The 115,343-nt window shown below is 35.3% G+C and carries 117 protein-coding genes, 1 tRNA gene and 1 other annotated feature (2 of these 119 cut by a window edge); of the genes, 88 read left to right on the top strand and 30 right to left on the bottom strand.

What is annotated here, in order from left to right; translation table 11 throughout:
- Window positions 1-1,264 carry the 5' portion of a ribonuclease J1 gene (gene rnjA, locus N0K73_RS02865; protein ID WP_057973893.1) on the bottom strand. The gene continues 413 nt to the left of window position 1, outside the view, so only the first 1,264 of its 1,677 coding nucleotides appear in the window; it begins with the start codon at window positions 1,262-1,264; the stop codon falls past the left edge of the window.
- On the bottom strand, window positions 1,261-1,479 hold the full coding sequence (locus N0K73_RS02860; protein WP_112250083.1) for a DNA-directed RNA polymerase subunit epsilon: 219 nt from the start codon (window positions 1,477-1,479) through the stop codon (window positions 1,261-1,263). The genes rnjA and N0K73_RS02860 overlap by 4 nt, the downstream gene beginning before the upstream one ends.
- Window positions 1,480-1,723: 244 nt before the next feature.
- Here N0K73_RS02860 and N0K73_RS02855 point away from each other — a divergent pair, with 244 nt between their 5' ends.
- Window positions 1,724-2,185, top strand: a complete 462-nt coding sequence (locus tag N0K73_RS02855) for a hypothetical protein (protein ID WP_146744977.1) — start codon at window positions 1,724-1,726, stop codon at window positions 2,183-2,185.
- Between the two features lie 76 nt (window positions 2,186-2,261).
- On the opposite strand, the gene def is transcribed toward N0K73_RS02855, so the two are convergent.
- Window positions 2,262-2,810 (bottom strand): peptide deformylase, encoded by a 549-nt coding sequence (gene def / locus N0K73_RS02850; RefSeq protein ID WP_057973949.1) that lies wholly within the window; start codon window positions 2,808-2,810, stop codon window positions 2,262-2,264.
- 195 nt (window positions 2,811-3,005) lie between these two features.
- Between def and N0K73_RS02845 the strand changes: the two genes are divergently transcribed.
- The 13 genes from N0K73_RS02845 (at window position 3,006) to holA (ending at window position 14,680) form a co-directional block, all read left to right on the top strand.
- Entirely contained in the window at window positions 3,006-3,284 is a 279-nt protein-coding gene (locus N0K73_RS02845) for a UPF0223 family protein (RefSeq protein ID WP_057973896.1), read from the top strand.
- 3 nt (window positions 3,285-3,287) lie between these two features.
- On the top strand, window positions 3,288-4,070 hold the full coding sequence (locus N0K73_RS02840) for an inositol monophosphatase family protein (protein ID WP_057973897.1): 783 nt from the start codon (window positions 3,288-3,290) through the stop codon (window positions 4,068-4,070).
- A 165-nt stretch (window positions 4,071-4,235) separates the two neighbouring features.
- Window positions 4,236-6,083, top strand: a complete 1,848-nt coding sequence (gene typA / locus N0K73_RS02835; RefSeq protein ID WP_057973898.1) for a translational GTPase TypA — start codon at window positions 4,236-4,238, stop codon at window positions 6,081-6,083.
- A gap of 106 nt (window positions 6,084-6,189) precedes the next feature.
- Window positions 6,190-6,456, top strand: a complete 267-nt coding sequence (locus N0K73_RS02830; RefSeq protein ID WP_057973899.1) for a DUF1507 family protein — start codon at window positions 6,190-6,192, stop codon at window positions 6,454-6,456.
- Between the two features lie 26 nt (window positions 6,457-6,482).
- Window positions 6,483-7,661: an FtsW/RodA/SpoVE family cell cycle protein gene (locus N0K73_RS02825; RefSeq protein ID WP_083478943.1), complete on the top strand. Its 1,179-nt coding sequence runs from the start codon at window positions 6,483-6,485 to the stop codon at window positions 7,659-7,661.
- 17 nt (window positions 7,662-7,678) lie between these two features.
- Window positions 7,679-8,005, top strand: a complete 327-nt coding sequence (locus N0K73_RS02820) for a YlbG family protein (protein WP_057973901.1) — start codon at window positions 7,679-7,681, stop codon at window positions 8,003-8,005.
- A gap of 6 nt (window positions 8,006-8,011) precedes the next feature.
- A complete protein-coding gene (rsmD, locus tag N0K73_RS02815) occupies window positions 8,012-8,563 on the top strand; it encodes a 16S rRNA (guanine(966)-N(2))-methyltransferase RsmD (protein WP_057973902.1) in 552 nt (183 codons plus the stop codon).
- Between the two features lies 1 nt (window position 8,564).
- Window positions 8,565-9,047 carry a pantetheine-phosphate adenylyltransferase gene (gene coaD, locus N0K73_RS02810; protein ID WP_112250079.1) on the top strand — a complete coding sequence of 161 codons (483 nt, stop codon included), beginning with the start codon at window positions 8,565-8,567 and terminating at the stop codon, window positions 9,045-9,047.
- On the top strand, window positions 9,037-10,107 hold the full coding sequence (locus N0K73_RS02805; protein ID WP_112250077.1) for a SepM family pheromone-processing serine protease: 1,071 nt from the start codon (window positions 9,037-9,039) through the stop codon (window positions 10,105-10,107). Before coaD ends, N0K73_RS02805 begins: the two co-directional genes overlap by 11 nt.
- Before the next feature lie 199 nt (window positions 10,108-10,306).
- On the top strand, window positions 10,307-10,840 hold the full coding sequence (locus N0K73_RS02800; RefSeq protein ID WP_284063885.1) for a helix-hairpin-helix domain-containing protein: 534 nt from the start codon (window positions 10,307-10,309) through the stop codon (window positions 10,838-10,840).
- Between the two features lie 59 nt (window positions 10,841-10,899).
- Window positions 10,900-11,379, top strand: a complete 480-nt coding sequence (locus N0K73_RS02795; protein ID WP_057973906.1) for a ComE operon protein 2 — start codon at window positions 10,900-10,902, stop codon at window positions 11,377-11,379.
- A gap of 62 nt (window positions 11,380-11,441) precedes the next feature.
- Entirely contained in the window at window positions 11,442-13,649 is a 2,208-nt protein-coding gene (locus tag N0K73_RS02790) for a DNA internalization-related competence protein ComEC/Rec2 (RefSeq protein WP_146744976.1), read from the top strand.
- Between the two features lie 5 nt (window positions 13,650-13,654).
- Window positions 13,655-14,680 (top strand): DNA polymerase III subunit delta, encoded by a 1,026-nt coding sequence (gene holA / locus N0K73_RS02785; RefSeq protein ID WP_112250050.1) that lies wholly within the window; start codon window positions 13,655-13,657, stop codon window positions 14,678-14,680.
- 44 nt (window positions 14,681-14,724) lie between these two features.
- Here the strand turns inward: holA and rpsT are convergent, their stop codons facing one another.
- On the bottom strand, window positions 14,725-14,979 hold the full coding sequence (gene rpsT / locus N0K73_RS02780) for a 30S ribosomal protein S20 (protein WP_057973909.1): 255 nt from the start codon (window positions 14,977-14,979) through the stop codon (window positions 14,725-14,727).
- 281 nt (window positions 14,980-15,260) lie between these two features.
- Between rpsT and rpsO the strand changes: the two genes are divergently transcribed.
- From rpsO to N0K73_RS02720, 12 genes are all read left to right on the top strand, one after another.
- Complete coding sequence (rpsO, locus tag N0K73_RS02775; protein ID WP_057973910.1) at window positions 15,261-15,530, top strand: 30S ribosomal protein S15; 270 nt, start codon at window positions 15,261-15,263, stop codon at window positions 15,528-15,530.
- A 150-nt stretch (window positions 15,531-15,680) separates the two neighbouring features.
- Window positions 15,681-16,730: an aspartate-semialdehyde dehydrogenase gene (locus N0K73_RS02770; protein WP_112250048.1), complete on the top strand. Its 1,050-nt coding sequence runs from the start codon at window positions 15,681-15,683 to the stop codon at window positions 16,728-16,730.
- Window positions 16,731-16,750: 20 nt separating this feature from the next.
- Complete coding sequence (gene dapA, locus N0K73_RS02765) at window positions 16,751-17,620, top strand: 4-hydroxy-tetrahydrodipicolinate synthase (RefSeq protein ID WP_112250046.1); 870 nt, start codon at window positions 16,751-16,753, stop codon at window positions 17,618-17,620.
- 20 nt (window positions 17,621-17,640) lie between these two features.
- Window positions 17,641-19,368 (top strand): ribonuclease J, encoded by a 1,728-nt coding sequence (locus tag N0K73_RS02760; RefSeq protein ID WP_057973913.1) that lies wholly within the window; start codon window positions 17,641-17,643, stop codon window positions 19,366-19,368.
- A gap of 59 nt (window positions 19,369-19,427) precedes the next feature.
- Window positions 19,428-20,348: a hypothetical protein gene (locus N0K73_RS02755; RefSeq protein ID WP_112250044.1), complete on the top strand. Its 921-nt coding sequence runs from the start codon at window positions 19,428-19,430 to the stop codon at window positions 20,346-20,348.
- A gap of 315 nt (window positions 20,349-20,663) precedes the next feature.
- Window positions 20,664-21,851 (top strand): elongation factor Tu, encoded by a 1,188-nt coding sequence (gene tuf / locus N0K73_RS02750; RefSeq protein ID WP_057973915.1) that lies wholly within the window; start codon window positions 20,664-20,666, stop codon window positions 21,849-21,851.
- Between the two features lie 151 nt (window positions 21,852-22,002).
- The gene (gene tig, locus N0K73_RS02745) at window positions 22,003-23,301 is read left to right on the top strand and encodes a trigger factor (protein WP_112250042.1); all 1,299 of its coding nucleotides are present in this window, start codon (window positions 22,003-22,005) and stop codon (window positions 23,299-23,301) included.
- 170 nt (window positions 23,302-23,471) lie between these two features.
- Window positions 23,472-24,734, top strand: a complete 1,263-nt coding sequence (clpX, locus tag N0K73_RS02740) for an ATP-dependent Clp protease ATP-binding subunit ClpX (RefSeq protein WP_112250040.1) — start codon at window positions 23,472-23,474, stop codon at window positions 24,732-24,734.
- 119 nt (window positions 24,735-24,853) lie between these two features.
- Entirely contained in the window at window positions 24,854-25,921 is a 1,068-nt protein-coding gene (locus N0K73_RS02735) for a WxLIP family cell surface protein (protein WP_112250038.1), read from the top strand.
- Window positions 25,922-25,973: 52 nt separating this feature from the next.
- Entirely contained in the window at window positions 25,974-26,405 is a 432-nt protein-coding gene (locus tag N0K73_RS02730; protein ID WP_146744975.1) for a hypothetical protein, read from the top strand.
- Between the two features lie 121 nt (window positions 26,406-26,526).
- Entirely contained in the window at window positions 26,527-27,132 is a 606-nt protein-coding gene (gene yihA / locus N0K73_RS02725; RefSeq protein ID WP_057973920.1) for a ribosome biogenesis GTP-binding protein YihA/YsxC, read from the top strand.
- On the top strand, window positions 27,122-27,415 hold the full coding sequence (locus N0K73_RS02720) for a nucleoside triphosphate pyrophosphohydrolase family protein (RefSeq protein WP_057973921.1): 294 nt from the start codon (window positions 27,122-27,124) through the stop codon (window positions 27,413-27,415). The genes yihA and N0K73_RS02720 overlap by 11 nt, the downstream gene beginning before the upstream one ends.
- A gap of 35 nt (window positions 27,416-27,450) precedes the next feature.
- Here the strand turns inward: N0K73_RS02720 and N0K73_RS02715 are convergent, their stop codons facing one another.
- Complete coding sequence (locus N0K73_RS02715; RefSeq protein ID WP_169787606.1) at window positions 27,451-27,603, bottom strand: SPJ_0845 family protein; 153 nt, start codon at window positions 27,601-27,603, stop codon at window positions 27,451-27,453.
- A gap of 249 nt (window positions 27,604-27,852) precedes the next feature.
- On the opposite strand from N0K73_RS02715, the gene N0K73_RS02710 reads away from it, so the two are divergent.
- The 3 genes from N0K73_RS02710 to uvrC all read left to right on the top strand — a co-directional run bounded on the left by N0K73_RS02710 (window position 27,853) and on the right by uvrC (window position 31,874).
- Window positions 27,853-29,265 carry an ABC transporter substrate-binding protein/permease gene (locus tag N0K73_RS02710; protein ID WP_112250075.1) on the top strand — a complete coding sequence of 471 codons (1,413 nt, stop codon included), beginning with the start codon at window positions 27,853-27,855 and terminating at the stop codon, window positions 29,263-29,265.
- On the top strand, window positions 29,258-29,992 hold the full coding sequence (locus N0K73_RS02705; RefSeq protein WP_057973922.1) for an amino acid ABC transporter ATP-binding protein: 735 nt from the start codon (window positions 29,258-29,260) through the stop codon (window positions 29,990-29,992). The genes N0K73_RS02710 and N0K73_RS02705 overlap by 8 nt, the downstream gene beginning before the upstream one ends.
- Window positions 29,993-30,104: 112 nt before the next feature.
- Complete coding sequence (uvrC, locus tag N0K73_RS02700; protein ID WP_057973923.1) at window positions 30,105-31,874, top strand: excinuclease ABC subunit UvrC; 1,770 nt, start codon at window positions 30,105-30,107, stop codon at window positions 31,872-31,874.
- 113 nt (window positions 31,875-31,987) lie between these two features.
- Here the strand turns inward: uvrC and N0K73_RS02695 are convergent, their stop codons facing one another.
- Genes N0K73_RS02695 through N0K73_RS02685 form a run of 3 tightly spaced genes read right to left on the bottom strand, consistent with a single transcriptional unit; the run spans window position 31,988 to window position 35,603 of the window.
- Complete coding sequence (locus N0K73_RS02695) at window positions 31,988-33,916, bottom strand: PTS fructose transporter subunit IIABC (protein WP_112250034.1); 1,929 nt, start codon at window positions 33,914-33,916, stop codon at window positions 31,988-31,990.
- Between the two features lie 23 nt (window positions 33,917-33,939).
- Complete coding sequence (pfkB, locus tag N0K73_RS02690) at window positions 33,940-34,851, bottom strand: 1-phosphofructokinase (RefSeq protein WP_112250032.1); 912 nt, start codon at window positions 34,849-34,851, stop codon at window positions 33,940-33,942.
- On the bottom strand, window positions 34,848-35,603 hold the full coding sequence (locus tag N0K73_RS02685; RefSeq protein WP_112250030.1) for a DeoR/GlpR family DNA-binding transcription regulator: 756 nt from the start codon (window positions 35,601-35,603) through the stop codon (window positions 34,848-34,850). Before N0K73_RS02685 ends, pfkB begins: the two co-directional genes overlap by 4 nt.
- Before the next feature lie 193 nt (window positions 35,604-35,796).
- Between N0K73_RS02685 and obgE the strand changes: the two genes are divergently transcribed.
- Window positions 35,797-37,113, top strand: coding sequence for a GTPase ObgE (gene obgE / locus N0K73_RS02680; RefSeq protein WP_112250028.1), 1,317 nt, complete (start codon window positions 35,797-35,799; stop codon window positions 37,111-37,113).
- Window positions 37,114-37,190: 77 nt separating this feature from the next.
- A complete protein-coding gene (locus tag N0K73_RS02675; RefSeq protein ID WP_284068604.1) occupies window positions 37,191-39,101 on the top strand; it encodes an acyltransferase family protein in 1,911 nt (636 codons plus the stop codon).
- A gap of 48 nt (window positions 39,102-39,149) precedes the next feature.
- Here the strand turns inward: N0K73_RS02675 and N0K73_RS02670 are convergent, their stop codons facing one another.
- Window positions 39,150-39,434 (bottom strand): hypothetical protein, encoded by a 285-nt coding sequence (locus N0K73_RS02670; RefSeq protein WP_057973929.1) that lies wholly within the window; start codon window positions 39,432-39,434, stop codon window positions 39,150-39,152.
- A 78-nt stretch (window positions 39,435-39,512) separates the two neighbouring features.
- On the opposite strand from N0K73_RS02670, the gene N0K73_RS02665 reads away from it, so the two are divergent.
- The 9 genes from N0K73_RS02665 to N0K73_RS02625 all read left to right on the top strand — a co-directional run bounded on the left by N0K73_RS02665 (window position 39,513) and on the right by N0K73_RS02625 (window position 47,618).
- Window positions 39,513-40,190, top strand: a complete 678-nt coding sequence (locus tag N0K73_RS02665; protein WP_112250024.1) for a response regulator transcription factor — start codon at window positions 39,513-39,515, stop codon at window positions 40,188-40,190.
- Complete coding sequence (locus N0K73_RS02660) at window positions 40,180-41,466, top strand: sensor histidine kinase (protein WP_181647336.1); 1,287 nt, start codon at window positions 40,180-40,182, stop codon at window positions 41,464-41,466. Before N0K73_RS02665 ends, N0K73_RS02660 begins: the two co-directional genes overlap by 11 nt.
- A 19-nt stretch (window positions 41,467-41,485) precedes the next feature.
- The gene (gene rnz, locus N0K73_RS02655; RefSeq protein WP_057973932.1) at window positions 41,486-42,433 is read left to right on the top strand and encodes a ribonuclease Z; all 948 of its coding nucleotides are present in this window, start codon (window positions 41,486-41,488) and stop codon (window positions 42,431-42,433) included.
- Window positions 42,429-43,238 carry an SDR family NAD(P)-dependent oxidoreductase gene (locus N0K73_RS02650; protein ID WP_112250073.1) on the top strand — a complete coding sequence of 270 codons (810 nt, stop codon included), beginning with the start codon at window positions 42,429-42,431 and terminating at the stop codon, window positions 43,236-43,238. Before rnz ends, N0K73_RS02650 begins: the two co-directional genes overlap by 5 nt.
- A 12-nt stretch (window positions 43,239-43,250) precedes the next feature.
- Window positions 43,251-43,619 carry a LapA family protein gene (locus N0K73_RS02645; protein WP_112250020.1) on the top strand — a complete coding sequence of 123 codons (369 nt, stop codon included), beginning with the start codon at window positions 43,251-43,253 and terminating at the stop codon, window positions 43,617-43,619.
- Window positions 43,620-43,633: 14 nt separating this feature from the next.
- Window positions 43,634-45,964, top strand: a complete 2,331-nt coding sequence (gene recJ / locus N0K73_RS02640; RefSeq protein ID WP_112250018.1) for a single-stranded-DNA-specific exonuclease RecJ — start codon at window positions 43,634-43,636, stop codon at window positions 45,962-45,964.
- A 15-nt stretch (window positions 45,965-45,979) separates the two neighbouring features.
- On the top strand, window positions 45,980-46,498 hold the full coding sequence (locus N0K73_RS02635; protein ID WP_057973935.1) for an adenine phosphoribosyltransferase: 519 nt from the start codon (window positions 45,980-45,982) through the stop codon (window positions 46,496-46,498).
- A 118-nt stretch (window positions 46,499-46,616) separates the two neighbouring features.
- Window positions 46,617-47,480 carry a hypothetical protein gene (locus N0K73_RS02630; RefSeq protein ID WP_112250016.1) on the top strand — a complete coding sequence of 288 codons (864 nt, stop codon included), beginning with the start codon at window positions 46,617-46,619 and terminating at the stop codon, window positions 47,478-47,480.
- A gap of 51 nt (window positions 47,481-47,531) precedes the next feature.
- A tRNA-Ser gene (locus N0K73_RS02625) sits at window positions 47,532-47,618 on the top strand.
- Between the two features lie 184 nt (window positions 47,619-47,802).
- Here N0K73_RS02625 and N0K73_RS02620 read toward each other — a convergent pair.
- From N0K73_RS02620 to N0K73_RS02590, 7 genes are all read right to left on the bottom strand, one after another.
- Window positions 47,803-49,032: a tyrosine-type recombinase/integrase gene (locus N0K73_RS02620; RefSeq protein WP_112250009.1), complete on the bottom strand. Its 1,230-nt coding sequence runs from the start codon at window positions 49,030-49,032 to the stop codon at window positions 47,803-47,805.
- 107 nt (window positions 49,033-49,139) lie between these two features.
- The gene (locus N0K73_RS02615; protein WP_112250007.1) at window positions 49,140-49,649 is read right to left on the bottom strand and encodes a hypothetical protein; all 510 of its coding nucleotides are present in this window, start codon (window positions 49,647-49,649) and stop codon (window positions 49,140-49,142) included.
- Window positions 49,650-49,763: 114 nt separating this feature from the next.
- Window positions 49,764-50,318, bottom strand: a complete 555-nt coding sequence (locus N0K73_RS02610) for a hypothetical protein (RefSeq protein ID WP_057974771.1) — start codon at window positions 50,316-50,318, stop codon at window positions 49,764-49,766.
- 128 nt (window positions 50,319-50,446) lie between these two features.
- Entirely contained in the window at window positions 50,447-50,950 is a 504-nt protein-coding gene (locus N0K73_RS02605; protein WP_225416478.1) for a hypothetical protein, read from the bottom strand.
- 85 nt (window positions 50,951-51,035) lie between these two features.
- A complete protein-coding gene (locus tag N0K73_RS02600) occupies window positions 51,036-51,734 on the bottom strand; it encodes a hypothetical protein (protein WP_430869414.1) in 699 nt (232 codons plus the stop codon).
- 176 nt (window positions 51,735-51,910) lie between these two features.
- Window positions 51,911-52,537, bottom strand: a complete 627-nt coding sequence (locus tag N0K73_RS02595) for a hypothetical protein (RefSeq protein ID WP_112250003.1) — start codon at window positions 52,535-52,537, stop codon at window positions 51,911-51,913.
- A gap of 93 nt (window positions 52,538-52,630) precedes the next feature.
- Window positions 52,631-53,350 carry a S24 family peptidase gene (locus N0K73_RS02590; RefSeq protein ID WP_284068603.1) on the bottom strand — a complete coding sequence of 240 codons (720 nt, stop codon included), beginning with the start codon at window positions 53,348-53,350 and terminating at the stop codon, window positions 52,631-52,633.
- Window positions 53,351-53,500: 150 nt separating this feature from the next.
- On the opposite strand from N0K73_RS02590, the gene N0K73_RS02585 reads away from it, so the two are divergent.
- Window positions 53,501-53,728, top strand: a complete 228-nt coding sequence (locus N0K73_RS02585; RefSeq protein ID WP_057974775.1) for a hypothetical protein — start codon at window positions 53,501-53,503, stop codon at window positions 53,726-53,728.
- A gap of 31 nt (window positions 53,729-53,759) precedes the next feature.
- Window positions 53,760-53,921, top strand: coding sequence for a hypothetical protein (locus tag N0K73_RS02580; RefSeq protein ID WP_157052014.1), 162 nt, complete (start codon window positions 53,760-53,762; stop codon window positions 53,919-53,921).
- On the opposite strand, the gene N0K73_RS02575 is transcribed toward N0K73_RS02580, so the two are convergent.
- Window positions 53,910-54,389 (bottom strand): DUF2321 domain-containing protein, encoded by a 480-nt coding sequence (locus tag N0K73_RS02575; RefSeq protein ID WP_057974776.1) that lies wholly within the window; start codon window positions 54,387-54,389, stop codon window positions 53,910-53,912. The two genes, N0K73_RS02580 and N0K73_RS02575, sit on opposite strands and share 12 nt — an antisense overlap.
- Before the next feature lie 87 nt (window positions 54,390-54,476).
- Here N0K73_RS02575 and N0K73_RS02570 point away from each other — a divergent pair, with 87 nt between their 5' ends.
- Window positions 54,477-54,650: a hypothetical protein gene (locus N0K73_RS02570; RefSeq protein ID WP_157052015.1), complete on the top strand. Its 174-nt coding sequence runs from the start codon at window positions 54,477-54,479 to the stop codon at window positions 54,648-54,650.
- On the opposite strand, the gene N0K73_RS02565 is transcribed toward N0K73_RS02570, so the two are convergent.
- The 5 genes from N0K73_RS02565 to N0K73_RS02545 form a co-directional block, all read right to left on the bottom strand.
- Window positions 54,647-54,799 carry a hypothetical protein gene (locus N0K73_RS02565; RefSeq protein ID WP_157052016.1) on the bottom strand — a complete coding sequence of 51 codons (153 nt, stop codon included), beginning with the start codon at window positions 54,797-54,799 and terminating at the stop codon, window positions 54,647-54,649. The two genes, N0K73_RS02570 and N0K73_RS02565, sit on opposite strands and share 4 nt — an antisense overlap.
- Window positions 54,800-54,958: 159 nt before the next feature.
- On the bottom strand, window positions 54,959-55,300 hold the full coding sequence (locus tag N0K73_RS02560) for a hypothetical protein (RefSeq protein ID WP_057974777.1): 342 nt from the start codon (window positions 55,298-55,300) through the stop codon (window positions 54,959-54,961).
- Window positions 55,301-55,409: 109 nt separating this feature from the next.
- The gene (locus tag N0K73_RS02555; RefSeq protein WP_146744974.1) at window positions 55,410-56,324 is read right to left on the bottom strand and encodes a sunset domain-containing protein; all 915 of its coding nucleotides are present in this window, start codon (window positions 56,322-56,324) and stop codon (window positions 55,410-55,412) included.
- Between the two features lie 875 nt (window positions 56,325-57,199).
- Complete coding sequence (locus tag N0K73_RS02550) at window positions 57,200-57,553, bottom strand: hypothetical protein (protein ID WP_057974783.1); 354 nt, start codon at window positions 57,551-57,553, stop codon at window positions 57,200-57,202.
- Window positions 57,554-57,676: 123 nt separating this feature from the next.
- On the bottom strand, window positions 57,677-58,045 hold the full coding sequence (locus N0K73_RS02545) for a hypothetical protein (RefSeq protein ID WP_057974779.1): 369 nt from the start codon (window positions 58,043-58,045) through the stop codon (window positions 57,677-57,679).
- 355 nt (window positions 58,046-58,400) lie between these two features.
- Here N0K73_RS02545 and N0K73_RS02540 point away from each other — a divergent pair, with 355 nt between their 5' ends.
- On the top strand, window positions 58,401-59,552 hold the full coding sequence (locus tag N0K73_RS02540; protein ID WP_112249996.1) for a hydroxymethylglutaryl-CoA synthase: 1,152 nt from the start codon (window positions 58,401-58,403) through the stop codon (window positions 59,550-59,552).
- A 45-nt stretch (window positions 59,553-59,597) separates the two neighbouring features.
- Here N0K73_RS02540 and lexA read toward each other — a convergent pair whose 3' ends face one another.
- Window positions 59,598-60,218, bottom strand: a complete 621-nt coding sequence (lexA, locus tag N0K73_RS02535; protein ID WP_112249994.1) for a transcriptional repressor LexA — start codon at window positions 60,216-60,218, stop codon at window positions 59,598-59,600.
- 147 nt (window positions 60,219-60,365) lie between these two features.
- Here lexA and N0K73_RS02530 point away from each other — a divergent pair, with 147 nt between their 5' ends.
- From N0K73_RS02530 to N0K73_RS02515, 4 genes are all read left to right on the top strand, one after another.
- Entirely contained in the window at window positions 60,366-60,608 is a 243-nt protein-coding gene (locus tag N0K73_RS02530; RefSeq protein WP_057973640.1) for a DUF896 domain-containing protein, read from the top strand.
- 95 nt (window positions 60,609-60,703) lie between these two features.
- Window positions 60,704-60,940: a YneF family protein gene (locus N0K73_RS02525; protein ID WP_112249992.1), complete on the top strand. Its 237-nt coding sequence runs from the start codon at window positions 60,704-60,706 to the stop codon at window positions 60,938-60,940.
- 69 nt (window positions 60,941-61,009) lie between these two features.
- Window positions 61,010-62,764: an ABC transporter ATP-binding protein gene (locus tag N0K73_RS02520; protein ID WP_112249990.1), complete on the top strand. Its 1,755-nt coding sequence runs from the start codon at window positions 61,010-61,012 to the stop codon at window positions 62,762-62,764.
- The gene (locus N0K73_RS02515; protein WP_112249984.1) at window positions 62,761-64,548 is read left to right on the top strand and encodes an ABC transporter ATP-binding protein; all 1,788 of its coding nucleotides are present in this window, start codon (window positions 62,761-62,763) and stop codon (window positions 64,546-64,548) included. The genes N0K73_RS02520 and N0K73_RS02515 overlap by 4 nt, the downstream gene beginning before the upstream one ends.
- Before the next feature lie 40 nt (window positions 64,549-64,588).
- On the opposite strand, the gene N0K73_RS02510 is transcribed toward N0K73_RS02515, so the two are convergent.
- On the bottom strand, window positions 64,589-65,212 hold the full coding sequence (locus tag N0K73_RS02510; RefSeq protein ID WP_057973636.1) for a lysophospholipid acyltransferase family protein: 624 nt from the start codon (window positions 65,210-65,212) through the stop codon (window positions 64,589-64,591).
- Window positions 65,213-65,316: 104 nt separating this feature from the next.
- Between N0K73_RS02510 and N0K73_RS02505 the strand changes: the two genes are divergently transcribed.
- The 28 genes from N0K73_RS02505 to N0K73_RS02370 all read left to right on the top strand — a co-directional run bounded on the left by N0K73_RS02505 (window position 65,317) and on the right by N0K73_RS02370 (window position 96,034).
- Window positions 65,317-66,063: a tRNA1(Val) (adenine(37)-N6)-methyltransferase gene (locus tag N0K73_RS02505; RefSeq protein WP_057973635.1), complete on the top strand. Its 747-nt coding sequence runs from the start codon at window positions 65,317-65,319 to the stop codon at window positions 66,061-66,063.
- Window positions 66,053-66,328 (top strand): GIY-YIG nuclease family protein, encoded by a 276-nt coding sequence (locus tag N0K73_RS02500; RefSeq protein WP_112249982.1) that lies wholly within the window; start codon window positions 66,053-66,055, stop codon window positions 66,326-66,328. Before N0K73_RS02505 ends, N0K73_RS02500 begins: the two co-directional genes overlap by 11 nt.
- 32 nt (window positions 66,329-66,360) lie before the next feature.
- Window positions 66,361-67,353, top strand: coding sequence for a D-2-hydroxyacid dehydrogenase (locus N0K73_RS02495; RefSeq protein WP_284063886.1), 993 nt, complete (start codon window positions 66,361-66,363; stop codon window positions 67,351-67,353).
- 31 nt (window positions 67,354-67,384) lie between these two features.
- The gene (locus N0K73_RS02490; RefSeq protein WP_057973632.1) at window positions 67,385-68,374 is read left to right on the top strand and encodes a D-2-hydroxyacid dehydrogenase; all 990 of its coding nucleotides are present in this window, start codon (window positions 67,385-67,387) and stop codon (window positions 68,372-68,374) included.
- Between the two features lie 163 nt (window positions 68,375-68,537).
- Window positions 68,538-69,329, top strand: coding sequence for a 30S ribosomal protein S2 (gene rpsB, locus N0K73_RS02485; RefSeq protein ID WP_057973631.1), 792 nt, complete (start codon window positions 68,538-68,540; stop codon window positions 69,327-69,329).
- 108 nt (window positions 69,330-69,437) lie between these two features.
- A complete protein-coding gene (gene tsf, locus N0K73_RS02480; protein WP_057973630.1) occupies window positions 69,438-70,313 on the top strand; it encodes a translation elongation factor Ts in 876 nt (291 codons plus the stop codon).
- Window positions 70,314-70,446: 133 nt separating this feature from the next.
- Window positions 70,447-71,169 (top strand): UMP kinase, encoded by a 723-nt coding sequence (gene pyrH, locus N0K73_RS02475; RefSeq protein WP_057973629.1) that lies wholly within the window; start codon window positions 70,447-70,449, stop codon window positions 71,167-71,169.
- On the top strand, window positions 71,170-71,733 hold the full coding sequence (gene frr, locus N0K73_RS02470; RefSeq protein ID WP_057973628.1) for a ribosome recycling factor: 564 nt from the start codon (window positions 71,170-71,172) through the stop codon (window positions 71,731-71,733). It abuts the gene before it with no gap.
- Between the two features lie 86 nt (window positions 71,734-71,819).
- Complete coding sequence (gene uppS / locus N0K73_RS02465; protein ID WP_057973627.1) at window positions 71,820-72,587, top strand: undecaprenyl pyrophosphate synthase; 768 nt, start codon at window positions 71,820-71,822, stop codon at window positions 72,585-72,587.
- Window positions 72,588-72,597: 10 nt separating this feature from the next.
- Window positions 72,598-73,392, top strand: a complete 795-nt coding sequence (locus tag N0K73_RS02460) for a phosphatidate cytidylyltransferase (protein WP_057973626.1) — start codon at window positions 72,598-72,600, stop codon at window positions 73,390-73,392.
- Between the two features lie 24 nt (window positions 73,393-73,416).
- Window positions 73,417-74,688, top strand: a complete 1,272-nt coding sequence (gene rseP / locus N0K73_RS02455; protein WP_057973625.1) for an RIP metalloprotease RseP — start codon at window positions 73,417-73,419, stop codon at window positions 74,686-74,688.
- Between the two features lie 23 nt (window positions 74,689-74,711).
- Window positions 74,712-76,427, top strand: a complete 1,716-nt coding sequence (locus tag N0K73_RS02450) for a proline--tRNA ligase (protein ID WP_112249978.1) — start codon at window positions 74,712-74,714, stop codon at window positions 76,425-76,427.
- 72 nt (window positions 76,428-76,499) lie between these two features.
- Window positions 76,500-80,843, top strand: coding sequence for a PolC-type DNA polymerase III (locus N0K73_RS02445; RefSeq protein ID WP_112249976.1), 4,344 nt, complete (start codon window positions 76,500-76,502; stop codon window positions 80,841-80,843).
- Between the two features lie 139 nt (window positions 80,844-80,982).
- Window positions 80,983-81,456 (top strand): ribosome maturation factor RimP, encoded by a 474-nt coding sequence (gene rimP, locus N0K73_RS02440; RefSeq protein ID WP_057973622.1) that lies wholly within the window; start codon window positions 80,983-80,985, stop codon window positions 81,454-81,456.
- Between the two features lie 29 nt (window positions 81,457-81,485).
- Window positions 81,486-82,562, top strand: coding sequence for a transcription termination factor NusA (gene nusA / locus N0K73_RS02435; protein ID WP_057973621.1), 1,077 nt, complete (start codon window positions 81,486-81,488; stop codon window positions 82,560-82,562).
- Between the two features lie 43 nt (window positions 82,563-82,605).
- On the top strand, window positions 82,606-82,905 hold the full coding sequence (gene rnpM / locus N0K73_RS02430; protein WP_112249974.1) for an RNase P modulator RnpM: 300 nt from the start codon (window positions 82,606-82,608) through the stop codon (window positions 82,903-82,905).
- Entirely contained in the window at window positions 82,895-83,200 is a 306-nt protein-coding gene (locus N0K73_RS02425; RefSeq protein ID WP_112249972.1) for a L7Ae/L30e/S12e/Gadd45 family ribosomal protein, read from the top strand. Before rnpM ends, N0K73_RS02425 begins: the two co-directional genes overlap by 11 nt.
- Before the next feature lie 15 nt (window positions 83,201-83,215).
- Entirely contained in the window at window positions 83,216-85,531 is a 2,316-nt protein-coding gene (infB, locus tag N0K73_RS02420) for a translation initiation factor IF-2 (protein ID WP_112249970.1), read from the top strand.
- Between the two features lie 28 nt (window positions 85,532-85,559).
- Window positions 85,560-85,913: a 30S ribosome-binding factor RbfA gene (gene rbfA, locus N0K73_RS02415; RefSeq protein WP_057973617.1), complete on the top strand. Its 354-nt coding sequence runs from the start codon at window positions 85,560-85,562 to the stop codon at window positions 85,911-85,913.
- A 135-nt stretch (window positions 85,914-86,048) separates the two neighbouring features.
- Window positions 86,049-86,954: a tRNA pseudouridine(55) synthase TruB gene (gene truB / locus N0K73_RS02410; protein ID WP_112249968.1), complete on the top strand. Its 906-nt coding sequence runs from the start codon at window positions 86,049-86,051 to the stop codon at window positions 86,952-86,954.
- Window positions 86,955-86,970: 16 nt separating this feature from the next.
- Window positions 86,971-87,906 carry a riboflavin biosynthesis protein RibF gene (gene ribF / locus N0K73_RS02405; protein WP_112249966.1) on the top strand — a complete coding sequence of 312 codons (936 nt, stop codon included), beginning with the start codon at window positions 86,971-86,973 and terminating at the stop codon, window positions 87,904-87,906.
- A gap of 162 nt (window positions 87,907-88,068) precedes the next feature.
- Complete coding sequence (hrcA, locus tag N0K73_RS02400) at window positions 88,069-89,112, top strand: heat-inducible transcriptional repressor HrcA (protein WP_057973614.1); 1,044 nt, start codon at window positions 88,069-88,071, stop codon at window positions 89,110-89,112.
- 17 nt (window positions 89,113-89,129) lie between these two features.
- Entirely contained in the window at window positions 89,130-89,726 is a 597-nt protein-coding gene (gene grpE / locus N0K73_RS02395) for a nucleotide exchange factor GrpE (protein WP_057973613.1), read from the top strand.
- A gap of 25 nt (window positions 89,727-89,751) precedes the next feature.
- Window positions 89,752-91,587: a molecular chaperone DnaK gene (dnaK, locus tag N0K73_RS02390; protein WP_112249964.1), complete on the top strand. Its 1,836-nt coding sequence runs from the start codon at window positions 89,752-89,754 to the stop codon at window positions 91,585-91,587.
- A 125-nt stretch (window positions 91,588-91,712) separates the two neighbouring features.
- Window positions 91,713-92,849: a molecular chaperone DnaJ gene (dnaJ, locus tag N0K73_RS02385; RefSeq protein ID WP_057973611.1), complete on the top strand. Its 1,137-nt coding sequence runs from the start codon at window positions 91,713-91,715 to the stop codon at window positions 92,847-92,849.
- Between the two features lie 123 nt (window positions 92,850-92,972).
- Window positions 92,973-94,814, top strand: a complete 1,842-nt coding sequence (lepA, locus tag N0K73_RS02380; protein ID WP_057973610.1) for a translation elongation factor 4 — start codon at window positions 92,973-92,975, stop codon at window positions 94,812-94,814.
- A gap of 109 nt (window positions 94,815-94,923) precedes the next feature.
- Window positions 94,924-95,415, top strand: a complete 492-nt coding sequence (locus N0K73_RS02375) for a GNAT family N-acetyltransferase (RefSeq protein ID WP_225416476.1) — start codon at window positions 94,924-94,926, stop codon at window positions 95,413-95,415.
- A 97-nt stretch (window positions 95,416-95,512) separates the two neighbouring features.
- Window positions 95,513-96,034, top strand: a complete 522-nt coding sequence (locus tag N0K73_RS02370; RefSeq protein WP_430869441.1) for a DNA-3-methyladenine glycosylase I — start codon at window positions 95,513-95,515, stop codon at window positions 96,032-96,034.
- A gap of 41 nt (window positions 96,035-96,075) precedes the next feature.
- Here N0K73_RS02370 and N0K73_RS02365 read toward each other — a convergent pair whose 3' ends face one another.
- The 5 genes from N0K73_RS02365 to N0K73_RS02345 form a co-directional block, all read right to left on the bottom strand.
- Window positions 96,076-98,058, bottom strand: coding sequence for a cation:proton antiporter (locus N0K73_RS02365; protein ID WP_112249962.1), 1,983 nt, complete (start codon window positions 98,056-98,058; stop codon window positions 96,076-96,078).
- A 114-nt stretch (window positions 98,059-98,172) separates the two neighbouring features.
- Window positions 98,173-99,525 (bottom strand): gluconate:H+ symporter, encoded by a 1,353-nt coding sequence (locus N0K73_RS02360; protein WP_057973607.1) that lies wholly within the window; start codon window positions 99,523-99,525, stop codon window positions 98,173-98,175.
- Window positions 99,526-99,546: 21 nt separating this feature from the next.
- Entirely contained in the window at window positions 99,547-101,088 is a 1,542-nt protein-coding gene (gene gntK / locus N0K73_RS02355) for a gluconokinase (RefSeq protein WP_112249960.1), read from the bottom strand.
- Between the two features lie 110 nt (window positions 101,089-101,198).
- Window positions 101,199-101,558: a hypothetical protein gene (locus tag N0K73_RS02350; protein WP_112249958.1), complete on the bottom strand. Its 360-nt coding sequence runs from the start codon at window positions 101,556-101,558 to the stop codon at window positions 101,199-101,201.
- Window positions 101,559-101,576: 18 nt separating this feature from the next.
- Entirely contained in the window at window positions 101,577-102,536 is a 960-nt protein-coding gene (locus N0K73_RS02345; RefSeq protein ID WP_284068602.1) for a nucleoside hydrolase, read from the bottom strand.
- 169 nt (window positions 102,537-102,705) lie between these two features.
- On the opposite strand from N0K73_RS02345, the gene N0K73_RS02340 reads away from it, so the two are divergent.
- From N0K73_RS02340 to N0K73_RS02310, 7 genes are all read left to right on the top strand, one after another.
- Window positions 102,706-103,194 (top strand): DUF3013 family protein, encoded by a 489-nt coding sequence (locus N0K73_RS02340; RefSeq protein ID WP_112249954.1) that lies wholly within the window; start codon window positions 102,706-102,708, stop codon window positions 103,192-103,194.
- A gap of 12 nt (window positions 103,195-103,206) precedes the next feature.
- Entirely contained in the window at window positions 103,207-104,154 is a 948-nt protein-coding gene (gene prmA / locus N0K73_RS02335; protein ID WP_112249953.1) for a 50S ribosomal protein L11 methyltransferase, read from the top strand.
- Window positions 104,155-104,163: 9 nt separating this feature from the next.
- A complete protein-coding gene (locus N0K73_RS02330) occupies window positions 104,164-104,892 on the top strand; it encodes a 16S rRNA (uracil(1498)-N(3))-methyltransferase (RefSeq protein WP_112249952.1) in 729 nt (242 codons plus the stop codon).
- A gap of 35 nt (window positions 104,893-104,927) precedes the next feature.
- The gene (locus N0K73_RS02325; RefSeq protein WP_112249950.1) at window positions 104,928-105,251 is read left to right on the top strand and encodes a hypothetical protein; all 324 of its coding nucleotides are present in this window, start codon (window positions 104,928-104,930) and stop codon (window positions 105,249-105,251) included.
- A 75-nt stretch (window positions 105,252-105,326) separates the two neighbouring features.
- Window positions 105,327-107,555, top strand: coding sequence for a RelA/SpoT family protein (locus N0K73_RS02320; protein ID WP_057973599.1), 2,229 nt, complete (start codon window positions 105,327-105,329; stop codon window positions 107,553-107,555).
- A 22-nt stretch (window positions 107,556-107,577) separates the two neighbouring features.
- Window positions 107,578-108,024 carry a D-aminoacyl-tRNA deacylase gene (gene dtd, locus N0K73_RS02315; RefSeq protein ID WP_112249948.1) on the top strand — a complete coding sequence of 149 codons (447 nt, stop codon included), beginning with the start codon at window positions 107,578-107,580 and terminating at the stop codon, window positions 108,022-108,024.
- 72 nt (window positions 108,025-108,096) lie between these two features.
- Window positions 108,097-108,720 (top strand): HAD-IA family hydrolase, encoded by a 624-nt coding sequence (locus tag N0K73_RS02310; protein WP_225416475.1) that lies wholly within the window; start codon window positions 108,097-108,099, stop codon window positions 108,718-108,720.
- Window positions 108,721-108,744: 24 nt separating this feature from the next.
- Here N0K73_RS02310 and N0K73_RS02305 read toward each other — a convergent pair whose 3' ends face one another.
- Entirely contained in the window at window positions 108,745-109,602 is an 858-nt protein-coding gene (locus N0K73_RS02305) for an N-acetylmuramoyl-L-alanine amidase family protein (protein WP_112249944.1), read from the bottom strand.
- 151 nt (window positions 109,603-109,753) lie between these two features.
- Window positions 109,754-109,941 (top strand) — a binding site (T-box leader).
- Window positions 109,942-109,999: 58 nt separating this feature from the next.
- On the opposite strand from N0K73_RS02305, the gene hisS reads away from it, so the two are divergent.
- From hisS to N0K73_RS02280, 5 genes are all read left to right on the top strand, one after another.
- Window positions 110,000-111,313, top strand: a complete 1,314-nt coding sequence (gene hisS / locus N0K73_RS02300) for a histidine--tRNA ligase (protein ID WP_112249942.1) — start codon at window positions 110,000-110,002, stop codon at window positions 111,311-111,313.
- Window positions 111,310-113,079 (top strand): aspartate--tRNA ligase, encoded by a 1,770-nt coding sequence (gene aspS / locus N0K73_RS02295; RefSeq protein ID WP_284068601.1) that lies wholly within the window; start codon window positions 111,310-111,312, stop codon window positions 113,077-113,079. Before hisS ends, aspS begins: the two co-directional genes overlap by 4 nt.
- Before the next feature lie 109 nt (window positions 113,080-113,188).
- Window positions 113,189-113,710: a peptide-methionine (S)-S-oxide reductase MsrA gene (gene msrA / locus N0K73_RS02290; protein WP_112249938.1), complete on the top strand. Its 522-nt coding sequence runs from the start codon at window positions 113,189-113,191 to the stop codon at window positions 113,708-113,710.
- A 150-nt stretch (window positions 113,711-113,860) separates the two neighbouring features.
- Window positions 113,861-114,736: a YitT family protein gene (locus N0K73_RS02285; protein ID WP_057973592.1), complete on the top strand. Its 876-nt coding sequence runs from the start codon at window positions 113,861-113,863 to the stop codon at window positions 114,734-114,736.
- A 26-nt stretch (window positions 114,737-114,762) separates the two neighbouring features.
- Window positions 114,763-115,343: the 5' end (the start) of a CDP-glycerol glycerophosphotransferase family protein gene (locus N0K73_RS02280; RefSeq protein WP_112249936.1), read on the top strand. It continues 589 nt past the right edge of the window; 581 of the gene's 1,170 nt are visible here — the first part of the coding sequence; the start codon lies at window positions 114,763-114,765; its stop codon lies beyond the right edge, outside the window.

Below are 115,343 nucleotides of genomic sequence, written 5' to 3'. Positions count from 1 at the left end.
CATTTTCCATGATAAAGCTATTTTCTTTTGGAACACCAATTTGTTCAGCTAGTCCGGTATGAATTTTAAGCATTCTGTATTCACCATGGACGGGAACGAAATACTTAGGCTTCATCAAACTAAGCATTAATTTTTGTTCTTCCTGACCACCATGACCAGAAGTATGGATATTATTAACTTTACCATGAACAACTGTTGCACCGGCTTCTGAAAGTTCATTGATTACATGGTTAACACTGATTGTGTTACCAGGAATTGGTGAACTTGAGAATACAACGGTATCACCAGGTTGAATAGATACCTGACGGTGAGTTCCATTCGCAATACGACTAAGCGCAGCCATTGGTTCTCCCTGTGATCCAGTACATAAAATTAGGATCTCGTTAGCGGGTAACGAATTGATATCACGTGCGTCAATTAAGGCGTCATCCGGAATGTTTAAGTAGCCTAATTCACGACCATTTACAATAGCAGCTTCCATACTACGACCAAAGACCGCAATTTTACGACCTTTGGCAACAGCAGCTTCTGCAGCTTGTTGTACTCGAGAGATATTCGAAGCAAAAGTAGCGAATATAATACGACCTTCACCTTTTTCAAAAATTCGTCGAATTGATTTACCAACAAATCTTTCTGATTTTGTGAAATTAGGAATCTCAGCATTTGTACTATCTGATAGTAAACAGAGCACACCATCTGCACCCAGTTGAGCCATTCTTTGTAAATTAGGTGGCTGATTAGTAACAGGTGTCAGATCAAATTTGTAGTCCCCAGTGACTACAATATTACCAGAAGGTGTTTTGATTGCGACACCTAAAGTATCTGGAATTGAATGAGTTGTTCGGAAGAAAGAGACGCTTGTTTTTCTAAATTTAAGAATTGTGTCTTCTTCAATTTCGTGCATTTCTGTTGTAGCAAGTAACCCGTGTTCTTCTAATTTTCCTTTGATTAAAGCTGAAGCCAAGGGCCCAGCGTAAATTGGAACATTAATTTGTTTTAATAAGTAGGGGATACCACCAATATGATCTTCATGACCATGGGTGATAACCAATGCTTTAATTTTCTGCTGGTTAGCAACCAGATACTGAAAATCAGGAATAACATAGTCGATTCCTAATAACTCATCCTCTGGAAACTTAATTCCTGCATCGACGATGATGATTTCATCTTGGAATTGAATACCGTACATATTCTTACCAATTTCACCTAACCCGCCGACTGCAAAAACACCAGTCTCATTATTTTTAACATTTATCTTTTTCATTCAGAAAACTCCGTTATTTCGAAAGCCGGGTTTTCTTTTTCGTATGCTAAAGCTTTTTCTGATAATGTTTCAATGAATTCAATATTGTGAGTTGTTTGTTGACCAACAATACTTTGAGCTTCAATTTCAGAACCTGCTTCGAGGAAAAGCGACTTTGTTTCTTCTCTTTGTGGATTTCTATCCTGTGTTTCTTGGTAATAGACTTTAAAAATCATTTGTAAAACTCCTTTAAATTAAATTGATATCATTTGGTTAAAATGATTTGGAATGGAAATTAGAAACCGAACTGGGGGTTGTTTGCACAACATATAATTTACATTTTATCATATATTATTATTTAAGTATAGAATAGCACGGGTTGAATGGGCCTATAAGGGATAAAAAATATAAAACATGTTATAATTATGTGGAATCTTGGCATAGGAAAGGGCGTGTTTCATGATGTGGACGATAGTTGTAATGACAATTATAATAGTTCTGATTATTATTATTATTTTGAATTATGGTCGATTAAAAAGGAACCGAAAAATTGCCGTTTTTAAAATTGAAAGCAGACGTATTACCGATTCTGCAGTTAAATTTGCTTTGAATCAGCTTCATGGTAATACGTATGGAATTGAATCTAATATTTTAAAAGTGACAGAGATTGTTTCAAAAATTTGGGGTAAAAAAGTTATGGTATTTGAATATCAATTTAAAATGCCAAATCCTTCAAAAGAAAACATCGAAAAAATAAGGAAAAAATTTTCAGGTTCATTTGAAGAATTTGAGATGATGGATCTTGTAAAAAAAGACGTCGGGGCTGTGTCGGCGTTTGAAATTACAGATCTGTGGTATCTGGACGGCCTTTTACATTTAGACGTTGCCTATTTAGTTAATGATGAGACCGTTATGTACACTAAAGATTTAAAAAAAGTCTAGTTGATAATAGCGATACTAAAATGCAAATAAAAAAGTTTCATCAATAATTAAATCATTGATGAAACTTTTTAACTAATTATTCAAGCATAATTGCATCGTTTGGAATCGCAAAAGGTTTATCGTTATTAATATGGTCAAAGAATAAGATACCATTTAAATGATCGATTTCGTGTTGAACCACGATTGCTTCGTAATTCTTCAAGCGAATCTTATGCTGAACGCCCTCAATGTCGAAGTAACGTAGTGTAATACGATCAGCTCGTGGAACATATCCAGGGACATCTCTGTCGACGGATAAGCATCCTTCACCTTCCGATAGGGCTGCGACTTGAACTGATTGACTTAAAATAGTTGGGTTGATTAGCACCTGCTTAAGTGAGGGTTCTTCACCTTCTGGTCCAGGAATTAGTACAGCAGTCATTCGTTTTGAAATGGCTAGTTGTGGTGCAGCCAAACCTACTCCAGCACGTAAATGATATTTTTCAGCTATCTCTTCATCTTGGCTGTTTTCTAAAAACTCCATTAGATCGTGCGCTAGTTGTTTATCATCGTTTGAAAGCGGGAAAGTCATCTCGCTTGATCGGGCTCTTAAAATTGGATTGCCTTCACGAATGATGTTTTTCATTGTAATTTTAATCAAAATGCTACCTCCAAATTAATATTCTACCGTATATTGTAGCATAAAATAATGATATCTGTGATGCATTTGGAAATTAGAGATGTGTTTCGCTTCTTTTAGTTTTTTAAAGAATGTTGTAAAATGAAGGAAATATGAATCTTAAAAATAACCTAGCTAAATTATAAAGGAGTTTAAATATTTATGAATAATAAAATTAATTACCCATTAGAATCGCATTGGACAACTGACGAAATTATTTCTGTAAGTGAATTTTATAAATCGATAGAGTTGGCAAATTCTACTGGTATTGATCGTGAAGAGTTATTATATAATTATCGTGAGTTTAAAAAAATTGTCCCTTCTAAAATGGAAGAAAAACAAATCGGTAGAGCCTATGAGGATGAATCAGGATTTAGTATTTATCGTACAATTAAATTTGCGCGTGAAAATACGAGAGATACCATAAAGATAAACCAATAGGAGGTGGATAGTTTGAATATTGATGAAGTTAATTGCCAGGTTAAAGGTTGGTTAAAAGAAGCACGTGAAAATATCATTCATGCGTTTGGTAATCCATTATCCGTAGAAACAAAAAGTAGCCGAGTTGATCTTGTAACAAATATGGACAAACAAACTGAAAAATTTCTAGTCAATAAAATTCGCGAATTTGATCCAAATGCAAAAATCCTTGGTGAAGAAGGCTTTGGGGATAACATCACTAATCTGGATGGAACAGTTTGGATTGTTGACCCCATCGATGGCACAATGAATTTTGTTAAACAGAAGGATCATTTTGCAATTATGATTGGTATTTATGAAAACGGAATTGGAAAACTAGGGTTTATTATGGATGTCATGAATGATGTTTTATACTCCGGTGGCCCAGAAAATGGCGTTTTTGCTAATGAAAACAAACTTGATAAACCTGAAAACACCTCTTTAAAGGACGGGTTATTAGGTTGTAGCTCACCTATGTTAATGATGGACTACAATCACCTTCAGACAATTGTTAAGCATAGTTCTGGTGCTAGAGTGTATGGTAGCGCTGGAATTGAGTTCATACATATACTACGAGGACAAGAGATTGGATACATTTCGCACTTAAAGCCTTGGGATTTTGCTGCTGGCAAAATTTTGGCGGAAACTCTTGGTATCACTGTTAAAACAATTGACGGGTCAGAGCTTGATATGTTACAATCAGCAAATGTATTAATAGCAACGGAAAACGCACAAGAGGACATTTTAAAACTACTCAATAGTTTTTAGTAGAATCGCGTTGTGGCTGTGACTAACAAGTCGCAGTTTTTTTATGCGATTTATTTATGAAAAAGTATGAAAACTTTTAGTAAGTGTGTTAATTGTCTGCTATAATAGTGAACTGTAGTTATTATTCGTAAAAATATTAGGGATCCAACGAAAGGAAGAACAAACTTGAAAACAAGAGATGACATTCGCAACATCGCGATTATCGCCCATGTCGATCATGGTAAGACGACATTAGTTAATGAATTATTAAAACAATCAGATACATTGGACGGCCATTCAGAAATTAGCGACCGTGCTATGGATACCAATGATATTGAAAAAGAACGTGGTATTACAATTTTATCAAAAAATACTGCTGTTAGAGTTGGCGACAAACAAATTAACATTTTAGATACACCTGGACATGCCGATTTCGGTGGTGAAGTAGAACGTATCATGAAAATGGTTGATGGTGTTTTACTTGTTGTTGATGCTTTTGAAGGAACAATGCCACAAACACGTTTTGTTTTGAAAAAAGCCTTAGAACAACAATTAGTACCTATTGTTGTTATCAACAAAATTGACCGTATGGGCGCTCGTCCACAAGAAGTTGTTGATGAAGTACTTGATTTGTTTATCGAATTAGGTGCCGATGAAGCTCAACTTGATTTCCCTGTTATCTATGCTAGTGCATATAACGGTACATCAAGTATGGATCCAGATATTGAAACACAAAAACATTCTATGGACGACGTTTTTGAAACAATTATCAATACGATTCCTGCACCAATTGATAACAGTGACGAACCATTACAATTCCAAGTTTCAATGTTGGATTATAATGAATACGTTGGTCGTGTTGGTATTGGCCGTGTATTCCGTGGGAAAATTGCTGTTGGTGATCAAGTTTCTGTTATTAAACTTGATGGTTCAGTTCAAAATTTCCGTGTTTCAAAACTTTTCGGTTTCTTCGGTTTAGACCGTGTTGAAATTGAAGAAGCTAAAGCTGGTGATTTAATTGCCGTTTCAGGAATGGATGACATCTTCGTTGGGGAAACTGTAACACCAGTTGATCATCAAGAAGCCCTACCATTGATGCGTATTGATCCACCTACACTTCAAATGACATTCAGAACGAATGATTCACCATTTGTTGGACAAGATGGTAAAAATATTACTGCACGTAAGATGGAAGATCGTCTTAAATTACAATTGCATACTGATGTTTCATTAAAAATTGAAGATACTGACTCTCCTGATGCTTGGGTTGTTTCAGGTCGTGGGGAATTACATTTATCAATCTTAATCGAAACTTTACGTCGTGAAGATTATGAAATTCAAGTTTCACGTCCAGAAGTTATTTATCGTGAACTTGACGGTAAAATGCAAGAACCATTTGAAAGTGTCCAAATTGATACACCTGATGAATATTCTGGTGGTGTTATTGATACAATGGCACAACGTAAGGGTGAAATGATTAACATGGAGACTGGTAACAACGGTCAAACTCGTTTAACATTCTCAGCTCCTACACGTGGTTTAATTGGATATGATTCACAATTCCTTTCAATGACTCGTGGATATGGTATCTTAAATCATACATTCTCTGAATACAAACCTGTCATCCGTAATTGGGAACCTGGTCGTCGTAATGGCGCATTAGTTTCTATTAATTCTGGAAGTGCAACAACATATTCAATCATGAGTATCGAAGAACGTGGTACGATTTATGTAACACCAACTACTGATATTTATGAAGGAATGGTTGTCGGTCAAAGTAGCCGTGAACGTGATATTTCTGTAAATATTACTAAAGGTAAAGCAATGAGTAATGTTCGTTCTTCTAATAAAGATCAAACTGCCTCAATTAAAAAACCAACAATTCTTACACTTGAGGAATCATTAGAATTCTTGAATACTGATGAATTATTGGAAATCACACCAAATAACTTACGTTTACGTAAACGTATCTTAGATACAAATATGCGTGAAAAAGCTCAAAAACAACGTAAAACAGATTCAAAAAAAGGTTAATTTAAAGGGAGTTAAAAATGATTAAGTTCATTTTTAACTCCTTTTTTTATTCATGATAAATAGTAATATATGGTATACTGTTAGAAGTCACGGGAGGAGAAAATCGATGATAAACAACATTTCTAAAGAAGATGCAATGGCGATTCTAAAAGAAGATGCGGTTAAAATAAAAAACCTTGTCAATAAGCAACGAGACACATTGTGTTTGTTAAGTTGTCCTGCGTTTGAAGAAGTCGTTGATACTCAGTTGTTCGGTTTTTCTCGTGAAGTAAACTTTGTGGTGAGATGTGCGCTCATTGAGGAGAAGGCTGGCAAGAAGTTAATTGAAGATCTCGAGTCAGACCTTAATGGTCATTTTCACGCTGAATTTTAAAAATCAAGAAATAAGTTGGATTAAAAATGCAAATATTAAAAAGAATGACTCAAAAATTACAGTATCTCGATTACTATATCTTCATCCCATATCTTATCTTATCTGGAATTGGGGTAGTGATGGTATATTCCGCCAGTTCTTATAAGGTTCAAATGGCTGGTGGTGATCCAACAACATACCTAAAAAAACAATTACTTTTTGCAATTCTGGGTCTAATGGTTGTCTTTTTCATATACGCCATTAAAGTTAATTTTTTTAAAAGTTCCAAATTTATAATTACATTTGGTGCGGTGTCAATCTTGTCGCTTGTCTACGTAGTAGCAAGTGGAAAAACGGTTAATGGCGCCGCAGGGTGGATAAACCTTGGTATTTTTAATGTACAACCCGCGGAAATTAGTAAGATTTTTTTGGTTTTGTTTATGGCACAGCAAGTAGCATTTCGTGAAAATAAAGAGTTGAGTTACGATAGCAGGTATAAGCGTCGATTTATTTATGCAGTTGCGGTAGCCTTACCCTTATTTTTAATTTTGATTGAACCGGATGTTGGTGGATTTATTATTAATGCGAGTGCCGTCTTAATTATTATTTTAGCCAGCGGGTATTCTATCGGAATAACCACTTTAATTTCAGTCGGAGGAATGGGCGGATTGATGTTACTTTTGTCAAAGTTAAAATCTGTTTCCCCTGATTCCGGAGGTCCATTGGCATACATGGCAGGACGATTTGTTGGATTTAGTGATCCATTTAAATATCAACAGTCAAGTGGACAACAACTGGTTAATTCGTATTATGCGTTAAGTAATGGTGGTATTTTTGGAGCTGGTTTAGGGAATAGTATCCAAAAGCGTGGTTATTTACCCGAACCATACACTGATTTTATCTTAGCAATTACGGGAGAGGAACTAGGACTTTTGATGGTCTTGTTCATTTTAATCTTGATTTTTGGCATGATTGGACGAATCGTTTTTATCGGATCTAAAAGTAAAGAAACGTTCCACACTCTATGTTGTTATGGTATTGCAACGTTTATGACAGTACAAACTGTTTTTAACGTTGGTGGTATTTCAGGAATCTTACCCATCACGGGTGTAACATTCCCATTTCTTAGCTATGGTGGATCAAGTATGCTTATCTTAAGTTTTTGTGTAGGTTTAGTTTTAAGCATATCGGCTTTGAGAAAAAAAGATTTAGTAAATAGTAAATAAAAGGAGGTCATAACTAGATGCTTGATGAAGAAGATGAAACTAAATTAGTGATGCAGAAAAGGCAAGGCGTTATTGTTTTTTTATATCATATGAAACAAATTAAGCAATTGAAACGATTTGGAATTATTCAGTACATTTCGAAAAAAATGAAATATGTTGTCATTTATATGAATCAAGAAGACCTACCCGAAACGGTAAAAAAAATTCAAAATTTGAAATTTGTTAAGAAGACAGAAGTTTCCCATCGTCCAGACATCGATATGGATTTTGGGTCCCGTATGGGAGAAAAAGCGTTTAAGCTAACAGATGAAGATCAAGAAAAATTTAAAAATAAAAGTGAGTAAAAAATTATGAGAATAATTTCAGGCGAATATGGTGGTAGAAAGTTAAAAGCAGTTCCCGGTATGGCAACAAGACCAACAACGGATAAAGTCAAAGAATCAATGTTTAATATTATTGGTCCTTATTTTGATGGTGGAAAATCTTTAGACTTGTTTGCAGGTAGCGGTGGACTCAGTATTGAGGCTGTATCCCGAGGTATAGGGCACGCAACTCTAATTGACAAGCAATATCAAGCAATTAAAACAATCAACGATAATATTGCCATTACGAAAGAAGAAGATAAATTTACGGTTTATAAACAAGATGCTGATAAGGCTATTGGACTCTTAAAAGGACGGGAATCATTTGATTTGGTTTTTTTAGATCCGCCTTATAAAACACAAGAAATAATAGATACCATTCAGAAACTTGATAACAGTACACTTTTGAATGGGCAGGCTTTAATTATTTGTGAGACAGATCAGCACGCTAAACTACCTGATGATATTCCTGGATTTAGTTTATTTAGAAGACAAAATTATGGTATCACTCAAGTTACGATCTACCAAAAGGAGAACTAAAATGAATGCAGTTTTTCCGGGAAGTTTTGACCCATTAACGAATGGGCATTTAGATATTATTGTTCGTTCAAGTCAAGTTTTTGATAAAGTTGTTGTCGCGGTTATGACAAATACTAGCAAAAAAGCAATGTTTACGGCAAATGAAAAAGTTGATTTAATAAGTGAGGCTATTTTTGAGTTACCAAATGTAGAGGTGGTTGCCGTTGAATCAGATTTAACAATTAATTTAATGCATAAATTAGATTCTAAAATAATTATCCGTAGCGTAAGAAATAATGCAGATTTTGAATACGAAAAAGATATTGCATTAATGAACAAGGAGCTCGATAGCACAGTTGAAACAATCTTAATGTTGGCAAATTCCAAGTTTGCTCATGTTTCATCTAGTTTAATGAAAGAAATTTTTAAATTTGATGGTGATATATCAAATATGGTGCCGCCTCATGTAAAACAAGCTATGCTTGAAAAGCGTTATGAAAAATAATTTATTTTGGATTCGTTATAAACGGTTGATTCTCATGTTTTTTGGTGTATGTGTGTTGACATTTGTTATATTAATGCCCTTGCCTTATTACATTGAATCACCCGGGACTGCAGAATCTGTTGGTGACCATTTAGTTGTAGATCATAAAAAAGATAACAAAAATGGTGATTTTTTGCTAACAACGGTTTATGTCCAGAAAGCCAGCCCGATGACACTGTTGTACAGTAATCTATTTGGTAAATATGATGAAATTCTGAGTGAAAATGAAGTAACAGGCGGTAGTTCGAATCAAGAATATGATGTTTTACAAAGATATTATATGGCTGATTCAATCAATCAAGCTAAATTTGTGGCTTTTAAGGCAGCCCATAAAAAAGTATCCCTAGAATTTCAAGGCGTTTATGTCATGTCCGTTTTGGAGAAATCTAATTTTTACCGTGATCTTAAGCCAGGTGATGTGATAACTAGCATTGATAATAAAAAATTTGCCAGTGAAAAAGGTTTTATTTCGTATGTTAGTTCCCAAAAAAATGGTCAAAAGGTACGGGTTAAAGTTAAACGTAAAGGTGTTTCAAAAATAGTTGTAGGAAAATTGATGCCTTTAGATAAGACTAAAAAATCGGGATTAGGAATAACTCTAATCAATAAAACCAATGTTGAAACGGAAATACCGGTTAAGGCTAACGTTGCATCATTGGGTGGTCCATCAGGCGGATTAATGTTTACTTTACAAATTTATACCCAGTTGATGGATGTTGATATTAGACATGGACAAAAAATTGCTGGGACCGGAACGATGTCTTCTAACGGTGAAGTGGGAGACATCGGTGGGATAGATAAGAAAATTGTTGCAGCGGATAAAGAAAATGTCTCAATATTTTTTGCGCCTAATAATGAGCTTTTAAGTGCCGAGTTAAAAAGTGACCCTAATGCGTTAAACAATTACCAATTAGCGAAAAAAACGGCAAAACAAATTGGATCTAACATGAAAGTTATTCCTGTTAAAAAATTTAGCGATGCACTAAACTATTTAGAAAATATAAAAAACAGTTCTCATTAATAAGTGAGAACTGTTTTTTTGCGTATTTAATAGTGAACGGGAGGTGAATGAAATGGATCGAATTAAAGAGTTTTGAACTGAACATCAGCGAGTAGTCATAGGTTGTGTTATTGCCGCAATTATAGGCACAATATTTTTACTTTTTACGCTACATGAAAATGGTACAAAAAATGAGTTAGCGGTATCTACCATCTCTAGTGTGACATCATCTAGTTCAGAAAAAAGAAGCAGTAATCATGAGGGATCTTCAGATGGCGCAAAAATTGTTGTTGATATTAAAGGAAATGTAAAGAGTCCGGGTATTTATACAATGAGAGTTGGAATGAGGATTAGTCAGGCAATTGATTCGGCGGGTGGATTTCTGTCTAGTGCGGACCAAAAACAGATTAATTTAGCTCAAAAGGTTACGGATGAGATGATTATTTATGTACCAGCAAAAGGAGAAATAAAATCAAGTCCAGCAGTAATGAATGCCGGGCAAAGTTCTTCTGGAGTAAACACGGAGTCTACCTCAAATAGTAATGAAAAATCGAATGGCGGACAAACGGTCAATCTAAATATGGCAACAAAAGAGCAACTGCAAGAATTGACGGGAATTGGGCCTAAAAAAGCAGAACAAATCTTACAATATAGAGAAGAACATCAATCATTTAAAACTACTGATGAAATAAAAGAGGTTGGCGGTATAGGAGACAAGACATTTGAAAGTCTAAAGGACTCATTATCTGTCTAACTTCTTTTACTAACTTATTTTTGATATACTATAAAAAAATGAAAGAAGGAAATGCATAAATGGCTGATAACAGAATTCCTTGGGACCAATATTTCATGACGCAAGCAGCGTTATTATCACTAAGAAGCACCTGTGAACGATTATCTGTTGGTGCGATACTCGTTAGAGATAAACGCATTATTGCAGGCGGGTATAATGGAGCCGTTTCAGGCGATGTGCACTGCATAGATGAGGGATGTTATCTTGTTGACGGTCACTGCGTTCGAACAATCCATGCAGAAATGAACGCTGTTTTACAATGTGCGAAGTTTGGATCAGTAACTGATAATTCAGAAATTTATGTTACAGATTTTCCTTGTTTACAATGTACGAAGATGCTTCTCCAGTCGGGTGTTAAAAAGATTCATTATTTACGTAATTATCACAACGATGATTATGCTATTTCTTTACTGGAAAGAAATCATGTTAGTTTTGAACAAGTTAAGGTTGATAAAAATTATATTGAAGAAATCGTTCTGAATAAAATCTTTTCCGAATAAAGTCAATTGAAGCAGTTGATCTATTTTTTGTAACGATACTTGTGGGACTAGTTAGTGTGTGGATGGTTACTTTTAATCTAATTTGGATTATTCTTATTGTTATTATTTTTATCCGAATCATCGCATTGAAACGTGCACTTACTATCTATATTTGTTGCGCTTGTATGATTGGTTTTGGAATTTATTTTTATGGGAATACACAAGGAAACCAGAAACAAATACCGATTGAAAAAGAAGTGCATGGTGTTACAATAAAAATTTATCCTGATGATTACTCGACAAATGGAGATTTAGTTAGTTTTGAAGGTCAAATCGTTTCTGATTCACAGAAGATTCGAGGGTTTTATAATTGTAAAACTCAGGCCGAACTTAATCGAATTAAACGTAACCAACAGACACAAATAATTAATGCCGACGTTAAAATACAAATGATAAAACCACCAACAAATGAGAACGAGTTTAATTATCAAAGTTTCATGCGTACTAAATCTATTTACAATGGTTTAACCGTTATAAAAGTTAACAGTAAACTAAGTAATCAGGTAACGTTTTCGATTGAAACTGTCCTGAACAAGTTACATGAAATACGTGCTCAACTAAAAAGTTATTTTAGTTCGTTATCAAATCCGCTTGATAAATTTTTAAATGCCTTAATAATTGGTGATAAAACGCAAGATTTTAATCAAGATTTAGAGTCAGTTAGACAATTAGGATTAATTCATCTTTTCTGTTTATCAGGGTTACACGTGTACTATTTTGTGATGCTGATAGGGACACTAGGAAATTGGCTGTTCATCCCAAGAGAAACGATGAATAAAATAGTTCTTTTGTTACTACCGTGTTATTTAGTCATTGCAGGGGAATCAAGTAGTTTACGACGCGCAATTTTTATGTGTATGGTTCAAATTGCCTGTGAATTAATGGGTAAACCTGTTCAAGGAATTATTATCTGGTGTCTCGCTTTATTAATGGGTCTACTAATTGAACCTCAACTACTATTAACCTTTGGGGGACAACTTAGTTACTTGATGTCTTTACTGTTAATTTTTATGGAAAACAAAGGTAATTTTGAATCAGGCGTATGGCTGAATTTGTTTAGTCTACCGTTTATTTTATTTAACGTGTACCAGTGGAATGTATTATCAATTGTACTCAGCATATTTATAATTCCGGTCTTTGAGTTTTTAATTTTACCGATTGTGATTTGTGGCGGGATAATAGGTCATCATTTTCAGAATATAACTGAATTAATAAATAATTTACTAAATTTATTTATTAATTTCTGTGAGAAATTGGCCAATTTACCTTTGAACATAACTTTTGGGAAACCAGGCTTAATTGCATGCGTTTGCTTACTAATATGCTCCCTTGCTTGTTACCTTCGTCAGGCAAGTATTAAAAGATGGGTTGTTCTTTTTACGTTATATATGGGTCTATTTTTGTGGATACATTTTCCAATGCGACAAGAAGTTGTTTTCTTTGATATTGGGCAGGGAGATTCAACCTTAATAAGGGAACCGTTTAACCAAAAAATAACGTTAATAGATACCGGGGGTAAAGTTCATTTTAAAATGGATGATTGGCGAACGCGAAAAGAATATCAGACTTCTGGCGAGAAAATCATTGCTAATTATTTATTAAGTCAGGGAATTAGTCATTTGGATTATCTATATTTAACGCATCAAGATGCCGATCACATAGGTAATTTTCCATCAATTTTAAAAAAGATTTCTGTTGATAAGATGGTTGTGCCGCTGGGGATGGAGCAATTACCGCAATTTGTTAAAAAAATTAAATCTACTCACGCACCAAAAAAACTGATACCAATGACAGATGCTGGTGAAAAACTAGATTCCGGGTTGACCGTATTACATCCGTTTGTTGCTGGTGCCGGTAAAAATGAAGATTCGTTGGTTTTGTTTGGTGAAATTGGGGGATTTAAGTACTTAATTACTGGAGATTTGGATCAAGCAGGTGAGAAAAAAGTGATTCAAAAATATCCCGACTTACAAGTTTCTATCTTGAAAACGGGACATCATGGAAGTAAGACGGCGACTAATCCTTTATTTGTTGAACAGTTGAAACCAAAGTTGGCGATTATTTCTGCCGGAAAGAATAACAGGTATGGTCATCCCCACCAAGAGACGCTTGAGACTTTAAAAAAATATCGGGTGCCTTTTGTAAGCACGGCAGAGCATGGTATGATAAGTATTAGGAAGTTTCAGAATAACAAAGAAAAGATTGAAGTTTTTAACAATGAAAAGAGCTGATAGATATGAACTCACAATCAATAATTAAATCCTTATCCCTTGAAAATGTGCAGCCGGTGAATCTTGTATTAGGTAACGAAACATATTTAATGGAGGACGTGAAGAAGGCGTTCACTAACTTAATACCAGAAGAAGAGAGAACGATGAACCTTGGAAAATATGATATGGAAGAGGTCCCGCTGGCTAAAGCGTTAGATGACGCAATGTCCGTTCCCTTTTTTGGTGATAAAAGACTTGTTTTTATTCAGAATCCTTATTTCCTTACATCTGATACTAAAAAAAGAAAAATAGAACATGATATTGAAGGCTTTTTAAATTACCTGACACATCCTGAGCCAACTAGTATCGTGGTTATATTTGCGCCATATAAAGAATTGGACGGCCGAAAAAAAGTTAGTAAACAACTAAAAAAATCGAGTCTGATTATTGATAATCAACCATTAAACGAACGTGGTACACGGCAATTTATTGCCCAGGAGATGGAAAATAAATCTTTTGAGATTGATAAAAATGCATTAGATTTATTTTTAGAAAGAACAAATTCGGAATTATCAATCATTATGAATGAGTTGCCAAAGCTATTTTTATATAATTTTGAGACACATCGTATTACACTTTCATCGGTTGAGAATTTAATTTCTAAGACCTTAGAACAAAATATATTTGATTTAGTGGACGTTGTCATTTCAAATAATATTGAAAAGTCAGTAACTTTATATCATGATTTAATTTTACAAAATGAAGAGCCCATCAAAATCAATGCGATACTGCTCGGACAATTCAGATTATTACTTCAGGTGAAGATTTTACAAGATAAAGGTTATTCACAAGGCGATTTGGCAAGCGTTTTAAAAGTACACCCTTATCGAATTAAACTGGCACTTCAGAAAGTAAAAAAATTTAATCGACATGATTTACGGAAAATATACCTAGCACTAATTGATTTAGAAAAAACAATGAAAACAACGCAACAAGACCAAGAAGGGCTTTTTTCTTTATTTATGCTTAAAATTAATCAAGTAAATGTATAAAAAAACACCCAGTAGATTATAATCTACTGGGTGTTTTTGAAAACTTATTTAGCGTAACGAGCAGCCATACGAGACTTATCACGAGCAGCTTTGTTTTCTTTGATCAAACCTTTAGAATGTGCTTTGTCGATTGCAGTAATAGCAGCTTTGTATAAAGCATCTACGTTATCGGCGCCGGCAGTCTTAGCTTGTTCAAATTTCTTTACAGCAGTACGCATTGTGCTTAATTGAGCAGCATTTCTAACGTTTGCTTTTTCATTCGTTTTTACACGTTTAATTGCAGATTGAATAATTGGCATTTAAGTCACCTCCACTTATCATGATCACCTTATTGGTTCTCAACAAATATTTCAACAACCATTATTATACCTAACCAATTTAGTTAATGCAACGAAAACTTGTAAAGGATTTTTACTTGATAGTAATTGACAGGTTTCGTAAGTTATAAAAAACTTGCAAAATGTTCTGAATTTTAGTAAAGTTAGATTTGTTCCAAAGAACCTTTAACTTAGTTTGTTGACGTCTCACCGACGACTTACTCGGTTATAGGCATTTAGATTCAGAAAGGTGGGAAACACTAATGGCAATTACAAACGAAAAGAAAACAGAAATTATGAAGGATTATGCTCGTCAAGAAGGCGATACAGGTTCTGCTGAAGTACAAATCGCTGTACTTACTGCAGATATCGTTGAATTGAATGCACATATTGGCGTTCATAAAAAAGATTTCGCTTCACAACGTGGTTTGATGAAGAAAATCGGACATCGTCGTAACCTTTTAGCATATTTACGTAACAAAGATATTCAACGTTACCGTGAATTGATCCAACGCTTAGGTCTTCGTCGTTAAAACTAAAAGCAAAACTCTTATATAGGAGTTTTGCTTTTTTTATTTAGAAAAATTAGAATGACTCGATGTAATAAGTGAGCTAAATGCAAAACGTTCATAAATTTTATGGTATAATTGAGATTCAAATAAAGAAAAAGAAGGTTTTTTTCAATGGACGGATATAGAGTTGCAGTGGTCGGCGCTACAGGCGCCGTTGGAACAAGAATGATTCAAATGCTTGAAGAAACGAGTCTACCTATTGACAGTATTAAATATTTGGCATCTAAACGTTCTGCGGGACAAGTTTTAAAATTTAAGGGTCAGGATGTTACTGTAGAAGAAACAACGCCTGATTCTTTTGAGAATGTTGATTTGGCTTTATTTTCTGCCGGTGGCGGTGTATCAAAAAAATTCGCACCTGAAGCAATTAAACGGGGCGCGGTTGTGGTGGATAACACCAGCGCGTTTAGAATGGATCCAGATGTTCCATTAGTTGTTCCAGAGGTTAACGAGAAGGCGCTTTATGAACATAAGGGCTTAATTGCTAATCCTAATTGTTCAACCATTCAGATGGTTGTGGCTTTGGAACCAATTCGTAAAAATTATGGATTGAAAAAAGTAGTCGTTACGACAATGCAGGCCGTTAGTGGTGCCGGAAACTTAGCTATTCAAGAATTAAAAGATGAAACTCAAGCTTATCTTGATGGTGAAGAGATGCAAGCAGGCATTTTACCCGCCTCAGGCGATAAAAAGCATTATCCTATTGCCTTTAATCCGCTGCCTCAAATTGATGTTTTTGAAGATACGGGCTATACGCATGAAGAATGGAAAATGATTCATGAAACTAAAAAAATAATGTCTGATCAAGATATTCAGGTAACCGCAACTTGTGTGCGCGTACCGGTAGTCGTTAGCCATTCAGAATCCGTATGGTTTGAAATTGAGAGTCATGACGCTTCTGTTAAAAAGATTCAAAATATTCTTTCAGATGCTCCTGGTGTTGTTCTACAAGATGATCCAGAACACCAGATTTACCCACAAGCAATTAACGCTACGGGTAAAAAGGATACGTTCGTCGGTCGCGTTAGAGCTGATTTAGAGCAAAATAACGCATTTCAATTGTGGGTTGTCTCAGACAATTTATTAAAAGGTGCCGCTTGGAATTCAGTTCAAATTGCTGAAAAATTACATGAATTAGACCTACTAAGAGTCCCAAAATAAAAATGAAGGGAGTAAATTAAATGTTTAAAAACGTAGATATTATGACAGCAATGGTAACGCCATTTAATGATCAGAATCAAGTCGACAATGATCGATTAAAAAAGTTAATTGAACACTTAATTTTGACGGGTTCAAAAGGTATTTTAGTCAATGGAACAACTGGCGAATCTCCAACACTGAGTGAAGAAGAAAAAATAAGTTTAATTAAAGAAACTGTAAGTCTTGCGAACGGAAGAGTACCCATTATGGCGGGAACAGGTTCAAATAACACAATGGAAACAATTCGGTTTACGAATGAAGTTGCGAATATTTCGGGTGTGGATGCGGCATTAGTTGTTGTGCCATATTATAATAAGCCTAATCAAAAAGGTATGATTGCGCATTTTGAAACAATTGCTAGTGCAACAGAATTACCCATCTTTATCTATAATATTCCTGGACGTACAGGTGTTACCATGTCTGTTGAGACAATTGTTAAACTATCAGCCAACAAGCAAATTGTCGGCATCAAGGATTGTACAGGTAGTGAAAACTTAAGTATTATTATTGAACAAACGCCTGATGATTTCTTCGTATATACTGGTGAAGATGCTGATAGCTTAACCGCAAAAGTACTTGGTGCTAATGGCGTTATTTCAGTTGCAAGTCATATTTTTGGTAACGAAATGACAAAAATGTACCGGGCTTTGAGCGAAGGAAATATTAAACTTGCAGGAGATATTCAAAGAGAGTTGACGCCAAAAATGGTCGCACTTTTTGCTTTACCTTCTCCAGGTCCGGCTAAAGCTGCTTTAAATTATCGAGGTATCCATGTGGGTGACTGTCGATTACCAATCCAATCGTTGACTAAAGATGAAACGAAGCAATTAATAGAAACATTAAAAATATAAAATATGTAAGAGGTGAAGTAATGAGCAAGGTTAAAATAATTCCACTTGGTGGCGTTCGAGAGAATGGTAAAAATATGTACGTTGTTGAAGTGGACGAAGATTTATTTATTTTTGATTCTGGATTAATGTATCCAGAAAATGGGTTGTTAGGAATTGATATTGTCATTCCTGACTTCAGCTACTTGAGAGAAAATAAAGACCGAATAGTTGGTGTTTTCTTAACTCATGGACATGCAGATGCAATTGGTGCATTAGCATACTTTGTGAGCGAGTTTGACGTGCCCGTTTTTGGGTCAGAATTGACTATCGCGTTAGCAAAAATTAATATTGCGGATGATCCTAAAGCAAGTAAATTTAATGATTTTCACGTTGTTAATGATCAGACTGAAATTGATTTTGGAAAAACGACAATTTCATTCTTTAAAACAACCCATTCAATCCCAGAATCATTGGGAATTGTTCTAGGTACTGATGAAGGTCAAATTGTGTACACAGGTGATTTTAAATTTGATCAAGCTGCGGCACCAGCTTATCAAACAGACTTTGGAAGATTAGCCGAAATTGGTAAAAATGGCGTTTTGGCATTATTGAGTGATTCAGCTAACGCCGAAAATCCTTTTCCAACGGTTAATGAAAGTGCAATAGATGAATATATTAATGAAACTTTTGAATATCAAAAAGGACGCATTATTGTTGCCTGCGTGGCATCAAATATACTCCGAGTACAACAAATTTTAAATGCCGCTAATGAAAGTCATCGTAAAGTGATATTAACGGGCCATGATGTTGAGAAAATCGTTAAAACGGCTATGGATTTGAATAAAATCATTCTTCCTGATGAGAAATTGATTGTTCCAATGAGTGATATTAGTAAATATGATGATGATCAATTAATAATCCTGGAAACTGGCAAGATGGGTGAACCCTTAAAATCATTACAACGAATGGCTTTAAATCAACATGAATCTATTAATATTCATGAAGGAGATCTTGTCTTCATTACAACGACGACATCAAAGGCTATGGAAACAAATGTTGCAAAAACAAGGGATCTTATTTATCGTGCGGGAGCTGATGTGAAAGCCATTTCTGACGAACTAAATTCGTCAGGCCATGCTGGACAAAATGACTTGCAATTAATGATTAACTTAATGAAACCTAAATATCTGGTACCCATTCAGGGCGAGTATCGTTTACTCGCGGCGCACGCCGATTTGGCCCATACTTTAGGGATGCCATATGACCATATCTTCATTACTGGTAAAGGTGACGTTTTAAGTTACTCAGAAGGTAAAATGAATTTAGGCTCGCAAGTTGAAGCTGGTAACACAATGATTGATGGTATCGGTGTTGGTGATATTGGTAATATTGTATTAAGAGATCGTAAAATTCTTTCTGAAGATGGTATTTTTATTGCGGTTGTTACCATTGATCGCAAAAAGAAGAAAATCATTAATAAACCTAAAATTACGTCGAGAGGGTTTGTTTATACAAAAACGAGTCTTGATTTGATTGAAAAAAGTGCAGAAATCGTTTCAGAAACGGTACAAGATAATTTAAACAATAAAGAATTTGATTGGGGACATCTAAAACAGGATGTTCGTGAAAAAATGAGCCATTTCTTATATGAACAAACAAAACGACGTCCAGTTATTTTGCCTGTCATAATGGAAATTAATCAATACCATAGAAAACCATCTAAACCGAAAGAAGTTAAACCGGCCGATGTAAAAAGCAATGAAAAATAAACAAAAAAGATAACACAATGCTGTTATCTTTTTTTTATAAATAATAAATAGAGGACATTATGCCAGATATTATTCCGTTTCCCGACCAAGAAAAACAAAATTATCAATTAGCAAAAAAAGCCATAATTGAAAAAAATTATCAATTAGCAACTCAGCTTTTTACAAAGAACTATATTGGGCATCGAAGCTTTAAAACAAATAAATTATTAGTTAACGCATTGGTTTTAGCTGAGCAATTTGATGAGGCATTAGTTATTGCTGACGAATTTTATGGTGAGTACTTAAAGCGTGGCGATCAATTCGCAATTTATATAAATATTTTGTTGAAAAATAATAAATTTATTCAGGCATGGAAATTGGTCAAACAACAACCTTTTGCGACGCCGATTGTTGAGAATGCAGAAAGCGAATACCGAGAAAATTCAGGCAAGCAGTTAAGACAAAATGAACGACAATTTTCGCATTTAGGCTCAATGGACTTCTTCGGACAGCAACAAATCGTTCAGATCGGGTTAATCTTGCCAAAAAAAGAATTTATTGAGGCATGCCAAATTATATTTATTGATAAAGATGTGCATCCAATCATTAAATCAAGTTTGTTACAGGAAGTTCAGAGCATTCCTAATAATATTGATATATTGGATTATTTATGGATTGACGGTACGCACAAAAAAATAAGCATGAAAAATTTAGTTGCGAATGAAAACGAGCCAGTGGTTCGAAAAATCAATCAATTAACTAAAAATGATGATGGAACCGTTGATGTGCAATTAAATAAATCTTTAAACCACATGTTAAATTTAAAATTAGGAATGATTTATCCCTTTGCAGGGCTGTTTTTGGATGTTGAGGAGGAATGGATTGAGTTGGTTAAGAATGAATTAGGAATTGAATCTACCTTTAAGACCACTGAAAATTTAAAAGATATGATTTCGTTAGATCAATTAATTTCTAGAGAATTAACCGAAATAATGAATTAACAATAGGTAGGGCTAGCCGTTTTTAACAATCTATGATATTCTAACAAGGAATCCAAAATTTCACTTAGATTTAGTTGTATGAGTGTAGATTTAACCAGGTTATTTTAAGACGAGATAAAAAGTTTCAGTATTCTTTAAATAGGTATTTACAAAACTCTAAACAGTCTATATAATATTTTAAGGATTCTTCTTTATTTAAATGATAATGTATTTTGTTATTTAATGGGGAAGTAGTATAATAAAAACAAAGAATCATCAGGGTTAGATTTTCTAAAACTGTTTTATTCTTACAAAAACATTAGGAGGCTCTTATTCATGGCAAAAGAACATTACGAACGAACAAAACCCCATGTTAATATTGGTACTATCGGACATGTCGATCACGGAAAGACAACTTTAACAGCTGCAATCAGTAAAGTATTATCAGACAAAGGTTTCGGTGAAGCAGCAGATTTCGCTTCAATCGATGCCGCACCTGAAGAACGTGAACGTGGTATTACTATCAATACTGCCCATGTTGAATACGAAACAGCTGCACGTCATTACGCACATATCGATGCTCCAGGACATGCTGATTACGTTAAAAACATGATCACTGGTGCTGCACAAATGGATGGTGCTATCTTAGTTGTAGCCGCAACTGATGGCCCTATGCCTCAAACACGTGAACATATCTTACTTGCTCGCCAAGTGGGTGTTGACTACCTTATCGTGTTCTTGAACAAAACTGATTTGGTTGATGATGAAGAATTATTAGACCTTGTAGAAATGGAAGTTCGTGAATTATTAAGCGAATACGATTTCCCAGGCGATGATATTCCTGTTATCCGTGGTTCAGCTCTTAAAGCCCTTGAAGGCGATCCAGAAGCTGTAAAACAAGTTGAATTGTTAATGGATACTGTTGATTCATACATCCCAACACCAGTTCGTCCTACAGACCAACCATTCTTGATGCCAGTTGAAGATGTATTTACAATCACTGGTCGTGGTACTGTTGCTTCAGGTCGTATTGACCGTGGTACAGTTAAAGTCGGAGACGATATTGAAATTGTTGGTTTACATGAAGATGTTCTTAAAACAACAGTTACAGGTATCGAAATGTTCCGTAAGACACTTGACGAAGGTGAAGCCGGCGATAACGTTGGTGCTTTACTCCGTGGTATCGATCGCGAACAAATCGAACGTGGACAAGTTCTTGCCCAACCTGGTTCAATCAAGACTCACAAATTATTCAAAGGCGAAGTTTATATCCTTTCTAAGGAAGAAGGTGGACGTCATACTCCATTCTTCTCAAACTACCGTCCTCAATTCTTCTTCCATACAACTGATGTTACTGGTGTTATTGAATTGCCAGAAGGCGTAGAAATGGTTATGCCTGGTGATAACGTTACATTTACAGTTTCATTAATCGCCCCAGTTGCTATTGAAAAAGGTCTTAAATTTACTGTTCGTGAAGGTGGCCGTACTGTTGGTGCCGGAGTTGTTTCAGAAATTGACGATTAATTTTTAATTAAATTAAAAATAAGAAATTCGGAAAGCTTTTGCTTTCCGAATTTTTTTTTATAATCATTTACAATCTAGCAACGATACGGTAAAATAGACAAGTATATAAAGAGTACGAATATAAAATTTTTGTTCTATCGGAGGGAAAACAATGTCAGCAAAATTTGAAAAACAAGGTAAAAACAATGGAGAAATTACATTCGAAATTGAAACTGATAAAATTAAAGAAGGATTAGAAAAAGCTTTCTTAAAAGTTAAGAAAGATTTAACTGTTCCTGGATTCCGTAAAGGAAAAGTTTCACGTCAAGTATTTAACAGAATGTACGGTGAAGAATCATTGTATGAAGATGCTTTAAACATCTTATTGCCAGAAGCATATGAAAAGGCACTTGAAGAAGTTAAAGTATCACCAGTTGATCAACCTGATATTAACATTGACAGTTTAGAAAAAGATTCTACATGGGTACTTAAAGCTAAAGTTACACTTCAACCAGAAGTTGAACTAGGAGATTACAAAGGCCTAACTGTTCCTAAACAATCACGTCGAGTAACGAAAAAAGATGTTGAAGATAACTTAGAAGCAAAACGTCAACAACAAGCTGAACTTGTGCTTAAGGAAGATGAAGCAGCTGTTTCTGGCGATACCGTGATTATTGATTTTGAAGGTAAAGTTGATGGTGTTGCATTTGATGGTGGTAAATCAGAAAACTATACTCTTGAATTAGGTTCAAATTCATTTATTCCTGGATTCGAAGATCAATTAGTTGGACATAAAGCGGGCGAAGATGTGGACGTAACAGTTACATTCCCTGAAGATTACCAAGCAGAAGACTTACGTGGTAAAGAAGCTATATTTGCTGTTAAAGTTCATGAAGTTAAGGGTAAAGAACTTCCAGAAATGGATGATGAATTTGCTAAAGATGTTGATGAAGAAGTTAACACTCTTGAAGAATTACAAGCAAAAACAAAAGATCAAATTAAAGAAACAAAAGATGCAGCGGCTAAGGAAGCTATTCAAGATGCAGCAATCGAATTAGCAGTTGATAATGCTAAAGTTGATGAAATACCTAACTCAATGATTGAAGAAGACGTTCATCGTCAAATGGATCAATACCTTGCAAACATGCAACAACAAGGAATTGATACTAAGATGTACTTCCAATTGACAGGTACAAGTGAAGATGACTTACACAAACAATTTGAAGAAGGCGCAGAACGTCGCGTTAAAACAAACCTTGTGTTAGAAGCTATCGTTGCTGCTGAAAAGATTGAACCTTCAGAAGAAGAAGTTTCATCTGAAATTTCAAACTTAGCAGAACAATATGGTATGGAAGAAGATGCAGTTCGTTCTGCTCTTTCAGACGATATGGTTAAGCATGATATTGCTATCAAAAAAGTTGTTGACGAATTAGCCGAATCAGCAGTTGAAGAAGCTAAAATGAAAAAATAATCCGCTAATTTTGATTAGTTGATTTAAACGAATGAGATTGGGGCGGGTTTTTGGCTTCAGTCTTTTTTGTTAAGCGGATTTAAATTCAAATATTCGCGAAATAGCGGTAAATTTGATAGAATGTATATACGTGAAATAAAAGACTATTAGAGAAAATATGAGGTGAGAGAATGTTTGAAAATACTGAAGAAGGTGGACCCGTGAACTGTTCTTTTTGCGGTAAATCACAAGATCAAGTAATGAAAATTGTAGCTGGTCCTGGCGTATATATTTGTAATGAATGTGTTGATTTATGTAAAGAAATCATCGATGAGGAATTCAGAGAACAAATGTCTTCTGAACCTTTACTTGTGTTGAAACCACAGGCAATTATGAATAAACTTAATAATTATGTAATTGGGCAAGATCAATCTAAGAAAACGTTGTCTGTTGCCGTGTATAACCATTACAAACGCGTTAACCATATGCTAGAAGTTGAAGCGGACGATAACGATGAAACTGAATTACAAAAAAGTAATATCTGTTTAGTTGGTCCTACTGGGTCTGGTAAGACGTATTTAGCACAAAGTTTGGCTAAGATTTTAAATGTGCCATTCGCTATTGCAGATGCAACCACATTAACAGAGGCTGGATATGTTGGAGAAGATGTTGAAAATATTCTTTTAAAATTATTACAGAGTGCTGACTACGATGTTGCAAAAGCTGAAAAAGGTATTATTTATATAGACGAAATTGATAAAATTGCAAAGAAAAGTGAAAATGTGTCAATTACGCGTGACGTTTCTGGAGAGGGTGTCCAACAAGCCCTTTTGAAAATTCTTGAAGGTACAGTTGCTAGCGTTCCGCCTCAAGGAGGTCGTAAACACCCTCAACAAGAATTAATTCAAATTGATACTAAGAATATCTTATTTATTGTTGGTGGCGCATTTGCTGGAATTGAAACGATGGTAAAAAATCGTTTGGGCGATAAAACAATCGGTTTTGGAGCTGATTCGGGTACCGAATCAATTGATGAAGAAAATAGTGTCATGCAACAAATTATTCCAGAAGATTTATTGAAATTTGGTTTAATTCCTGAATTTGTTGGTCGTTTACCGATTATGACTGCTTTAGAAGAATTAAAAGAAGATGATTTGGTTAGAATTTTAACGGAACCTAAAAATGCATTGGTTAAACAATATACCAAACTGGTTGAATTAGATGGTGTTACGCTTGAGTTTGAGCCTGAAGCATTATCTAGAGTTGCTGAACTCGCCATTAAACGTGATACCGGGGCACGTGGATTACGCTCGATTATTGAAGAAACAATGCGGGATGTGATGTTTGATATTCCAAGTCAAGAAGATATTGAACGTGTGATTATTACTAAGGCAACGGTAGACCAAACTGAAGGTTCTCTAATAAAAAAAGGTAACACAAAAGCGGCATCTTAAAGTTATTGACCTTCAAAAATAGTGAGTATACGCTAAAAAAAAGATAATGGCTCTTAATCTAAATGTAGTATAATGAATTTAAGGTTAATAATTTTAATAAATAATAAAGGGTGGACGTCATGAATAAAACATTAAAAAAAGCGCTTTTATTTGGGTTTTCTGGGGCATTACTAGGTGGACTTGGCTTATTTAATAAGTCAGTTGAAGCTGCAGCTCCCGCAAATAATATTGGCTACAGTGTACAGAGTATTCAATCTGATAAACAAGTTAAAGAAAGTCTGAAGCAATCGTATTTTGATATGCAGTTAGACGCTAAGGCGGAAGAAACAATTTCTGTTAAAATTTTTAATTCTTCAGATAAGGCATTAAAAATTAGAAATGCTGTTTACACTGCTTCAACTAATGATAATGGGCAACTTGAATACACGAAAAAGTTAGAAAAAAAGGATATTGATAAATCAATGAAATATCCTTTAGCATCATTAACTAAGATGGATTCAGGAAGCGTAGTAACGGTTCCTGCTAAAGGAAGCAAAATTGTTAAGGCCACAATTACCATGCCAAAAGATAGCTTTGATGGTGTTCTATTAGGTAGTTGGTACTTTGAAAAGGTTGATGATTCGGCTAAAGCATCAAGTAATAAAAAAGGGATTTCAATATCAAATGCGTACTCATATGCGATTGGTATTAAGATTTTAGAAAAGAAAACTGTTGAGCCGAATATGAATTTATTATCAGTTAAAGCTGGTATGCGAAACTATCGTAAAGGTGTGTTCCCCGTATTCCAAAATGATACGGCTGTAATTATTCCTAAATTAACGATTAAATCGCAAATTATGAAAAAGGGTTCATCAACGGTCTTACAAGAAACAACGTTAAAAAACCTGTCGATGGCACCTAATTCGAACTTTAAGTTCCCAATGCTCTATGATAAGGGACAATTAGAATCTGGTGACTATACGTTAAAAGCCGTGGCAACGAGTGGTAAAAACACTTGGAATTTTAATAAGAACTTTACAATCACGAATGACGATGCTAGCAAATATAATAAAGAGGCCATCGCTGATCCAAAAAAACCAATGAATCCATTATGGTATGTTGCATTAGGTCTTGGTCTTGCAATCTTATTTGTATTAATCTTTTTCCTTATTAAGAGATATGTTGATAAGAAAAAAGCTGATAAGTAAGTACTTAATATTTTTATTTATTTTGTTTAATATGTTTGCGGCGACCAAGAGCGTGTCTGCGGATATTTTGTATGGGTATGAAACAATACCTGATGCGGTTAACTCGCATGTTAAAAAAGATGGATCAGGATATCAAGCTTACTCTGATGGCGATAACGTGAAGTCACCGTATCTACAAATTGTTGCGACTGACGGATTAACGCCATCGTGGCAGCTAAGAGGTAGGTTAAAATATAGATCAAATGGGATTGTTCGGGTTAACGTGGTACGACCAGAGTTGCAGGCCGGATTAAACAATATACCAGAGACCGATGGTAATCTGATTTCTGGAGATTCAATTAATCTGTTGACGAATGCGAAAGATAGCAGTGGAGAATATTTATTTTATTGGCCTCACACTTTATTTCAAATTTTGACAACGCGGGTTGTAACACATTCTGAAATACAAATGGTCTGGATTATTCAAATGGCCGCAGTAAAATAAAAACATTACAACATTTAGGTAGTCTACTCGATGTTGTAATGTTTTTTTGATTTAGATTAAGTTACATGAACGCATTTTTATATGGTAAAATAGTTTGAGTATTGAAAGGAAGGTGTTTAATATGGATGTTCATAATGTTGAGTTAGTTATGAGTGCCGTTGCACCAGCACAGTATCCAACGGACGGTATTCCTGAGATTGCATTATCGGGTCGTTCAAATGTTGGTAAATCATCATTAATAAATACGTTAATTAATCGTAAAAGTTATGCGAGAACTTCTAGTCAACCTGGAAAAACGCAAACATTAAACTTTTATAACGTGGAACAAGAACTATTTTTTGTAGATGTCCCAGGATATGGGTACGCAAAAGTATCAAAAACGGAACGCGCGAAGTGGGGACAAATGATTGAAACGTACCTGGCCGAACGAACGACGTTGAGAGGCGTTATTTCGTTGGTTGATGCTCGTCATGAGCCGACTAAACTAGATGTTCAAATGGTCGATTTTCTTCATTATTATGATATTCCTGTATTGGTTGTTGCGACGAAAAGTGATAAGATTTCTCGTGGTAAATGGAACCAGCATGAGAGTATTATCCGCCGTTCATTATCTTTGACTCCTGAGGATGATTTTGTATTATTCTCGGCACAAGATAAGTCCGGAAAAGAAGAAATCTGGCAATGGATTGAAAAACATGCGGGATTAGGAGAAAAAAATGGAATTTAATGAATATCAAGAAGCCGCAAATCGTACCTTATACGGGACTGAACAGGTTCTAACTAATTGTGCTTTAGGTGTTGCAGCTGAAGGTGGACAATTGGTTGATCTAATTAAGGACTACACTTTTAAAGGCAGAGAGTTAGATAAGACAAAATTGACTAAAGAAATGGGCGATGTGCTTTGGTACCTATCCCAAATTGCCGAATGGGCAGATATTGAATTTGATGATGTCGCGAAAGATAACATTTTAAAATTAAATAAACGATATCCTGATGGATTCAAAAAATAAAAAAATCTGATAAGCATTATGCTTATCAGATTTTTTTATTTTTTTAGTTTTGATTCCTTTGTGTCAGAGTCAGGTTTTTTTTCTGTTTCTGAAGGTTTAAGTTCAACTTTGGCAGGATTTTTAGGATCAATGGCAAATTTGTCGAATAAACTTTCTAAATTATCTTGGCGCTGGATTTTTAAGCTCATAAATGTAGCCTCCTTATGTAAATATAGAATAACAGTTTCATAAAATGAATACAAGATAATCGAACATTGCATAAAAAGCGTTTTTATTAATAAAATAATGTATAAAAAGAACTTTTTAATGTATTTAATTGCATAAAAAATCTTTAAAGCCTATAATCAATTTATTCACTAATAAGAGAGTTAAAAAAGGGGAGTAAAATTGTGCAAATAAATAAGAAATGGGTCACAGGTATATTAATCGCATTATTAATGTTGTTGATTAACGTTGGTCATGTAAATGCTGCATCAGACACTTCATTAAAAGATGTTAAAGATAAAGGGACATTAGTACTTGGAACAAGTCCTGATTACCCGCCATACGAATTTCAGACAACGGTTAACGGTAATGACAAAATTGTTGGGTTTGATATTTCAATAGCGAGAAAAATAGCTAAAGATATTGGCGTTAAATTAGTCATTAAAAAGATGGATTTTGATTCATTACTTGTGGGTCTTGAAACTCATAAAATTGACATGGTGATTTCTGGTATGAACCCATCAGATGATCGAAAGAAGAGTATTGATTTTTCAGATGTTTATTATAACGGCAAACAAATGATGTTAGTCAATAAAGCGGACAAAGATAAATATAAAAAATTAAACGACTTTTCAGGACTGTCAGTTGGAGCACAAACTGGTTCACTTCAGTATTCAATGAGTAAAGAACAAATTAATAATGTAGATATTAAAGGATTAGCTAAAGTTACAGATTTAATATTGGCACTTAAAAGTGGCAAAGTAACAGGGGTCGCAATGGAAGAACCAACGGCAAAAGCATATGCGCAAAATGATAGTTCATTAGCAGTAGTTGATCCAGGATTCGTTTCTGCAGCCGACGCAAGGGGCGCAGCCGTTGGATTTGCAAAAAAATCAGACACACTCGTGGCGGCCGCAAATAAATCGATTAAAGAAATTAAAGATAAAGATTTAATTAATAAAACATATTTACCCGAAGCAAGTAATTATTTAACTAAAAATACAGCTGATAATACAATGATTCATTATTGGAAATATTTTGCAAAAGGAATTGGGTATACATTACTTATTACAGCAATTTCAGTCGTTGTTGGTGTAATACTGGGAACGTTACTTGCACTTATGCGTTTAGGAAAAAATAAAATTATCAAAGTGATTGCCGTTTCATATATTGAATTTGTTCGTGGTACGCCGTTAATGATTCAAGTGATGTTCGTGTACTTTGGTATTGGAATGATTGTGAACGTTCCAGCGCTACTCGCGGGGATAATTGCAGTATCACTTAATTCCGGCGCATATATCGCGGAAGTGATCCGTTCAGGAATTGGCTCAATTGATGATGGACAAATGGAAGCCGCAAGAAGTCTGGGGCTTTCACAAAAGGAGACCTACAAATCGGTTATTATTCCGCAGGCGCTTAAAAATATTTGGCCAGCATTGGGAAATGAATTTATCACATTAATTAAAGAAAGTTCAATTGTTTCAATTATTGGGGTTACGGATTTAATCTACCAAATGAAGATGGTTCAATCGGCAACTTATAAGGGAATTGCACCTATCTTTGTTGCAATGGTACTCTATTTTGTTCTAACGTTCAGTTTATCTAAATTGTTAAATTACTTCGAAGGGAAGATGAAGCATGTCTAAAATTATAGAAGTTAATAAATTAATGAAGGTTTTTGGAAAGAACGAAGTCTTAAAAGATATTTCTGAGTCTGTCGATAAAGGACAGGTTATATGTGTTATCGGTCCGTCTGGATCTGGAAAAAGTACCTTTTTACGGTGTTTAAATCTACTTGAAGTGCCAACATCTGGGAATGTACTTTTTGAAGGTAAAGATTTAACAAGTTTGAATGAAAAAGATTTAAATCAATTGAGAGAAAAAATGGGTATGGTTTTTCAGGGTTTTAACTTATTCCCTAATATGAATGTTATTGAAAATATAAAATTGGCCCCAATCAAAGTTAAAAATATGTCGGATACAGAGGCTGATAAAATCGCATCTAATCTACTAGAAAAAGTTGGATTAGCAGATAAGGCGGTTCAATATCCAGAGAGTTTATCGGGTGGCCAGAAACAACGAGTTGCGATTGCTAGGGCATTAGCAATGGATCCAGAGGTCTTACTTTTTGATGAACCAACATCGGCATTGGATCCGGAAATGGTCGGAGAAGTCCTAAAAGTCATGAAAACATTAGCCAGCGATGGAATGACGATGGTTGTTGTCACACATGAAATGGGTTTTGCTAGAGAAGTAGCGGATCAAATTTGGTTTATGGATCAAGGGTATATTCAGGAAAAAGGACGTCCAGAAGATGTTTTTGACCATCCAACGTCAGAACGTGCACAAGATTTTTTATCAAAAATATTATAAAAAATAGATTCCAAGTAGACGTTAAGTTTACTTGGAATCTATTTTCTTTATTCAAACAACTGTTCGGGGTATAATTTAAGTATTATCTATTAACGTAAAGAAGGTGTGTTGATTGGCTTCAGAGCATATTGAAAATAAATTAGCATTGTTACCGGCCTTACCCGGATGTTATATTATGAAAAATTTAAATAGTCAGATTATCTACGTAGGGAAAGCAAAGAATTTAAAGAATCGTGTACGCTCTTATTTTAAGAGTGCCCATGAAGGGAAAACGGCTAAATTAGTTTCTCAAATTGTTGATTTCGAAACGATTATTACGTCGACGGATAAAGAAGCGTTTCTGCTAGAGATTACCTTGATTCAGAAACATCAACCTTATTACAATATAAAATTGAAAAAGGGTACGGGCTATCCTTATATTAAAATTACTAACGAAAAAGATCCGATGATGCAAATCGTTAGTCAAGTTAATAAGGATGGTGGATTTTATTTTGGACCTTATCCGAATGTCTATGCGGCTCAAGAAACGCTACAGTTTTTACAAAAGGTTTATCCTTTGCGCAGATGTAATGGGTTCCAGAAGCGTCCTTGTCTATATTACCATATGGGCCAATGTCTGGGTCCTTGTTTTAAAGAAGTGCCGCATGAAAAATATGAGGCTCAAATTAAAAAAATTAAATCCTTCTTGAATGGGAATGTGACGGTTGCCAAGCAAAGATTAAAAAAAGAAATGGTTCATGCGGCGGACGATTTATCTTTTGAGCGGGCCGCAGAATTACGTGACCAAATTCATTTCATCGAAGTGACTGTTGAAAAGCAAAAAATTATTTCGAATGATAATACACCGCGGGATTTATTTAATTTTTATTTAGATAAAGGGTGGTTATCGATTCAGGTATTCTTTATTAGACAAGCTCGATTAATGAAACGGGAAAAAAGACTCTTTCCAATTGTGACAACCCCAGAAGAAGAGATGGCAACATTTATTCTTCAGTTTTATAATCGGAAAAATAATGTGTTACCAAAAGAAATATTGGTTCCTGCGGGAATTGACACAGATGTCTTATCTGATATTTTACAAGTTCCGATTCGAACACCACAACGTGGGCAAAAGAGTGAGCTCTTAAAGTTAGCAAAAAAGAATGCGCGATTGGTACTTGAAGAAAAATTCAGACTTCTGGAATTAGATGGGCGTAAAACGGTTGGTGCCATGAAAGAAATTACAGATGCCATGGGTATTCCTGAAGGTCATCGAATTGAATCCTTTGATCATTCTCATATACAAGGTGCTGATTTAGTGTCGGCGATGGTTAGCTTTATTGATGGTAAGCCCGAGAAGAGTGAGTATCGTAAATATAAGCTTAATACGGTTGATCATGCGGATGAAGCAGCAAGTACGCGCGAAGTTATTCGCCGACGTTACACGCGTCTTTTGAAAGAGGGAAAACCTATGCCAGATTTAATTTTAATGGATGGTGCCGAAATTCAAATTGAAGCCGCAAAAGATATTTTAGTGAATGAATTAAATTTAATGATTCCAGTGGCGGGGATGGTTAAAAATGACCAGCATAAAACGTCTGATTTAATGTTTGGTGATACGGATCAAAGATTATCATTGGATCCAAAAAGTGAAGGTTTTTACCTTTTGCAGCGGATTCAAGACGAGGTCCATCGATTCGCAATTACATTCCATCGTCAAGTTCATTCAAAGCACTCGTTAAGTTCTCGACTAGATTCGATTCAAGGAGTTGGGCCTAAGACTAAAACCAAACTTTTGAAAGAATTTGGTTCTATGAAACATATCAAGGAAGCTTCTATGGAAGAATTGCAGGGACTAGGTATTTCTAAAACGGTTGCGCAAACAATCAAACTGTCGCTATAAAATTAATGAGGCCTAATGTTTATCAGAATCTTTGATAGCCATTAGGCTTTTTATTTACGGTGAAAAAGAAGAGCCATCAGGAATAATCCTAATGACTCTTAAAAGTTAACATATTATTTTTTATTTTCTTTTGCAACTGGACGCCAGATACCTAAAATAATTCCGGCGACTGCGGCACCAATTAAAACAGATAACAGATAGAACGTTTTGTTAGTTGCTAGTGCAATGACCCAAAGGCCACCATGAGGAGCAGGAACAGAGACATTCCAGAACTGACTTAATCCACCACCAATTGCGGCACCAATGACACTTGACGTAATAACGTGTAATGGATCTGCTGCTGCGTAAGGAATTGCACCTTCGGTGATAAATGAAATACCCAGAATATAGTTAGATAATCCAGCTTTTCTCTCATCTTCAGAAAATTTGTTTTTCCAGAATGTAGAAGCGATAGCGATGGCAAGAGGTGGAATCATACCACCGACCATAACGGCAGCCATCATTTTACCATCACCAGTAGAAGTGAAGACACCAATTGAGAAGGTATAAGCAGCCTTGTTAAATGGACCACCCATATCGATGGCCATCATTGCGGCAAGAATAGTACCAATTAATACTGCATTAGCTGTTCCCATATGTGTTAAGAAATCAGATAAGACATGATTAATTTGTGCAAAAACGGGATTAACCATGAAGAACATAATTGCGCCAACAATTAGTAACGATAAAATAGGGTAAATTAAAATTGGTTTCATACCATCTAATGATTTAGGTAGGTTCTTAAAGAGTTTTTTAAGACCTACAATAACGTAACCAGCAATGAACCCGGCGGCTAAGCCACCTAGAAATCCAGAAACGGATTCCGTTTTGATAACATTGGCAGCCGCAAAGTTAGCCATGTAACCACCGACAATACCGGGCATGAGGGCAGGACGATCACCGATACTCATAGCAATAAATCCGGCTAGGATAGGTACCAAGAATGCAAAAGCATAGTTACCAATTCCATTTAAGAAGATAAAAGTTTGTGATTGTGAACCACCAGGAACATATTGTTCAACAATGAATGAAAGGGCCATTAGGATACCGCCACCAACAACGAATGGCAACATATGTGAGACACCGTTCATTAAGTTTTTGTAAATTTCATTCCAAACGCTACCAGAAGTTTCTTCATCGGTTTCGGCAGCATCCATTCCTTTAGCGTGATAAATGGGTGCTTTTCCGCTTACTGCGCTGTTAATTAGTTCTTCAGGTTTTTTAATACCGTCAGTTACGGGACGGTTAATTAAAGGTTTACCATTAAAACGATCCATAGCAACTTTTTTATCAGCCGCAACGATAACGCCAGATGCGCGTTGGATTTCTTCATCCGTTAAACGGTGCTTAATACCTTCTGAACCATTTGTTTCAACTTTGATGTCTACGCCCATTTCTTCGGCTTGCTTGATAAGAGCAGCTTCAGCCATATAGGTATGTGCAATACCAGTGGGGCAGGCGGTTACGGCAACAATATATGGATTACCTGATGGTTTTGCATCGTTATTTTTAGCTGCAAGTCTTGAAGCAATTTCTTTAGCTTCTTTTTCATTTTCGGCTGCAGTAAATGCAGACTGTACTTCGTCGGGAGTAGTAACCGTTTTTAGTTTAGAAACCAAGTCGGGGTTTATTAATAAACTAGATAGGGCAGCCAAAGCTTGTAAATGAGCGTCATTTGCACCTTCAGGAGCAGCAATCATAAAGAATAAGAACGTAGGTTGACCGTCAAGTGAGTCATAATCAAGACCCATTTTACTTTTAGCAAATAAAACGGTGGCGCGTTTAACAGCTTTATTTTTGGCATGTGGCATGGCAATACCTTCACCAATACCAGTTGTTGATTGCGCTTCACGTTTTAAGATATCTTGTTTGTAAAGATCCTCATCGTCAATTACGCCAGCTTCAAAGTATTTGTGAACCATTTCATCAATGGCTTCGGTTTTGGTTGTTGCTTGCAGATCCATAATCATGACATCTTTAAGTAATAATTCATTTAAGTCCATAATGTAAAACTCCTTTTATATAATTAAATTTTTTTTATTTTAATTTGCGGTAAAATTTCATTAATTTTTTCAATAGTTGCGAGATCTTCAGAAAAGGCGGTCGCTGAGCCGCAAGCGAGACCGTATTTGAAACTTTCAACGGGGTCACCTGTATTTGCAAATATACCTGTAAATCCGGCAATCATTGAATCACCGGCACCGACAGAATTAATAACGGTGCCTTTTGGTGCATTGCTTTGGTATACGGCATTTTTTGTAATTAATAACCCACCGTCACCGGCCATTGAAATTAGGACATGTTGTGCGCCTAAAACTAATAATTTTTGTCCGTATTTTACAATGTCGCTGATGTTATCTAACGTTGCATCAAATAATTCGGCCAATTCATGATGATTTGGCTTAACAACAAGTGGTTTTTCACCAATTGTTTTTAGTAATGCTTCACCGGTTGTATCGATAACAAATTGTGCTCCTTTAGAGCGGATAACTTTAATTAATTCATAATAAAAATCTTGTGATAAACTCGGTACTAAACTGCCGGCTAAAATAACTGTATCAGCTGAGGTTAGTAGGTTAAATTGATTATTAAATTGTTCGAGTTCTTCGCTTGAAATTTGAGGACCTCGACCATTTATTTCAGTCTCTTGTTTGGACTTAATCTTAATGTTAATTCTAGAATCGGCTTTTATCTGGGTGAATTGCGTATCGATATGATTAGCTTTTAGCGCTGAATCAATAAATTCTCCCGTAAATCCGCCGATAAAACCAAGCGCTTTATTGGGTTGATTTAATTCATTTAAAATTCGCGACACATTAATGCCTTTACCACCGGGTAATTTTGTATCATAATCCATTCGGTTAACTTCTCCAAGCGTTAATTTATTTAACTGGACGATGTAATCGATGGAAGGGTTGATTGTAACTGTGTAAATCATTGTTGAACCTCCTGAATTTTTGTCTTTGTTTTATAATTCTTAAAATCGTCTGTTGCCAATTTATCGGTAATAATTGTTGCACGATTAAGATCGGCAACTTTTACAAATGAAACTTGATTGAATTTTGATTGGTCGGCTAAGACGTAAGTTTGTTTACTCTGATTGATTGCGGCCAGTTTAATGGCAGCTTCTTCAGGATCGGGAGTGCTGAACCCAAAATCAAGATTAATTGAATTCATGCCAAGGAACACTAAGTCAAATTGAAGATTATTGATGGTTTTAATACTTTCGGCACCAACGATGGCTTTTGTATTTGCTTTCACTTGACCGCCAATGACAATTGTCTTGATATTATGTTCTGCTAATGCAAGTGCATGATTGACACCATTTGTAACTACAGTTAGATTTTTGACTGTCTTTAGATATGGAATCATTGCAAATGTTGTACTACCGGCGTCAAGAAAAATAACGTTATCTGGTTGAATAAGTTCAGAAGCAACTTTTGCAACGGCAGTTTTATTTAACATATTGAGAGATGATTTTTCTTCTAAATTTTCTTCAACTTTTAATAGTTGAATACTTTGCGCGCCACCATGAACTCGAAGTAACTCGCCGTCAGCTTCTAGTTGTTGTAAATCACGTCTGACCGTTGATTCTGAGATGTTTAATTCATGACAGATATCTTGGACTTTAACGTAACCATATTTGTCGATTTCAGATTTAATAAATTTATATCTTTCAATTGTAAGCACTTTCTCAACCCCTTATAAATAAAATAACATCAAAAACGTTCAAAAGCAATCAAAATCGGTCAAAAAGGATGAAAAAAAATTAGTATGAGAAATTGGCTTGAATTTTGAAAAGAGTTAAGTAAATACATGGACAAATGACCTTATCTTCTTTAAAATAGTAAGTTAGTAGTTAACGGAAAGAAAAGGTGATTCTATGTTTATAGATCAAGTTACAATTGAAGTAAAAGCAGGTAAAGGTGGCGACGGAATGGTCGCATTTCGTCGAGAAAAATATGTACCCATGGGAGGACCAGCCGGCGGCGATGGTGGCCGTGGTGGTAGCATCGTATTTGAAGTGGATGAAGGATTAAGAACTTTAATGGATTTCAGATACAGTAAACATTTTAGAGCTGAATCTGGTGAAAAAGGAATGATTAAAGGGATGCATGGACATGGTGCACCCGACAAAAGAGTTCAAGTGCCAGAAGGAACAACAATTAAAGATGCCGAAACTGGAGCAGTTATTGCTGATCTTGTTCATAAAGGCGATTATGCTGTAGTTGCTAAGGGTGGACGTGGAGGACGTGGTAATATTAGATTTGCCAGTCCAAAGAATCCGGCACCAGAAATTTCTGAAAATGGTGAACCAGGAGTTGAACGTAAAATTCAGTTAGAATTAAAAGTATTAGCTGATGTTGGTTTAGTTGGATTCCCATCTGTTGGTAAGTCAACGCTTCTTTCAGTTGTGACAAGTGCAAAACCAAAAATTGCGGACTATCACTTTACGACACTATCACCTAATTTAGGGATGGTTCGTTTAGATAATAATCGTGATTTTGTTATCGCTGATTTACCCGGTTTGATTGAGGGAGCTTCTGTTGGTGTTGGATTGGGAATTCAATTCCTACGTCATATTGAACGAACTCGTGTTATTCTTCATTTGGTTGATATGAACCCTGAAGAAGGTCGCGACCCATTTGATGACTATCTTAAAATTAATAAAGAATTAGAAAATTATGATCCTGAACTACTTGAACGTCCTCAATTGATCGTTGCAAGTAAGATGGATGTGCCTGGGGCCGCTGAACAATTGGAAACGTTTAAAAAACAATTGGCTGAAGATTCTACTGTTGAAGAAACGCCACGCGTCTTTTCAACATCTTCTATAACGCGTGAGGGACTTCAGACTTTAATGAACGTTGCTGGTGATCTGTTAGAAGAAACGCCAATGTTCCCAACATTAAATATGAAGGAACAAGAAGCACAACAAAAAATCTATGACTTTGAAAAAGAACAAGAAAAATCTGCGCCTGATTTTGTCATTAATAGGGATGAAGATTTGACTTGGGTGCTTTCTGGAGAAAAATTAGAACGTTTGTATCAAATGACGAATATGGATCGAGAAGAGAGCTTGATGCGTTTTGCACGTCAACTTCGAGGTATGGGGGTCGACGATGCCTTGCGTGAACGTGGTGCCAAAAGTGGGGATATTGTGAGAATTGATAAATTCTCATTCGAATTTGTTGAATAATTTTGGATTAATGTATATATTTAAATAATTGATAAAATATTTACCAGTAGATTAAGGTAAGAGGAGAACGGAACAGGATGGAAAAGAAAAAACGATTAAAAAATGCCAGATATATTACTGGTTTTGATGGTGTAAGAACATTGGCTGTTATTGGGGTTATCCTTTATCATCTTGTGCCATCAAGTTTACAAGGTGGTTACTTAGGTGTCCCAATATTTTTCGTAGTATCTGGTTACTTAATTACTGATTTGCTTAATCAAGAGTGGCAGCAAAATAATAAAATTGACGTTCTTGGATTTTACGTACGACGGGTTCGACGACTTTATCCGGCGTTATTGGCAATGTTGGTTACAACGATTGCCTACATAACACTTTTTCAAAAAGAGCTGTTAACAAATATTAAAGAGATATTCGCCTCAAATTTATTATATGTTTACAATTGGTTTCAGGTCCTTCATAAAGAATCGTATTTTGATCATTTTGGAACTCCGTCTCCTTTTACACATCTTTGGTCACTTTCAATTGAAGGCCAGTATTACCTTTTCTGGCCAATTATTGTGGCTTTACTAGTCGTTTTTCTAAAACAAAAACAACGTATTTTTAATCTTATTTTTATACTAGCGTTCATTTCTGCATTACTTATGGCGTTTTTATATAAAACGGGTTCAGATCCGAGTCGTGTTTACTACGGTACGGATACAAGAATGTTTTCAATTCTACTTGGTTCGGCGCTTTCATTTATTTGGCCAAGTAGTGCTTTGAAAAAAGAAATATCAAATAAAGGTCGAATTGTATTGGATGCGTTGGGAGTCTCCTCGCTTGCAGCAATAATTCTAGTGTTCTTTACTATGTCTGATCAAAGTTCACTCGTTTATCGTGGAGGAATGTTTTTCTTCTCAGTCTTAGTTATGATTTTTGTTGCAACTGTTGCCCATCCCGGGGCTGATATGAATAAACTGATGACTAATCCGCTTTTTACTTGGATTGGTAAGAGAAGTTACGGTATTTATTTGTATCAATTCCCAATAATGGTATTCTACGAATCAAAAATTCAAAGTATTGGATCGCATCCGTGGAGAAATGCATTAATTGAAATTGCTATGATCTTAATAGTGAGTGATTTATCATATCGTTTCTTGGAAAGACCTTTACAACGATTTGACTATAAACAAACCTTTAAAGCTATTAAGGCGGCCTTTACGGGCGGTGCAAAAAATAGTCGTCAAAAGGTCACTGTTATTACGGGACTAGTAGTCATCGGAATTGCTGCGTTTGGAATGGTAGTTGTTCCTCAAGCTACTGCTACCGGTTCAAATGACTTGCAGGCTAACATTAGTAAGAATGCTAAGACGGCTGAAAAGAAAAATGCAACAGCTCTGAAAAAGGCAAGTTCTTCTGAGTCTAAAAAGACGGATTCAAGTAAAAAAGCGTCAAGTGGTAAGAAGGAGTCAAAGGTACCTGTTGAAAAGCAAAACCCAACGGCGTTGACAAAAGCTGAGGCGCAAAAAGCGTCAAATGTGTATGCAACGGCAATTGGTGATTCCGTGTTAGCGGATGGGACAGACTTATTACAAGACGCTTTGCCTCATATGTACGTGGACGCAAAGGTTGGACGTCAGGTATATAATGCCGCCGATGACATTAAGGCGCTTGATGCTCAAGGTAAACTGCAGGATAATGTACTTGTCGGTTTAGGGACTAATAGTCCATTTACAACTGAGCAATTTGATGAGGTCATGGATGCAATTGGATCTAAGAGACAAGTCTACTGGATTAACGTGCATGTCCCAACAAGACGTTGGGAAGGTCCCGTTAATAGTATGTTAGAATCGCAAAAGAAAAAATATTCAAATCTTCATATAATTGATTGGCACGCATATAGTAAAAATAATACAGACTGGTTCTATGATGATAATGTTCATCCTGATCCAGATGGTTCAAAGTACTATGCAACTTATATTGCGCGGGAATTAATTAAAAATATGTAAAAGTAAATACCGTTAAACCATCAATATTGGTTTAACGGTATTTTACTTCTAATTCAGAAAAATTTTATTTTGATCTATTCTATATCCTAAAATTAAATGTTTTTCTTCATCAATCGATTTAATAAAGAGATTTTTTTGACGATTGTCTGAATTCGATATCTGGAGTAAATCATTGAGAGATAAAACATTTTTAGCGGGACTTGCTTGTAAAATAAAATAGTCTGATATACTAATTACCCCTGAAATAGGGTAAAATATACTATTAGTGGCGTAATATAATTTTAAATTTTTATTTAAATCACCAGTCGCTAACTCTAAATCAATCATTCGCATATTATTTAACCAACCTTTAATGAGTTTATATAGTTATTATGCATTTTATTGAATGCAAAAGAAAGGATTGAGGACGAAATGCCAAGAGGATTAATTATTGAAGATGATACAATTATCTCTGCCAATATTGTTGAAGCAACAACCAAAATTATGACGTTAGAACAGGCCTTTGATGGTGAGGAAGGCCTATTTAAAGCATCTCAAAATATTTACGATATTATTATCTTGGATTTAATGCTTCCAAAAATTTCGGGATTTAACGTGCTAAAAAAGATTAGAGAATACAAAATCGATACTGCGGTTTTAATTTTATCCGCGAAGGATAGTGTGCATGATAAAATTGATGGCTTTAATTTAGGTGCGGATGACTATTTAGCCAAACCATTTAATTTAAATGAGCTACAGATGCGAATAAAAGCGTTACTAAAGCGAACGATGAAATTTGAGATGGATAGCGAGTTGAAATATAAGGATATGATCTTATCAGATAATAGAACAATTATTTCTGGTGATCAATCAATAAACTTACCGGGAAAAGAGTATGAATTTTTAACGTATTTGTTAGAAAATAAGAATACTATCCTAACGAAAGAACAAATATTTGATCGTGTTTGGGGATTTACATCTGACACAAGTATTACGGTCGTAGAAGTATATATGAGCAATATAAGAAAAAAATTAAAAATAATTGGGTATGAAAAAATGATTCGAACAATTCGAAATGTTGGTTATTTGGTTGAATCTGATGAAAAATAAAGCAAGCAGGAATACACGAATAAAATTATTTCTTGTGTACCTTTTTAGCTTTAGTATCATCTTCGTAACGCTTGGATCAATCGTTTATCATTCATTTAATGATGCTTTAACTGTTAACGTCGATACATCAATGAAGAAACAGATTAAAAGAATAAAATATTCTAAATATGATGTCATTTCTAATTTTGATGATAGTCCATTATTGAAACAAGCACCTGATTTTAAAGTTTATCAAATATTGTGGTCAAAAGATGGAAAAATAACGAATAAAAACGCAATGGGAACAAGATACCCAGTGTTTAGCAAAATACCATTTGTAAAATCTGATTTAAATAAATTCAAAACAATTAAACAAAAAAATGGTCCCACGTTTAGATCTTACCTAATGAGAGTTCCGGATTCAGCTGTGTCAAAATGGCATGAGGCACAGTATATTCAAATCATTGAAAATATTGAAATTAATCAAAATTCATTAACCAGTTTCAGAAATATTTTATTAGTTTCCTTACTTATTTTTGGTATGCTATCAATTGCACTAAGTTTTATTTTATCGTCAATTAGTATCAAACCGACAATAAATGCTTGGAACAAGCAAAGAGAGTTTGTCGATAATGCGGCACATGAACTGAGAACGCCTTTAACAATAATACAAAATAAATTAGAGTATTTGCTAACAAAACCGAATGCTAAAATCATTGATGAAAGTGAATCAATCGCAACTTCGTTGAGCGAAATTCGGCGTTTAAATAATTTAACGAAGGATTTACTGTTATTAGCGAATTCGGATTCACATACCAGTGTGTTTCACTTCAAGCGGGTCCCCGCTAAAACCTACTTTGAGGATATAGTTAAACCTTATGCCGACATTGCTCTGAGTCAGGACAAGCAATTTAGTTTTCAAATTAGTGTTTCGAGTAAATATATTCATATAGATGAGGACAGGATTCATCAATTAATTGTGATATTGCTTGATAATGCTTTAAAGTACACAGTCGCAGGAAATGAAATATCATTTATCGTAGTAGAGACAACTAAACAACTGGTTATTCAGGTGATTAATGACGGCGAAAATATTAGTGATGCGCATAAAAAGATAATTTTCCAACGTTTTTATAGAGAAGAAAAATCTCGAAATCGAAAAACGGGTGGTAATGGGTTAGGATTATCAATTGCTAAATGGATTGTTGACGAACATAAAGGTAAGATAGAAGTTAGAAATAAAATGCCAAAAGGTGTTATTTTTGAAGTTGTACTACCAGTGAAATTAAATGAATAATTAAGGATAGGTCAACGATATGGAATTAGAGTTTTTAGGAACGGGCGCAGGCGCACCTGCAAAGAATAGAAATGTCACTAGTATCGCGTTAAAGCTACTTGATGAACGTAATAGCGTATGGTTATTTGATGCTGGTGAAGCAACGCAACATCAAATACTACAAACAACAATAAAACCTCGGAAAATCGAAAAAATATTTATTACCCATTTACATGGTGATCATATTTTTGGACTACCCGGTCTTTTGAGTAGCCGGTCTTTTCAGGGTGGTAATGGCCCATTAACGATCTTTGGACCCAAAGGAATCAAAAACTTCGTTAAAACAAGCTTACAAGTATCCGAAACTAAATTGTCATATACAATTAAATTCGTGGAACTGGATAAACCGGGATTAATCTTTGAGGATAGCACATTTAAAGTATATTTTGATTATTTAGATCATCGAATTTTAAGCGTTGGTTATCGAATTATTGAACATGATTACGCGGGCGAATTGCAGATAGATAAGCTTAAAGAATTAAATGTTCCGTCGGGTCCAATCTATGGAGAATTAAAGTCAGGTAAGACAGTCCAATTAGAAGATGGTACAAAATTAGATGGAAATGATTTTTTGGGTAAAACTAAAAAAGGTCGCATTGTCACCATATTGGGTGATACAAGAAAAACGAAAAATAGTTATACTTTAGCGGAAAATGCGGATGTGCTAGTTCATGAAAGTACATTTGAAAAATCTGAATCAAGAATGGCTAGAAATTATTATCATACAACAAGTGCACAAGCAGCCGAAATTGCTAAAAAATCAAATGTAAAAATGCTATTATTAACGCACATATCAGCTAGATATGTCGGCAAAATGGCAATTAATTTACAAAACGAAGCAAGGAACGTTTTTAAAAATACAACGGTCGTCAGAGATTTTGATGTGATCAATGTACCGTTTTCGCAAAAGGAAGAAGTCAATGATTAGTCAATATAAAGAATTGAAAGACTTACGAAATAGGATTGTTTTAATTAGCGGTGGTTCGAGTGGATTAGGTAAAGAAATGGCATATGAAGTTGCCAGAAAAGGTGCAATAGTTGTTGTTTGTGCTCGACAAATGGACAAATTATTGGAAGTTAAAGAAACATGTCAACGGCTATCCGGTCGTTTAGCCTACGCGATGGAATGTGATGTATCTGATCCAGTTCAAATAGAACAGATGGTTGAAACCGTTGAATCTTCTATCGGTTCAATCGATGTCCTTATTAATAATGCCGGATTCGGATTAATGGAAAATGCGTTAACTTTTGATATGAACATTGCTGAAAAAATGGTTAGAGTAAATTTATTAGGATTAATCTATATGACGCAAAATGTGGCACTAAATATGGCTAATAGAAAATGCGGTGTGATTGTCAATATTGCTTCTGTAGCTGGTAAAATTGCAACGCCTAAGTCAGCAATATATTCCGCAACGAAATTTGGCGTTCTCGGCTATTCTAATGCCCTAAGATTAGAATTAAAACCACTGGGTATCAAAGTGATGACCGTTAATCCGGGTCCAATTGATACTAATTTCTTTAAAATTGCTGATAAAAAAGGTGAATATTTAAAGAATATAGGGTCTATGTTAATGAACCCTAGTCATGTTGCACAAATTGTTGTAAAAAATATTAGTACAAACAGGCGTGAAATAAATTTACCATATTATATGGAAATAGCTCATTTGGGATATACAATATTCCCAAAAATGGGCGATTTATTGGCAGGGACTGTATTTAATAAAAAATAATGAGGTGGAGTTATGAAGAAGCAATGGCGTACGATTATTGCATTATTTATCGTTATCATAATTGCAATTTTTTCAGTTTTAAACGTAAAAGAAGTTTCAATTAATTTTTGGGTTACTCAGATTAAAATGCCAATGATCCTTATTTTACTACTTTCGATTTTTGCAGGAGCGTTATTGATAGGACTTCTAACAACAAGTGCAACATTAAAATTAAAGAAGGAAAATACGGATTTAAATCAGCAAGTGGCTGAGTGGAACAAAAATTTTGATAAAACATTGGCCGATGAAACAGAAAAGATGAAAACTAAACACAGAAAAGAAGTTCAGTTGTTGCAAAATGAGATTAAAACATTGAATGCAGAAAATAAGAATCACAAATAAAGTCGAGGGTTAAAATGATTGAAGCAAAATATAATTGGAAATTATTAGATCAAGATGACGAGACCATTCCCAGTGAGGTATTCGAGAACATTCAGTTGGATCGTTCGTTGATTGCATTATTGTGGAGTCGCGGTTTTACGTCTCAAAAAGCGATCACTGACTTTTTAAATGCAGGCGCAGAAAATATCCATGATCCAATGCTTATGAATGACATGAGTAGAGGTATTGAACGTATTCGACAAGCAATTGTAGAAAATCAAAAAATAACCATTTACGGTGATTATGACGCCGATGGACTCACGAGTACTTCAATTATGTTTGAGGTACTTAGTGATATGGGTGCCGATGTGGAAACCTATATACCTAATCGTTTTATTGACGGATATGGACCAAACGTTGCAGCATATCAAAAATTAATTGATAATGGGACTAATCTGATTGTCACAGTCGATAATGGCGTATCGGGCAACGAGGCAATTGAATTTGCTCAGTCTCAAGGTGTGGATGTTGTCGTAACTGATCATCATGAGTTGCCGGAAACTTTACCCAATGCTTACGCGATTATCCATCCACGTTATCCAGGTGGGAACTATCCGTTTGGAGATTTATCAGGTGCTGGAGTGGCTTTTAAGGTTGCTAGTGCGCTCACAGGAGAATTATCCGAGGAGTTGTTGGACCTAGTAGCAATCGGAACAATAGCAGATTTAGTTTCAGTAACGGATGAGAATCGGGCACTTGTAAGTTTTGGACTGAAGGTTTTACAACAAACGTTGAGGCCTGGATTAATTTCATTAATGGAAGTTGCTGGGTTGAGTCAGGAAACTGTCGATGAAAAAGATATTGGATTTGGCATTTCACCAAGATTAAATGCGGTTGGTAGATTGGGAGATGCAAATATTGGGGTTGAACTGTTAACTAGTTTGGATGATGAACGTGCGCAGGAATTAGCAAATTTCGTTCAATCTGAAAATGTTCGTCGACAAAAAATAGTATCAGATATTTCAGAATTGGCCTTGAATCAGGCTGAATTAGAGAGTAATAAAAGTAAAAAAACTTTAGTACTTTTTGGAGAAGATTGGCATGAAGGTGTTTTGGGTATTGTTGCTAGCCGGGTTGTTGAAGCAACCGGTAAACCAACGATTGTTTTGAACTTAGATATAAAAAAAGGACAAGCTAAAGGCTCTGGACGAAGCGTTTCGGATTTTCATTTGTATAACGCAATCAATAAGCATAAAGAGGTAACATCTCATTTTGGTGGACATCACATGGCTGTTGGGTTGACCCTTCCAACTGAAAGCTTAGATCAGTTTGGCGCCGTACTAGAAAATGAAGCAAACGAGCAAGGCCTTCAGCTGGGTAACAAATCAGATAAAGTAATTACGAGTGTTTTAAACATCGATCAACTAACGTTAGATTTTTATAAAGATATTGAAAAACTAAAACCATTTGGTATGGGCAATGAAAAACCTGTTTTTGAAATAGATTATAAAGTGATGCAAAATGTTAAGGCAATAGGTAAGACAGGAAATCATTTGAAATTTGAACTTATTGGTGAAAGAGAAAGAATCAGTGGGATTTCATTTTCCAACGGGAAATATGTGGAAGATTTACAAAATGCCTCAAACAAAATTAAAATAATTGGTGAAGTTGAAAAGAACGTTTGGATGAATAAAACAAGCCTACAATTGATGATTCAGGATATTAAATCTGAAGGTACTACAATTATCGATGCACGGACGGATCATGTAACCGAGGATTTATTTCGAAATGAAGGCATATATATATTTTGGAATCGAAAGCATTATGAACAACTGGAACGATTCGCATCAAGTAAAAAGATTTTTAAACTAGCCAATCAAATTAAGAATGTGACCGATTTTGATAAACAAAAAACAATTGTGTTTGTGGATTGTCCAAGTTCTTTAGAGCAATTATCCACGATATTACGCATAACTGACATTGATAAAGTAATTGCTGTATTTTTTAAAACTGATAGTGCTTATTTGGACGGTATGCCAACAAGAGAACAATTTGCAAATCTATATAAATTTGTGGTGAGTCATAAAGATGTCGATATTAATAATCAATTAATTGTATTATCCGACTTTTTAAAAATAAAGAAAAATTTATTAATATTCATGATTAAGGTGTTTTTAGAGATGGAGTTTGTTAAAATAAAAGATGGATTAATGACGGGCCAAAAAGTTGCAAATAAAACGAGTATTGAGGAAACGACTGAGTACGGATTGAGAAATAATCGAATGTTGGCTGAAGAAAAGTTAATTTACTCAAAAGAAAATGACATGAAAAAGTGGATACTTAGTCAAATGAATATAGAAGATTAAAGGAGCGTTTATTAAATGGTATTAGATTTAACAAAGTATATAGCGGCAATTCCTGATTATCCGGAAAAAGGAGTTATTTTTAGAGACATTTCGCCTTTGATGGCCGATGGTGCTGCTTATCGTGAGGCAACAAACAAAATTGTTGAGTATGCTAAAAGTAAAGATGTTGAAATGATTGTTGGACCAGAAGCGCGAGGATTTATTGTTGGATGTCCAGTTGCCTATGATTTGGGAGTTGGCTTTGCACCGGCAAGAAAAAAAGGTAAATTACCTCGTGAGACTGTTGAGGCTAAGTATGCATTAGAATATGGCGAGTCTGCACTATACATGCACAAAGATGCTGTAAAACCGGGTCAAAGGGTTTTAGTTACAGATGACCTTCTGGCGACTGGTGGTACAATTGCGGCAACAATTGAATTAGTTGAAAAATTAGGTGGTATCGTCGTAGGAACTGCATTCTTTATTGAACTTGATGATTTAAAAGGCCGTAATAAAATAGAAGATTATGATATTTTTAGTTTAATGAACTATTAAATTAATGATTTTAAAAAGAGCGTTTCAATATGGAGCGCTCTTTTTATGTATTCTCTTGTAATTTAGGTAGTAGACGTATAAAATTTAAATCATATATTTATACATAAGGAGTATTTTAATGATTGCGCAAACATTTTATTTAATTGTTTTAATTATCTGGTCAGCTATGATTGGCTTGACTATTTGGGATAAAGGGCTAATTAATTTTTTAAAATATGTATTTACCACCGCAAGAATTCCATTTCAAAATAGATTTCAGCATCCTTTTTTAACCTTTTTGGTCATTCAAGAAAAAGAACAAAAATCATATTTCTATGCATTAAGTTTCTTGATGTGCACGATTCTAGGCTTAATGTTATGGCCGTCTTTATTAATCTTGAGATTAATGACATTTACCATTGCATCGTTACTATTTTGTTATAGCTTTTTTTCATATTTAAAATTATTTCCCAAACAAACAAAAATTTGGCAGATTGAATCTTATTTGTTATTACTTATTACAACTTTTATTTTTTATTTAATTAATTACATGAATTTAATTACGCCGTTGTCAGAGGGGACTGTTATCTCTGCGTTTGTATTAGGCATTATTATTATTACGTTTAGCTCATTTTATTTATTGAAATTACTTTCATATATTGTTAAAAATAATTTTGCACATACCATACAAGTCATTGCCGAGTTTGCGCTAAATATTTTTTATGAAGGTTTACTCGTGGGAACTTCTCTGATAGGGGTTTTAGGCGGTGAAGTAAAGGTTACTGAATTTGTTTCAAAACTACCAAGCACACATGTTGTTGATCATCTGGTTGCTATTTCATATTATGGATTGAGCGATTTTTTCGGTGATCCGATTAATTCAATTCAAAACGTACAATCGTATCCAACAATAATTTTGTATATCCATCTGCTAAGTTTGTTATTTGGTGCGAGTTACACGTGGATATTCCTTGCTAATTTAATTAGTATTGATAATAACTAAATGAATTTTGCAATTATAATAAAAAGTTGATATAATAAATAAAGTTATTTTGGAGAGTTGGCAGAGTGGTAATGCACCGGACTCGAAATCCGGCGAACGCTGTAATGGCGCGCGCAGGTTCAAATCCTGTACTCTCCTTAATTAAAATATCATGTTTTCTCATGTTCGCCGAATTACTGTTAAATCAGTGGTTCGGCTATTTTTTTGCTCTTTTCGATGTCATATACATTCCTATATTTGCTATCAAAGGTAAGTCAAAAAGGACAGTCATTTTTTTTTAGGTTAGTCAATTTTAGTCATAAAGGTTAGTCAGTTTATAATACTAAAAATCAATGTCTAAAGCGGATTTTAATTTTTCTTTTTGAATTGAAGTAACATGAGTATATATATCTAGAGTCACACTGATATTTTTGTGACCTAAGCGTTCTTGAACAGATTTAGGCGTAATTGTACTGTCTTTTTCAAATAGCCATGTTGCATGAGTATGACGTAATCCATGAGGTGTGATTTGATGTACAAAAATTTTGTAGTAATCATCATTTGTTTGAATGTAGGTAGCATTAAAATCTGAAATACCTTGATTAATAACAGATTTTATCCAAGTATTAGGTTTACTTAAGTTACGCCAAGTATTTTTATCATTTGGAAAGACAAGTATAGATTCTGAAGAATATTCATGATAGGTCTTTAATAAGTTGAGTATTAGATTATTTAAATCGATTATTCTGTAAGAAAGCCATTTAGGAGGTTGTACAGCTAATTTTCCACCTTCAACCATGGCTAACGTCCGTTTAATATCAATCGTACTATCGTCGAAATTAATATCGTTCCATTCAAGTGCAAGAAGTTCACCTTTACGCATACCTGTGTACGCTAATACTAATAAGAATGTAGCATGTGTAAAATCGATGCTTCCTGTATTATCTTTATTAGAATTGTTAAGAAGGTAACGAGTGAATTTTTCTAATTCAAGACTACTAAAAAAATTATTAGATTGATCCTTAACGAGATTAGTCACTTGTCGTTTCGGAAACATAATGTGATCAAAAGGATTTTCAATAATTAATTTTAAAGTAAAAGCAAAATCAAATACTCGTTTAGCATATCGACTTAATATATTAAGCTTGGTATATTTATTTGCCCACGAGTTAACAACAGGCTGGAGAACGTCAGATGTAATGGCATTAATCTTCATATTGCCAATAGCTGGTAGTATATGAACGTCAAACATCTGTTTAGTTTTATAAATTGTGCTAGATTGGACCGTATTTCTGTATGATTCTGTAAACCATCTCAAATAGACATCATTAAATGTTAATTGTGATGGGGATGAATAAGCAGTTGAAAATACAAAGGAATCGTTTCTCACGCTGGCTTCAATTTTTCGATATTCTGCATTAGCTAGAGCAGGCGTCTTAAATCCACGACGGGTTGTTGTAGATTTCTTAGATGTTTCAGGATTTATACCAATATAGATTTGAAACATATATTTAGTAATTCCTTTTTTAGTTGTATATTCCTTAATTGCATAATTTTTTTTATATTCAAACAAATTACTCACTCCTTAGCGTTATTAATTTTGATATAAATGCAAACGTATGTTCTTTACGATTTTAAAATAAAAGCCATCCTTATTTTTCGATAGGGGATGACTTTTACTTATCTTTGAACAATTGCTGATGATGGACCAAACATAGACTGGTCAGGTAATAGTGAGTTATCCGCTCCCGTGCGATACTCGGCGGTAATTTTCACACTGCCATCGGAATTAGGCATAAGAGTAAAAATATCTAAACCATCTCCAACAGGATAACTTCGTAATTCATATCCACCGTTCGAAAGTGTGTGGCTACCCTTAAAATAATTATACTCTGGATGGAAATCCGTAAACTTGCCCTTTACGATTAATTTCGAAGCTTCCTTAAGGTCAATTTGTTTAACTGATGCTGCTGCACTAGAACTAGCTGCCACGCTAGAAGCTTTACTCTCAGAAGTAGCGTTAGCTTTTTTTATTGATCCTTTCTTGCTAGATTCTCGTTTGGTTTTCAGTATACTTGACGATTTAGTAATAGATGAGGAATCATCTGCCGCGCTTTTACTGTCCCCACATGCTGTTAATGAGAGCATAGTAATTATAGTAATACCAATTATTGCTATTTTTTTATTCATGACGATACTCCTCTAAAGTTTTATATTCTCTATACCTTGTATCAACACGATCAATGAGCCTTGCGCTCATCGCCTGCTTGTCTGGTGGCCGAAAGGGCGGTTAATTAATAGAAATTAATGTTGGTAACCTAAATTTGGAGAAGAAACTTTACCAGTAGATTTATTTACGTCAAATTCAACAAAATGAGTTTCAGTGTCATACACAGCCACGACGAATGAGTCGCCTAAGTCTGAAGTGCTACTTGATTTTACTTTTGGAGTCCAGTCATTCGTATCGTTTTGGAATGAATTGAAGTAAGCTAAAGCGTCAGACTCTGCTTTTGATTGTGTCATTGTTGATGATGAAGAATCTGTGGTTTTAGAAGCACTTGAAGAATCAGCATTTTTAGCGGCAGCAACACTTGAAGAAGACGCAGCGATAGAGCTTTCTGCGGCTAGGATGGAAGAGCTTGCTGCTGAAATACTTGATGCCTTAGTAGATGCTTCAGACGAAGCCTTTTTTTCTGAAGATTCTTTTTCTTTTTTACTTGATTCCTGTTTGGCTTTTAGTACACTTGATGATTTTGTTTTAGAATCTGAATCGTCACTTGCACTTTTATTGTTACCACAAGCAGTTAATGAGAGCAGAGCGACCGCGGTAACAGCCATTGTTACTATTTTCTTATTCATGACTATATTCCTCCAAAGATTTATTTGTGTTGCAAAGCGAGCAGTAGGAATTGCACCTACTTAATATGTATCTATACACTCGTCGTTGATTTACCAACATGCTACTAACAGCGGGTTAGAGGGGATTATTATAATTTAATTGTAAATTTTTTCCCACAGTTCATGCAAACTGCATGATATTTCTTACCTTTTTTACCGGAAAATCCTCCGATTGTGGCACCAACTGCGCCCAGTAGAACGCCACCAGCTGCTGCTTTACCAATGGAAAATGCTTTTCTTTTGTTATCAAGAATCTGAATATTATTAGTTTTACATTTTGAACAGTGTGGGGCTCTTTTATTGTATTTCACTTTTGGGGCTTGTATTGTAGTATTACTAATATTTACTATCGAAGTTGGCTCAATTGTGTTCTTTGGAGCATAACGTTTGGAGACATAACTATTTTCAGAACTCTTATCTACGATATCGCTTAACGGTTTAAAGTACCAAGTGAGGAATCCAGTTGATAAACCTAAAATAATACCTAGATGATGAATCTGAAAAGCTATTCCAAACACAAAACCTAAAAAACCAACTACTATAAAAATAGCGAACGTTGCGGAAAAATTACCATGTTCCTTTTTATTTTTCATATTTCCTCCCAATAGATACGTGTTTCAAAACGAGTAGCGGGAATTGCACCTACTTAATATAGCTATATACTCGTTGTATGTTTTTTTATAATTTTAAATTGAGGTCATAATCATGATGAGCATTATCGTCATCATAATCGTCGGTATCATAGTTTGAAGTGAACTTAAATCTAATATTTTTTAACGAGGTTACAGCCTTCAATGATTTAACAGGAATAGTAACTGTTCCATCTTTTACGGCACTACCAGCGATATCACCGTCCCAAGATCCAGAAGAAATAGCTTCATGTTGTTCACCATTATCGAATATAGCAGTACCTTGAGTTGGATAAATAGCGACATCTCTTGATGGGGCTATTGAAAAATGTAGTTTGACGAATCCTTCAATATCAAAGGTACCGTCGTTTATTGACTTATATTTGTAAGTTTTGGATAGCTTATACACGGTGACTTTATCGACTTTAACCTTAGTGCCAGCCCAGCTATCATCCGAAATAACTACAGAATAATCTTTACTATTAGAGAATGAGTAGTCATTATAGTCGATAGTTAAGATATTTGATTTCTTTTTGGAATTACTATCGGAAGTATTCATAGATGTACTTATATTATCTACTGCTTTACCATATGCAGATTGAGTTATTAAAACAATAACAATAGATACAATGCTTAAAACTGTTCCAATAATTGCTAAAGTTTTTTTGTTTTTTCTATTAACTATAAGAGCAATAATCCCCAGTATGGCTCCTATAATTCCAAAGAAAAATGATACATTGTTAATAATTGGAACCCATGAAAATAATAAAGCAATACCCCCGAAAATGATTGCTAATATACCTAAAACTTTTTTCTCTGATATAAATAATCTCCTTTTAGCTTTTAACGTGAGTCCTATCTACACGTGTGTGGGGCGTGTAAATTTATATCTCTAACTTGCTATCAATAGGTTAGGGGATTTTTTTATTTATTTAATTCAAAAGTTGTTGCATTAATATTGATCGAGTCATCATCGCTGGACATATTGGATGTTACATATTTGAATTTCGATATTTTAGATACGTCAGTTTTTTCAACGATAGCTCCTACCATACCTTCTTTTTTTGCTCCAGCTTGAATTGTTTCTCCTACCAACGAATCCATAGAGCCTTGATTAGGTTGTACTTGGACTTTATTTGGTAAAATAAGTTCGGGAGTATTTATTTGTAAAGCAGTTTTATTATTATTGGTTAAATCATAGTAGAGAGCAAATTCGTAATAAGTATCGGGTAAGGTAACGCCAAAGTTTTTTTCATCAGTATCCCGTTGTGATTTGTTATTCGTTTTAATTTCTAAGATTTTGGCATCCTTGAATTTAAAAGTTGTTCCTTTGATATTTTTCGTTAAATTTATATTTTTAATAGCTAATAATTTTGCTTGTCCTGCGTCGTCAGTTGCCTTTTGTGTATCGTCAACTTTTTTAGTAACACCTGACACGTAGTGTGTTGATGTTTCATTTTTATTGCTTATTGTTTTTGAATTATTTCCACAAGCAGTTAACAAAGAAGCTGATATGATTAATATACCTAATAAATATGCTGTTTTTTTCATTCTAATTCCTCCAAAGTTTTATATGGTACAAATCGAGTAGCAGGGATTACACCTGCTTGCAGTATCTATACACTCGTTAATAAATAATTATTTTTATAGAACTTTCCCGATGATTCTAATTTCTTCAATAGGATAAATTATGTCATCGTATTTATCATTAGCAGAGACAAGACGAATCTTATCTTCTTCGATATATACAAATTTACATGTGACCCCTATATCTTCAATAGAAATAATAGCGATTTCACCATTTTCAACGGTTGGTTGATGATGGATGAATGCTTGTTGCCCTTTATGCAATCGAGGTTCCATTGAGTCACCAGCAATAGTTAATATTTCATCGGCATTTCTTGGAATCTCGGCACGATCTACAACAGAGACGTTGGCATTACTATCTTCATATTCTCCGTCAATTGGAGCACCTGCAGCAGTTGAACGGCCACTTATGATTGTACGTTGTGGGAATTCGAAGATATCTTCGTTTATTTCATTGGTGTTATTAGAATTTTGTTTGTTTAGTTGTTGTTTAGTGAAAGACAAGACTTCATCTTGTCTTTCTGAAGATAAAACATTGAACATATCCAGTAATAGATGAGAAGATTTACTGTCTTCTAAACTTGTATCTATTTCAAGAATATCAAGCGGAGAAATATCTAGAGCTTTTGATAAAAGAACTATTTTGTCACGACCCATATTTTCAATTAAACCATTTTCCCATTTTCTAACGGTACTTTTACCAACGCCTACCTTTTTACCAACTTCTTCAAGTGTTAATCCCATATTTAAACGCTTTTGTTTTAAAAAATCACTCAATGTGCTCACCTCTTTAAAAGAATTATAACAAAAAAGTGTCGAAAAGGATACAAAAAAGTGTCTAAAAATACACTTTTTTATTACGCTTATAAATTCACTGTGATATATTATTGGTGTCCTAAAAGACACAAATAAAAAGGCGGTGATTTTATGAATTCCAGTCTATTGATATCAGAGTTAAAGATTAACAACAAGAATGTGCGTTGGTTAGCATATGAAATGAGCAAAAGGGGTGTAAGGGTTTCTTCTTCTGCTCTATATAAAAAATTAAGAGGAGACTCTCAATTTACGGTACCCGAAATTAATGAAATTACTAAAATTTTAAATTTAGGAAGAGACGGGATGTATCGTATTTTTTTTGGAGACTTTGTGTCTTAAAAGACACTAGAACGTAGAAGGAGGTGTAGGGATGAAAAAAATAAAAGTTACAATTCCAATGTATATTCCAAGAATGATGTTGAATTGGATATTAGAAAAAAAATATGGCTACATTCGCTGTAACGAATGCCACCATATGTGCGCCAAAGATAGTATTTATTGTGAAAAGTGTGCAACAAAATTAAGGAGTTAACGATTTAACTATAACGTCCGAGGCAATGCTACTAATAATTTCTACAGCAAAATTTCTGAACCCAGAACTTATTTTTGATGAGTATTTATTAAATTTGGTAATAGCAACTTTAGATTTCGGACCATTTGAAATAAGGTCAGGAAGGGATGAAGAAAAATCATCTTTTTCTTCATCGTTTAATTCGTCTTGTAAATTGATTAATTCTTTTAAAGATTCTAGAGCAGTAGAGGTCCAAGGATAGGGTGAAGAGCAGTTTCTGCAGTATGAAGGAACTGGGACGTCATATCCTCCAAACACCCCATCAAGTTGTAGGTATCCATTAATGGATTTATTGCATGATGGACAATGTGTTATAACCTCTGAACCACAATCTTCGCAAAATTCTTTTGGATTTTCTGAAGAAGTGGTAATGAATGAAGAAATTTGATGGCCTTTAAGGCAGACTGACTGGGAATACTGTGTGTCCATAATATCACCACCTTTCAGATGAATTTCAGCAGTAGGATGCTGATAAAAATAGTATATCAAAAATAAGAATCTAAAGGGGGTGTAAGAATGAGTATAGATAAGTGGAATTTTAGAAAAGAACAATGGTTTTTAGAATCTGTTGAAAGTACAAAAAAAGCCTTGTTGGGTAACAACTTAACCTTTGAACAAGTCCAAATTGCTTTGGACGAAATTCGAGGCGAGTTATTAAAACAACAAAGTGAGATGAAAATTAGATATTAATCTTTATACGGGGCATCAAAGCGTTCAACAGCATGATTGTATGCTTCTTCAAACGAGTCAATAGCGATCGTTGGATCGTATAGATTTCCTTTTGATTTTTCTTCTTGTATATCACAGATAGTAACGGCAGTTGCTGCTCCAATTGCCACTCAATGGTCGCGTTGAATAAATTTATATACATTAGCACCTTTTAAATTTACTAGGTACTGGAATATCAGTAAACAAAGTATATCAAAAAATGGACCTTGCATTTATCGCCAGCCTGTCTGGTAGGCGAAAGGGTGGTTCTAATTTAAATTAAGCTAGTTTTAGTAAGTATATGATGACGTAGATCCAGCAAAGATAGCAATGAAGATTATGAAATAGATAATGATGAAAATAATGTAGGCAATAAATTTAACAATTCCAGCAATATTCCATGTTTTTTGGACAGCTTTAAAGGTTTCGACGTCTTTGTAGTTGCCTTTTTGCCAAGCCCATTCGTTACCTTTGAAACCAACAATAAATGCCCAAACGATATTTAATACTGGGATAAATATTAATAAAGGTAAGTACGTCTTATTAGCAATTCCCCAAATCCAATTGAACATGAAAGCTCCCCAGTTCCAACCTTTAACCTCTTGAGGTACAACTTTACCATTTTCATTCATTATGAAAACTCCCTTAGACAGCTTTTAACGTGGATCCTATCTGCACGTAAATGCAAAGTGAGTAGTAGGAATTGCACCTACTTAATGTATCTATACACTCGTTGGAAGATTATCTTTGTGATTTTCTATATCCGGCAGCTTGCGCTTCTTGCTCACTACTGAATGTTATCGAATTAGATGTACTCATATGATATCCGGTCTGGCCGGGCATATGGTAAATCTTAGATTTAGTATTACCAATAATAGTTCCTTCACCAGTAGTAACCTGACCATCGTTAGTAGTATGAGTATTATCTGCTGCTGTAGTTTGTGCTTGTTGTGTTGCAGCTTTTTTTGAGTTAGCTTCATCATTTGCTTTTTTAGTGCTTTCGGATTCTTTTTTAACCTTTTCAGATTCTTCACGTTGAACTTTTTCAGAATCAGCTTTGACAATACTTTCAGATTCTTTTTTAGAACTTTCGGATTCTTCTTTGGCAGTACTTTCAGATTCCTTTTTAGCACTCTCAGACTCTTCTTTGACAACTTTTTCGGATTCTTTCTTATCAGACTCCGCTTGTTTAATACTTTCAGATTCTTTTTTAGAACTTTCTTCTTTTGCTTTTTTCTTTTCAGATTCATTTTTACTTGAATCTACTTTCGATGTGTCAGTATGATTAGCTGTTGTTTTACTTGGTTGTGGTAAGGCAACAACAACAATATATGAAATAAGAAAAGCAAGTAGGGCGTACCAAACACGATTTTTAATTCTGTTATATGTAGTGGGATCTTTCTTTCTAGTTTGTATGATTCTTACTATATAATAGATTGATGTACCGAAAGATAAGAAAACTATTACACTAACGAATCCAACTAAACCGGAAGTAGAGCCGATTGCGAAGAGGGCAACCAGTGCAGCGTACCAGACACGATTTTTGATTCTGTTATATGTATCAGGATCTTTCGTCTTGGTCTGATACCTTTTAACCGAGTAGTAAATAATAAAGCCTATTGAAACAAGAAATATAAGTGCAAATAATACGTCCATAAATAATAACTCCTCCAAAGATTTTTTGTGGTGCAAAACAAGTAGCAGGAATTGCACCTGCTCTTAGTATCTATACACTCGTTACTAAAAAAATGATATAAGTGTCTATGATTTCATGTTGATAATCAATATGAAACTATTATTTGATGAATAATTCAGAACCACAGAGTTTAATATTCAGGTTTTTAGGCAAAGACAGTATATATATGGAATATCTTTAATTAGAATGAGATGGATATAGTATTCTATTTAGAGAAGTAAAAAACGGGCAATAAAAAATATATTAATAATTACTCAATTTTAAAAAAATTCAGAAAAATAAACGTATTTAATGAATATAGGGAACTTATTCGTGATTTGAGAAATTACTTAAATGAGTATCTGACCTTAATTGTATTTATCTAACATGGGTTAGGTCCTATGGATTTAATAATAATCAAATATTTAACTTTATTATAATGAATGAGTTGATATAGGTTATGTTTAGTATTAATTTACTAAAGAAGGATAATAAATTATGATATGAACCATTTAATTTTAGCACATAAAAGAATACAAAAATACGGAAAATTAGTGATTATACAAGTGGGAAAGGAATCGGAACGTATTACCGAAATATTTATTATGAAATCTAAAAATAGATAGACATGTAATCAGTTATGTACTAATTAATAAGAGTAAAAAAATGAGTATATGAAAAAGTCATCTACTCGTAAGGAGATAGACCACGAGTAGATGACTTTTTTAGAATTATTTTGTATCGTTCTTTAATATGGGATTTCAATACCTTTGATAAATAGTGCATGAATTAATATAAATGAGTCTTAAACCAACCGTTAAATTAACTAATATTCAAACAAGTAACTAAGCTAATTTTAATAAGAATAAGATGAATATGACGAGTTAGCTAATCCGGCAATAATAGCAGCAATGAAAAAGAAATATAAAAGAATACCAGCTATGCTAAGAATAAAAGAAACGATCCCGGCAATGTTCCATGTTTTTTGAACGGCTTTAAATGTTTCGACGTCTTTGTAGTCACCTTTTTGCCAAGCCCACTCATTACCTTTAAAACCGATAATAAAAATCCAAACGATATTGAAAATTGGGATGAGAACTAGTAAGGGAAGGTACGTTTTATTAGCAATTCCCCAAATCCAGTTGTACATAAATGCGCCCCAGTTCCAGCCTTTGACTTCTTGTGGGACAACGTTGCCATTTTCTTCCATCATAATATAATCCTCTGAGTCAGCTTTTAACGTGAATCAGTTTGCTGCACGTTATTTAACTATAAAAACAAGTGGTAGGAGTTGTACCCACTAAAAATGTTGCTGAGTACTCGTTAAAAATTTTTATTTCTTAGCAGGTGCTTGTTTGAGTGTGAAAATTGCTGCAATAATTAATAAAATAAATGTTGGAAGTGCAAAAATCATAGATACAAGGAATAGTGCGGAACCAATAATTCCAAGAACGTGGCCGGTAATAGAAATATCAACTTTTTTTGATTGAATAAGTCCAATAATGTGAAGAATAAGGCCAAGACCTAACATAATATAAAAGAAAATAGAAACACCACCGGATACGCTACCGGTTACAGTACTGTTTGTCTTGACGGACGATTCACTCATGGCACCAATAAGAACAACAATCCAAGAACTGGCCACTAACAAGACATTTATGATATCTAAGATACCCGCTGCAGTATTAATTTTTAACTTCATAAAGCATTTCCCCCAATCAGCTTTTAGCGTGAATCAGTTTATTGCACGTAAGTTTATTTAATTTAAAAATAATTATAAATTATCTAACAGCGACTCATTAGTCGCTGAGTGTTTCTTCATTATACATATTCCTTCTAATTTTTTATAGAAAAAGTACTTATTAAGCGCAATCAATTTTTTGTAGTTGATATGAATAGATTGGGCGGCAATTTAGTAGTCAAAAAAGGAATATAATTCTTATGCGTAAGGATATAGAATTTTATTTTTTTCTAATGAAACGATGGCAAATCTTGCCATCAAATTGGACATCTTGTACAATAATGGCAAGATAAAAAACGGAAGTTGGTTATAAGTAATGAAAATTGGAATCGATCGAATTAACTTTTTTACATCGAACGAGTATGTTGATATGACTGAGTTGGCTCTAGCTAGGGGTGTGGATCCTGATAAGTATTTGATTGGTATTGGTCAATCAAAAATGGCTGTAATTCCAGCGACGCAAGATGTTGTAACATTGGGTACCAATGCGGCGGATTCATTGATAGATGATGAAAACAGAGGTAAAATTGATTTTGTTATTTTTGCAACAGAGTCCGGAATTGACAATTCCAAGTCAGCTGGAGCATACATTTCTGGGTTACTTGGATTAAGCCATGTGAGGGCAATTGAAGTTAAACAGGCTTGTTATGGTGCAACTGCTGCAATTCAATTGGCAAAAGGACATGTTGCCCTTAACCCGGGCAGTCAAGTGCTAGTTATTGGGGCGGATATTGCCAGATATGGTCTGCATACTTCGGGTGAGCCTACACAGGGTGGCGGTGCCGTTGCGATGCTGATTACAAAAAATCCGGGTATTTTAGAGCTAGATGAAGAGAGTGGATTTATAACAGGAGATACAATGGATTTTTGGCGTCCTTTGAATCATAGCGAGGCACTTGTAGATGGCAAAACATCACAAAATGTCTACTTAGACTTTTTTAATAAAACGTGGACTGAGTACAAGGGTAAGACAAAATTAACATTATCTGACTTTAAAGCGATGTTATTTCATTTGCCATATACAAAATTGGGTACCAAGGGCTTGAGAGAGGTCTTATTAGAAGCTAATGAAGACGAAAAAATAGAATTGACACGCGAATTTGAAGCGGCAAAAAGATACAATAATCAAGTAGGAAACTTATATACTGGATCGTTGTACTTGAGTTTTATTTCCTTACTCGAAAACAGCAATGATTTAAAAATTGGTGATAGAGTTGGATTATACAGTTACGGATCAGGAGCCGTTGGTGAATTTTTTTCTGGTAAGTTAGCGTCTGAATTTGAAGACAGGTTGCCACAAATAAATTTAGAATCACGAGTTCAAGTATCTGTTGAGGCATACGAAGAAATGTATCAAAGTCAATTAAAAAACGATGGGGCGGATATAGAGCTTGATTATAAAAATGATCATTCTAAATTTGTTTTGACTGGTAGTAAAAACATGCAAAGACAATATCTTATTCAATAGAAAAAGCCGTCAAAATTAGTTTAACTAATTTTGACGGCTTTTTAATTAAAAATGACGATAGAGACCAATAACCTTACCCAGAATAGAAACCTGATCTAAGATGATTGGTGCCATTGAATCATTCTCTGGCTGGAGACGAAAGTGATTTTCTTCTTTAAAAAATCTTTTACACGTTGCCTCGTCGAATTCATTCATTGCAATAACAATTTCACCGTTCTCGGCGTTTGATTGTTTTCTGACAATGACTTGATCATCATTTAATATACCGATATTAATCATACTTTCTCCGCGAATGGTTAACATGAACAGATCATCCGAAGAGTTGAAATCAGGTGGTAGCGGGAAGTAATCCGTTACCTGTTCGACTGCCAAGATAGGGACACCAGCCGTAACTGTTCCTACCATTGGAATTAAATTTTCGTGACTATTAATTCCAATGGCGTCTAAACCAAGTGGCGTAAGTTCGATGGCTCTAGGTTTTGTTGGGTCTTTAGTTAATAATCCTTTTTTCTCAAGTCGAGCAATGTGTCCATGAACCGTAGAAGTTGAAGATAAAGAAACAGCTTCGCCAATTTCTCTAACCGTTGGCGGGTAGCCCTTTGTATCTACTCGTTCATGAATAAAGCGCAAGACCGCAAGTTGTTTGCTGTCAGATGCTTTTGTCATTTCGTACACCTCATCATCCTTATTTATTACTTTAATAGTAGCATATGAGGCTACTTGTTGCAAACAAACGTTCGGTTAATTTAATTAATTGTTTTTTATGATATTATCAGTTATGATTATTAATGAAATTTTAAGGAGTGATAGCTGATGATCCCAGAAGATTTAGCACCAAGAATTAATGAATTAACTGCAAAAAGTAAAACAGATGAAGGCTTAACAAAAGCCGAAGAAGCTGAGAGAAAAGAACTTCGTGAAACTTATCTTGCTTTATTTAGGGAAAGTTTCAGAAGCCGTGTTGAAATGATGCAAGTATATGATAAAACGGGTAAGGAAGTAACACCCGATAAAGTTAAAAAAGTTCAACGTGATAAGGGCTTACGAGACGACTAGGAAAATAGTTAGCGCTTTACGCATATTTACCTTTTCTTTTATGTGATAATTGTGTAGAATTAATGATTGAAGTGTATGGAAAGGGGTCTTGAATTATGTCAATGGGAATGACGATATTAATCGCCGTTATTGCGTTAGCAGTTGGACTTGTCGGAGGATTTTTCGGTGCTCGTAAATATATGGAAACGTATTTACAAAAGAACCCGCCAATCAATGAAGATATGTTAAGAATGATGATGGTCCAAATGGGCCAAAAACCTTCTGAAAAGAAATTGCATCAAATGATGTCATCAATGAATGCGCAAGCAAAAAATAGCTCACAAAAAAAATAATTTAATATTTTATAAACAGGCAAGGGTTTTCTTTGCTTGTTTTTTTTTCACAAAAAGGGGGAATTTGAAATGAACATATTTAGAAAACTAGGATGGTTTTTTAAACAAGAAAAGAAATCGTATGGTATTGGCGTATTTTTCTTGATTCTAGTAGCAATTTTTCAAATTGTACCACCAAAGATTATTGGAAACATTGTTGATAGCATGAGTAGAAATGAACTAACAGTGCGTAAATTAGCTATTTGGGTTGGAATTCTTATTTTCGTTGCAGTAGGACAATACCTCTTCCGGTATATTTGGCGAACTAATATTTGGGGGAGTGCAGCTCGACTTGAAAAAATATTACGTACCAGATTATTTAAACATTTTATGCAAATGGATCAGTCTTTTTTTCAACAAAATAGGACGGGTGACCTGATGGCTCATGCTACCAATGATTTAACGGCTATTCAACAGGTTGCTGGTGCCGGTATCTTGACTTTTGCCGATTCAATTATAACGGGTGGAACGACAATCATTGCAATGGTTGTTTTAATCGATTGGCGGTTAACTATTTTAGCAATAATACCGTTGCCTTTATTAGCGGTTATGGCCAGATTTTTGGGAACTAAAATACATACCGCGTTTGCCACCTCGCAGGCCGCATTTTCAACGTTGAATAATAAGACGCAAGAAAGTGTTAGTGGCATTAAAGTAATTAAAACGCTTGGACAAGAACAGGAAGATATTAATGATTTTGAAGAAAAAGTTCAAGAGACAATCAAAATTAATAGAAGAGTTAATTTTCTAGATGCATTATTTGATCCAATAACTAGTTTAATTATTGGATTATCATATGTTTTTACAATTATTCTTGGTGGGTATTATGTGACCAATGATGTAATTTCGATTGGACAACTGATTTCATTTATTAGTTATATTGCATTACTTGTCTGGCCGATGTTCGCAATTGGTCGATTATTTAACGTAATTGAACGTGGAAACGCGAGTTACGATCGCGTACAAATACTACTTAATCAGACCAGTGGAATTATTGATACTAAACAAGGATTGGCTAAATCGCCAACGGGACCTTTTGATTTTGACATACATCATTTCAACTATCCGGATGATAATCGTGTGAGTTTGCGGGATGTTAAATTTCATATTGGTTCTGGACAAACGCTAGGAATAGTTGGTAAAACGGGTGCTGGTAAATCGACAATTATGAAATTGATCCTTCGTGAATTCGATGTCTATAAAGGCACTATCTCAGTTAATAATTCAGATATAAAAAAGTATGCTTTAGACGCATATCTTAAATCGATAGGTTACGTACCTCAGGAGAGTTTTTTATTTTCAACGACTATATTTGATAATATACGGTTTGCCAACATGGATTTAACAAAAGAAGATGTTGAAATGGCCGCATTTGATGCTGATCTGGATACTGATATTATAGATTTGCCACAGCAGTATGAAACGGCAGTTGGAGAACAAGGAATCTCACTCTCTGGTGGACAAAAGCAACGATTAGCTATTGCTCGTGCCTTAGTGATCAATCCAGAATTATTAATTTTAGATGATGCGTTATCTGCGGTTGATGCTAGAACGGAATCAATTATTTTAAGCAGACTCAAAGAAAAACGTCAAAACAAAACAACAATTATCTCTGCAAGTCGTATGAGTAGCGTGATGGACGCCGATGAAATTATTGTAATTGACGAAGGCACAATAGTTGAACGAGGACAACATGAAACTTTAATGGCGTTAAGAGGTTGGTACTATCAAATGACGACTAAACAACAGCTTGAAAATAAGTTAGATGGGGGTGGATCGCAATGAGTGAAAAATCTAAATCTAGTTGGCAAAAAGAGATGAGTGGGAAGGAACAAAGGGATGTTATAAAGCGATTGTTGCCTTATACAAAAGACTTTAAGGCGGACTTTTTAATCGCAATTTTGTTTGCGGCACTTTTAAGCGGGATTAACATACTTTTACCATTACTTTTACAATATTATATGGATCACTATCTTCAGTCTAAATCGACACCACTAAATGTTATGTTTTTATTTGCGGGACTGTACTTTATAGGTGTCATTTTAAAAGCAATTACACAATTTATTCAGATGTATTTGTATTCAATGGGTGCAGAAAAAACATTAGAAAAAATTCGGATTGTCCTTTTTAAAAAAATTCATACATTGGGAATGCGGTATTTTGATCAGACTCCTGCTGGAGCTGTCGTTTCTAGAGTTACCAATGATACGATGACGTTGGCTGATTTCTGGACGTTATTTATGACGCTAATTATTGGAATTTTTTCCCTTGTCTCGGCGTTTGTGGCAATGTACATTGCCAAACCACAAATAGCGTTAATAACGTTGATATTTGTGCCAATTCTAATGATAACAACATGGTATTATCAGCGATTCAGTTCAAGGGTGTATCGACAAATGAGAGAGTACTTGAGTCGGTTGAATACGAAGTTGAATGAATCTATTGTTGGGATTAATGTTATTCAGCAGTTCCGTCAGGAAGAACGAATTGAGGGCGAATTCGAAGATACAAATGAGCTTTATTTGAAAAAAAGATTTGAAATGATTAAAACTAATTCATTGTTACTTTCACCAATTATCAGCCTTTTTTATGCGTTGGCAGTGGTTATCACACTTGGATTATTCGGTATTAACAGTTTAGATCATTTTGTCGAGGCTGGAATGGTCTATGCTTTTTTAACTTATTTACAGAATTTTTTTAATCCAATGACTAACTTAATGGATTACTTAACGACATTCCAAGATGGCATTGTCGCAGGTAGTCGTATTATTGGTGTTCTTGATGATCAAACGCTTGAACCACAGCAAACGCCTGACAAAGGAGCTACTATCGTTAACGGTAAAATCGAATTTAAGAATGTTACATTTTCGTATGATAATGAAAACGCCGTTTTAAAAAATATATCATTCGTGGTACGACCTGGAGAGACACTTGCTTTTGTTGGTCACACAGGTAGTGGGAAGAGTTCAACTATTAATGTATTAATGCGATTTTACGATTTTCAAGAGGGACAAATATTAATTGATGATTTAGATATCAAAAAATATTCATCTGATGAGTTACGTAAAAAAATGGGATTAGTACTGCAGGATTCTTTCTTATTTTATGGGACCGTTGCATCTAATATTAGAATGCTCAATCAAAATGTAACTAATGTGCAGATTGAAGAGGCTGCTAAATTTGTTCATGCAGACCAGTTTATTGAGAAACTCCCGAAGAGATACCAAACGAAAGTTGTTGAGCGGGGGGCCACGTATTCTTCAGGTGAGAAACAATTAATTTCATTTGCTAGAACAATCGTAACTAATCCCAAAATTTTAATATTAGACGAAGCTACGGCTAATATTGATACTGAAACGGAACAACTTATCCAAGATGGATTGAAGCAAATGAGACAAAATAGAACGACGCTTGTTATCGCACACAGGCTGTCAACTATCGTTGATGCTAATCAAATATTAGTTTTGGATAAAGGCAAAATTGTCGAACGTGGAACGCATGAAGAATTACTAAAATTAGAAGGTAAATATTTCGATATGTATCATCTACAAAATATTTCAGATGATTAAATAAAAAATAACGCTTGAAAATCTAAACGATTTTCAAGCGTTATTTTTTATGAGGATCAACATATTTAAAATCTGGATTTATTTCCATATCTAATTGTTTAAAAGCGTCGGTTAACTTGGTGTCCATTTGTGCTTGAACTTCGTCGGTTAACTTTGTTTTTCTGTCAAGGTAGATTGGATCGCCAAATGATACGGTTATTCTTTTTCTACTGAAAAGTTGTTTAAATGTTAATGGACCCTGGTATACTGCTGGAACTAAAGGAACCTGTGCCATTCGAGCAATTAGAAGGGAACCACCTTTTAACTCTTCCGAGTGACGCGTACCGGATGGAAACATAATTAATGATAAGTCACCTTTTTTCAAAAATTTAACTGGTGTTTTGATTGTTGATGGGCCAGGATTTTCACGATCAACAGGAAAAGCATTGGCATGGATTAAGATATAGCGTAAAATTGGATTTACAAAGAGCTCCTTTTTAGCCATAAATGAAAATTTTTTCGGGCTACCTGCCAGGGCAAAATAAATAGGGTCAAACCAAGTTCGATGCGGACCTACTAAAATATAAGATCCTTCAGGTAATTTTTCTTTATTAATGTAGTGGGCGTTTCCGTTGATTAAGAATATAATAATTCTGACAATGCCTCGCGCGAATGAATAAAACATGTGGCTACAATCCCTTCATTTTTAAACTCTGTATGGTAAGTATGACTAATTGAATTAAAAGTTGCAAGTTTAAGTTAAATATATAGAAGGTGGGTGACGATAAAGTGGTCTTACTCAATGAAAACGAACGAATTGATCAATTATATTCAAATCAGATTCAAATTATCCAAAGTTCAGACGTTTTTTCTTTCTCGTTAGATGCTGTTCTATTAGCTCATTTTGCAGAGGTTTCAAGAAAAGACTCAACTAAAATTGTTGACCTATGTGCGGGAAATGGTGCAGTGGGGATGTTTGTCAGCCAAAAGACAAGGGGTCATATCTATCAGATTGAATTACAAGAACGGTTGGCTGATATGGCTGAACGGAGCATCGAATTAAATCACTTAGGGCAGCAGATAGAAGTTAAACAGTTAGATTTAATAAAGACGTTCGATTATCTTGAAAAGGATTCGATTGACACGGTACTTTGCAACCCGCCTTACTTTCCTAATACACCGGATTCTTCAAGAAATCCTAATCCATATTTGGCAATTGCAAGACATGAAATCACGACTGATTTAGATGACATTTTGGAAATTACGAGTGGTTTGTTAAAGATGAAAGGTAAAACTTTTTTTGTTCATCGACCTGACAGATTGCCTGAAATATTAAGTAAAATGGTTAACCATCGACTAGCGCCTAAAAAAATTCAATTTGTTTATCCAAAAGAGGGAAAAGAAGCAAATATGGTTTTAATTGAAGCGATTAAAGATGGTAACGCAGCGGGTATCAGAATTATGCCACCGATCGTTGTTTACGGTGCTAATGACGAATATACGCAAAGCGTCCATGAGATTGTTTATGGAAACTGATAAAAAATATTATTTTTATGTTTTGCTGTGTGCCGACAATACACTATATGGAGGATTTACTACAGATCCTAAAAAAAGACTTGAAACGCATAATGCGGGTAAGGGTGCAAAATATACAAGGCTGCCAAGTAGACGGCCGTTAGAAATGATTTATCAAGAATCTTTTGATACGAAATCTGAAGCATTAAAAAAAGAATATGCCTTTAAACATCAATCAAGAAGTAAAAAAATTACTTATTTAAGGGCACATTCAGTTGAAATCTAAAAAAATTAAAAAATAAAGAGGTCATTAACATTATGAAAATTATTGCTTACGGAATTCGAGAAGACGAATTACCATATGTTAAGGAATGGGAAAATGATAATCAAATTAAAATAGAAACTGTACCAGATTTGTTAGATGAAAAAACCGTTCAACTTGCAGCTAACCATGATGCAATTGTTGCCTATCAGCAAAAAGATTACACGCCGGAATTAATTAAAAAAATTCGTGATTTGAATATTAAGTACCTATCAATCAGAAATACCGGAGTTGATAATGTTGATGGGGATGCGGTCAATCAATATGGGTTGATTGTGACAAACGTTCCATCTTACTCTCCAAGTGCAGTTGCAGAACTCTCTATAGCTAAATTATTGGAACTTTTCAGGAAAACACCGCAATTTAATCGCAAGATGAAAAATAATGATTTCACCTGGGAACCCGATATTTCGAAAGAAATTCGCACACAAACAATTGGTGTAATTGGTACGGGGAGAATCGGACAAACTGCAATTAAAATTTTTAAAGCATTTGGCGCAAAAGTAATTGGATATGATATTTACCAAAATCCTACTTTAAAAGAAGAAGGTATTTACGTTGATACCCTTGAAGAGTTATATGCGAAATCAACGGTTATCACTATTCATAGTCCAGCAACTGAAGATAATTATCATTTATTGGACGATGAGGCATTTAACAAGATGCAAGATGGTGTGCATATCTTAAATATGGCTAGGGGAACATTGATTGATACCGATGCACTAATCAGAGCATTAGATTCAGGTAAAGTTGCGGGAGCCGCTTTAGATACGCTTGAAAATGAAACAGATTACTTTAATAGAAAATTAAAGGAATCGCAAGTGAATGGGACTTTTAAAAATTTATTACAACGTGAGAACGTTTTGATAACGCCCCATACTGCTTTTTACACAGAGCCAGCGGTTAGAAATATGGTGATAGATGCGTTGAATGCAAGTAAAGATTTAATTGAAACAGGACATTCCGATAAAGAAGTCAAATTTAAATAAAATTGTTCTTTGAAGATGGAGGAAAAGGATTATGAAATTAATCGCATTTGGTATGAGAAAAGATGAAGTTGGATTTGCCGAAAAATGGGCACAGAAAAATCAGATTGATGTCGAAATTACTGAAGACTTATTAACTATTGATACTATCAGCCAGGCAAAAGGGTTTGACGGTATTATTGCTTTACAAACGATTCCTTACGATGAAGTATTATTTTCTGAAATGCAAAAAATGGGTATTCGAATTCTCTCTGTTCGAAATGTAGGGGTCGATAATATTGACTTAGTTGCCGCTAAAAAACATAATATTATGGTAACAAATGTTCCGGCTTACTCGCCTAACGCAATTGCCGAGTTTTCTGTCACGCAATTAATGCAACTTTTAAGAAAAACGCCTGAATTTAATTTAAAGCTCAAAGCTAACGACTATCGTTGGGCACCTAACATCTCAAGAGAATTAAGAAGCCTAACGGTTGGTGTCATTGGAACAGGCCGTATTGGCCGTGTTGCAATGGATATTTATAAGGGGTTTGGTGCGAAGGTAATTGCATATGACCTACATCCAAAACCCGAATTGAAAGAAGCAGGTCTCTATGCTGACTCATTAGATGATTTATTTGAACAAGCAGATGTTATTACGCTTCATGCGCCTGCTACAAAAGAAAATGAACATATGCTTAATCGCGATACATTTGCAAAAATGAAACAAAATGTTCTGATTGTAAACACAGCTAGAGGGACGTTAATTAATACAGAAGACCTAATTGACGCATTAAAATCGGGACAAGTCGGTGGGGCTGCTTTAGATACTTACGAATTTGAAAATCCGATATTTAATCATGATTTAAGTCATGTGGATATTGAGGATCCATTGTTTAACGAACTATTAGGTATGACAAATGTTATATTAACACCACATATCGCATTTTATACCGAAACGGCAGTTAAAAATATGGTTGAAATTGCCTTTAACAGTGCACAGCAATTTTTAACAACTGGAGCCGTAGAGACAGAAGTTAAGTAATTAAAATTAGGACTTGCGTTCTGATTTCAGATTTTGTATACTTAAAGGCGATGTTAAACATCAATTCACACCTCGTGGGATGTGACTGAGGGTGCTCGGGAGAGTCTCAGCACAGTTGAACACTTGGGAGGAAAATAAAACTTTTACTCGGAGGCACTACATCATGGCTGTTATTAGTATGAAACAATTGCTCGAAGCCGGTGTTCATTTTGGACATCAAACACGTCGCTGGAATCCAAAGATGAAACCATACATCTTTACTGAAAGAAATGGTATTTATATCATTGATTTACAAAAGACAGTTAAATTAGTTGATGCTGCTTATGCATCAATGAAAAAAGCTGCTGAAGATGATGGTGTTGTCCTTTTCGTTGGTACAAAGAAACAAGCACAAGATGCTATTGAAGAAGAAGCAACACGTGCTGGTCAATACTTTGTTAACCATCGTTGGTTAGGTGGAACTTTAACTAACTGGAACACAATCCAAAAACGTATCAAACGTCTTAAGGAAATCAAAAAAATGTCCGAAGATGGTACATTTGATGTTCTTCCTAAAAAAGAAGTTTCTTTATTAATCAAACGTAGAGATCGTCTTGAAAAATTCTTGGGTGGTATTGAAGATATGCCTCGTATCCCCGATGTATTATTCATTGTTGATCCTCGTAAAGAACGTATCGCTGTTAAGGAAGCTCAAAAATTGAACATTCCTATCATCGCTATGGTTGATACAAATAGTGATCCAGATGAAATCGATGTTAAAATCCCTTCAAATGATGACGCAATTCGTGCCGTACGTTTGATTACTGCAAAAATGGCTGATGCTATTATTGAAACTAATCAAGGTAAAGAAGAAGTGAACGAAGCTTCTTTCAAAAAAGCTGACGAAAAAGTAGATTCAATCGAAGATATTGTTGAAGCCGTTGAAGGCGGAAACAATAAAAAAGATGCTGAATAGTAAATAAATTAGGCTGTCTCAAAATTAGGTACTGTAATGGCCCTTTCTTTTGAGGCAGTTTTTTTAGATATTAAATAAAATGATTATTTAAATAAGGAGGCCATACAAATGGCAAATATTTCTGCTTCTCAAGTTAAAGAATTACGTGATACAACTGGTGTTGGTATGATGGACGCAAAAAAAGCACTCGTTGAAGTTGACGGTGACATGCAAAAAGCAATCGATTTCCTTCGTGAAAAAGGGATGGCTAAAGCTGCTAAAAAGAGTGATCGTGTTGCAGCTGAAGGTTTATCTGATGTTCAATTTTCTGGTAACTTTGCGGCTATCGTTGAAGTTAATGCAGAAACAGACTTTGTTGCCCAAAACGAACAATTTAAAACACTTGTTAAATTAATTGCAACTAAAATTGCAGAAGCACATCCTAAAGATGTTGCAGAAGCACTTACAATTAAAACAGACCGTGGAACAATCAATGATGATTTAATCGAAGCAACACAAGTTATTGGTGAAAAAATTTCATTACGTCGTTTTGAATTAGTTGAAAAAACTGACAACGAAAGTTTTGGTTCTTACTCACATATGGGTGGTTCAATCTCAACACTTGTTGTCGTTACTGATGCTGACGAAGCAACTGCTAAAGATGTTGCTATGCATGTTGCAGCAATCAATCCTAAGTATGTGTCTCGCGAACAAGTACCTGCTGAAGAACTAGCACATGAAAAAGAAGTCCTTTCTAAAGAAGCTGCTAATGAAGGTAAACCTGCTAATATCATTGAAAAAATGGTTGAAGGCCGTTTAAATAAATACTTAGCTGATATTAGTCTTGATGATCAAGATTTTGTTAAAGATCCTGATATGACAGTTGCTAAATATGTTGCTTCAAAAGGCGGAAAAGTTAAATTATTCGTCCGATATGAAGTTGGAGAAGGTCTTGAAAAGAAAGAAAATAACTTCGTTGACGAAGTTATGGGCCAAATTAAATAATTCTTTCGTTACTAAAAGTTTGTGCTTAATTGCACAAACTTTTTTTATAAATCGTTTTTGGGATAAATTGAATTATTAATTGCGTTTAAGATATGGTAAAATAGTTGTAAATAGATCGTAGGAGGAACAGTGAATGTCAGACGTTAAGTATCGACGTGTTATGTTGAAGTTAAGTGGCGAAGCATTGGCCGGAGAACAAGGATTTGGGATTAATCCGCCTGTAATTCGAAAAGTTGCCGAAGAATTAAAAGAAATTCAAGAAATGGGCGTTGAAGTTGCTATTGTTGTCGGTGGTGGTAATATGTGGCGCGGTGAAGCCGGAGCAGCAATGGGTATGGAACGCGCACAAGCAGATTACATAGGCATGTTGGGAACAGTTATGAATGCATTGGCACTACAGGATAACCTTGAATCTGTAGGTGTGCCAACGCGAGTTCAAACTGCTATTGAAATGCGTCAAATTGCTGAACCATATATCCGACGCAAAGCCGTTCGTCATCTTGAAAAAGGTCGCGTTGTTATCTTTGCTGCTGGTACGGGGTCACCATACTTTTCAACGGACACAACTTCTGCACTAAGAGCCGCAGAAATTAATGCGGATGTTATCTTAATGGCAAAAAATGGTGTTGATGGTGTCTATTCAGCTGATCCTCAAAAAGATGATTCTGCAACTAAATTTGAAGAATTAACGCATTTAGATATTATTAATAAAAACTTACAAGTTATGGATACAACGGCAAGTACGTTATCAATGGATAACGATATTCCGTTAGTTGTGTTTAATTTAAATGAACCAGGAAACATAAAAAAAGTAGTTCTCGGTGAAGCTATCGGGACAACCGTCAGGGGAAAATAAATGAAAATTACAGAACCTATTCTAGTTGATGCTCAAGATAAAATGGCAAAGGCTGAAGTTTCACTTCAAAAAAATCTTGGTAATATCCGTGCAGGACGAGCAAATGCGAGTCTATTAAATAACGTAACGGTTGATTATTATGGTGCACCAACACCACTTAACCAAGTTGCACAAATTTCAGTGCCAGAAGCTCGCGTGCTTTTGATTACACCATTTGATAAAAGTGCATTGAAAGATATTGAACATGGTATATTAGTTGCTGATTTAGGAATTAGTCCTTCAAATGATGGCTCGGCCATTCGTTTGGTTATTCCTCAACTAACAGAAGAACGTCGTAAAGAATTAGCTAAAGACGTTAAAGCTGAAGCAGAAAATGCTAAGGTTGTTATTCGTAATATTAGGCGCGACTCTGTTGATGCCTTGAAGAAATCTGAAAAAAACGGAGATTTAACTGAAGATGATTTGCGCGATTTAGAAAAACAAGCGCAAGATGTCACAAATGCTTCAATTAAAAATGTTGACGGTATCCAAGCAGATAAAGAAAAAGAAATTTTAGCAGTTTAAATAAATAGCTTTATTTTAAGACAGGCGTCGTTTTGTGCCTGTTTTTTTGCTACAATAGAACATGTAACTATTCTTGGAGGTACAATATGGTTTTTAATTTGAAGAAAAATAAAACGAGTGAAGAGATTCAATTAGATCCAAATAAAATGCCTAATCATGTTGCTGTTATAATGGATGGTAATGGACGTTGGGCGAAAAAACGACACTTGCCCAGAATTGCTGGACATAAAACGGGTATGGATACCGTAAAAACTGTTACAATGGCTGCAAGTGATTTAGGCATTAAAGTATTAACGCTTTATGCGTTTTCCACCGAAAATTGGAAACGACCTGAAACTGAAGTTAATTACTTAATGAGCTTGCCCGGGACTTTCTTTGATAAATTTGTGCCTGAATTAATTGAGAAAAACGTCAAAGTTAATGTTATGGGATATATTGACCAATTACCCAATGAAACGAAAATTGCCGTTCGTAAGGCGATTGAAGATACTAAAAACAATACGGGGATGATTCTTAATTTCGCATTAAACTACGGTGGACGAGCAGAAATTGTAACGGCGATGCAAGAGATAGCAGCTGATGCAACTAAAGGAAAAATAGATGTAGCTGATATTACTGATAAAACAATTGATCGGTATTTAATGACTGCTAATTTAGCGCCTTATAATGATCCGGAGCTATTAATCAGGACCAGTGGTGAAGAAAGAATTTCTAATTTCTTATTGTGGCAAATAGCTTATAGTGAGTTGGTCTTTACTGACACACTATGGCCAGACTTTTCCGAGGATGCCTTGAAAGATGCAATATTTAATTATCAAAAAAGAGATCGTCGCTTCGGTGGCATAAAAGAATAGGAGAATTTTTATGAGACAGCGCGTAATTACAGCAATCGTGGCACTCTGTGTTTTTATACCACTAGTTATTATCGGTGGATTACCTTTACAAATTTTTGCGTTAATTTTAGGGTGTATTGGTATTTCAGAAGTATTTGTAATGAAGAAAAAATTATTAGTCTCACCTGAAGCAACATTAGGACTTTTGATGACATTAACTGTCATTGCACCAAATAAGTGGTTTGCGTTTTTACCAGGTAATATTTCATCCGTAAATGTATTTTACTTTCTCGCTGCGCTGTTATTAATGTACATGGTTGCATCAAAGAACCGTTTTTCATTTGATGATGCTGGCGTATTTGTTTTAAGCTCATTATATGTTGGAATGGGATTTCATTATTTCATTGCAGCCAGAGGTGATAACTTTGATGGATTAATGACATTGGCATACATTTTAATTGTCATTTGGACAACGGATACAGGTGCCTACCTATTTGGTCGTAAGTTTGGTAAAAATAAATTGGCACCGCATATTAGCCCAAATAAGACATGGGAAGGATCAATTGGCGGAACGCTGATGGCAACGTTGTTAGGAAGTGTTTTTGTCTACTTCTTCCCACAGAATCATTCATTTCCAATTATGATCTTAATTACATTGATTCTTTCGGTGTTTGGTCAATGTGGAGATTTAGTTGAATCTGCATTCAAGCGTTTTTATGGTGTTAAAGACTCTGGCCGTATTTTACCTGGTCATGGTGGTATTTTAGACAGATTTGATAGTTTAATTTTTGTTTGGCCAATTATGCACTTATTTGGTTTAATGTAACAAACTAAAAGGGGGAGGATTCACATGATTAAAACGATTATTACATTTATTATCGTTTTTGGAATTTTAGTTGTGATTCATGAATTTGGTCATTACTATTTTGCAAAACGTGCTGGAATTTTAGTTCGTGAATTTTCGATTGGTATGGGACCAAAACTACTTTCATTTCATCGAGGTAGCACGACATATACGTTAAGAATTTTACCTCTTGGTGGTTATGTCCGAATGGCAGGCATTGCCGATGATGAAGATGAAGATTTAAAACCCGGTATGCCGATGAGTTTGATACTGGACGAACATAATAAGGTTATAAAAATTAACACAAGTAAAAAAACAACATTATATAATGGTATCCCAATTGAGTATCTTGATAGCGATTTACAAAAAAATCTCTGGATTTCGGGGTATGAAAATGGTAATGAAGATGAAATAAAAAAATACAATGTTGATCATGACGCATTGATTATAGAAAAAGATGGGACAGAGATTCAGATTGCCCCTGAAGATGTTCAATTTCAATCTGCTACGCTTTGGAATCGAATTTTAACTAATTTTGCCGGCCCAATGAATAATTTCTTATTGGCTATTGTTGCCTTTATCTTATTAGCCTTCATGCAAGGTGGCGTTGCAACTGATTTAAACCAAATTGGAACAGTTCAAGAAAACTCTGTTGCGCAAAAGGCGGGTCTAAAAGCTGATGACAAAATTGTGTCAGTCGCTGGTAAGAAAACGTCAAATTGGACAGAATTAACCACGGCAATCAGTGCACAACCGAATAAGAAAATAGCTTTAGAGGTTGTCAGAAATGATACAACTCAAAAAATCATGATTACGCCTGAAGCAAGTAAGAATGATTCGACTAAGACTGGTAAAATTGGTATTACGGTTAAGTTGAATCGCTCATTTGTCAATAAAATTACTTATGGTTTTACGCAATCATGGGCTGTTGTTTCAAGTATTATCGCCGTATTGATAGGCATGTTTACGAAGGGCGTGAGCCTGAATGATTTTGGTGGACCAGTTGCCATTTATGCTGTAACATCAAATGCGGCAAGTTATGGATTAACGAGTGTTATTTCATTGCTTGCGTTCTTATCAATTAACTTAGGAATTGTGAATTTATTACCAATTCCTGCGTTGGATGGTGGTAAGTTAGTCTTAAATATTATTGAAGGTATCCGTGGTAAACCTATTTCACCTGAAAAAGAAGGTATGATCACGTTAATTGGGTTCGCATTTTTAATGATTTTAATGATACTAGTAACGTGGAACGATATTCAACGTTATTTCTTTTAAAAGAAAAAGGAGAATAAAACAGTATGAAACAATCGCAACTATTAATACCAACAATGAAGGAAGTTCCAAGTGATGCTGAGGTTATTAGTCATCAAATGATGCTACGAGCTGGCTATATCCGACAAGTATCCGCCGGAATGTACAGTTACTTGCCATTAGCTTTTTCAGTTATCAGAAAAATTGAAGCTATAATCCGTGAAGAAATGGAAGCAATTGGGGCAGTAGAGATGCTTGTACCAGCTATCATTCCAGCTGAACTATGGAAAAAAACGGGTCGTTACGATACTTATGGTGATACCTTATTTAAATTAAATGATCGTCATGAGAGAAACTTTATTCTGGGACCAACGCATGAAGAAACATTTACTTCTCTAGTTCGCGATGAGATTAAATCATATAAAAAATTACCACTTACAATGTTCCAAATCCAACAAAAATATCGTGATGAAAATAGACCACGATTCGGTATTTTAAGAGGTCGTGAATTTTTAATGAAAGACGGCTATTCATTCCATGCGGATGAAGAAAGTTTGAATGATACATACCAAAAAATGAATCGAGCTTATCAAAATATTTTTGAACGTTGTGGTCTTGATTTTAGAGGTATTATCGGGGATGCCGGTGCAATGGGTGGTAATGATTCAAAAGAATTTATGGCAATTTCGGATATTGGTGAAGATACAATTGTTTATTCCGATAAAAGTGATTATGCCGCCAACTTGGAAATGGCAAAAAGCTTAAAAACGTATAAGAATACGCATGAAGCAATTAAAGATATTGAAAAAATAGAAACACCAAATGTTAAAACAATTGATGAATTAGCGACATTTATTGAAACGGCAACTGATAATTTAATAAAATCGTTATTATTTATCTCGGATGAAAAACCAGTCATGGTTTTAATGCGTGGAAATGATATTTTAAATGAAATTAAATTAAAAAATGCCCTGAATGCTAATTTTTTACGAATGGCAACTGATTCAGACGTTGCGGAAGTATTAGGTGCTGAATTCGGGTCACTTGGCCCTGTTGGCGTTTCAGAAGATGTTAAAATTATTGCTGATGAAGGTATTAAAGGTATGGTTAACGTCGCAGTTGGCGCTAACTTAACTGGATTCCATTTTTTGAATGCAAATATTGAACGCGACTATCGTGTAGATGAATTTACAGATTTACGCTTAGCTCAAGAGGGTGAAGTTTCTCCCGAAGGAGAAGGCGAATTGAAATTCACAAAGGGAATTGAAATAGGTCATATCTTCAAAATTGGCACGCGCTATTCGGAATCACTTGGCGCAAATATTCTGGATGACAATGGTCGTGAAAAACCAGTTATTTTAGGCTGTTATGGAATCGGTGTGAGTCGATTACTTGCGGCTATCGCTGAGCAACAAGCTGATGAAAATGGATTAGTATGGCCTAGAAGCATCGCGCCATACGACGTACATGTCATTCCAATTAATGCTAAGAACGACGAACAAATGACCTTAGCAAATGAGATTGATAAAAAAATGACTGAAAATGGATACAAGGTTTTACTTGATGACCGTAAAGAACGTGCAGGCGTGAAGTTTGCTGATTCAGATTTAATCGGTTTACCCGTTCGAATTACCGTCGGTAAAAAAGCAGCTGATGGTATTGTTGAAGTTAAATTACGTCGAAATGGTGAAACCATTGAAGTAACAAAAGACGAGTTAGAAAGTTCTATTTCAATTTTGCTTAAAGAAGAAAATCAAAACTAGTTGAAGAGGATTGAGTTCAAAATATAATTTTGACTCAGTCTCTTTTTCATTTTTAGAAAAGGAGCAAATAATTTGGCGCTTAATCATAAAGAACTATTTAATAAGTTGTTAGAACAAATTAATTTTAAGACGACTAACCAATATGATGATGAAATCCTCAGTTCAATTGAAATTGCAACGGTAACCGTTCATGAGAAATCAAAGCAGTGGGAATTTCAATTAATGACACCTGATATATTACCATTCGCGTTATTTAACGATTTGGTAAATAAAATTGCGGTTACGTTTAAAGATATTGCAAAAACAAAAGTAACCGTGAAAGTTGACCGGCCTCAAGTGACTAACCAGCTTCTTGGCGATTATTGGGCATGGGCCGTTCAAAATAGTGATGCTAATTCTTCTTTGGTTCAAGAACTTTTCCAAGGCAATGTGCCTTACCTCGATGATAATCGCGTTATGCTAATGGCAGAGAATGAGATTGTTAAAACGTTCTTAACTAGTCAAGCATTAGGACCAATTGAATTGGCCTACCAAATGATTGGATTTCCACAGATGAGTATTAATACGTTATTGGATGAATCAAAATCCCAAGAAAAAATTGAAGAGATTAAACAACGAAAAGAAGCACAAGATGTCATTATGATGCAGAAGGCAACTGAAACAATTCAAAAACAAAATGAAAAGAAAAAAGTTGATTCTCAAACAATCATTAATGGACCAGTTCAAATGGGTAAAAAAATTAGTACTAAAGAGCCCGCAAAACGCATGGTAGAAATTGTTGAAGAAGAACGTTCGGTTATTATTGAAGGGTATATTTTCTCTAAAGAAATTCGAACACTTAAATCTGAACGACAATTAATGATTATCAAAATGACAGATTATAGTTCGTCTATGACCGTAAAAAAATTCTCTCGCGATGAACAGGACGAAGCAATGTTCGCGGCTATTCAAGAAAAAGAATGGGTCAGAGTTCGGGGTGCTGTTCAAGAAGATAACTTTATGCGAGATTTGGTTGTGAACGCCTACGATATTAACCAAGTTGACCATCAAAGTCGTCAAGAAACTGCGCCGGATGATGAACGTCGTGTTGAATTACATTTACACTCAAACATGAGTCAAATGGATGCAACAAATTCAATTACGGACTACGTCAAACAGGCCAGTAAATGGGGACAAAAAGCCATTGCAATCACGGATCATTCTGGATTACAAGGATTCCCCGAGGCACATGCGGCAGGAAAGAAAAATAATGTTAAAATTTTATATGGTGTTGAGGCGAATGTCGTTGATGACGGAATTCCTATTGCGTTTAATGATAAAGACATCAATCTAGAAGAAGCAACATATGTAACCTTTGATACGGAAACAACTGGTTTATCTGCTCGATTTGATAAAGTTATCGAATTAGCCGCAGTTAAGATGAGTAAAGGTAATGTGATTGAAGAATTTGATGAATTTATTGATCCAGGTCATCATTTATCGGAAACGACGACTAACTTAACATCAATTACAGATGAAATGGTTCATGGATCTAAGTCTGAAGAGGAAGTTTTTAAATTATTTAGAGAATTCTCAGAAGACAGTATTTTAGTTGCTCATAATGCAAGCTTTGATATTGGCTTTATGAATACTGGTTACGAGCGCCATGGTATGGAACCAATGCAAAACCCTATTATCGATACGTTAACGTTAGCAAGATTTTTACATCCTGAACTTAAAGGATTTAGATTGAATACGCTTGCTAAAAAATTCAACGTTAATTTGGAACATCATCATCGGGCCATATATGATGCTGAGACAACTGGTCTTTTGTGTCACCTATTCCTCAAAGATGCCAGAGAACGATTTGATATCCAATCACATATTCAATTGAATGACCATATGGGTGAGCACGATGCTTATAAACAAGCACGACCTTTTCACGTTACGCTACTTGCAACGACTCAAGAAGGTCTCAAAAATATGTTTAAATTGGTTTCAACCTCTATGATTGATTATTTCTACCGGATGCCACGTATTCCTCGAAGTGAGTTGAATAAATATCGTGAGGGGATTATCGTCGGATCCGCTTGTGATTCCGGTGAAGTATTCACGGCAATGATGCAAAAAGGAATGGAAGAAGCTAAAGAGAAGGCGAAATTTTACGATTATTTAGAGATTCAGCCTAAACCTTTATATGAACCATTGATACATCAAGAGCTCATCAAAGACAATCAGAATCTGGAAGAAATTTTACAAAATATTGTTGATTTGGGACATGAAATGGATAAACCCGTTGTTGCAACAGGAGATGTCCATTATCTTAATCCCGAAGATAGCATTTATCGTAAAATTCTTGTTAATTCAATGGGTGGCGCCAATCCGTTAAACCGTTCTATTCTGCCTGATGCACATTTCAGAACAACGGGCGAAATGTTAGAAGGACTTAACTTCTTGGGCGCAGACGTTGCAAAAGAGATCGTGGTTACTAATACAAATTTAATCGCCGATTTGATTGACGATGATATTTCACCAGTAAAAGACCGATTATATGCACCAAAGATTGACGGTTCTGAAGAAGAAATCAAACAACTAACTTACAATCGTGCCCATGAACTTTATGGTGAAGAACTGCCTGAGACAGTTGTTAAACGAATTGATAAGGAATTAACCAGTATTATCGATAACGAATTTTCAGTTATTTACCTAATTTCACAAAAATTAGTTCATAAATCCAATAAAGATGGTTATTTGGTAGGTTCTCGTGGGTCAGTTGGGTCAAGTTTTGTTGCAACAATGACAGGGATAACTGAAATAAATCCATTACCTCCGCATTACCGCTGTCCTAAATGTAAATATTCACACTTTTATGAAAAAGGTGAATTTGGATCTGGGTTTGATTTACCGGATCAAAATTGTCCCAAGTGTGACACGCCTTTAGATAAAGATGGGCATGATATTCCATTTGAAACTTTCCTTGGATTTTATGGAGATAAAGTTCCCGATATCGATTTAAATTTTTCAGGTGATTATCAAGCAATTGCGCATAATTATACAAAAGTACTATTCGGCGAGGATTACGTTTTCCGAGCTGGAACAATTGGAACTGTTGCTGATAAGACAGCTTACGGGTATGTCAAAGGGTATGAACGTGATACCGGGGCCACATTTAGAAATGCAGAAATAGATCGGCTAGCTAAGGGATCAACCGGCGTTAAACGGACGACCGGTCAACATCCTGGTGGTATCTTAGTTGTGCCGAACTATATGGATGTTTATGATTTTTCACCCATTCAATACCCAGCAGATGATTCAACTTCGGAATGGAAAACAACTCATTTTGATTTTCATTCCATCCATGATAATATCTTGAAATTGGATATCCTTGGTCATGATGACCCGACTATGATTAGAATGTTGCAAGATTTATCGGGGGTTGACCCTAAAACAATTCCTACTGATGATAAGGGTGTTATGCAGATATTCCAAGGACCTGAAGTACTTGGCGTAACCAGCGACGAGATATTCTCTAAGACAGGGACATTGGGTATTCCGGAATTTGGAACGCGATTTGTGCGTGGAATGCTTGAAGAAACGAAACCAAAAACCTTTGCCGAGCTATTAAAAATATCTGGTTTATCGCATGGAACGGATGTTTGGTTAGGTAATGCCGAAGAACTGATATCAGATGGAACAATTACGATGTCAGAAGTTATTGGTTGTCGTGATGATATTATGATGGGCCTTATTCACATGGGAATGGAAGCCGGTAGTGCGTTCAATATCATGGAAGGGGTTCGAAAAGGCAAGGGTATTTCTGATGATTATCAGGCCGAGATGAAAGAAGCAAAAATTCCTAATTGGTACATTGGCGCCTGTTTGAAAATTAAGTATATGTTCCCTAAAGCGCATGCGGCTGCCTATATTTTGATGGCATTACGGATTGCCTATTATAAGGTTTATTTTCCAATGTTATATTATTGTGCTTACTTTAGTGTTAGGGCAGATGATTTTGACTTAGTTGCTATGTCGCATGGCAAAGAAGCTGTGAAAAAATCTATGAAAGAAATTACTGATAAGGGAATGGACGCATCGACAAAAGAAAAAAACTTGTTGACCGTCCTTGAATTAGGTAATGAAATGCTTGAACGTGGATTTGAATTTGGGATGATTGACTTAGATAAATCAGATGATTCGAACTGGTTAATCGATGGTAATAAATTAATTGCGCCATTTAGAGCTGTACCAGGCCTTGGTAATAACGTTGCCAAACAGATTATTGCTGCTCGTGAAGAACGTCCATTTTTATCTAAAGAAGATTTAGCTAAGCGTGGTAAGGTTTCTAAGTCTTTAATTGAGTATATGACTGAAAATAATGTTTTAAAGGCATTGCCTGATGAAAATCAATTATCAATTTTTGATGAAGCGTTTTTCTGAAAATTGAAAAAGTGATAACTAGGCAGTTTGTTGATGTTTTCAGAAAATTATGCTATATTAAAGAAAGTATTTTGATATCTTGTTTGAGTGAGCAGCGATGCTCACTCTTTTTATTGGAAAAATGTAAGGAGGGTACCGTGTGAGTACTGTTATAGAGACTGTCACAGAGCTAGTTCAACCAATCGTCGATGAACAAAATATTGAATTGGTTGACATTGAATTCGTTAAAGAAGGCCCAAGTTGGTTTTTAAGAGTTTACATTGATAAGCCTGAAGGCATTAAAATTGAAGAATGTGTCGCTGTCAGCGATGTTTTAAGCGAAAAATTAGATGAGATTAATCCGGATCCAATCCCACAAGCATACTTTTTAGAGGTTTCATCACCTGGTGCTGAAAGACCTTTAAAAAAAGAAAAAGATTTTGAAAGAGCTGTGAATCAATATGTTAACGTATCGTTATATGAGCCAATGAATAATGCCAAGATTTTTCAGGGAACATTGACTAATTTAACAACGGATGAATTAACAATTGATTACATGGATAAAACGCGTAAGCGAACAATTGTTATTCCTCGTCAAAAGATAGCTAAAGCACGTTTAGCTATTAAATTTTAAACATTTTTTTATAAAGGAGTAAACTAAAGATGAGTAAAGAATTATTAAGCGCACTAACAGTGCTAGAAGAAGAAAAGGGTATCAAAAAAGAAGTAATTATTGACGCTATTGAGGCAGCACTTGTTTCAGCATACAAACGTCATTATAATCAAGCACAAAATGTTGAAGTCGAATTTGATTCAAAAAAAGGGAATATTTCAGTTTATGCCGTTAAAGAAGTTGTCGAAGAAGTTTTTGATTCGCGTCTTGAAGTTAGTTTAACGGATGCTTTAGATATCAATAAAGCCTATGAAGTTGGAGATTCAATCCGCTTTGAAGTAACGCCTAAAGATTTCGGCCGGATTGCTGCGCAAACTGCTAAACAAGTTATTATGCAACGTGTACGTGAAGCGGAACGTAGTATTGTTTACGACCAATATATTCAATATGAAAATGAAATTGTTAGTGGCGAGGTAGAACGCCATGATAATCGCTACATTTATGTGAATTTAGGTAAGGTAGAAGCTGTATTAGCTAAGATTGACCAAATTCCTGGCGAAAGTTTTAATCCACATGATCGTATAAAAGTTTATATTACAAAAGTTGAGAATGCTGCTAAGGGACCTCAAGTTTTTGTTAGCCGTTCACATCCTGATTTATTAAAACGATTATTTGAACAAGAAGTTCCTGAAATTTATGATGGAACAGTTGAAATTGTTTCAATTGCACGTGAAGCTGGTGATCGTGCTAAGGTTGCTGTACGTTCAAACAACCCAGATATTGACGCTGTTGGTACCTGCGTTGGTCCTAAGGGTCAACGTGTCCAAACAATTGTTAATGAATTAAAAGGCGAAAACATGGATATTGTGGAATGGAATGAAGATCCCGCAAAATACATTGCAAACGCATTGAACCCCGCAGAAGTCGTTGATGTCATTTTCAATCCAGAAAACGATCATGCATGTACAGTTGTGGTACCAGATCATCAATTATCGTTGGCAATCGGTAAAAAAGGTCAAAATGCACGATTAGCCGCAAAATTAACAACATTTAAAATTGATATTAAATCTGAATCTGATATGGTTAACAGTAGTAAAGAAAAATCAGTTTCTGAAACAAACGAATAAGCCGACCAAAATTGATCGGTAATTGATTTGGAGGCAAATTAAAATGATTAATCGTAAAATTCCAATGCGGAAAGATATCGTTACGGGTGAAATGAAACCCAAAAAAGAGCTTGTTCGCGTTGTGAAAAATAAAGAAAACGAAGTATCTTTGGATCCGACTGGTAAAAAACCTGGTCGTGGCGCTTATATTTTTCTTGATGTAGACGTGGCTAAGAAGGCACAAAAAGAAAGAACGTTTAATAAAGCGTTTGGCATCAAAATTGATGATTCATTTTATGAAGAACTTGTCGAATACGTTGATCATCAGGTAGCTAGACGAGAATTGTTTAAAGATGAAAAATAGTCAAAAATTCTTACAAATGCTAGGTTTGACCAGACGCGCAGGAATGTTAGTGACTGGTGAAGGATTAGTGTTAAATGCTGTCAGAAAGAATAAAGCAAAATTAGTTATTCTCTCTGAAGATTGTGGACAAGCGACTTTAAAAAAAGTAACAGATAAGTGTAACAGTTATAATGTGAAATTATATGTTGGCTTTTCAAAAGCCATTTTAAGCGAAGCCGTTGGACAACAGCGCACGGTTTATGCTATTACCGATAAGGGTTTTAGCAGAAGGATGTGTGACTTAATGGATATATAGAAGGAGCATGCAAATATGGGAAAAAAAAGAATTTATGAATTAGCTAAAGAGCTAGATTTGAATACTAAAGATGTTATCGATTTTGCAACAACAAAAGGATTTGATGTTAAAAATCATATGTCAACTATTGGTGACAATGAAGAACGTCAAATCCGCGATAACTTTAAAAAAGGGACTGCTAAACCTGCGGCCGTAAAGAAACCTGCTGCAAAGGTTGCACCCAAAGCTGCAACGAATAAACCAGCTGCTAAGAAACCGGCACAACCTGTTTCAAAAACAACAAGCAGTAAACCTGCCGCTCAAAAAACAAATCCGGTAGCGGCTAAACCAGCTACTACGGCGAGTGCAACAACTAAAGCAACAAGTGACAAACCCGCAAGTCGTCCTCAAAATAGTACGCAATCAAGTGCTAGAACTGCTAATAATGGTAACGCTAATCAGCAAGGACGTTCGAGATTTAATAACAATAACCGTTATGGGAATAATCCTTATAACAAACGTAACAGAAATAAGAAAAACCGTCGCTCAACGACGCCAAAACCACCAGTATCACCTAGAAAAGATAAACCATTACCAGAAATCTTATTTTACAATGAAGCAACAAACGTTGCAGAAATTGCTAAAAAGATTCATCGTGAACCAGCAGAAATCATCAAAAAATTATTTATGCTGGGCGTAATGGTTAACCAAAATCAAACACTTGATACGGATACAATTGAAATTTTAGCATCTGAATATGGAATCAAATCAGAAGCTAAAATTGATGTTGATGTTGCCGATATTGACAAGTTGTTTGATGCTGAAGTTAAAAATGAAGATAATCTTGTTTCAAGACCACCAGTTGTTACAATCATGGGACATGTCGATCACGGTAAGACAACCTTACTTGATAAATTACGTCATACTCATGTTACTGACGGTGAAGCCGGCGGTATTACGCAACATATTGGTGCTTACCAAGTAAAACATGATAACAAAACGATTACTTTCTTGGATACACCTGGACATGCTGCATTTACAAATATGCGTGCCCGTGGTGCAGATATTACTGATATTACAGTATTAGTTGTTGCTGCTGATGATGGGGTTATGCCTCAAACAATCGAAGCAATTAATCATTCAAAAGCTGCAAACGTTCCAATTATTGTTGCGGTTAATAAGATTGATAAACCTGGTGCAAATCCTGCCCATGTTACAGAACAATTAGCTGAATATGAATTAATTCCTGAAAGTTGGGGTGGCGACACAATTTTCGTTGAAATTTCAGCGAAGACTGGTGACAACCTTGATGAATTATTAGAAATGATTTTACTTGAAGCTGAAGTTCTTGAATTAAAAGCAAATCCAAAACAAAAAGGTATCGGTTCAGTTATTGAAGCACGTCTTGATAAAGGCCGTGGAACGGTTGCTTCATTACTTGTTCAACAAGGAACTTTAAAAGTTGGGGATCCAATTGTTGTTGGGAATAGTTTCGGACGTGTTCGTACTATGACAAATGATAAAGGTCGTCAAGTCAATAAAGCTAAACCTGCAACACCAGTTGAAATTACTGGGTTGAATGATGTTCCGGGTGCCGGCGATCGTTTCGTTGTCTTCGATGACGAAAAAACGGCTCGCGCAGCTGGTGAAGAACGTGCTAAACGTGCCTTAACGAAGGAACGTGGAAACGTGACTCATGTAACGCTTGATAACTTGTTTGATTCTCTTAAAGAGGGAGAATTAAAAGAAGTTGCTGTTATTATTAAAGCCGATGTACAGGGATCAGTTGAAGCTCTTGCAGGTAGTTTGAAGAAGATTGATGTTGAAGGCGTTCGCGTTAACATTATTCATCAAGCTGCCGGTGCAATCACTGAAAGTGATGTTACCTTAGCAGAAGCAAGTAACGCTATTATCATTGGTTTCAATGTGCGTCCAACGCCTCAAGCTAAACTTCAAGCGCAATCTGATGAAGTGGATATTCGCTTACATCGTGTTATTTACAACGCGATTGAAGAAATTGAAACTGCCATGAAAGGGATGCTTGAACCCGTTTATGAAGAAAAAATTACGGGCCAAGTTGAAATTCGTGAAACATACAAAGTTACAAAAGTTGGAACAATCGGTGGTGCTTATGTCACTGAAGGTTACATCGAAAGAGATAGTGGCGTTCGTTTAATCCGTGACGGAATTGTGATTTACGAAGGTAAATTAGCAAGTTTGAAACGCTTTAAAGATGACGTTAAGATCGTTAAACAAGGTTTTGAATGTGGTGTCATGATTGAAAAATACAATGACATTAGAGAAGGCGACCAAATTGAAGCCTACGTTATGGAAGAAGTTCCAGTTAAATAATTCATAACAACTATTAGGAGGATATACAATGACACAACATTATCGTGTGGGTCGTTTATCACAAGAAATCCAAAAAGAAGTTAATGACATTCTTTTAAAACGCGTGAGAGATCCTCGCGTTGAAGGTGTTACAATTACGGGTGTAAATGTGACTGGTGACTTGCAACAGGCGACAATTTACTACAGTATTTTGTCAAATATGGCATCAGACGCACAAAAAACACAACGTGGTTTAGAAAAAGCTTCTGGATTAATTCGTGGTGAACTTGGATCAAGACTCTCGATTTATAAAACACCAGAATTGGCTTTTGTGAGAGATGAGTCAGTTCAATATGGCGACAAAATTGATCAACTGCTTAAAAAAATAGATTCTGAATATTAATTTAAAAGTCTTAAAACATTATTTAATAGTGTTTTAAGACTTTTTATTTTAAATTTTTATACTAAGGTACAAACGATATCCTTCAGTTTGATGATTATGCTATACTATTAAAAGTATAATAACGGAGGTAAGAAGATGGACGGAATTATTCCACTATTCAAAGAACGTGGTATGACTAGTCACGATTGTGTTTTTAAATGTCGTGGTATTTTTCAAACCAAAAAGGTTGGCCACTCTGGTACTTTAGATCCAAACGTTGATGGTGTTTTACCAATTTGTATTGGTAAAGCAACAAAGACTGTAAACTATTTAATGAATTCTGGTAAGGTGTATAGGGGTGAAATTACGCTTGGATTCTCTACTGAAACTGAAGATTTAGATGGTGAGACAATTGAAGAAAAAGATATTTTGAAACCATTTGAAGCGGATGAAATTGATGCTGTTATGAAACAAATGACGGGAACAATGATTCAAATACCGCCAATGTTTTCTGCCGTTAAAGTTAATGGACGTCGGTTGTACGATTATGCACGTAAAGGTGAAACGGTTGAACGACCAGAACGAGAAATTACTGTGACTTCGTTTATTCAAACAAAGCCCGCAGAATACGATACCGAAAATAAAAGACAAAAAATTTATTTTGAAGTTGCTTGTGGTAAAGGGACTTATGTCAGAACGTTGGCTGTTGATCTTGGAAAAGAATTGGGTGTACCCGCCGTTATGTCAGACTTAACTAGATTGGAAAGTGGCGGATTTAGAATTGATAAAGCTTTCACGCTTGACCAACTTAATGAAGCCAAGGCTAATGGAACGCTGGAATCATTATTATATCCAATTGACGCTGCATTAACGTCATTTAAAAAGTATGAATTAACTGATGAACAATGGGCAATTGTTAAAAATGGTGGTTTCTTGGCCATTGATTCTTTTAATGACGAACCAATGGTTGCATTAGTTTATGAAAATAAAATTAGATGTTTGTATAGATTGAACAGTGAAAAAAACCGTTATCAATCTGAAACAATGTTTGATTTAGGGTAAAGGAAGTTATTGTGATATGAAAGTTATTTATTTAACTGAGCCATACGATCCTAAAAAAATTGATGACGAGGCGATCTCACTTGCTATGGGTTTTTTTGACGGCGTTCATTTAGGACATCAAAAAGTAATATTAAAGGCTAAACAAAAAGCTAACGAAAAGAAAATTAAACTTGCGGTGATGACGTTTGATAAGCATCCTTCGGTTCAATTTCAAAAGAAACCTGAACGAAGTATTAAATACTTAACCTCAATGGAAAAGAAAATTTCATTAATGGAGGGACTAGGTGTTGATATTTTTTATATCCTAACGTTAAACAATGATTTGGCAAGTTTAACACCACAGGATTTTGTTACCAAGTATATGATTGATCTGCATGCACAAGTTGTTGTTGCTGGGTTTGATTATACTTATGGTAAAAAAGATATTGCTAATATGGATACATTGGCCAAGTATGCTCATCAACAATTTGAGGTTGTAACTGTACCTGAATTGATATCTGAAGATCAAAAGATAAGTTCAACTAGAATTAGGGCTGCTATCGATAAAGGGCAGATAAACGATGTGAATAGATTGTTAGGGTATGAGTATCAAACGATTGGTGAGGTTGTTCATGGCGAAGCCAGGGGTAGAGAACTTGGGTTTCCGACGTTGAATCTAGAGTTTAACGAGCATATTCGAATTCCGGGACCTGGAATCTATGTGACAAGGGTCCAGGTATCTGGTGTCTGGTATCGTGGAATGGCATCTATCGGATATAATGTCACATTTGGGCAAGATCGTGAATTAACCGTTGAAATTAATTTGTTTGATTTTAATGAAATGATCTATGGTCAACAGGTAACGGTCGAATGGCTGTCATATTTGAGAAGTGAAATTAAATTTGATGGGATTGATGGATTAATCTCACAGTTAAATCAAGATAAAAAAATGACAAATACTTATTTTAATTAATTAATCTAAATAAATCATAAATGACTGACCAAATAGAGATATTTAGTCAGTCATTTTCTTTAAAAAAACGAGTGCATTCCTTGACAACAATCTAAACATTTAGTATATTAATAGTTGTCTTAGCACTCTATTGTGCTAAGTGCTAAAAAGAGGTGATTGATCATGCTAACGGAAAGACAAATGTTAGTGTTAGAAGCAATTGTCAGAGTTTACACAGAAGTTGGGCAGCCGGTTGGTTCTAAATCGGTCGTCGACTTTTTGCCAATGCATGTTAGTTCGGCAACGATAAGAAATGAAATGGTTGCCTTGGAGAATAAAGGGTTAATTAAAAAAACGCATTCTTCTTCAGGACGCATCCCTTCGTTTTTAGGATATCGTTATTACGTAGACCATATTGTTCAACCCGGAGTTGTTCCGGCGGCAGAACTGGTGAATATTCAGAATTCTCTTGGCGTTCATTTTCAAAAGATTGATGAAATATTTGCGGAATCAACTAAGATTCTTTCAGATTTGACGAATTATACGGCAATTTCATTACGACCTGAAACAACGGAGAGTCGACTCGAAGGATTCCGATTAGTTCCACTAGGAAATCACCGAATTATGGCTATTCTTGTTATGAGTAGTGGTGTCGTTGAAAATCAAACGTTTAGCATTCCTAAATCAATTAATGGTTCAGATTTGGAAGCTGTAACGAGGTTGTTGAACGATCAATTAATTGGGTTGTCGTTAGCCGAAATTTCTATGAAGCTAAGGACAAGTATTCCGGTTATGTTGGTTGATTATATGCGTAGACCGGATGGCATTTTAGACGTTTTTGGCAATATTTTAAAGCAGGCGGCACGTGAACAGGTATTTGTTGGCGGTAAATCTAATATTTTAGATTTTGCAACTGACAGTAACGTGGATGAGCTAAAATCACTGTATGATTTAGTAGATACATCGAATAATAAGAATATTGGTGATTTGATTGGCATTCAAGGTAAACCCATTCAAATTAAGATTGGTGAGGAATTAACGAATCAATTACTTGATAACTATAGTCTAATATCAGCTAGTTATGATGTTAGCGACCACGGTCAGGGTGTTATTGCGTTATTGGGTCCAACAAATATGCCATATTCAAAGATGATTGGTTTACTCGATGCATTCAGTGATGAGCTTGCAAAAAAATTATTAGATTATTATCAACAATTTGATAAATAAGAAAAGGGGTGTTGTGTGTGGTTAAGGATGCCAAAGAAGATTTAGTTGAGGAAGATGTTGCACAAGAGCAACATCAAGCTAATGAAACAACTGATCAAAATGAGAAAAAAAGTTCTGTTACTGATAAAGTAAAAGAAAAATTTAGTAAAAAACCTTCTGATGCGGATAAGTTGGCTGAATTACAAGTCAATCTAGATGCAATGGAAGATAAATATTTACGGGCAGAAGCTGAGATGGCAAATATGAATACTCGCTTTAAGAAAGAACAAGAACAACTCTTGAAGTATAGTGGACAGTCATTAGCTAAAGACGTTTTGCCTGTTATCGATAATTTAGAAAGAGCGTTGTCAATTGAGGTCGATACTGAAAATGGCGAGCAACTAAAAAAAGGTATCGAATTAGTTTACAAAGATGCACAAAAAGCGTTAACTAATAATGACGTGATTGAAATTGCAACTGATGGCGTTATGTTCGATCCAACTATTCATCAAGCAGTTCAAACTGTTCCTGCTTCTGATGATCAGAAGGCAGATACAATTGTTCAAGTCCTTCAAAAAGGATACAAATTAAAAGATAGAGTGTTACGTCCAGCAATGGTCGTTGTCGCTCAATAATAATATAAGAAGAGGTAGATAAATTATGGCAAAGATTATAGGAATTGATTTAGGAACAACTAACTCAGCTGTTGCTGTTTTAGAAGGTAAAGAAGCAAAAATTATTACAAATCCAGAAGGAAACCGTACAACACCATCAGTTGTTTCATTTAAAGATGGCGAAACACAAGTCGGTGAAGTTGCAAAACGTCAAGCAATCACAAATCCAGATACTGTGGCATCAATTAAACGTCACATGGGTGAAGAAGGCTATAAAGTTGATATTCAAGGTAAATCATATACACCACAAGAAGTTTCAGCAATGATTTTACAATACATTAAAGAATATTCTGAAGCATACTTAGGCGAATCAGTAACACAAGCTGTTATTACAGTTCCTGCATACTTCAATGATTCACAACGTCAAGCTACAAAAGATGCTGGTAAAATTGCCGGTTTAGAAGTTGAACGTATTGTTAACGAACCAACTGCAGCAGCTTTGGCATATGGTCTTGAAAATACTGAAAAAGATGAAAAAATCCTTGTTTTTGATTTAGGTGGTGGTACATTTGATGTTTCTATCCTTGAATTAGGCGATGGTGTCTTTGAAGTATTATCAACAAATGGTGATACTAAACTTGGTGGCGATGATTTTGATCAAAAAATCATGGACTGGTTAGTTGATACTTTCAAAAAAGAAAATGGTATTGATTTATCAAAAGATAAAATGGCAATGCAACGTCTTAAAGATGCTGCTGAAAAAGCTAAAAAAGATGTTTCTGGTGTTACTAGTGCACAAATTAGCTTACCATTTATCACAGCCGGTGCTGCTGGACCTTTACATTTAGAAGCAACATTATCACGTGCACAATTCGATAACTTAACACAAGAATTAGTTGAACGTACACGTATTCCAGTTCAAAATGCTTTGAAGGATGCCGGTTTAACAAATGCTGATATTGATCAAGTTATCTTGGTTGGTGGATCAACACGTATTCCAGCAGTTCAAGCATTAGTTGAAAAAGAAACAGACCATAAACCTAACCAATCAGTTAACCCTGATGAAGCTGTTGCACTTGGTGCTGCAATTCAAGGTGGTGTGATTACTGGTGATGTTAAGGATGTCGTTTTACTTGATGTAACACCACTTTCATTGGGTATTGAAACAATGGGTAGTGTCTTCACTAAGTTAATTGACCGTAACACAACAATTCCAACAAGTAAGTCACAAACATTCTCAACAGCCGCAGATAACCAACCAGCCGTTGATATCCATGTCTTACAAGGTGAACGTCCAATGGCTACAGATAACAAAACATTGGGTCGCTTCCAATTAAATGATATTCCTGCTGCACCTCGTGGCATCCCTCAAATCGAAGTTAAATTTGATATTGATAAAAATGGGATTGTTAATGTTTCTGCTAAAGATTTAGGCACAAACAAAGAACAAAAAATTACAATCAAGAGTTCAGGTGGTCTTGCAGAAGACGAAATCGAACGCATGGTTAACGAAGCTAAAGAAAATGAAGAAGCTGATAAAGCACGTAAAGAAGAAGTTGACTTGAAAAATGAAGTTGACCAATTATTATTCTCAGTTGATAAAACTTTAGAAGAATTAAAAGGTAAAGTAACTGAAGAAGAAATTAAATCTGCAGAAGATGCTCGTGATGCTTTGAAGAAAGCTCAAGAAGATAACAATGTTGAAGATATGAAAGTCAAGAAAGACGAATTGAATAAAATCGTTCAAGACCTAACTGTTAAATTATATCAACAAGCACAAGATGCTCAAGGTGAAGCTGGTGCCGAAGGCGCAGCTAAAGACCCTAAGGATGAAACGGTCGATGGTGACTTCGAAGAAGTTAAACCTGAAGACAAGAAATAATTTTTACCAAATTCTAAGCATGATAGAAAGTCAAAGGCCTTTGGGACTTTGACTTTTTATTTCATGTTAGGCATGTTATCCTATTTAGAGCAATAAAAACCAAAAAGGTTATTCGGAGGTACGGAATGGCAGAGAACAGAGATCCATATGATGTACTTGGTGTGACTAAGGAATCATCACCTGAGGAAATAAAAAAAGCGTACCGTAAGTTATCTAAACAATATCATCCAGATATTAATAAAGATGCTGGTGCGGAAGATAAATTCAAAGAAATTACTGAAGCTTATGAGACTGTTGGGGACCCACAAAAGAAGGCTGAATATGACCAATATGGTTCAGCTGGATCACAAGGTGGTGGCTACCGAGGTTTTGGTGGTCAAGGCCAACAAGGTGGATTTGGCGGCGGTGGATTTGAAGATATTTTCAGTTCATTTTTCGGTGGCGGTGCTACTCAAGACCCAACTGCTCCGCGTGCAGGACGTGATTTACAATACGAGATGACATTGACATTTAACGAAGGTGTTTTTGGTAAGGAATCAACAATCAAATACAATCGTAAAAGTCTTTGTGCCACTTGTGGCGGTTCTGGTGCAAAACCTGGAACATCTCCAATTACATGTCGCAAGTGTGGCGGACGAGGCACAATTCAAGTTGAGCGTCGGACACCACTTGGCAATATGATGACTGAACAAGAATGTGACGTTTGTCATGGTTCAGGTAAAGAAATTGAAGAAAAATGTGAAACTTGTCATGGTTCAGGTCATACTGACGAAAGACATGAAGTTAAAGTAACCGTTCCTGCCGGCGTTGAAGATGGTCAACAAATGCGTCTACAAGGACAAGGTGAAGCGGGCGAGAATAGCGGGCCTTATGGAGATTTGTACATTATCTTTAGAGTCCAAGCTAGTGGAACTTTTGATCGCGAAGGATCTGAGATTTATATTGATGTTCCGATAAGTTTCGTTCAAGCTGCTTTGGGTGACGAAGTGACGGTTGAAACGGTACACGGTGACGTTAAAATGAAAATTCCAGCTGGAACTCAGACAGGAACAACATTTAGATTACGTGATAAGGGGGCACCTAAGTTACATGGTAAAGGTAACGGTGACCAACAAGTGACGGTTAATATCGAAACGCCTCGTAACTTGAAAAAAGAACAAAAAGAAGCTTTAAAAGAGTTTGCTACAGCTAGCGGCAAAAATGTTGTTGGTGAAGGTAACTTGTTTGATAAGTTAAAAGATCAATTTAAAGGAAAAAAATAAATCGGAAGATAGGATCGTCTTAATGAGATGATTCTATTTTTTTGTACAAGAACTGTAATTGTGTTTACCCGTGTTGATTGTTATACTTGAAAAAGATAGAGACAAGAAAGTAGGACGCAATTAATGGATTTTGAAGAAATGCAAGACAGACAAAAACATATTCGTAATTTTTCGATTGTGGCACATATTGATCACGGAAAATCAACGCTTGCGGATCGTATCCTTGAGATGACTGATACAGTTACGAAACGTGAGATGAAGAATCAATTATTGGATTCAATGGATCTTGAACGAGAACGTGGTATTACAATAAAATTAAATGCGGTTGAGTTACATTATCTTGCTAAAGATGGTGAAACATATATCTTCCATTTAATCGATACACCAGGACATGTCGATTTCACTTATGAAGTTTCAAGAAGTTTAGCTGCTTGTGAGGGAGCTGTGCTTGTTGTTGATGCTGCTCAGGGGGTTGAAGCACAAACTCTTGCAAATGTTTATTTAGCAATCGATGATGATCTTGAAATTTTACCAGTCATTAATAAAATTGATTTACCATCTGCTAATATTGAAATGGTGAAAAAAGAAATTGAAGATGTTATTGGATTAGATGCTTCTGATGCCGTTTTAGCGAGTGCAAAAAATGGCATTGGTATTGAAGAGATGCTTGAACAAATTGTTACAAAAATTCCTGCACCAAGTGGTGATTTAAAGAAACCGCTCAAGGCATTAATTTTTGATTCAATTTATGATAGCTACCGTGGTGTTGTTTTAAGTATCCGAGTAGTTGATGGTGTTGTAAAACCTGGTGATATGATTGAATTAATGAATAGTAAGAAAAAATACGAAGTCACAGAAGTTGGCGTTATGTCACCTAAGGCCGTTGACCGTGAATTCTTAATGGCTGGTGACGTTGGTTATATTACGGCGGCAATTAAAGATATTCGTGATACGCGAGTTGGTGATACAGTAACATCAGCAGATAATCCTGCTACTGAACCGTTAGACGGTTATCGTGCAATTAATCCGATGGTTTACTGTGGACTCTATCCTGTTGATAATTCAAAATATAATGAATTACGTGAAGCGCTTGAAAGATTACAGTTGAATGATGCTGCTCTGCAGTTTGAACCAGAAACGTCTCAAGCTTTGGGATTTGGGTTCCGTTGTGGGTTCTTAGGGTTGTTGCACATGGATGTTGTTCAAGAACGCTTAGAACGTGAATCTGGGCTAGATTTGATAACGACGGCACCATCCGTTATTTATCATGTTGATTTAACTGATGGTGAGAAGTTAATTGTCTCTAATCCTTCTGAAATGCCGGAACCATCATCAATTAAACAAATTAATGAGCCATATGTGAAGGCAAGTATCATGGTACCTAATGAATACGTTGGTGCAGTTATGGAACTTTGCCAGAAAAAACGTGGCGTTTTTGATACCATGGACTATTTAGATGAATTTCGTGTCAACATTATTTATCATATGCCTTTATCGGAAATTATTTTTGATTTCTTCGATAAGTTAAAATCAAATACGCGTGGATATGCTTCTCTTGATTACGAAGAAGAAGGTTATCGTCCAAGTGATTTAATTAAAGTTGATATCTTATTAAATGGTGAAGCAGTTGATGCTTTAAGCTTTATTGTCCATCGGGATTTCTCATTTGAACGCGGTAAGGGAATTGTCAACAAACTGCGGACATTAATTCCCCGTCAAATGTTTGAAATTCCAGTCCAAGCTGCGGCTGGGCAAAAAATTATTGCGAGAACCAATATTAAAGCTTACCGTAAAGATGTTACGGCTAAGTTATATGGTGGTGATCGTACACGCCGTATGAAACTTTTAGAAAAACAAAAAGCTGGTAAGAAACGAATGAAGCAAGTTGGTAACGTTGAGATTCCTCAAGAAGCGTTTATGGCTGTCTTGAAGATTGACGAAGAGGAAGAAACTAAGAAAAAATAGATTTTTTAAATTAAATATTAGTATATAAAAGACTGGTTTTTATTTTGGGTTCATCTCAATTCAGTCTTTTTGTATTTCAATGAATAAATGTACTGGAGGATTTTTTAAGTTGACTATTAAAATAACCAATGCAAACCCGGATGATTTATTAGATATATTCAAAATTGAAGAAGCTGGATTTGTTCCGGGACAGGCGGCAACGAAAGAAGCAATTGCCGAAAGAATCGAGCATATTACGGATACATTTTTTGTTGCTCGCAACGAAGATAATAAGGTCATAGGTTTTATTAATGGGCCAGTCGTTAATCAACGATATTTAACAGATGATTTATTTATAAAAACGACCGTAAACCCTGCGAACGGAGGATTCCAGAGTATTTTAAGTTTAGCTGTTTCTGCAAAGTATCAGCATCAGGGAATATCGGATCAGCTACTTAAAGCTATGGAAGGAAATGCGTTATCTAATAAGCGACAAGCGGTTACTCTGACGTGTTTACGCGAACTTATTGGATTCTATGAAAGACATGGCTTTAAAAATGAAGGAATGGCTTTATCTAAGCATGGCGGAGCAGAGTGGTTTAACATGGTTAAGATTATTTAATTATCGGAGAATAATACTTAAAATACCAGGATGAGTACAACTTGCTTGTTGTATTCATCTTTTTTTTGTACACTAAAGTCATTAAAGGGGAGTGACTATGATGGAGACAGATAAAAGTTGGAATTGGTATCATGAACAATGGGGGAAACCGACGTATGAGGATTCCAAGCTATTTCAATTATTGACGATTGGTATTTTTCAAGTAGGTTTGAATTGGAAGATGATTGCCGGAAAACGAGACGTTTTTGCAAAATATTTTTATGATTACGACGTAGAACGAGTGGCCGCGATATTACCTGACGAAATAGAAGTTATGTTGAAAGATAGTGACATGATTAAGAATGAACGAAAAATTAACGCAACGATTAATGATGCTCAAGCAGTTTTAGCCATTCAAAAAGACTTTGGTAGTTTTTCAAATTATTTATGGAAATTTGTTAATGATAAGCCTTTGGTAAATGAATATACTGAACGCGACGAAGTACCAACAAGTAGTGAATTATCAAAAGCGGTTGCTGTGGATATGAAGAAACATGGCTTTACATATGTTGGGCCGATTGTTATGTATATGTTCATGAAAGCTGGCGGAATGGTTCAGGACAACGTATTAAATGAATAAAAAAAGGTAACTAGATTAAACTGTAATCTAGTTACCTTTTTTTATGATGAGAATGAGTCCGTATTTTGCATGTAAACCATCTCGTCGTATGAAATTTGTTCTCGAAGTGAATTAGCTGTTTCTCGTGATATTAGATTTTGTTCCAATTGAAGTTGCACAAAATTGTATTCTAATTGGAAGGCACTTATGAAGATATTATTTTGTGAAATAAGTTCAGTTTCATTTGAAAATGAACGTCTGTGACGGACTGATAAAAATTGTCTGACCATGGTGACAGTCATAGAATTTTCAACAGTTGTAATGGATGTTAAGTAGGTGATTGCGGCCTGGTAGCCAGATTCTTCCATTAAAATAAATTCGTCTTTGGTGCTACTGTAATATTTTTTAAAGGCAGATTTTTGATCTTCTGTAACTTGAGATAAAGCTCTCTTTCCTTTTTTGATTGCAAGTTTTTTAAATAAGCGTAGTAAATAAAATTTTAAATGCATGAATAAATTTTTTAATGAAAATCCACGTGTTGATTGATAGGTGGTAACTAAAAATTTCTCGTACCATGTAACCATTTTTTCTGAAACCTGACCACTCGATAGTAGTTCGCGTAAAATATTTTCTTCAATTTCTTGCGTTTTTTCTAATAGTTCATAAAAATCATTCTTTTTGGGTCGTTTTAAAAAATTCTGTTGATTATATAATGTTTCAATGACTATTTGACGTTCTGGGCTGGGAACCGTCGTCATATTAAGCTGTTCGACTGTATAAACAACCATTTGAGAACGAACATGACTCGTATTTTCTGGAATAGCGAGTTCATTCTTTTTAGGGATCAGACGAGGTAACAAAAGCGTTGGAACAATCATACTAATCAAAATAACAAGTGCTGCCATAAAAATAATTTCATTTCTCATCGGAAATGGGGCACCTGAAATTGTTATTAATGGTAATGAGTAGGCCATTGATAGTGTAATTGTTCCATGAATACCGCTCAAGGCGAATGTTAAATTATCTTTTATTGATGACATATTTAATGCGAAACGGGCCCATAAGAAGCGCATTAACGTCATAACGGCGTAAATACCTAAACTGATGGCGAATAAAATTAATGAATTGAACCCCGAACCTTTGAATAGATCTAATGTGACTGTTGGTAATGTTAAACCTAGAACAACAAAGACAAAGCCATTTAAGGCATCTGTTAACACCTTCCAGAGACTACTTGAGACAAACTGTAGTTTAGTTGAAGATAACCTTAAACGGTCTTTTTGAACGCCGTGAATTAATCCTGCGGCTACGACAGCTAAAATACCTGAAAAACCAAATTCTTCAGAGATAAAATAAATGAGAAAAGGCGTTATGATTTCAATGGGAATCATAACGGCAGTGTCTTCAATATGCCAACTTAACAAAGTCAATCGTATTCTAACGAATATGAGGCCCAGAAAACCACCAATTAAAAGACCACCGAAAAATGATGCGTTAAAAGCGTTTAGACCTTCATTTATAGAAAATGTACCGGAGGCAAAAGCCGTTAAGGCTAAATTAAGGCCAACAATACCGGATGCGTCATTGAACAATGATTCATTTTCTAGCATATTCATCATTGATTCAGGAATCGGTAAATTTTTTGTCACTGAAGAAACGGCAACCGTATCCGTGGGTGTAACAATTGCGGCTAACGCAAATGCTAGAGCAAGAGAAAGTTCTGGCAAGAAGGTGTGAGCTAGAAATCCCGTGACAACAATGGTCAGCCCAACTAGCACGATGGCCAGTGAAAGTGTTGCTAAAATATTTTTGGCCAATGCACGCCTAGACGTATTTTGTGCTTCATTAAAAATAATGGGCGCAACAATCATCATAAAAAATAATTCTGGTTTTAGTTCGAAATGTTGAAAAAGTGGTAATAATGACAATCCTAAACCAATACCGATTTGGTAAAAGGCCTGTGGGATTCTAGGAAATTTAATGGCAAATACGTTTGCGATAACTACGCCACCAAGTAGTAATAAAATAATAGATAAGGAACTCATAATTAAATCCTCCGACAACTTCTTTTAGAATGGACTCTATATTAACACATGTCGGGATTTAACGACATATAAAAAGGACTAAGTTATCTGAAAATAACTTAGTCCTTTCATTTACTATACGAACAAATTAATAATCATGACACCACCAAGTCCGGAGACGGAAACGACTGTTTCCAGAACCGTCCATGTTGCAAGCGTTTCTTTAACAGTTAAATCAAAGTATTCTTTAATCATCCAGAAACCGGCATCATTAACGTGTGAGGCAATTAAACTACCAGAACCAATTGCAATTACCATTAATGCTGGATCAACACCTGTACCTGCCATTAATCCACTAACAAGACCAGCTGCAGTCAATGCAGCAACCGTCGCGGAGCCAAGAGAAACTCTCAGTAGCGCAGCAATTAACCAGCCTAAGAAAAGTGGAGATAATGAAGATGATTCAAACATTTTTGAGATAACATTTGCAACGCCACCGTCGACAAGTACTTGTTTAAATGCGCCACCACCACCAATAATTAATAGTAACATTGCAATTTGTTTAACGGCTACTTCAAGAGATGACATAATATCTTTAACGGGTATTTTGCGTGCGAATCCCATTGAGTAAATAGCAAACAACAGTGAGAGAAGCATAGCCACGCCAGGAGCACCGATAAACATAAAGAATGAATCTACTGAGTTTGGATTTTTTGGCCGTATTCCTTTATTAACGACCATATCGTAGATTGTTGAAATGGCCATAATGATAACGGGGAATAATGATGTTAACGTACTCATTCCAAAACTAGGCGTGTCTTCAAGTTTAAATTCCTTTTGTGTCCCCAATGCGCTCAAATTACCTTTTTGTTTAAATGCTGAAGGAATATATTTTTGGGCAACGACCGCAAAGAGTGGTCCCGCAATTAATGTCACAGGAATGGCTAATATTAAACCATAAATAAGAACCATCCCCACATTAGCATTTAGAGCCGATGCAATGGCCGTTGGCGCCGGATGAGGAGGTAAGAATCCGTGAGTAACTGAAAGTGCAGCTGCCATGGGAATCCCAAGGTATAAGATTGAAATACCCAATTCTGTTGCGATTGCGAAAATAATTGGAATTAATAAAACAATACCCACCTCGAAGAATAAGGCGATACCAATAATAAATGACGCTAATACAACAGCGAGTTGAATCCATTTTCGACCGAAACGATTAATTAAGGTAGTCGCAATTCGGTAAGCACCACCCGAATCTGCTACTAATTTACCAAGCATAGCACCAAATCCGAAGACTAATGATAAATGGCCTAACTGACTACCAATTCCATTTTCAATGGAAGTTGTAATTTTATCTAACGGCATCCCCAAGCCAATGGCAACAACAAATGATGTAATAATTAATGAAACAAATGTATTTAACTTAAACTTAATAATTAATAAAAGTAAAAATAAAATTCCAATAAAAACGATTAAAAGTGGCATAATAACTTTCCCCCAGTAGTACTAGATTTGATGATAATGCTTACGTTGGAAATCAGAAATGTTTTTATATTCAGAACTTAATGATCGACTTAAGCGAACAAAAATAGGTAACAATTCACGATAGACTTCAAAATTTTCTTTTTGTGGTTGATGAACATGCGTCGAACCAATCATATTTTCAACGGCTGACAAATCAGCAATTAAGTGCAAACTTTCCATACCTAAAACGGCCGCACCAAGACAAGAACTTTCAAAACTTTCAGGAATTGTGACTTCTTGCTCAAAAATATCGGCCAATAGTTGACGCCATAATGAAGACTGGGCAAATCCGCCTGTTGCTTGAATTCTAGTTGGACTTCCAGAAACTTCGGTTAACGCTAACATAACCATATCCAAATTAAAGACAATTCCTTCGAGTACGGCACGTGCCATATGTGCACGTGTATGCTGTCGTGTTAATCCGAAGAATGAACCTCTGGCATTTGCATCCCAAAGAGGTGCACGTTCGCCACCAAGATAAGGATGGAAGAGTAGACCATCGGATCCAGCAGGGACTTTTTCGGCAATCTGGGTAATGATTTCGTATGGATCAATCTGCATTTGTTCAGCGGTAATTTTTTCGGGCGTAAATATCTCATCTCTCAACCAACGGAAGACAATCCCTCCATTATTAACTGGCCCGCCAATAACCCATTTATCTTTTGCGAGCGCGTAACAGAATAAACGTCCTTTAGGATCCGTAACGGGATGATCAATAACCATTCTGACTGCGCCACTTGTGCCAATTGTAACGGCTGCAACGCCTGGATCAATAGCGTCGACACCAAGGTTTGAAAGGACACCATCACTTGCGCCAATAATAAATGGTACTTTACGACTAATACCCGTTTTTTTAGAAAATTCTTTATCGAGTCCCGTTAATTGGTAAGTTGTCTCGACTAATTCTGGTAACTTCTCAGGCGTAACTCCGGCTACTGATAGTGCTTGTTCATCCCAATCTAAATTAAAGATATTAAACAAACCTGTTGCTGATGCTAGAGAATGATCAATAACGAGTCGATCGAATAATTGATATAAAATATAATCTTTAATGCCAACGAAGTAGGCTGCTTGACCAAATAAATCTGGTTTTTCATTTTTTAACCAAATTAATTTCGACAACGGTGACATTGGATGGATAGGTGTTCCGGTTTTGAGATAAATTTCATGACCAATCCCTGACTCATTTAAATCATCACTCCATTTGCTGGCTCTATTGTCAGCCCAAGTGATTGATCGTGTAAGAGGTTTGTGATTTTTATCGAGTAATATTAAGCTATGCATCGCAGCGGAGAACGCGACACCTTTTAAATCGGTAGAACTAAGATTTGCTTTTTTGTTGACCTGAGTAATTGCCTCAGTTACAGCAGCGTAAATTTCTTCAGGATCTTGCTCAGCCATTCCATCCTCTTCTTGGTAAAGAGGGTAGCCGATGTTTGCGTATTCAATTACGCTACCTTTAAGATCATATAAAACTGCTTTCGTACTAGTTGTTCCGATATCGACACCGATCATGTATGGCATAGTAGAAATCTCCTTAATTAAATAGTATTGTGGGCGATGTTTTTTAAAGAATTAGTTGGTTAACGCTTACATTATCTTCTTTAGAGAATTATAAAGCAACTAATTAACCTCTATCTAAGATTTGATAGGAGTGGGTAACAAGCTAAGCCAATTAAAAAGATTGAAAAAAAGAGCGCTTGGATATGTTGATGATGATTACCGCGATGCAATAATAAACCTGTGCCTGCGAGAACAATGATGTAACAACCAAGTAATATCAGAAAAACAAAGGTATCCGTGATTGGGTTCAAACTAACAAGTAAGAATAAGCCTAATATTAAAAGCCAATTGCGACTATTTTTTTCCCAGGCTAATGAACCAAAAAATAGAGACTTATACGAAAATTTGCGACGTTTTGTTTTTGTAGACATATAAATCATGGTTGTCATGATAAACCAAACCAAGATAATAAACGGACCTAGATATTGCATGAATGAACCTCATTAAATTTAATTTTTTGAAAATAAAGTTGATAATTTTGTCATAAATATGGATAAGAAACGTTCCGTTTCAACGGCCACTGCTACATCCGTTGTGGCTTCATTTGAATTCAAGCGTCTTTCATCACCAATTGTTCGCCCACTGAAAGGCGATTTTGTGTCAACTTTCATATTAATTGGCAATGTTGTGACCAAAGAGGAATCTATCGCAACTGCGACGGCAAGTGGGTCATGAAGTGCGCAACCATCCAAATTAGTTTTTAGATTTGCGTAGGCTTCAATATAATAATCAACGATATCAGCAAAGGCACGACTCGAAGTACTATTGAGTTGTCGCCATTCTTGTGTTTCTTTTTTTGTTAAAAGTGTTTTAAGTGTCACATCTAGACCAACCATTGTAATTGTTAACTTGCTTTGAAAAACCTCATTTGCTGCTTCAGGATCTTGATTAATATTTGCTTCGGCCACGGGTGTGACGTTTCCGGGAATTGTTAAGGCGCCTCCCATTAAAACGACTTTACCAATTAACGTTTCAATTTCAGGTGATTGCTTAATGGCTAACGCTAAGTTTGTTAATGGTCCAGTTGGGACGATAATTAAATCTGACTGGAATTTTTTTGCAGAGTCAATTATGAAATCAATACCAGATCCTGGATGAGGTGATTGGTCAGATTTTGGAATAGTAATATCGCCTATACCGTTCATACCGTGGATTTCTTGGCTAATTTGCATAGTGTTAAAAGTTTGCGTTGTCATTGAGTGCTTTTCGCCAAGATAAACTGGAATATTGGGTTGACCTAATAGTGAAAGTAAGTTCAAACTGTTTTGAACGCCATCTAGCATCTGCAAGTTACCATAAGATCCCACGATACCAATTAAGTCAATTTCCTCACTAGCAAGCGCATAAGCAATTGCCATTGCGTCGTCAATTCCGGTATCTAAATCTAAAATCATTTTTTTTCTTCCCATAATAAAACCTCCTCAATATTTTATAACTTCAGTTTACCAAAAAAAACGACAAATTGTTATCGTTTCCCCCTATATTTAATGCATGAATGGCAACAATGCTTTATAATAAAAATTGAGAACTAAACAATAGTTAGTGTATTTAAAATATAGTTAAATATGAGGTGACGGCATGGCACAAGAAACATTATTAGATTACTTAAAGAAAGAATTGCCAAAAATAGATTTTGATGGCGATATCGAGTTAGATTGGCAAAAAAAGGATCACACTTTTACGGTAGATTTAACATTTTATGCAGAAAATAAATCGCAACAAGCAATTTTAGATATAGAGGGTATTAACTCTGAGTTACCAATCATATCATTTGGAGATGCCATATTATTATATGATGTAGAGCGTTTTGATCCAAAAGAAGTTGAAAAAGATTATTTAGTTACGTTACCATTTGATGGCAAAGCTGGATGGGAACACTCAGAAGGTGCCGCATTTATTAACTATTTACAAGTGGTGTTAGATAACGGTCAAAGTGATTTGCTAGATTTCTTGAACGATGATGACGCTGAATTTTTCGAACTAGGTTGGTCGGCTAGTGATTTTGAAAAGATTCAAAAAGCACAAAGTACACAAAAAAGTATGCGTTTGGTATACCCAAAATTTTAGGAGGACGTCATTTTGAAGTGGACCGAATTAAGTGTCTTAACTAGTAGTGAAGCTGTTGAAGCCGTTTCAAATATTTTAATTGAAAGTGGTGCCGAGGGCGTTCAAATTGATGACTCAAAGGACTTTGAAAAATTAATGCAGGATAATTTATCTGGGTATGATTTTGGATTTGTTGAGCATCAAATTGAAGGTGCTAAAGTGTCCGCTTTTTTTCCGGAAATAGTATTTATTCCTGAAATATTACCCGTTATCCAAAGTAAGGTTAATCAGTTGGTAGATTTTGGTCTTAATATAGGACAGGGATTAATTGAATCGACCGAAGTTGATGATCAGGGATGGGGATTAGAATGGCAACAATACTACCATCCTGTTAGAGTGACACGTTTCTTAACCATTGTACCAAGTTGGGAGAAATACGAACCCAGCCAGTTGGACGAAAAAGTGATTCGGTTGGATCCAGGGAAGGCGTTTGGAACAGGGACACACCCAACAACTCGACTGGCCTTAGTTGCACTAGAACAAGTCATTCGTGGCGGTGAGACGATGATAGATGTTGGAACCGGCTCAGGGGTTTTAAGTATCGCTGCTAAGCATCTTGGCGTGGGACAAATTGATGCTTATGATCTGGATGATATTGCAGTTGAAGCTGCGATGTTAAATTTTGACTTAAATCCGGTAGCGAGCGATGTTCACGTTGCAGCAAATGACTTGCTGAACGGAATCGAGAAAAAAGTTGATTTAATTGTTGCTAACATTCTGTCCGAAATTATTGTGCCTCTAATTCCACAAGCTAAAAATAGTTTAAATTCTGGGGGTTATTTCGTAACTTCTGGTATCATTGCGGATAAGGTTAATTTAATTAAATCATCACTGATAAATGGTGGGTTTGAAATACAGCAAATATTAAATATGGGTGATTGGTTTTCAATCATTGCAGTTAAAATGGACTCGGAAGGTTAGGGACTAAGGATGCAAAGATATTTTTTGAAATCTAATGAGTTGGTTTTGACGGATGAGGATTTCCATCATGCCACTAAGGTCATGCGTTTAGCAGTTGGTGACAAGGTTGAATTAGTAAAACAGTCGGAGGAAGTTGTCGTTGCAAAAGCAACACAAATTACCGACAGTTTTGTTAATTTTGAGTATCAACTGACAGTAGAATCGCAAGTTGAATTACCAATTGCAGTTACAATTGCGTCAGCCCTTTCAAAAAAAGATAAAGCTGATTGGATTGTACAAAAAGGAACTGAAATGGGTGCCAGCGGATTTATCTTTTTTAATAGTGATTTTTCTATCGCTAAATGGGATCAGAAAAAACAAGCTAAGAAAATTGAACGGCTACAAAAAATTGCTAAGGGCGCAGCGGAACAATCGCATCGAACTGTAATTCCAACAATTTCCTACGTTAATAAGATTGATGAATTATTTCAACAATCTTATGATATTCAGATTGTTGCCTATGAAGAATCAGCTAAGCAAGGTGAGGTCAGTCAATTAAAAAAATCATTTGATTTAATTGAGCCTAATCAAAATTTGATTGCAGTGTTTGGTTCAGAGGGTGGTATTTCCGAAGCTGAAATTAATAAATTATCTTCAGTTGGTTATAAAAAAGTTGGGCTGGGGCCCAGGATATTACGTGCGGAAACAGCTCCATTATACCTGTTGGCGAGTCTTTCATTTTTTAGTGAATTAAGTTAAAATGAAGCATGAGAAAATGAAATGAGGGAAAATTTTTGAAAAAAGTATTAAATATAACTTCTGCATGGTATTTGGCAGTAGGTGTTGCTGTTGGGATTGTTTTACCAATGTTGTTAACCTTGGCCAATGCAAATGACGTTGTGAAGATTGGTGTTTCGTTATTTGTAGTAAATGTGATTTATGCCATTGCTGTTGGTGTCGTTGTAGGTAAAAGTAATCACAGCTTAATTTTTGTTTTTTTCTTCCCGATAATTTTTGTAATTGGCGTCTTATTTCACTTGTTTCAAAGTGTGATGATTCTTTTTGCGCTCATTTATCTCTGCTTGTCGTTATTAACATGGGGAATTTCAAAAAATTAATTATGAATACGTAAGTACGCCGACTGGATTATGTCATCGCGTACTTTTATTTTATATAAAAAGAGGTGTTTAGATATGACAAAAGAAGAAATGTGGAGCGCTAGAGACGTCTTGGAAATCGTTGAAAGCTACATGAATGAAGAACACGTTAAATTTGTACAAAAAGCGTGTGATTTTGCTACGTATGTTCATAAAGACCAATATCGCAAGTCGGGTGAACCCTATATTATGCATCCGATACAAGTTGCTGGTATCTTAGCTGAATTAAAAATGGACCCTGAAACAGTTAGTGCCGGATTTTTACACGATGTTGTTGAAGACACACAGGTTACTTTAGGTGATTTAGGTGAACTTTTTGGAAAAGACGTAGAAGTAATCGTTGATGGTGTTACTAAACTTGGGCAGATTCAATATAAATCTCACCAAGAACAGTTGGCTGAAAATCATCGTAAGTTACTTTTAGCCATGTCTAAAGATTTACGAGTAATTATTGTTAAATTGGCGGATCGATTGCATAATATGCGAACGTTGAAACATTTACGTCCGGATAAACAACGTCGAATTGCGAATGAAACGTTAGAGATTTATGCACCTTTGGCAGATCGTTTGGGTATTAGCACGATTAAATGGGAGCTAGAAGATAGTTCACTGCGTTATTTGAATCCACAACAGTATTATCGAATTGTCCATTTGATGAATTCAAAACGTGAGGAACGTGAAGAATATATTTCCGGTGCGATTGAGGAAATTAAGATATCCATTAGCGATTTGAAAGTTTCGAGTGAAATTTATGGCCGTCCAAAACATTTATATTCCGTTTATAAAAAAATGAAAGATCAACATAAACAATTTTCTCAAATTTATGATCTTTTAGCGGTCAGGGTGATTGTTGGATCAATTAAAGATTGTTACGCAGTACTAGGGGCCATTCATTCGAGATGGAAACCAATGCCTGGCAGATTTAAAGATTATATTGCAATACCTAAAGCTAACTTATATCAGTCACTTCATACGACTGTTGTTGGCCCAGAAGGTCGTCCCTTTGAAGTTCAGATCAGAACTAAAGAGATGCATGAAATTGCTGAATTTGGAGTCGCTGCACATTGGGCTTATAAAGAAGGCGTAAAAGAAAAAGTTCAACAAGATGACGCTGGAACAAAATTAAACTGGTTTAAAGAAATTATTGAATTGCAAGATGAAACCGATGACGCTTCTGATTTTATGGAAAGTGTTAAGGGCGATATCTTTGGCGATCGGGTCTATGTTTTCACGCCAAAAGGTGATGTTTTTGAACTACCTAAAGGTGCGGGACCGCTTGATATGGCTTACAGTATTCATACTGAAATCGGTCATCATACGACAGGGGCAAAAGTAAATGGTAAGATTGTCCCATTAGATTACCAAGTTAAGAATGGGGACATTGTTGATATTCTAACGAGTAAGAGTTCAATGGGGCCTAGTCGGGATTGGGTAAACTTGGTACACACAAATAAAGCGCGTAATAAAATTAAACGTTTCTTTAAATTACAAGATCGTGTTGCTAACATCACAAAGGGTGAAGAGTTACTAACCATTCAACTTATTGATTTAGGTTTTGATCCAAAAGAAGTTATCACTAAAGAAAATATGAAACGACTCTTAGATAAGAAACAATTAGCTGAAGCAGATGATTTGTATGCTGCAATTGGTTTTGGTGAAATTGCAACATTGGGAACAGCTAATACGCTAACTGAGGACATTCGTTCTAAAGAGGAAGAGGTCCGACAAGTAAATGAACAAAAAGCGATTTTGGAAGATCATAAACCACTTAAAAAAGCTGAAACGCCTGATAAGAATCGTAAGAGTAGCCATGATGGTGGCATTGTAATCGATGGCGTTGATAATTTACTTGTTCGACTCAGCCATTGTTGTAATCCAATTCCGGGAGACAATATTATTGGGTACATTACTAAAGGACGTGGTGTTTCAATTCATCGCGTTGAATGTCCCAATGTGATTAAAGCTGAAGAATCTGGTGAACGGATTATTAGCGTAAAATGGGAAAAAGTTACAGATAATAAGGCTAACTATCAATCTGATTTAGAAATTCAAGGCTACAATCGTTCGGGACTTTTAAATGACATTTTACAATCATTGAATAATACAACTAAGCAATTAAGCTCAGTTAATGGTCGTGTAGACAATAACAAAATTGCAACAATGGATGTTTCAGTCGGTGTGAAAGATATCATTCAATTAGAAAGAACGATGGAGACGCTAAAGAGTGTTGAAGACGTGTACGCAGTCAAAAGAAAGATTCATTAATTTTTTTAATGGAGGGTTAAAAATGAAAGTTGTTGTTCAGCGCGTGAAACATGCTAGCGTCACAATAGATGGTCAAGTATTTAATCGGGTTAATGCGGGTTATCTCTTATTAGTGGGATTTAAATTCGGTGATACATCCAATGAAATAGATTATATGGTTAAAAAAATTTCAAACTCTCGATTATTTGAAGATAACGACGGTAAAATGAATTTAAGTATTCAAGAAATTTCGGGAGAGATTCTGTCCATTTCGCAATTTACGTTGTATGCATCAACAAAAAAAGGAAATAGACCTGGTTTTTCGCTGGCAGAAGAACCTGAATTAGCTGAAAAACATTATGAGGAATTCAATCAAAAGTTAGCTAATGTTGTATCCGTTGTAAAAACTGGACAATTTGGAGCAGATATGGCGATTGAGCTTTTAAATGATGGTCCCGTAACAATCATTTTTGATTCTGAACAAAAATAAGAAGGTGTATTAGAGTCAGGTCTCTAGTACACCTTTTTAGGTTTTAATCGATAGAAAGAAGAGGGTTAGATAATGGTAAATAATTATTTTTGGGACTTTGATGGGACACTTTTTGATACTTACCCAGGGATGGTTAACGCATTTCAAAAAGCACTTCAATTACAAAATATTAGTGTTGCCGGTGAGGAGATTTATCAGATTATGCGAGAAAAATCTGTTAGACAGGCAATTCAACTATATTCTAATTTGAACCCAAGTTTGAATGTAGATAAATTAAAAGAAAATTATACTAACTTAGAGATAAAAGAACAGGTTAATGTAAAATTATTTCCGGGTGCCAAGGAAGTTTGCGAATGGGTAACTAACAATGGCGGACATAACTTCCTATTAACTCATAGAAATCAAAGTGCGATTGATATGATGAACGAAAAGCATGTCTTAAATTTATTTTCAGATTTTGTAACTGCGAATCAAAAATTTCCAAGAAAACCAAATCCAGCATCGCTTAATTATCTTGTAGAAAAAAATGGGGTTGATTTACAAACGGCCGCAATGATAGGTGATCGTGAGCTAGACATTGCGGCAGGACATAATGCGGGAATGAAAGGCTATCTGTTCGATTTTGACCAAATGATTACAACTGTCGAAGTTCCAGAAAAACGCGTTTTGAAATTAATCGATTTAATCGAAAAATAAGACGATGACATTTTAGTCATCGTCTTATTTATTTTTGAAATAGTTATCTAAGCCATTAACAATCGATTCAGCCGTTTTTTCTTGGAAATTATCATTTTGAATTAACTTAAAGTCATATTTAGTATTAATGTAGCCAAGTTCCAGTAAAACCGATGGTTGCGTATTTTCTCTCAAAACGAGGAAATCTCCAAATTCGGTTCCACGATTATTGAGACCGGTATTGTTCAGTTCAACGTTTAATGCTGAAGCGAGCGCTAAATCTGTCGATTTCTTATAATAGTAACTGGTTAATCCTGTTGCCTCATTGTCATTGGGTGATGAATCAAAATGAAAACTAATAAATGCGTCTGCATTATTCGATTCAGCAAGTTTTGCGCGCGGTGTTAAACCAACATATGAATCGGAGTCTCGAGTTAAAAGAACGTTAGCGCCACGCGCTTTGAGGAGATTAGCTACTTTTGTCGCCATTTGAAGTGTATAAATTTTTTCTTGTTTCTTTTTAATTGAGAGGGCTCCTGAATCATTACCACCGTGTCCGGGATCTAAAACAATTGTTGCCTCAGACAGTTTTGTGACTGTGGCATTTTTTTTAGAAAGAAGCCAATTTGCAACCCAGCCTTTTTTGTCATTAGGAAGTAAAACATATGACCAATTATTTTTTTCTCGAATAATGGAGATGCGTTCTCCTTTTTTTAAAGTATCGGTTACTTTAAATGACGTGCTAGGTCCTGTACGTACGTTGATATTGTCTGATTCAACAACAGTTTCCCCTAAGTAACTCATCGTTTTCACCGCACCTAAGCATAGGGTGGAAAAGATGATAATCAATAAAATGACTCTTGGCCAGTTTACGCTGGCGCCTTGTTTTCTCCCTGTTGCCATCGACGTGCTCCTTTAACTATCAGAAATTGAATCTAAGTTGTATTATACCAAATATTTGACTAATAGTAAGAATCAATTTTGGGCAATATTGAAAGTTAAGCCACACTTGACTTTAAGGGTGCATTCGGGTAAATTTAAAGGTAATAAAATATTAAAGCCGATGAAAAAGAAATTAAGTTGAATAAAATGAACAGAGAGTGAATGATTTGCTGAAATATTCACCATTTTGATAAACTGAAAGACACTTTTGAGGTGCGTGTGTTTAAACCACATGTCGTTTAAGTTGCGTTAAGCTATTAGTAAAAAATTAAGGTGGTACCGTGCAAAAGCACCCTTGTCGTATTTAGATGAGGGTGCTTTTTTGTCTATATGATGCCCAAAAACAGGAGGATTTATAATGAAATTTCAACGTCCAAAAGGCACTGCTGATATTATTCCAACTGATTCAAAGAAATGGCAATATGTTGAAGAAACGGCAAGAAAAATATTCTCTAGTTATCAGTACGAGGAAATTAGAACGCCACTTTTTGAACACTTTGAGGTTTTCTCAAGAACTTCAGGGGATACTTCAGATATTGTAACGAAGGAAATGTACGATTTTAAGGACAAAGGCGATCGTCATATAACGTTACGTCCTGAAGGAACGGCCGGAGTTGTCAGAGCGTATGTTGAAAATAAACTTTATGGACCAGAAATTCAAAAGCCATTTAAAACGTATTATATTGGACCAATGTTCCGATATGAACGACCTCAATCTGGACGATTACGTCAATTCCATCAAATTGGTGTCGAAGCATTTGGTGTTGATAACCCAACGCTTGATGTTGAAGTTATGGCAATGGCAATTGATTTCTTATCAAAATTTGGATTGACTAATCTGAAATTAGCGATTAATACTTTGGGTGATAACGATAGTCGCGATAACTATCGAGATGCGCTAGTTGCTTATTTAATCCCTTTTAAGGATCAATTAAGCGATGATTCTAAGGCACGTTTGGAAAAAAATCCGTTGCGTGTATTAGATAGTAAAGATAAAGGCGATCAAGAAATCGTAAAAAATGCACCATCAATTCTTGATTATCTGAGTGAGGATTCTCAAAAACATTTTGATCAAGTCAAAGAGTTGCTTGATGCGTTGAAAATCTCATATGAAGTTGATTCAACAATGGTCCGTGGACTTGATTATTATAACCATACTATCTTTGAAATAATGTCTGACTCGAAAGCATTTGGTGGTAAATTTACGACTATCTGCGCTGGTGGACGTTACAACGGGCTTGTCGAACAATTGGGTGGACCTGAAACACCTGGGATTGGGTTTGGTTTGGGTATTGAGAGATTATTACTAGTGCTTGAAGCCGAAGATGCTAAATTGCCCGTTGAACAAGACTTAGACGTTTATGTTGTGGGTATTGGTGAAGAAACAAATATTGAATCATTAAAACTTGTACAGTCAATGCGTAAAGCTGGATTTTCAGTTGAGAGGGATTACTTGAATCGTAAGCCCAAAGGTCAATTTAAATCGGCTAACCGTATGAACGCTCATTTTGTAATGACATTGGGCGAGAGTGAATTAGAAACGCAAACTTTAAACTTTAAAAATATGAAAACAAGTCAAGAAGTTACAGTGAAATTAAGCGATGTTTATACAGATTTTTCAAAAGTATATCAAAACGCATTAAAATTGGAAGTAGAGGCTGATGGAGAATGAAAAGAACAACATATAGTGGTTTAGTTGATGAAACTTTTATTGGTCAAACAGTGACCTTAAAAGGATGGGTTCAAAAACGACGTGATTTAGGAAATTTAATTTTTATTGACCTACGTGATCGTGAAGGTATCGTCCAATTAGTATTTAGCCAAGAATTTGATTCTGAAGCTTTGAAAGTTGCAGAAGAATTACGTAACGAATTTGTCATTGAAATTGAAGGACAAGTCACTGCACGTGATGCTAAAGCAATTAACCCAAGAATGAAAACGGGTAAAGTTGAAGTTGAAGTTCATAATACAATTATTTTAAACAAGGCTAAAACACCACCATTTGAAATACAAGATGATATTAATGTTGCAGATGATACGCGATTAAAATATCGTTATTTAGATTTACGTCGTCCTGAGATGCAAAAATCATTGATGATTCGTAGCCGCATTACACAATCAGTTCATAGCTATTTGGATGATCAAAAGTTTGTTGATATCGAAACACCGTACCTAACTAAATCAACGCCTGAAGGGGCACGTGATTATTTAGTACCTTCACGTGTTTATCCTGGGCACTTCTATGCGTTGCCACAATCACCTCAATTGTTCAAACAATTGTTAATGAATGCCGGTTTTGATCGTTACTATCAAATTGCTCGTTGTTTTAGAGATGAAGATTTGCGTGGTGATCGTCAACCAGAATTTACTCAAATTGATTTAGAGACTTCATTTATGTCTGCTGAAGAAATTCAAGATTTAACTGAAGGTTTATTGAAACGTGTCATGAAAGATACCCTGGATATTGATCTTGAATTACCTTTACAACGTATGACATGGAACGAATCAATGGCAAGATATGGTTCTGAAAAACCAGATATCAGATTTGACATGGAATTAAAAGATATGGCGGAAGCCGTTAAGGATATTGATTTTAAAGTATTTACTAATACTTTGGAAAATGGTGGACTTGTTAATGCAATTGCCATTCCTGGCGGTGCCGATAAGTATTCGCGTAAAGCAATTGATGCTAAGACAGCTTATATTGAACGATTTGGCGCTAAAGGATTAGCTTGGGTCAAGGTGACTGAGGAAGGCTTCAGTGGTCCAATCGCTAAATTCTTGAATGATCACGTTGATGTGATTAAAGAAGTAGCCGGCGCAAATGTTGGCGATTTAATTTTATTTGTTGCTGATAAGGCCAGTGTCGTCCGTGCCTCACTAGGGTACTTACGCAACGATATTGCTAAAGAAATGGACATGATTGATGAAAGTCGATTTGCATTTCTTTGGGTTGTTGATTGGCCATTATTTGAATACAGTGAGGATTTTGATAAGTATATTGCTGCGCATCATCCGTTCACTATGCCGAATGAAGAAGATGTTCATTTACTTGATGAAAATCCGCATGAAGCACATGCGCAAAGTTATGATATCATTTTAAATGGTTATGAATTGGGTGGCGGCTCGATCCGTATTCATAAACGCGATATTCAAGAAAAAATGTTTAAAGCATTAGGATTTACTAAAGAAAGTGCAGAAGAACAATTTGGATTCTTCTTAGATGCACTTGATTACGGCTTCCCACCTCATGGCGGTTTAGCCATTGGGTTAGATAGATTTGCAATGTTGTTGGCTAAAAAAGATAACATTCGTGAGGTTATTGCGTTCCCCAAAAACTCAAAAGCATCAGAACCATTAACCAATGCGCCTAGTTCAGTTGCAACTAAACAATTGGATGAATTATCGTTAAAAATTAATGAACAAGATATGAAATAAGAATGCAAAGACTAATGATTAAGTTCATTAGTCTTTTTTTAAGCAAAAAAATATCAATTTTTGGTGGGTTAAGCTATGCTTAGCACAATAAAAAAAGGAGACGATAACTATGAGTGAAAAAGCAATATTTTCTGGTGGCTGTTTCTGGTGCATGGTGGAACCATTCGAAGAACAACCTGGAATTTTAAACGTTGTGTCTGGATATACTGGTGGACACACAAAAAATCCGACATACGAAGATGTCGTTTCAGAAACGACAGGACATACAGAAGCTGTAGAGATTACGTTTGACCCTAACCAAATTAATTATTCTCAGTTAGTAGATATTTATTGGCGTCAGACTGACCCAACTGATGCAATGGGCCAGTTTCAAGACAGGGGTGAATCTTATCGACCTGTCATTTATACTTTGGGCGATGACCAAAAAAAAGTTGCGGAAGTATCAAAACAAGCGTTAATTGACAGTCATCGTTTTAAAGAACCAATTGTAACAAGTATTGAAGATGCTGGCCCATTTTATGCAGCGGAAGACTATCATCAAGAGTTTTATAAAAAGAACCCAAGACGATTTGTCATAGAAGAAAATGGTGGTCGTCAGCAATTTAAAGAATCCGTATGGAAATCTGAATAGGGTAAAAAGAGACTTTTCGAATACTAATTTCGGAGAGTTTTTTTGTATATATTAAGTTTTAATTGATAAATTAATGTCTAACGGCATATAAATGCAATGAATGGTATAATATTCATAAATTGTCAAAATGAAATGTGAGGTTTTTTGATCATGGACGATCTGCAACAAATTTTTAAAAAGCATTCATATGCGGCCAAAGCTTCAACGGCATTTATTTATGCGATATTAGTTTCCGTTGCGATGAACTTTTTTTGGACGCCAGGTAAAATATATGCATCTGGTATTACCGGACTAGCACAATTGGTGTCAACTTTACTTAGTCGGTACGCACCTTTCCAAATTTCGACTGCCTTATTGCTATTTCTGTTAAATACACCAATGTTCGTTTTAGCTTGGAATAAAATTGGTCATCGTTTTACCGTTTTTACTTTCTTAGCGGTTGTTTTTTCAAGTATTATGATTAAAGCAATTACGCCAGTGACCTTAACGACCGATCCCATTATCTGTGCAATTTTTGGAGGGGCAGTTAATGGGTTTGGAACGGGTCTAGCACTTAGAAATGGTATCTCAACTGGTGGATTAGACATCATCGGGTTAACGATTAAAAAGAAAACGGGTAAAAGCATTGGAACGATTAATATTATTTTCAATGCCTTCATTGTTTTGGCTGCCGGATTTATTTATGGATGGCCATACGCCTTTTATTCTGCCTTAGGGTTATTTGTAAATGCTAGAGTTATGGATATGGTTTATACGAGACAACAAAAAATGCAAGTTATGATTGTAACGAGCCGTCCAAAAAGTGTCATTGATTCGATTCAAAATCATATGCGCCGTGGTATCACAATCGTGAACGACGTTGAAGGGGCATATCATCACGATGATAAAACACTTTTAATTACTGTAATATCAAGATATGAGCAAAATGAATTGCATGATGCAATGGAAGAGTCAGATCCAGTCGCATTCGTTAGTATCTCAGAAAACGTCCAAATTTGGGGACGTTTTTATGAGCAGGCATTATAAATTATAAATTAAAGGATTATTGAGTTATGCAAATTAAAAAAAATCTCTTCTTATTTCTTATCAAAATAATGTCGCTAATAAGTTTCTCTAAAAAGAGTGATAACGTTTCTTATTTAATGAGTTTTGGAGGCAACATTGATTTTATTCAACGATTGAATGAAAGATGTTTAGCGCGTAAGCAACACTTAATTGTTTTTTATCGTCCTTCAATGGAATTAGAAGCCATAGAAATTCAAAAAATAGGTATCGAAACAAAAATGTTTGTTGAAAACATCTCTTTTGTGTTAAATCTAATTCCTTTAATTTCTAAAAGCAGTCTACTTTTTGTTGATAATTACTTTGCTTTCTTAGCGACTATGTATACAAAAAAATCAACGAAAATAGTTCAATTGTGGCATGCAAATGGGGCAATTAAATCATTTGGTTGGGATGAACCTAAAACAAACAACCGTTCGGATTCAGATAAAAAAAGATTTCAGGCAGTTTATGACCAGTTTGATAATTTTATCGTTGGGTCAACTAAAATGGGTGCCGTATTTGAACAAAGTTATCATATTGATACTGATAGGATTTTAGAAATCGGCTATCCTGCCTCAGATAAATTTCA

This window comes from Dellaglioa algida, from assembly GCF_030127605.1.
Classification (GTDB): Bacteria; Bacillota; Bacilli; order Lactobacillales; family Lactobacillaceae; genus Dellaglioa; species Dellaglioa algida.
The sequence above is the reverse complement of the archived record's forward strand: the minus strand, read 5'-3'. Positions and strand labels throughout refer to the sequence as shown.

Bases quoted from the DNA above. Each gene is read 5' to 3' on its own strand.
- recJ (WP_112250018.1), top strand. From the start codon at position 43,634: ATGATTGAAGCAAAATATAATTGGAAATTATTAGATCAAGATGACGAG.
- N0K73_RS02705 (WP_057973922.1), top strand. From the start codon at position 29,258: ATGTCTAAAATTATAGAAGTTAATAAATTAATGAAGGTTTTTGGAAAG.
- N0K73_RS02560 (WP_057974777.1), bottom strand. From the start codon at position 55,300: ATGAATGAAAATGGTAAAGTTGTACCTCAAGAGGTTAAAGGTTGGAAC.
- N0K73_RS02715 (WP_169787606.1), bottom strand. From the start codon at position 27,603: ATGAGCTTAAAAATCCAGCGCCAAGATAATTTAGAAAGTTTATTCGAC.
- N0K73_RS02515 (WP_112249984.1), top strand. From the start codon at position 62,761: ATGAGTGAAAAATCTAAATCTAGTTGGCAAAAAGAGATGAGTGGGAAG.
- N0K73_RS02760 (WP_057973913.1), top strand. From the start codon at position 17,641: ATGAGCAAGGTTAAAATAATTCCACTTGGTGGCGTTCGAGAGAATGGT.
- ribF (WP_112249966.1), top strand. From the start codon at position 86,971: ATGAAAGTTATTTATTTAACTGAGCCATACGATCCTAAAAAAATTGAT.
- N0K73_RS02490 (WP_057973632.1), top strand. From the start codon at position 67,385: ATGAAATTAATCGCATTTGGTATGAGAAAAGATGAAGTTGGATTTGCC.
- dapA (WP_112250046.1), top strand. From the start codon at position 16,751: ATGTTTAAAAACGTAGATATTATGACAGCAATGGTAACGCCATTTAAT.
- hisS (WP_112249942.1), top strand. From the start codon at position 110,000: ATGAAATTTCAACGTCCAAAAGGCACTGCTGATATTATTCCAACTGAT.
- N0K73_RS02615 (WP_112250007.1), bottom strand. From the start codon at position 49,649: ATGAATAAAAAAATAGCAATAATTGGTATTACTATAATTACTATGCTC.
- N0K73_RS02580 (WP_157052014.1), top strand. From the start codon at position 53,760: ATGAAAAAAATAAAAGTTACAATTCCAATGTATATTCCAAGAATGATG.
- N0K73_RS02675 (WP_284068604.1), top strand. From the start codon at position 37,191: ATGGAAAAGAAAAAACGATTAAAAAATGCCAGATATATTACTGGTTTT.
- pfkB (WP_112250032.1), bottom strand. From the start codon at position 34,851: ATGATTTACACAGTTACAATCAACCCTTCCATCGATTACATCGTCCAG.
- obgE (WP_112250028.1), top strand. From the start codon at position 35,797: ATGTTTATAGATCAAGTTACAATTGAAGTAAAAGCAGGTAAAGGTGGC.
- N0K73_RS02575 (WP_057974776.1), bottom strand. From the start codon at position 54,389: ATGGACACACAGTATTCCCAGTCAGTCTGCCTTAAAGGCCATCAAATT.
- N0K73_RS02370 (WP_430869441.1), top strand. From the start codon at position 95,513: ATGATGGAGACAGATAAAAGTTGGAATTGGTATCATGAACAATGGGGG.
- N0K73_RS02330 (WP_112249952.1), top strand. From the start codon at position 104,164: ATGCAAAGATATTTTTTGAAATCTAATGAGTTGGTTTTGACGGATGAG.
- N0K73_RS02735 (WP_112250038.1), top strand. From the start codon at position 24,854: ATGAATAAAACATTAAAAAAAGCGCTTTTATTTGGGTTTTCTGGGGCA.
- rpsO (WP_057973910.1), top strand. From the start codon at position 15,261: ATGGCAATTACAAACGAAAAGAAAACAGAAATTATGAAGGATTATGCT.
- N0K73_RS02770 (WP_112250048.1), top strand. From the start codon at position 15,681: ATGGACGGATATAGAGTTGCAGTGGTCGGCGCTACAGGCGCCGTTGGA.
- N0K73_RS02605 (WP_225416478.1), bottom strand. From the start codon at position 50,950: ATGAAAAATAAAAAGGAACATGGTAATTTTTCCGCAACGTTCGCTATT.
- msrA (WP_112249938.1), top strand. From the start codon at position 113,189: ATGAGTGAAAAAGCAATATTTTCTGGTGGCTGTTTCTGGTGCATGGTG.
- N0K73_RS02545 (WP_057974779.1), bottom strand. From the start codon at position 58,045: ATGAAGTTAAAAATTAATACTGCAGCGGGTATCTTAGATATCATAAAT.
- N0K73_RS02825 (WP_083478943.1), top strand. From the start codon at position 6,483: ATGCAAATATTAAAAAGAATGACTCAAAAATTACAGTATCTCGATTAC.
- N0K73_RS02635 (WP_057973935.1), top strand. From the start codon at position 45,980: ATGGTATTAGATTTAACAAAGTATATAGCGGCAATTCCTGATTATCCG.
- N0K73_RS02570 (WP_157052015.1), top strand. From the start codon at position 54,477: ATGAGTATAGATAAGTGGAATTTTAGAAAAGAACAATGGTTTTTAGAA.
- tig (WP_112250042.1), top strand. From the start codon at position 22,003: ATGTCAGCAAAATTTGAAAAACAAGGTAAAAACAATGGAGAAATTACA.
- N0K73_RS02310 (WP_225416475.1), top strand. From the start codon at position 108,097: ATGGTAAATAATTATTTTTGGGACTTTGATGGGACACTTTTTGATACT.
- N0K73_RS02845 (WP_057973896.1), top strand. From the start codon at position 3,006: ATGAATAATAAAATTAATTACCCATTAGAATCGCATTGGACAACTGAC.
- N0K73_RS02285 (WP_057973592.1), top strand. From the start codon at position 113,861: ATGGACGATCTGCAACAAATTTTTAAAAAGCATTCATATGCGGCCAAA.
- N0K73_RS02795 (WP_057973906.1), top strand. From the start codon at position 10,900: ATGGCTGATAACAGAATTCCTTGGGACCAATATTTCATGACGCAAGCA.
- N0K73_RS02860 (WP_112250083.1), bottom strand. From the start codon at position 1,479: ATGATTTTTAAAGTCTATTACCAAGAAACACAGGATAGAAATCCACAA.
- def (WP_057973949.1), bottom strand. From the start codon at position 2,810: ATGAAAAACATCATTCGTGAAGGCAATCCAATTTTAAGAGCCCGATCA.
- truB (WP_112249968.1), top strand. From the start codon at position 86,049: ATGGACGGAATTATTCCACTATTCAAAGAACGTGGTATGACTAGTCAC.
- N0K73_RS02585 (WP_057974775.1), top strand. From the start codon at position 53,501: ATGAATTCCAGTCTATTGATATCAGAGTTAAAGATTAACAACAAGAAT.
- coaD (WP_112250079.1), top strand. From the start codon at position 8,565: ATGAATGCAGTTTTTCCGGGAAGTTTTGACCCATTAACGAATGGGCAT.
- N0K73_RS02520 (WP_112249990.1), top strand. From the start codon at position 61,010: ATGAACATATTTAGAAAACTAGGATGGTTTTTTAAACAAGAAAAGAAA.
- N0K73_RS02645 (WP_112250020.1), top strand. From the start codon at position 43,251: ATGAAGAAGCAATGGCGTACGATTATTGCATTATTTATCGTTATCATA.
- N0K73_RS02790 (WP_146744976.1), top strand. From the start codon at position 11,442: ATGGTTACTTTTAATCTAATTTGGATTATTCTTATTGTTATTATTTTT.
- N0K73_RS02755 (WP_112250044.1), top strand. From the start codon at position 19,428: ATGCCAGATATTATTCCGTTTCCCGACCAAGAAAAACAAAATTATCAA.
- N0K73_RS02450 (WP_112249978.1), top strand. From the start codon at position 74,712: ATGAAACAATCGCAACTATTAATACCAACAATGAAGGAAGTTCCAAGT.
- N0K73_RS02525 (WP_112249992.1), top strand. From the start codon at position 60,704: ATGTCAATGGGAATGACGATATTAATCGCCGTTATTGCGTTAGCAGTT.
- rnz (WP_057973932.1), top strand. From the start codon at position 41,486: ATGGAATTAGAGTTTTTAGGAACGGGCGCAGGCGCACCTGCAAAGAAT.
- N0K73_RS02660 (WP_181647336.1), top strand. From the start codon at position 40,180: ATGAAAAATAAAGCAAGCAGGAATACACGAATAAAATTATTTCTTGTG.
- N0K73_RS02695 (WP_112250034.1), bottom strand. From the start codon at position 33,916: ATGGACTTAAATGAATTATTACTTAAAGATGTCATGATTATGGATCTG.
- rsmD (WP_057973902.1), top strand. From the start codon at position 8,012: ATGAGAATAATTTCAGGCGAATATGGTGGTAGAAAGTTAAAAGCAGTT.
- N0K73_RS02665 (WP_112250024.1), top strand. From the start codon at position 39,513: ATGCCAAGAGGATTAATTATTGAAGATGATACAATTATCTCTGCCAAT.
- frr (WP_057973628.1), top strand. From the start codon at position 71,170: ATGAAAATTACAGAACCTATTCTAGTTGATGCTCAAGATAAAATGGCA.
- uppS (WP_057973627.1), top strand. From the start codon at position 71,820: ATGGTTTTTAATTTGAAGAAAAATAAAACGAGTGAAGAGATTCAATTA.
- N0K73_RS02630 (WP_112250016.1), top strand. From the start codon at position 46,617: ATGATTGCGCAAACATTTTATTTAATTGTTTTAATTATCTGGTCAGCT.
- N0K73_RS02720 (WP_057973921.1), top strand. From the start codon at position 27,122: ATGGAATTTAATGAATATCAAGAAGCCGCAAATCGTACCTTATACGGG.
- N0K73_RS02670 (WP_057973929.1), bottom strand. From the start codon at position 39,434: ATGCGAATGATTGATTTAGAGTTAGCGACTGGTGATTTAAATAAAAAT.
- pyrH (WP_057973629.1), top strand. From the start codon at position 70,447: ATGTCAGACGTTAAGTATCGACGTGTTATGTTGAAGTTAAGTGGCGAA.
- N0K73_RS02320 (WP_057973599.1), top strand. From the start codon at position 105,327: ATGACAAAAGAAGAAATGTGGAGCGCTAGAGACGTCTTGGAAATCGTT.
- N0K73_RS02495 (WP_284063886.1), top strand. From the start codon at position 66,361: ATGAAAATTATTGCTTACGGAATTCGAGAAGACGAATTACCATATGTT.
- N0K73_RS02340 (WP_112249954.1), top strand. From the start codon at position 102,706: ATGGCACAAGAAACATTATTAGATTACTTAAAGAAAGAATTGCCAAAA.
- N0K73_RS02425 (WP_112249972.1), top strand. From the start codon at position 82,895: ATGAAAAATAGTCAAAAATTCTTACAAATGCTAGGTTTGACCAGACGC.
- hrcA (WP_057973614.1), top strand. From the start codon at position 88,069: ATGCTAACGGAAAGACAAATGTTAGTGTTAGAAGCAATTGTCAGAGTT.
- holA (WP_112250050.1), top strand. From the start codon at position 13,655: ATGAACTCACAATCAATAATTAAATCCTTATCCCTTGAAAATGTGCAG.
- yihA (WP_057973920.1), top strand. From the start codon at position 26,527: ATGGATGTTCATAATGTTGAGTTAGTTATGAGTGCCGTTGCACCAGCA.
- dnaJ (WP_057973611.1), top strand. From the start codon at position 91,713: ATGGCAGAGAACAGAGATCCATATGATGTACTTGGTGTGACTAAGGAA.
- N0K73_RS02365 (WP_112249962.1), bottom strand. From the start codon at position 98,058: ATGAGTTCCTTATCTATTATTTTATTACTACTTGGTGGCGTAGTTATC.
- N0K73_RS02820 (WP_057973901.1), top strand. From the start codon at position 7,679: ATGCTTGATGAAGAAGATGAAACTAAATTAGTGATGCAGAAAAGGCAA.
- N0K73_RS02360 (WP_057973607.1), bottom strand. From the start codon at position 99,525: ATGCCACTTTTAATCGTTTTTATTGGAATTTTATTTTTACTTTTATTA.
- N0K73_RS02830 (WP_057973899.1), top strand. From the start codon at position 6,190: ATGATAAACAACATTTCTAAAGAAGATGCAATGGCGATTCTAAAAGAA.
- N0K73_RS02555 (WP_146744974.1), bottom strand. From the start codon at position 56,324: ATGGACGTATTATTTGCACTTATATTTCTTGTTTCAATAGGCTTTATT.
- tsf (WP_057973630.1), top strand. From the start codon at position 69,438: ATGGCAAATATTTCTGCTTCTCAAGTTAAAGAATTACGTGATACAACT.
- N0K73_RS02550 (WP_057974783.1), bottom strand. From the start codon at position 57,553: ATGGAAGAAAATGGCAACGTTGTCCCACAAGAAGTCAAAGGCTGGAAC.
- nusA (WP_057973621.1), top strand. From the start codon at position 81,486: ATGAGTAAAGAATTATTAAGCGCACTAACAGTGCTAGAAGAAGAAAAG.
- N0K73_RS02530 (WP_057973640.1), top strand. From the start codon at position 60,366: ATGATCCCAGAAGATTTAGCACCAAGAATTAATGAATTAACTGCAAAA.
- N0K73_RS02595 (WP_112250003.1), bottom strand. From the start codon at position 52,537: ATGAAAAAAACAGCATATTTATTAGGTATATTAATCATATCAGCTTCT.
- dnaK (WP_112249964.1), top strand. From the start codon at position 89,752: ATGGCAAAGATTATAGGAATTGATTTAGGAACAACTAACTCAGCTGTT.
- rpsB (WP_057973631.1), top strand. From the start codon at position 68,538: ATGGCTGTTATTAGTATGAAACAATTGCTCGAAGCCGGTGTTCATTTT.
- N0K73_RS02500 (WP_112249982.1), top strand. From the start codon at position 66,053: ATGGAAACTGATAAAAAATATTATTTTTATGTTTTGCTGTGTGCCGAC.
- N0K73_RS02350 (WP_112249958.1), bottom strand. From the start codon at position 101,558: ATGCAATATCTAGGTCCGTTTATTATCTTGGTTTGGTTTATCATGACA.
- N0K73_RS02855 (WP_146744977.1), top strand. From the start codon at position 1,724: ATGACAATTATAATAGTTCTGATTATTATTATTATTTTGAATTATGGT.
- N0K73_RS02610 (WP_057974771.1), bottom strand. From the start codon at position 50,318: ATGAATAAGAAAATAGTAACAATGGCTGTTACCGCGGTCGCTCTGCTC.
- N0K73_RS02710 (WP_112250075.1), top strand. From the start codon at position 27,853: ATGTTGTTGATTAACGTTGGTCATGTAAATGCTGCATCAGACACTTCA.
- tuf (WP_057973915.1), top strand. From the start codon at position 20,664: ATGGCAAAAGAACATTACGAACGAACAAAACCCCATGTTAATATTGGT.
- N0K73_RS02540 (WP_112249996.1), top strand. From the start codon at position 58,401: ATGAAAATTGGAATCGATCGAATTAACTTTTTTACATCGAACGAGTAT.
- rnpM (WP_112249974.1), top strand. From the start codon at position 82,606: ATGATTAATCGTAAAATTCCAATGCGGAAAGATATCGTTACGGGTGAA.
- N0K73_RS02345 (WP_284068602.1), bottom strand. From the start codon at position 102,536: ATGGGAAGAAAAAAAATGATTTTAGATTTAGATACCGGAATTGACGAC.
- rbfA (WP_057973617.1), top strand. From the start codon at position 85,560: ATGACACAACATTATCGTGTGGGTCGTTTATCACAAGAAATCCAAAAA.
- N0K73_RS02805 (WP_112250077.1), top strand. From the start codon at position 9,037: ATGAAAAATAATTTATTTTGGATTCGTTATAAACGGTTGATTCTCATG.
- N0K73_RS02460 (WP_057973626.1), top strand. From the start codon at position 72,598: ATGAGACAGCGCGTAATTACAGCAATCGTGGCACTCTGTGTTTTTATA.
- gntK (WP_112249960.1), bottom strand. From the start codon at position 101,088: ATGCCATACATGATCGGTGTCGATATCGGAACAACTAGTACGAAAGCA.
- clpX (WP_112250040.1), top strand. From the start codon at position 23,472: ATGTTTGAAAATACTGAAGAAGGTGGACCCGTGAACTGTTCTTTTTGC.
- N0K73_RS02510 (WP_057973636.1), bottom strand. From the start codon at position 65,212: ATGTTTTATTCATTCGCGCGAGGCATTGTCAGAATTATTATATTCTTA.
- rpsT (WP_057973909.1), bottom strand. From the start codon at position 14,979: ATGCCAATTATTCAATCTGCAATTAAACGTGTAAAAACGAATGAAAAA.
- dtd (WP_112249948.1), top strand. From the start codon at position 107,578: ATGAAAGTTGTTGTTCAGCGCGTGAAACATGCTAGCGTCACAATAGAT.
- rseP (WP_057973625.1), top strand. From the start codon at position 73,417: ATGATTAAAACGATTATTACATTTATTATCGTTTTTGGAATTTTAGTT.
- aspS (WP_284068601.1), top strand. From the start codon at position 111,310: ATGAAAAGAACAACATATAGTGGTTTAGTTGATGAAACTTTTATTGGT.
- lexA (WP_112249994.1), bottom strand. From the start codon at position 60,218: ATGACAAAAGCATCTGACAGCAAACAACTTGCGGTCTTGCGCTTTATT.
- lepA (WP_057973610.1), top strand. From the start codon at position 92,973: ATGGATTTTGAAGAAATGCAAGACAGACAAAAACATATTCGTAATTTT.
- infB (WP_112249970.1), top strand. From the start codon at position 83,216: ATGGGAAAAAAAAGAATTTATGAATTAGCTAAAGAGCTAGATTTGAAT.
- N0K73_RS02305 (WP_112249944.1), bottom strand. From the start codon at position 109,602: ATGGCAACAGGGAGAAAACAAGGCGCCAGCGTAAACTGGCCAAGAGTC.